The sequence below is a fragment of the Thermococcus henrietii genome (assembly GCF_900198835.1).
In the GTDB taxonomy this organism is placed as follows: Archaea; Methanobacteriota_B; Thermococci; order Thermococcales; family Thermococcaceae; genus Thermococcus; species Thermococcus henrietii.
Window position 1 is genome coordinate 1 of sequence record NZ_LT900021.1, and the last position, 109,426, is coordinate 109,426.

The following is a 109,426-nucleotide window of genomic DNA, read 5'->3' on the forward strand; positions in this document are numbered from 1 at the left end:
ACTGCTGGACTTCCTTGTTCTTCTCGTCCCTCTTCTGAATCCATGTCTGGAGCTCCTTCTCGAGCTCATCAAGTTTGGCCCTTATCTCGTTTCTCTCCTTTTCAAGGGCCTCCAATTCTCTCTTGATTCTCTTAATCTCCTCTGGGTCCACTTTAACCGTTGGCATCTCTCTTACCCCTCTCCCATTTTTAGAACAGCTCTGTTCACTCCAAACATCTGGACTGAAAAATGCAAGACCCAATAAAAACTTTTTGGCCGAAATCGAAAAGGAGTAAAAGGGAAGTAACTCACTTCGAGTTCTCGGCCTTCTGGGGATATGGCATGAACTCCACCGTTCCCCTCTGCCTCATCGGTTGCTTGTAGAGCTCCATGAGGGCGTAAACTTCCTCGGGAACGTCGGTGCTCACGTGGAGGCCGAGCTCCTTGGCGTGCTCGTAGGTAATCGGGTAGTCGTGCGTCCACCTGCCCTCCGTCAGAATCTGGGCAAGCTCCCTTGCCTTCTCCTCGCCGTACCTGTCCTTGAGGAGGTTGTAGACGAAGTCGCGAACCTGCTTTATGGCCTTCTCAGCCACGTCGGCAAGGATTAGCGTCTGGTCGTCCACCTTGTCAACGCCCTTCCTCTCGACGGCCCTGACTATGCTCGGTCCCGGGTACTGGCCGAGCTGTGGGTCAACAGGGCCGAGAACCGCGTGCGGGTCCATTATTATCTTGTCCGCCGCGAGGGCTATAAGCGTTCCACCACTCATGGCATAGTGCGGGACTATCACGCGAGTCTCGGCAGGGTGGTCCTTGAGGGCCTTGGCTATCTGGGTCGCCGCGAGGACGAGTCCCCCTGGAGTGTGGATTATCAGGTCAATGGGCTTGTCCTTGGGGGCCATTCTGATAGCCCTGAGGATTTCCTCACTGTCTTCCATGCTGATGAAGCGGTAGAAGGGTATGCCGAAGAGCCCTATGCTCTCCTGCCTGTGAATCATCGTTATTACCGTCGAACCCCTCTTCTTGGACAGCTGTTGAAGGAGCCGTGCCCTCGCCATCTGAAGGCTCCTGTACTGCATCTGAGGCCATAGGAGCAGGTACAGGAAGAAAAGCCACCATATAAGCGAGCCGAAGAACCCACTTGCCGCGTCGCTCATGTTATCACCTAATAGAAAAAGATGGAGGAGTATTTATAGGCTTTGGTTCAGCCCTTTACAACCTGGGTTCCGGTCTTCCCCTCAAGGGCCTCCACTGCTTTATCGAGCGAGGCTATGATTCCCCTCTCACCTCCCCACTCGACGAACCTTATCACAGCCAGAACCTTCGGCCCCATGCTTCCCTTTTTGAAGTGGCCTTCCTCGTAGTACTTTCTCAGCTCTCCAACGGTAACCCTCTCAAGCCACTTCTCGTCCGGCTTTCCGAAGTTTATTGCCGCGCCGTTGACGTCGGTGAGAATCATGAAGATATCGGCCTTGACCTCCTCCGCCAGCTTCTCGCCGGCCAAATCCTTGTCTATGACCGCCTCAACACCTCTAAGCTCTCCGCCCTCCTCAACAACGGGAACGCCACCGCCACCGCTCGCGATGACTATGAAGCCCTTCTCAACGAGCTCCTGGATTACGGGGGCCTCGACGTGCCCCTTGGGGTCAGGGCTCGGCACTACCCTTCTCCAGCCCCTTCCAGCATCCTCAACGACAACCCAGCCCTTCTCCTTCGCGAGTTTTTTGGCCGTCTCCTCGTCGTAGAAGGGCCCGACTGGCTTGCTCGGGTTCTGGAAGGCAGGGTCGTTTTTATCCACAAGCGTCTGGGTCACTATCGTCGCGACTGGCCTGTCTATACCGCGCGCGCGGAGCTCGTTGATTAGGGCCTGCTGTATCATGTAGCCAATCTGCCCCTGCGTCATCGCGCCCGCGACGTCCATTGGCTGTGCGGGAATGCCGTAAACCTGCTGGCCCGCGTCCATATGGAGGAGCAGTGCACCGACCTGCGGACCGTTTCCGTGTGTTATAACGACCTCGTAGCCCCTCTCGATTATATCCGCTATCTGTCTGGCGGTTTTTCTCACGTTCTCCATCTGCTCCTCGTAGGTTCCCTTCTGACCTCGCTGGAGGATTGCGTTACCGCCAAGGGCTATGACGACTCTCTTCATGAGCATCACCTCCTGGGATGAAGGATTCTGTGCCTGGGCATAAAAACGTTCGTTAGGCCCCAACGGTGTTCATTTGAAAAAGGTTCGGCGGGCGGGAAACTTACTTTGCAAACGTAAAGAAAAATCGCGAAAGGGCTTTCCTTCACAAATACCATTCCGAAAAGCTTCCGAGACCGAGCCTCTCAAGCGTCCTCATCACGCCCAGCGCTATCCCCTCGACCTCTATCCCGCCGGGGGGCTTGTAGGCGTCGCCGACGACGTAGACGTCATTTACAGGAAAGTCTTCCACAACCTGACCGCTGGCGACCCTGTTCACGGGGTTTCCGTCGAGGTAGGTCTGTATCAGAAGGATTTCGCCCTCGCTATCGAGGTTCGGGAAGATTCTGTAGATGTCCTCAATGCCCTTCCTCTGCTCGGCCTTGACGTTTTTACTTTGCAAAGCGTGGTGGAGCATTATCAGAGTGTAACCCTCTTTAGCCAGCTCCGGGCTGAGCGAGGAGGGCTCGTTGTAGCCGTTTATCCTCTCTGTGTCGAGGGTAAACACGACGGTGTTGCCTATCCTCGGCTTCCCCTTCAGGGCGACGTTATACTTTATCCCTTCGCTCGGCTTTAGAGAGTCAATGCGCTTAAGGTAATCGCTGTCGAAGTTGTCCCTCCCAATCAGCTCGACGGTCTCCTTTATCCCAATGTTAGAAACGAGAACGTCGTAGGGAAACTCCTCGCCTTCGGCGGTGATGGCCTTCTTTTCATCAACGTCGACTTCAACAACTCTCTTCCGCGTTAGAACCCTACCCCCGTTTCGCTCGACGATTCCCGCGAGTTCATCGGTTACTGCACTGCAACCGCCCCGGATAAGCCCCGGACCACCCCACTTAAGTGCCGCTTTAATTTCCCTCGCCAGCTCTCCCGCGGGAACGTCCAAGACGCTGTCGGCCCAGCCGAGGAAGCTCTTGATGAAGAGGTCAACGAACTCGTTGTCGCCTATTTTTTCCCGAATCCACTCGCGCCCGCTCATCTCGGCCTCTTCTCCCCCTGGGAGTTTGTTCCTCTTCACGTCGAGGAGCAACTTCGTCGCTTTGGCCTTCTCAGTGAAGCTTAAGTACTTCCAGCCCTCGCGGTAGTGGAAGGTCCTGCCCTCGTAGAAAATCATGCCCTTCGGGTTGGAGTTGACTATCTGGACTTTCGCGCCGAGCAGTTTTAGGAGATGAGCCAGAGGCCCGTCCTCGCCGTGCGGGAGCATGTGGAAGGCACCAGTGGAGAGGCCGAAGCCCCTGTACGGAAGGTTCGCGAACCTGCCACCGATTCTCGGGGACTTTTCGAGAACCGTAACATCATAGCCGTTTTTGGCGAGAAATGAAGCGGTTAAAAGTCCGCCGATGCCCGAGCCTATTACCACAGCCCTCATTCTACCACCTAAGAAGATGTCGAGATGGATATTATAAAGGGTTTGGCTGTTGCACAGCTATACAACTCTTTTACTCAGGCTTCTTTCGGGCAATTCTAATAGGAAAACATACGTTGGAATAAATTCATACTCGAAAAAAAAGAAGGAATGTTTACTTAAAATAAAGAGAAAGATTTATAAATAAACATTGGTCATAATATAATGCAAAAAATTTAAGGAGGTGATGATATGGAAGAGTTGATTGTACTGGAAAGGGGTTCAGCAAGTTTTGATGAACCCAACTTTTGTGGAGTTTTCTGCAATCCAGTGAAAGGAGGAGATAATCCTAATTAATGTGGAGGTTTAGACGTTGAGCTTTTTTATCTTTTTTTATTTAATCCCTTCTAATAAATAGGAGGTGATAAATAATGATAGATAGTAGTAAATTTAAGGCCTCGAAGTATATTTTAGACATTCCATGTGATATAGGGGACAATAGATATATAATATTATTTAATACCCTCACTCATTCTTTAGTTGCTGTATCAGAGAAAATTTGGAAGAAACTTAGAAACGATAATCTCAAAGAAATACCAACAGAGATTTTTGATGAATTAATAAACCTGGGATTTCTATTGCCGGAAGAATTAGATGAAAGGGAGATAGCAAGGACACGCATAAATTTATCAAAATATAACCCAACACATATGGGAATGTTTGTAAATATGACATCAAGATGCAATCTTGCATGTCCATACTGTTATCAAGACTTAAGAAAGAATTCAAACATTAATCTAGATTTAACAGTTGAAAATTGGAACAAAATCATGAAGTTGATTTCTAAAAAAGGAGATATTCTAAAGAAGATAAGTGTTGTATTCTTCGGAGGAGAGCCCATGTTGAATTATGATACCCTGAAAGTAGCAGTAAGAGATCTAGATTCTTTAAGGGAGATAGATATTGAAACTTCTATGTCCATAATAACTAATGGAACGTTATTCTCCAAGCAAACGGGTCAAGAGCTGGCACCTTTCATAAATTCAGTTCAGATCACTCTAGACGGAATGAGGGAGACTCATGATAAGATGAGACCATATCCCGATGGACGTGGAACATTTGATATTATCCTGAAGAATATCCTAGATAATATTGATCAATACAAAAAGAGAATCATATTGAGATCGAATATAAATGAAAGCAATATCGCTAGTGTTAAGTCCTTATTACATTATTTAAGAGAGGAATACGGGTTACATAAGTTGTTAGGAGGGGTTGGTTTTGAATACATATTTCCAACGCAAACGTCAATACATGCAGGTGAAAGCTATAAATTAAGCCAACACATCTCAAAACTACTAATTGAAATTTACTCCTACGCTGTGGATTTGGGATATCCAATAGGAAATCCCCTAGTACTCGGTCCATGTATGGCAAGCCATGCTTTTAGTTTTGCGGTGGATGAACAACTAAATGTATATAAATGTCCAGGCTTTTTATATTCAAACCCAGACGGATACATTGACGAAGATGGTAATCTTATCATCATGAATTCTAGATGGTATTCTTTAATAAACTTTGAGCCACCATGTGCTTTCAATTGTAAATTTGGCCCAATATGCTATGGAGGATGTAAATGGATGGCCAGTGCGTTAAAGTCTAAAATTTCTTGTAACATAGAGCACTTACAGAATTACAGCGAATTTTTGACACTTTATGTTAAGTCAAGATACAAAAAACTTCTGGAGGGTGAACAATGAACGTGATAGAAATCAACAACCTCACCAAAGTATATCCCGATGGTACAAAGGCTAACGACGGAATTTCGATAAACGTGGGAAAGAATGAAATCGTTGGTATTATCGGTCCCAACGGAGCGGGGAAGACTACCCTTATACGTCAGCTTTTGGGACTTCTAAGGCCTACTGAGGGCCATATTAGGGTTATGGGAAGGGACATACTGGCAAATCCGGGCATCATAAAGGAAACTCTAGCCTACGTGCCCCAATACCCTCTCAGCTTTCCATCGCTAAGGGTTGAGGAAGTTCTGGGATACGTGCTTAAAATGCGGAACGGAGACATTTCACCGGTGGAGATGAGAGAGAAGATATCTGAGGTTTTGAATCTCCTTGGACTCAATGGGGCGGCAAAGTTCTTTGGGTATCAGCTTTCCGGAGGCATGAAGAAATCACTATTGCTGGCAATGGCACTTGTTCAGGAGCTCCCGGTTCTCGTGCTCGACGAGCCCACGAGCATGGTGGACATCGTCACAAAACACCGCCTCTGGAGTGCAATAAGGAACTCAAACCGCGAGGGTATTCTACTCGCCAGCCACGACATGAACGAAGTCAAGGCCCTATGCGATAGGGTGTATCTCCTCGTCTACGGGAAGATAGTCGCCTCTGGCACGCCTGCGGACATCGTCTCAATGATTAAGATGCCTACTGAAGTTCGCCTGATACCTGAACGAGCGATATCCCCCAACCTTCTGCCTAAGGAACACAAAAGGCGCGGAGACCTCTACGAAATGGCCTTTGACACGCTTGGGGATGCGCTGAAGACGGTGGAGGCAATACTCGAGAGTTCCGGCATCGCATACCTTGAGATTGAATCCCCCTCCTTCGAGAACCTCGTGATAAGCCTCATCGGGAGGGATAGAGAATGATTCGGCCCCTAATCGGAATGGAGCTAAAGGGAATGAGGATTTACAAGACGTTCCTCCTAGTCAATCTCCTTATCATGCCGCTCGCCCTTTTGTTTATGATGATTATGAACTCCGGCTCAAGAACCCCCGAGGACATCTCATACCTCGTGAGCGGTTTCATCGTCGTTTCGCTGGTGAGCTCTTTCCTTGGAACACTGACGAACAGAGTCAGTAACATCTTTGAACCCAGCGTTCTTGAACTCTACTCGACGTTGCCACCAAAGATTTCCACAGTTATTCTTGCACAGTTCCTAACGTACTCTCTCATGGTCACTCCTCAAGTGCTAATAGGTCTCACCGTTATACTCTATTACCAAGGAGTGAGCAGGATAAACGTTCCGCTCTTAGTCCTGGCACTTTTGCTCACCTTCCTTGAACTAGGAGCATTGGCAGTCGCAATAGGAGCAAAAATAGGAAACCCCTACAAGGCAATGGCCGTTACGGGAATACTTCCCTGGCTCCTCGTGGTGTTCTCCCCTGCCTACTACCGCTCAAGCTTTCCGGCGCTCTACCTGAACCCCGTTACGCACCTTCTTTCCTGCATCCGCTCAGCGATTGGACTGCAGAGTATAAATCCCATTTCGTGGTTAGTATCGGGAGCCTTGACTGTTATTTTCGTAGTCTTGGCACTTAGAAATATCCGTTCCGGCTACATGCTTGAGAAGCCGTTTTAGCCATTTTTCATTATTCTTCTCATCAAAATTATCTTCAAAGAACGCCAAACGGAGAAAGAGAGGATAAAATCAGAGCCTCCACTCAACCCCAAGAATCTCGCTGTAGGCTTCCAGCACTTTGCTCAGGTACTCCTTCGCAGTGCCGACCTTGTCGGCCCTGAACTTCTCGGCCCACTTTTCGTTTCCGAACTCCTCACTGCCGGCCGAAACGAGGTCAATAACGCGCATGCTGTCCCAGAAGACCGGGGTGTAGCCGGCCTTCCTTGCGTACTCGATGAGCCTCCCGATTTGCTTTTTCGCGTGCTCCTCCATGTCGATGTTCTGGCCGTAGGCATCCATGAAGAGCGCCTTAAGCACGGGCTTCATCCAGCCCCTGTGGAAGCGACACCAGCCGACGTTGTCGTACCAGAACTCCCAGAGAGCGCTCGCTATTATCTTCTGCGCCAGCTCCTTCGGCTCAAGGAAGACGCCGAACTGGTAGAAGGTCCAGTAGCGACCCTGAATCGGGAGCGGTATGTAGTTGCCTATCGCCCAGTACATCGTTGGCGTCATCTCGCCGTCCTCGCCGAGTGGAGTGAAGACCGCGTAGTCCTTGAAGCTCTCGCCGTACTTGAGCCTGTCCTTGAAGCGCTCGTCAAGGATTACGCTCGCCTTCCTCTTGCCGAGGCCGATTATCCTGGCTATCTCGTTCTCGCCGAAGGCCACGCGGTGGGCCAGTTCAGCAACGAGCCTGGCGTTGATTTCGCTCGCCTCGACAGGACGCTCGATTAGGGCCTCCTTCGTGAACTCCGGCTTGCCACTAAGGCCAACCTCCTCCGGCTTGAGGAGCCCGCGGTAAACGAGCTCAAGAACCCACGCGGCGGTTCCTCCGAACTCTATCGCGTCGAAGCCCATAGCATCGACGGCGTGAACGCTTATGTCGCTCGCCCTCAGGACGATGCTTCCGCTGAGCGGACCGTTGGCCTCGTAGGGCTCGTACTCGACGTGGTGGCCGTTGCGGTACTTCTTGCAGACGACCGGACAGGGCTCGCCACAGGTTGTCCAGTTTTTGGGCTTTATTGCTTCCTCGTTGAAGGGCTCCCAGTAGTGCTTCATTATGTTCTCGTGAATTTTTATGCGCTCCTCCTTCGGAATGTAGGGCATCTGCCAGTTGAGTATTGGAACGAAGTCACCCTCAGCCGGATAGTTGCCTCCGAAGGTTCCACCGGTGTTGAGCTTGGGGTTGAAGCGGTACTTGGTGGTCTTCTCGCTTATGACCTCGTTGTAGGGCTTTTTGTGGACGCCCTCGACTATGCCCTTCGCCGTCCTGAAGTTCGAGATGTCCTCGCCTGGGAATTTCCTCTTCCTCGGCTTTCCACCGAAGATTATTCCTATGACGTTGTGTGCCCTGAGCAGAACGCTTCCGGAGCCACCCCTCGCGGCCCAGTCCTCGCTACCGACGAGGCGCTGGCCCTTCCTCAATGCCTGGGAGAATATAGCGCCGTAGTTGGTGTTGAGGGCAGAAGGACCGACGACAGCTATGCGGTACTCGAAGTCGAAGCGCCCTCCAAAGGTGTCTATGAGGTACTGGGTGAGGGCATAGACGCCTTCCTCGCCCTTGTAGCCCCTCCAGACCTCGATGACCTTTTCAAGCTCAATCTCGTGGAGCTCGACCCCAACGTTCTCGCCGTCGTTGTAGAGGAGAACAACGACGGGCTTCTCGGCCTTGCCCTCGAAGGTCACGAAGTCAACGCCGACGTTCTTGAAGGCGTAGGCGGCACCGCCCATCGCCGATGGAAAGAGAGTCCCGTAGAGCGGGGAGCGGAAGAAGAACATGAGCCTGTGTGCACCGGGAAGGGCCGAACCCGAGAACGGCCCCATTCCCATCACGACGACGTTTCTCGGGTCGTACGGGTCAATGCTATGGGTTTCAAGGGTCTCGTGGAGCTCAAGACCGTAATCTATGACGCCGTAAATGCCATCTTTCTCGATTTCCTCGCTTTCAACTTTGTTCTCGTTGAGCTTTATATGTATGACAGTGAACTTCACGGCCACCACCCCTTTGTATCACTCTAAGTGTTAGGTCTCGCCAAAAGTTAATAAGGTTTTCCAAAAACATAAGAACTAACCCAATCGAGAAAAGTTAAACGGAAATGTTAATAGAAAGGGAGGAATCACTCGATGTCCTCGAAGCGCTCCTCAAGCCTCTTCAGCACGCCCGGCAGGGTGGTGTACTCCATGTCCTCGAGCGGGAGCCTGTGGGGCTCGAACGGGCCGTGCCTGCGCATGTACTCGGTTATCTCAAGGGCCTTCTGCCTGGCGTAGTCGTAGGCCGGGTCGTCGAAGAGGTCAACCGGACCGACGAGCTTTCCTTCGGGGCTTATCTGCCAGCCGAGCGCGACAACCCTCGGTGGGCCGTCGAACCTGGTCGGGTTGGCGTAGTTCATCGGAACGGGCATTATCGGGCCGTTGTGAGAGCCTCTCATCCATCCGCTGACGAGGTGCGGGAAGGCGAAGGGCTCGAGGACCTCACCAAGGGCAGGAAGTCCGCTCTGGGCCCTGACTATAGCGACCGGGTCGTCCTTGCCAACGTACTCGCCGGCAATCTCATAGAGCTTCTCGGTGCTGACAACAGCTACCGGCTCGTCCTTCGGGAGCGGGTGGCCTTCCTTCGGGTAAACGCGCTTGATGACGTACCTGCTCTTGGCTCCAATGAGCGCGAGAAGGTCGTAGACCTCCTCCGGGGTGTTGAGGATGACGCGCTTGTGCTTGAGGATGTCCCAGACCTCGAAGCGGAAGCCGGCGTGCATCTTGGGGTCGATGACCAGACCAGCGGTGTTGAACGGGTCGGCGAACATCCTGAATATCGGCAGGTTAAAGGCTCCGGGCTCGGTCTTGTCCATGTGGAAGGTCACTATCGGCTCGCTCTTCCTGAGGGTAATCTCCATCTCGGCAACGCCCGGGCCCATTCCGCGGACGTTTCCGCTGAAGGCGTCCTTGAGAAGGTCCTGACCGGCGCCGTAGAGGCCGAGCTCCTTGGCGACCTTGGTTGCCTCCTCGAAGGCCTTCCAGGCGAGCCCGTGAACCTCTGGACTGTCAACGCCCTTCTTGTGGGTCATTATCAGCTGGAGGTCGTCGCCCGCGTAGGCCACGTAGAAGTCGATTATCGTCCCTTCCTCCTTGGCCTTGGCAAGGACTTCCTCCGCGGTTTCTATCAGCTGCGGGTGCACCCTGGAGTGCCCCGGCCAGCCACCTATGTCGGCCTTAATTACGCTAATCGTTATCTTTTCTCCAACGGCCATGGCAACCACCCGACGAGAATAGGGAGTTTTATGCTTATAAAACGTTAATATCACCGTAGATGATACGGGGAGCCTAAAAATTGAAAGGGTTCACTCACAGATATCGGTCCAACCGAACTGTTCCCTAACGACCTTGATGAGGTTCTTGAGCTCGTCCTTCTTGATGTTGACGCTCGAGCTTGCACCAACGAGGGCTATGATGCCGTGGACTTCCTCCTGGAGCTGTATAACGTCGTCGTGGACCTTGACAACCCTGAGTTCCCTCCTCGCGGTCTCGTCCTCCCCAATCTTGAACTTGTCTTTTCCAATGACGATTGGCTCCTCCATCTCCACCACCCCATAGTATTTTTGTGTGTCAAAGTTAATAAAACTTCCGGGAGCAAAGTTTATAAACCCGGGACGGTTAAGGTTGAGACGGACGGGGGCGTGGTGTAGCCTGGTCCATCATCGCGGGCTCCAGAGGTATGAGGACTTGCGGGTTTGCTGATTGGGGATGAGCCTTTGGAGCTCTGACCCGGAGAAACCCGCGGACCGGGGTTCAAATCCCCGCGCCCCCACCACAGAAACTTTGCGAAGGCAAAGTTTCTTTGGTGAAGCTTTTTCCAAAAGCTTCTTCGCCAGCCTTTCCCAAAGGCCGTGCAAAAGTTTTCTCCTCTGGCATCTTTAGTAGCTTGGAACAAAGCTTGCTCACCAGTTAGATGTTTTCCTAACCTAAAAACTTTTAACCTTCCATGCTCTGTTAAGCTTTGGTGTTTACAATGAAGAGCTTTTTGACTGAACAACAGATTAAGATTCTCCGTCTTCGCGCGAGAGGCCTTAAACAGAGCGAGATTGCCGAGCTCCTCGGCACGAGCAGGGCCAACGTTAGCATACTGGAGAGGCGGGCCCTTGAGAAGATTGAGAAGGCCCGAAACACCCTTTTAATCTGGGAGCAGATTAACTCCAAAGTGAGCGTTGATGTGAGGCGGGGAGAGGACATATTCAACGTTCCAGAGAGGCTTTTTGAAAAGGCCGATAAGCTGGGTATAAAAGTTCCCTACAGTACGGCCGAGATAATAGCGTTCCTAGTCGAGCACGCGCCAGTTGACGACAGGCTGGCGAAGAGGGACTTCACGCTCTTCCTCGACGCCAACGACAGGCTTCGCGTCAGCGAGTGTATCCTAGATGATTTTGATGAGATACGGAAGAAGGACCGCAGTAAAGACCCCGTTCAGGGCCATGGCTAACCCGCTCACGGCCCCGGCTAATCCGTCCTCGGTTATTATCCTCGCCGTCCCGAGGCCGTGGGAGGAAACCCCCGTTGCCAAACCCCGCGCTATTCTGTCCCTGACTCCAAAGACGTCCAGCAACTCCGGCGCGAAGGCGTTGCCGAGCAGTCCGGTCGTTATCACCAGAACCGCCGTCAGCGATGGGATTCCGCCTATCTTTGCGCTCACGCCTATGGCTATGGCAGTCGTCACGCTCTTCGGGGCTATGCTTCGAAGAACGGTTTCGCTCGCGCCGAGTAACTGGGCCGTCCAGTAGGCGCTCAGCACCGCGGTGGTTCCGCCGATTAAAATTCCCAGCGAGATTTCCTTTGCGTACCTGGCTATGAGTGCCCTGTTCTTGTAGACCGGGATTGCCAGGCTCACGACTGCCGGTCCGAGCAGGAACTTGAGGAAGACCGCGCTCTCCATGTACGAGTCGTAGGAAACGTTTCCGAGCTTGAGGATTACTGCAATTGTGATTATCGAGAGCAGAACCGGATTCGTGTAGAACGCCGTTCTCCTCGCGTGGAGCTCCGAGAAGACGTAGAACACCGCGAGCGTTAGGGCTATCCCGTAGGGGTTCATCTCCGAACGACCTCCACGGTTTTTGCGGTCACGAAGAGGGTAACGACGAAGCTGAGAACCAGCGCGACCGATATTGGAACGAGCTGGGCCTTTATCAGGCCGAGGTAAGTGACTATCCCGACTCCCGGCGGGATGAAGAGGACGCTCATGTTCTTCACGAAGAGCTCGGCCTCGTTTTCGACCCACTCAAGCTTCACGGCACCGCTCAGAAGCGCCGAGAGCAGGAACAGCATCCCGAGAACACTACCTGGAACCGGGAGGTGAAGGCCAGAACTGACCATCTCGCCGAGCGCGTAGAAACCGAATATTATCGCCAGTCCTCGATATGGCTTCATGGTTTGGAGTACGCGCTTCTCCAAAAAGACCTTTCGGAAGGGGTTTGGAGAAAGGGAAAATATGGAGAAGCCGTCAGAGTTTGAATTTGCTGATGATGTTTCTGAGCTGTTCAACGATGTTTTTAAGGTCGTTTGCGGCTCTTTCAAGCTCCTCAGTGGCGGCAGTCTGCTCTTCAACAGCAGAACTAACCTCCTCAGCACTCGCAGTGGTTTCCTCAGCACTCGCAGCCAAATTCTCCAAAGCACGCAACGCCTTATCAACCTCCTCCTGCGTCCTGAGGACCTGTTCTTTCACTTCGCCCATCCTGCCACTGGCCTCCTGGAGGAGGTCGGCGATGTTCGTGAGGTATGTAACGGTCTCCCTGAGGGTCTCGGCGCTCTCACCCACGACCCTGACACCTTTCTCGGTTCTCTCCGCGGCGTCCCGAATTTCACTCGTAATCTGGTCGATGATGTTCTTGATATTGTCAGCGGCCTGTTTGCTCTCCTCCGCAAGCTTTCTAATCTCCTGGGCAACGACTGCAAAGCCTCTACCCGCTTCCCCAGCCCTAGCCGCCTCAATAGCCGCGTTTAGAGCAAGCAGGTTCGTCTGCTCAGCAATATTCGTAATCACATCCGTAATCTCCTCAATACTCCTACTCATCTCCGCTATCTTGCTGACGGCGCCTTCAATGTCGTTCATCATCTCCTGGATGCTCTCTATCTGCTGGGCCGAGACCTCGCCCTTCTCCCTGCCTTCGGTGGCGATGTTAACGACTTCGTTAACGGCCCCTTCAAACTCTTCTATGGCCCTGACGCTTTCGGCGCTGGTTTCTGCTACAAAGCGCATTCCCTCGGTTATTTCGTTGATGTGCTCCTGCTGTCTCTGTGCTTCAATGCTAACCTGCTGAACCGCCTCATTAACCTGATTAATCGCCTCGGTAACGTCGCTCGATATCTGTGCCAGAACGTTTGCCTTCTTTTCGAGTTCGTCGGTGACCGCCACTATCTCCCCTATTAGACCCTTGAGCTTGTGGGTTGTGTCGCGGAGGTCCTCAAGGATTTCCCTGAGCTCACCCTTGGCTTCCATGCTGAGGCCGTTGCTTAAATCACCCTCGGCAAGGCGTTCGAGTTTTGTCGCTATCGTGTTTAAGGTTCCAACGAGGTCCTTCCCAACCGCCTCAAAAGCCTTAATCAACGCACCAATCTCATCGTTCTCGAGGTATCTAATCTGTTTGAGCTTTCTGTTCACTTCACTCAGCCGGCCCTCGGCAAGGGCTTGAGCAACCTCGCGGAGGTTCTCCAGGGGCCTTAGAGTGTCTTTGAGTATCCTGTACGCCAAGACTACCATAAGGGCCCCAATTAAGGCCGCCAGCACTGAGCCTATGAACACTTTTCTCACGTTGTCATCAACGACAGCCGATATCTGGGTGTTTATTTTTGTGCTGCTCTCCTTCAAAGCTGAGTTTATGGCCTTGTCCATGGGACCTGTGAGTTCGTTAAGGGGCACGATTGCCAGAACAATCCATCCCGTCGTTTTCATCCTTTTGTAACCGGCGATTTTTTTGATACCTTGGAACTCGTAAACAACCCAACCGGAGTTGTTTCCACTTTTAAGGGCCTCCGCTATTGGTTTGAGTGAAGGAACATCGTAGATGTTTAATTTCTGGACAAGGCTCTGGTTTGGATGGACTATTACGGTTCCCTTCTGGTCAATTATGGCTATATAACCGCTCTCACCGAGCTTTATTTGCTTCGCCTGTTCTATGAGCGTGGAAACAAAGACGTCTATTCCAATAACTCCAACGAACTTTCCATTGACGTAAACGGGCTGGGAGTACGTCACCATCCATTTTCCAGTTGAGGCATCTCTGTAAGGTTCAGTCCAGACCGGTCCGTTCTTCTGGACTGCCTCCTGGTACCACGGCCTCTTCCTCGGGTCGTAACCGGCCGGAAGCTTCTGCTCAGGATAAATGTACATGTTACCCGTAGAGCTACCAAAGTAAACGTTAGCTACGTTTGAGTCAAGGCTTTTGATGGCCTTAAACCTGTTGAGAAGAAACGTCTTGAACTCGGGGTTGTTGGTCCCGTAGTTTGTATACGCAACCTGGACCGCCTCCGTTGCAATCTCTCCCATCATCTTCATCTTATCAAAGTAGTCGTCAAAGAGCTTGGCGCCCAGCTCCGCCGACCCAACTGCTATAGTACCTGCCTCCTCAACTATAGGTTTTTCAATTTGCTTGGACATAACCTTGGGAAGTTCCTGGTTCAGTTGTTCATCAAGTGTTTTATGAATGGTGGAGCGCATGGTTATCGTGGAGTACCCGACTATCGCTGCCCCCAAAACAACCGTGACGAGAACCGCAACGATAAGAGTTGCGGTTATCTTTTTACGAAATTGCATCCCGCGCACCCCCACCACTTAAGTTACAGCTGGGAGAATTACGGCGTTGAAAGTTAAATCGCTTTTGTGTAGGGGGCTGTGTAGGTGATTACTCTTCAGAAAAGGGAGAAAAGGGCGAAATCAGGTTCTCTCAAGGATGTTGTTCCAGGAGTAACTGGACTCAAGGAGTTCATCCACGGTCAGCCTCTTCTCACTTACAACCCTGGCGTTGAGTTCCTTCAGGGTTTCGAGGATTTTCTCCCTGGACAGGGTCTCTTCGTCGAATATCACGAAGCCTCTCCCGGTGTAGCTGTTGAGGAAAGCCCTCCAGACCTCAGCCTTCGTCAGGAGCTCGTACTGCTTTGCCGTTGCAAGCTCCCAGTTCCCCTTATCGAACTGGAGCTCGAGCCGGGTGAGCTTCGCATTCGGGTTAACGGTCATTCAATCACCCCCTCACTCCTTCGCAAGCCCGAAGTAATCCTCAATGTCGATGTAGGTCTTTCTGTAAACTTCACTGTTCTTCATCTTCTCAACGAACTCCTTGGTTCTCCTGTACTTGTCGCTCCAGTAGTCCCAGTCGGGGTGGATGGCCTTCCACTCCTCCCAGGTGTAGCTGAACTGGGCCTGCACCTTGTCTCTGTAGAGCTCGGGAATCACGTTGAACGTACAGAACGGCACCACTCTTCCGTCGGGCATGGCGTAGTGGATAACGCAGCGCTCGACGCGCTCGACGTCGTAGTTGTACTCGTCCATAAAGTGCATCATCCCAATGAAGAGCGCGTTCTCGTGGAACTTGCCGAGGGCGTCGTAGTTGCCGTGCATGAAGGCGTTCTTTATCAGGTCGAGGACCTTGAGGCCCTTCGGAGCGTATTTGTCGTCGTAGAAGCTCTTGAACTTGAGGAATATCTCCGCCCCGAGCTTGAGCTTCTGGAGCTTGCCGAGCTTCTTCCACTTCTCTATCTCCTCGGCCTTCTCCTCGAGATACTCGACGAAGCCCTCAACGTCAAGGAACCTGCTTATTGGGATGACCCTCTTGTGTTCCCGGTCCAGGAAGATGTAGGTCGCGGCCCCACAGCAGTAGTGGCTCGTCATGTAGTAACGTGAACCAGTGAACGCCTCGAAGAACCTCGCTATGTGACCTGCTATCGGAATCGGGTACCAGTCGTTCATCTCGATTACGCCGTTGGTCTGCTCCTCTATGCGCCTTATCGCTCCCGGAATCGTTATTCTAAACCTCTGGCGCTCCTTCTTTGGAACCCTGCCAACGAGGGAAATCGGCTGGAAGTTCACTCCCCTGACGATGTCAAGGTGGTTGAGACCGAAGTTGATTATGGCCCCAAGCTCGTGGTCGTTGACGTTCCTAATCGTTGTCGGCACGAGGACTATTCCGGGTCCGCCGGCCTTTCTCACGTTCTCGAAGATGAGCGGAATCTCCCAGTGGTTCTTCCAGTTGGTCTGAGGCGTCATTCCGTCGTAGCTCAGGTAGAGGGTGTTGGTTCCGGCCTCGCGGATTTTCTTTACGAGTTCGGGCTCGAAGGCGAGCTTTATTCCGTCGGTGTTGAGCTGGACGTGGTCGTAACCTTCTTCCTTCGCAATCCGGATAATCTCAATCAGGTCGTCGCGGAGGGTCGGTTCTCCTCCGGTGAACTGGACTGCGTTCGCCCCAACCGGGTACTGCTTCTTGGCGTTGCGGAGCATCATTCTAATCTGCTCGAGCGTCGGCTCGTAAATCGGCTGACCTTCCTTGGCGTAGAAGAAGCAGTACCAGCACGACAGGTTGCAACGGTTGGTCAGAACGATGTTGAGCAGGTTCGTATGGGAGCGATGCCGAGCGCATAAACCACAGTCAAAGGGACAGTTGACGCCGGTGTTCTCCACGTTAACGCTCTTGAGCTTGAAATCGTACTTCCAGCGCTGGAAGCGGTAATACTGCTCGACACTCTCGTAGTAGAGATCGGTTATCATACCTTCGGGACAGCGCTTGGTTATCCACACTTTACCGTCCCGCTCCCAGACGAGGGCAGGAACCACGCGCCGGCTTTCCGGGCAGAGGGAGTAGGTCCTATGAGGCAACGGGCCACCGTAACCCCTGCTGGCGGTTTTAAGCATTCCCTCAAACTCCTCCTCGCTTATTTCAGGGAACTCGACTATATCCCTGACCCTTCTAGTTAGTTGCTCAAACTCTTTCTCACCACTCGGTACCTCACCGATGTTCTGGGCCATAGTTCATCACCGCTACACTAAATCCAACGGGGAGGTATAAAAGCTTTTGCGTGGATATGAAGATTTTTCTGCATAGGTATGCCCCAGATGTGGGAACTCGGGCTAAGGTTAAAAGTCCCTCCACGAAAGCCAGTCGGGTGGTTGAATGCCGGCTCGTGAGATGAGGATGGAGATGTTCGTAAGAGCCCTTTTGAGAAGGGACTTCAGCAGGGCAAAGGGACACATGGAGAAGCTGATGAAAATAGCGGGCAACGATGAATGGGGTAGGGGTTATTCACGGGCCGTCGAGGGCATAATGAACGCCCTCAAGGACAACGACGCCGACTCACTTGTCGTCCAGTTGATTTCCAGCAACGACAGGGAGAGGGCCGAGGAGTTGCTCAAGAACTACTCAAAACTAGCCGGGCAGGACTTTCGTGATAACTATGAGAGGGGTTATTACACCGCGTGGACCGAGTTCTTGAAGGCGTACCTCAGCCAGAAAACGCTGACGTGATGCCTATGGGAAAGGAAGAGCTCATGAAGAAGCTAGAGGAGAGAATCCGAAACTGCCAGAAGTGCCCCCTCGGGGGTCTCAGGACGAACGCCGTCCCCGGGGCGGGAAGCTACGACGCCAATGTGATGTTCGTCGGCGAAGCCCCCGGTTACTGGGAGGACCAGAAAGGGTTACCCTTCGTGGGCAGGGCCGGGAAGGTTCTTGATGAACTTTTAGCTGGGATAGGTCTGAGCAGGGACGAGGTTTACATAACCAACATCGTCAAATGTCGCCCACCGGAAAACCGCGACCCGACGGAGGAGGAAATCAAAGCTTGCTCCCCCTACCTCGACAGGCAGATTGACATAATAAGGCCGAGGGTCATAGTTCCACTCGGCAGGCACTCGATGCGCTACATCCTGGAAAAGTTCGGGTTCAAGCCTGAGCCCATAAGCAAAATCCACGGAGAGACCTTCGAGGCGAGGACTCTCTTTGGGAAGATAATCATAATGCCGATGTACCACCCTGCCGCGGCCCTGTATCGGCCCCAAATCAGGGGAGAGCTTGAGAAGGACTTCGTCAAACTGGCAAAAATCCTTGAGAAAATTAGCTGAGTTTTTCTTCACATTTCTGCAAATTTTGCGGTTGTCAGTGTTACGATTTTTCGTTTTATCCTTTTTGTACGAGCCACGCTGGAACGCTTTTGGGAAAGGTTTTTATTGGTTCAATGTTCTATAATATACTTAGTCGCAACTATATACACTATACAGTCAGTAACTGTCCATTAGTGTACGTGGATTTTTTAGGGCTGTTCGAGGGGGACGCGAATATTGCCAAAAATTTTCAAGAAAATCTTATATATTACGAAAATCTCCGGCAGATTTAAAAAGGAGGTGAAAATATGTTGGATTTTGGGGTGCTGTCCCTGCTTCCCCCACTGATTGCAATAGTTTTAGCGATATGGACGAAGAGGGTTATCCTTGCCTTGTTTGCCGGCGTCTGGGTTGGTGGAGTCATGGTTTCTGGTTGGAATCCAATAAGCGGAACCGCCCAGACCCTCGACTGGATTGTTAAGAACGCTACCGACGACTGGAACGTTAAGATTCTTCTCTTTGACTTCCTGATTGGTGCAGGTGTTGGATTGATATACAAATCGGGGGGTGCTTTTGCGATAGGACGAGCGCTGGCTGACAGGGTCAAAACGAGCAGGGGAGCAGCCGTGATGGGTTGGCTCCTTGGAGTGCTGATATTCTTCGACGACTACACCAACACCATCATCGTAGGAAACACGATGAGGCCCATAACGGACAGGACGAGGGTTTCCAGGGAGATGCTGGCGTACATAGACGACTCCACAGCGGCTCCGGTCGCGGGAATAGCCATAGTCTCGACTTGGATAGGCTACGAGGTTGGTTTAATCGGTGATGCATTCAGCAAGCTCAACGTGGACTTAACCTCTGTGGGTGGTGCCTACGGTGCCTGGATGCACAGCGTTCCCTACAGGTTCTACTCTATACTCGCCATCATCCTCGTGTTCCTCGTGGCTTTCTTCCACAGGCATTATGGTGCCATGCTCAAAGCGGAGATGCGCGCTAGGACGACAGGAAAGGTCCTCCGCGACGGGGCAAAACCCTTGATGACGACTGAAGTGGACCTCGGAATGCCCAAAGAGAACGGAAGCGTTCACGTCTTCATATGGCCAATACTCACCCTGATATTCGTCACGCTCTACGGTATGTGGTACACCGGCGGTGGAAGTGCCGCCTACGCCAAGGGAGGCCTGATGAACGTCCTTGGAAACGCCGACTCAGCAAAAGCCCTCCTCTGGGGAAGTTTTGCAATGGTGGTTGTGGCCTTCGCTCTCGTAATCGGAATGAGGCAGATGACGATTGAAGAGGCCGAGGATGCGATAATCCGCGGTATGAAGCAGATGATTATAGCAAACACCATTCTACTCCTCGCGTGGAGCATAAAGAGCGCCACTGACGCCGTCGGCACCGCCCCGTACATAGTGCACATAGCCAAGAGTGCGGGGGTTGGTGGAAGCTGGATTCCGCTCATAGTTTTCCTAATCTCAATGTTCATTTCATTCACAACGGGAACCAGCTGGGGAACCTTCAGCATAATGCTCCCGATAGCAATTCCGCTCTCCTACGGTGTCACTGGACACATAGGTCCCGACGTCTTCGCCAGCATCGGTGCGGTCTTTGCCGGCGGTATCTTCGGTGACCACTGTTCCCCGATAAGCGACACCACGATAATGAGTTCAATGTTCAGCGGCTCAGACCACATAGACCACGTTACCACACAGATACCCTACGCGGTGACGGCGTCGAGCGTTGGTCTAGTTCTCTACTTGCTCTTTGGAATTGGGCTGAAAGATTGGAAGATTCTCCTGCCGGTAGGCTTTGTGCTACTCATCGTGGCATGGTACGCCCTCAGCGAGTGGTACGGCAAAAAGTACGGCGTTCCGCATGGCAAGGTGCCGGTGTACGTGGTCGAGGAGTGAACTCTTCTTTTTTAATTCTTAATCAAATTGGCTTCTACCTGTAGTTTCTAAACCTTTGGTTAATAACATAGAGTTTCTTACTAATTGATAAAGAAAAATTTATGTATACTCTTGGATACAAGTTAATGACAACTCTTGAGGGGGTGGCGATATGGACCCTAAGTACGTTGTATCGGGTAAGGACTGCAACGTCTGTGCTCTCTGCGCCCTCTGTCTTTCTGACGGCCCGATTCCAGACTTCGAAGGATTCGGTGTTTACGGTCTCTTTGGCCTCTTCTGAGGCCATTACTTTTTTGAAGTTACCCACTAGGAGGTGAAGGGATGCAGAATGTCATCAAACCTGCCGTGACATTGGAAACCCTCGAGGATAAGTATGTCTTTCTTGCAAAAGAAACCGTGCTTAGGATTTATCCCCATCTCGCATCCATCCACAGAGGAAACATCAAACGAATCGTGAACCTTGATGCCGCCTATGTTCTCAGGATGTGTGATGGGAAAAGAAAAGCATCCGAAATCACAGACAGCCTTGCCCATTCTAAGGAAGAGCGTCATAAAATCCTTGAATTTCTCTTAACTGCCGTCAAAAATGGTGATGTGATTGTTTCAGATATCCCAATCAATGTCCCAGTTGAGGTGGCTGAGCACGATTACATCCTCCCGTCACATGTAGTCTTTGAACTTACCGAGAACTGCAACCTAAACTGTGCCCACTGCTATAGAATAAAAGAAAGGGTACCGCTCTACATGCCCTTTGAGGCATTCAAAAAGATAATCGATTTTCTCTCAGGACACCTCCTCGTTGGCACTGAGCTAACCGGTGGAGAACCGACGCTCCATCCGGACTTCGTGGAAATCGTTAGGTACGCCGCGGAGAGGCTCGAGCTCGTTGGCGTCCTCACGAACGGTCTCTACTTTCCTCAGGGGATGATTGAGAAACTCTCATCATACACAGACAAGCTCTTCTTCAGCGTCAGCCTCGATAGCCCAGACCCCACGTTTCACGACGGATTCAGAGGTTTGAGAGGTGCGTGGAAGAGAACTGTTGAAAACATAAAACGGCTCACCGACGCTGGATTTAATGTGAGGATTGCCATGACCGTAACGCCGGGGAACATAGAGCACATAGAAAAGGTCGCTGAACTGGCAGTTGAGTTGGGGGCCAAAATGTTCACCTACAGCCCGATGCTTCCCTTTGGCAGGGCCGATGGATTCACGTGGTCCAACGAAGACCTGTGGCGCCTCAGTAAAATCGACAGAAAAGTTCGCAAAAGATTTTCTAAGATAATACCCGTTGCCCAGTTTGAGGAATTCGGGAAGAACATTGAAAACTGCGGTGCAGGGTGGAGAAGTTTAACAATAGGCCCCGACCTCTCAGTCAGGATGTGTGTTGTGAGCGACTCGGCCAGAGATGTTATTGCCAAGATTGACATCAACGATTTGGAAGGCTCCTTTAGGAAGATAACCCCGCATCTTAAATTTCTCCATGGAATAAACGCCCCTGGTCCTGGAATCTGCGGAAACTGCAAGTTCATTAACTTTTGCACTCCCTGCATCCTGCGCGCACGCTACGTCCTTGAAAAGGGATTCATACCACTCAAAGGATGCCGATGGGCAAATACCATTGGAGTTAAAGCCCTGAAAAAGTATCTCCGGGTGAGAACCAATGGATGAGAAAACGGTCCTTCTTCTTCTCGGTCTCTACGGTTACGTTGCCTTCGCCCTCATCCTCCACACCGCAAAGAAAACCCTGCTGGGTGAGCCATCCCACTGGCCAAAGATAAGGAGGTATTTCGATGCAGTCGTCGGGTTAATCTCAGTCATTTACTCCCTTCAGATAACTCAGAAAGACCTCCGCCTTGTAACGACCCTCTACGGCCTCTCTCTCATGGCAAACTCCGTTAGGGGTCCCCTCGGGGTGGGCAGGTGGGGAACCGGCTCCAGAAAGGCCTTCAACTACGTGGCAAACTCCTACATAATCCTCTCCCTCTTCCTGATGGCGCCGGCGGTGAAGAAGCTCACGGGACTCGAGCCGGTTCTCGTCCTAATTCCCCTGTTCCTCGGGACGTACTATGCCATTTGGGGGTGGAGGAGGTGAAGGTCGTCGAGGTCAGGAACCTCAGGAAATCCCTTGGGGGCAGGGAAGTCCTCCGGGATGTGAACTTTGAAGTGGAGAGAGGCGAAATCCACGGCTTCCTTGGGCCGAACGGCGCTGGGAAGACAACGACAATCAGGACAATCCTCGGTCTCCTCCACCCGGATTCCGGTGAGGTCAGGGTCTTCGGCGAGAAACCGTCAAGGGGCATGTTCACCAAAGTTGGAGTCATGTTCGAGTATGAGGTTCTGAACCCCGACTGGACGGTCGAGGAAAACCTGCTCTTCTGTGCTTATTCAAAGGGATTCGACCGCGACGAAGTCACGAGGGTTCTGAGGGAGGTGCGGTTTGAAGAGGCCCACTGGGGGAAGAGGTTCAAAGAACTCTCCAAGGGCATGCGCAGGAAGGTTTCCCTCGCCGCTGCCTTGGTGGGCAACCCCGAGCTCCTAATTTTGGACGAGCCCATGAGCGGGCTTGACCCCACCGCGAGGATAGCGATGAGGGAACTCCTCACCAACCTGAGGAATACCGGGAAGACGATACTGTTCTCCTCCCACGAACTCGCGGAGGTTCAGAAGGTGGCGAATAGGGCCACCATAATCAAGGACGGAAGGACGGTGTCCACTTTTGGGGTGGACAACTCCGTTGACCTCGAAAAGATGTATATCAAACTCGTGGGGGTGGAATTATGAATATCAGAGGGCTCATAACCCTCCACTTCAAGACGACCCTCAGGGACTCACTGTTCGGGATAGTCCTGGTTGGACTCCTCGTGTGGGCGTTCTCCTCAAAGAGCGTTCCCAAAGAGTTCACAGGGCAGGAGAACTTCACGTTCTACACCCTCTTTACGATGATGCTGGTTGGCTACGCGGTCATGGTTGCAATATCGTTCACGAGCATGATAAAACGCAAGACCGCTAGGTTCTACCACCTCCTGCTCGTCATGCCTGGCAGACTTCCCAAGCACGTCTTTTTTGAGCTCCTGCCTTCGCTGTTGCTTGGAGAAATTGCATCAATAGCCGTAGGACTTGTGATGTACATGAACACAGAAAACGCGTCTCCCACATGGCTCTTCCTGCCCGTTATCGGCAGTTCGCTCTTCGTCTTTGGACTCTCAATGGTTTCAATGGTGGTGGTGCTCCAAGTTTCAAACGTGAGACTCATCAACATAATCATGTTCATCCTGCTCTTCGTCCTCGCGAGGGTTCCAAAATACCTTCTCGAACACGGCTACTCCATCTCGGTCGCGACCAACGTTATGATGCTGATAGCCCTGGGCGTTGCAGTACTCGGCCCGTTGGCCCTCTCCTCGATAAACACCGAGAGGGTCCTCCTCGCGTCGTGATGTTTTTAAGCATCTCACTTCTTTTGTTTTGGGTGTCATCATGCTCGTGAGGTCATTCGTTCCAGCCCATATAACGGCATTCTTCGTGCCCGTTCTCCACGAGGACCCGCTCAAAGCCGGCTCCCTCGGCGCTGGAATCAACCTCGACAAGGGAACAAACGTCTTCGTGAGCGTAGAGACCGGAACGCTGGAGAGGCACGTCCACATCGCCTTCAACGGCGAGCCCGTGAAGAGGGAAGAGGCTGTAATCAGCTACTCCGTCGCCGAGAGGCTCGTTCCTTCCGATTTTCTCGGCGAGGTCGAAATCTGGCAGTACTTCGACTTTCCCAACGGCCACGGCTTCGGCAACAGCGCGGGGGGCGCTCTCGGCACGGCTTTAGCGCTGAGCTACGCCTTCGGGGGGACGTGGCTTAGGGCGTCTCAGATAGCGCATGAAGCCGAGGTAATCCACAGAGGGGGCCTCGGCGATGTCGTAGCCCAGCTCGCCGGGGGAATTGAAGTCCGCGTTAGAGCCGGCGGGCCCGGAGTTGGCGTCGTTGACAACCTCTTCTTTGAGGACTACCGCGTTCTGGTCGTCCCCCTCGGAAAGCTCTCGACCAAAGAGGTTCTTGACGGCGACGTCGTGAGGGCGATAGAAGTCAAGGGGAAGGAAGCTCTGGAGGAACTCCTGAAGGGGCCAACGCCCGAGAGGCTAATGGTTCTGGCGAGGGCCTTCGCCGAGGGGACGGGCCTGCTCACAGGTGAGCTCCTTGAGCTGGCGGGGGAACTCGACGGGGTTCTGAAGAACCCGAGCTCGATGATAATGCTCGGGAAGGGCCTCTTCGCGCTCGTTCGGGAGAAGGAGCTTGAAAACGCGAAGGCACTCCTTGCCGACCTCGACGTCCCCTACGACGTTGCCGAAATCCACGAGGGGAAGCCGAAGGTCGGGAGGTGGGTGGGCTAACCTTTTATCCCCCTCGCCGTATTGGTTTCGGTGGTGAGAGTGGGTGACATGAAGTACTCCGAGCTGGCCGAACTCTACCGGAGGCTTGAGAAGACCACGCTCAAAACGCTCAAGACGAAGTTTGTGGCAGACTTCCTCAAGAAAACGCCCGACGATTTGCTCGAGATAGTCCCCTACCTGATTCTCGGCAAGGTCTTCCCCGATTGGGACGAGCGCGAGCTCGGCGTCGGCGAGAAGCTCCTCATAAGGGCCGTTTCGATGGCGACGGGCGTCCCCGAGAAGGAAATCGAAAACTCGATTAAGGACACCGGCGATTTGGGCGAGAGCGTGGCTTTAGCCCTTAAGAAGAGAAAACAGAAGAGCTTCTTCAGCCAGCCCCTCACGATAAAGCGCGTTTACAACACCTTCGTCAAGGTTGCTGAGGCGAGCGGAGAGGGAAGCCAGGACAGGAAGATGAAGTACCTGGCCAACCTTTTCATGGACGCCGGGCCAGAGGAGGGGAAGTACTTGGCAAGAACCGTCCTTGGGACGATGAGAACCGGCGTCGCCGAGGGAATCCTGCGCGATGCCATAGCAGAAGCTTTCAAGGTGAAGCCTGAGCTGGTAGAGAGGGCATACATGCTCACGAGCGACTTTGGCTATGTGACGAAGGTTGCCAAGCTTGAGGGGAACGAGGGGCTCTCGAAGGTGAGCATACAGATTGGGAAGCCGATAAGGCCGATGCTCGCCCAGAACGCCACCAGCGTCAAGGAAGCCCTGATAGAGATGGGCGGTGAAGCGGCCTTCGAGATTAAGTACGACGGGGCGAGAGTTCAGGTCCACCGCGACGGGGACAGGGTGATAATCTACTCGAGGAGGCTTGAGAACGTCACCCGCTCGATTCCCGAGATAGTTGAAGCTGTAAAAGCCTCCCTGAAGCCTTCTAAGGTCATAGTCGAGGGTGAGCTGGTTGCAGTCGGCGAGAACGGTCGTCCAAGACCCTTCCAGTACGTCCTCAGGAGGTTCAGGAGGAAGTACAACATCGAGGAGATGATTGAGAAGATTCCGCTCGAGCTCAACCTCTTCGACATCCTCTACGTTGATGGGGAAAGCCTCATCGACACGAAGTTCGCCAAGAGGAGGAAGAAGCTCGAGGAGAGCGTCGAGGAAAGCGATAAGATAAAGCTCGCCGAACAGCTCGTTACGAAGAAGGTTGAAGAGGCCGAGGAGTTCTACAAACGCGCTCTGGAGCTCGGCCACGAGGGGCTAATGGCGAAGAGGCTGGACTCCGTCTACGAGCCCGGAAACCGCGGTAAGAAGTGGCTGAAGATTAAGCCCACGATGGAGAACCTTGACCTCGTCATTATCGGGGCGGAGTGGGGCGAGGGAAGGCGCGCACACCTGCTCGGCTCGTTCCTCGTGGGAGCGTACGACCCTGAGAGCGGTGAGTTCGTCCCGGTGGGCAAGGTTGGAAGCGGTTTCACCGATGAAGATTTGGTCGAGTTCACCAAGATGCTCAAGCCCCTGATTGTCCGCGAAGAGGGCAAGTTTGTCGAGATTGAGCCCAAGGTCGTCATCGAGGTCACCTACCAGGAGATACAGAAGAGCCCCAAGTACAAGAGCGGTTTCGCGCTCCGCTTCCCGCGCTACGTTGCTTTGAGGGAAGATAAAAGCCCGGAGGAGGCCGACACCATAGAGAGGGTCGCCCAGCTCTACGAGCTCCAGGAGAGGTTCAAGGCGAAGAGGTGAGTTCCCAAGAGTTCTCCTCTTCGTTATTTTCCACTCTCTCACCGTTTTCCCAGGTTTCACCGTTCTCCATTGGCGTTTCTTCCCGATATTCCTCGGCGTCGCTTTCATTCCTCCGGGCAACGGCTTTCCTCGCGTAGCTCACCGCGAATTCGAAGGCACCGTCAACCGAGTTGTGGAGGTACACGAGAACAACAACGCTTACGAGGGAAACGACGCCTGCGAGGGCTCCGCTGGTGTACAACAGCAGGAGGGGTGCATCGTAGAGGCTGTGAATGATGGACGCCTTGAGGTAGCCCCTCGCGAGGGACCCTTTGAGGGCCTCTTCCAGTGCTATCGCTGTCCAGGCAACGTGGAACATGATGACTATCGTCCTGAAGAGGGCGCCAATTATGTTCCCCATGGAGACGAGGAGTATGAAGTACATGACCGCCTCTATGAAGCCGAAGGCCAGTGCCGTTTTTATGGTGAGGTGCCACCGGGTCAGTACGCTCTCGTCCTTTTTGGCGATGAAGGGGATTAGCTTAGCGCCTTCTTCGATGGGGCCCACCACAAGGGCGAGGATTAGGAGGGCCGTGGGAGTACCCCAAAACGGGTATAAGGCGAGCGCCTCGAGGGTCAGGGCAACCAGAAACGCCAAGATTCCCCAGCCCATAGCCGAGCGGAGTGGTAGGGGGAATATTACCCTGTCCGTCTCCGCGAGCCAGGACAGCGTTTTGAGAAACACGCTAACCCCAACCGCGAGCGCGATGAGTACGTAGCCCACGACGAGCAGTACCCCAAGCATTCAACCACCGACTAACTTTTGACAGTGGTAACTTAAAGTTTTCGGTTGATTAGTTTATGTCAACTTGACCCCTACTTCCATCACGTTTTTAAGAGACCCTGCCAAAACCCACCGGTGGTTTCAATGGGAAAGAAAGATGAGCTCATCGAGGCCTTCTTCAGGGAGGGGGCAATTCTCTTCGGTCACTTCGTCCTGACGTCCGGAAAGGAGAGCGACTACTACATCAACGTCAAGAAGCTCATCACAAACCCCAAAGTTTTGAAGCTCATCGCCGAGCTAATGAAGGAGAAGGCTGAGGAACTTGGGGTCGAGTTTGACCGCGTTGCCGGCCCGGAGCTCGGCGCGGTTCCCATAGCAACGGCCCTCTCGCTCGAAACCGGAAAGCCCCTTGTAATCGTCAGGAAGAAGCCGAAGGGACACGGCACGGGGAGCCAGATTGAGGGCGAAGTGAGGCCGGGGGATAAGGTTCTCCTTGTGGAAGATGTGACAACCACCGGGGGAAGCGTCCTCCGCTCGGCGAAGGTTCTTGAGAATCAGGGGGCAAAGGTATCCGCGATCCTCGTCGTAGTGGACCGGGAAGAAGGCGCCCGCGAGAACCTCGGAGACTACCTCTTTGCACCCCTCGTCACGGTCTCAGAGCTTTTCGCCAGAAGGGACTCCGTGAAGGACTGACAGAAAGGCCTCCTTTATCCTCTCCCAGAGGCTCTTCTTTTCCCTTCTCCCAAAGACCCACTCGCTCAGAACCCTTCCCGCGGTTGTTATATCCTTTGACGCCCTCGCGTGCGGGGAGAAGGCTATGACCGGAATCCCCTCGTTCTGGCTCGCCGGAACCGCGGGGTCATGGGCAACGATTCCAACGACGGGAATGTTGAAGCTCCCCTCAAGGAAGTTCACGATGCCATCTATTACCGGCTCGGCCTCGCGAACCTTGTTTATCAGCACACCGACCTTGAGGCCGTAGGCCTCACCGAGGGCCTTGAGCTTCTCGACCTCGTTCTCCACCATCCTGTGGAAGGAGTGAATCGGGCCCCGCTCCACCTCGATTATGATTAGCTGATACTCCGCCAGCCGAAACGTTGAGATTGTGTCGAAGGGAATCCCCACGGGCGAGTCAATCAGCGTAACGTTGTACCTGGTCTGGACGTCCATCACTATCTGCCTGAGCCGCCTCTGGTCTATATCTAGGATATCGTAGAGCTTTGAGCTCCCGGGGAGAACGTCCACGCCCGTCCTCACATCCCGGTATATGGACTCCTCGAGTCTTGAGTCCTCCTTCTTCAAGAGCGTGTGGAGGTTTGTTATCGGATTGTATATCCCGAAGTGAAAGGCGAGCTTCGGAAGGTAAAGGTCGCCGTCTATTGCAAGGGTTCTCAGACCTATGCCCGAGAAGTATGTCGAGAGGTTGGCCGTCATCGTCGTCTTCCCGGCCCCACCTCGCCCAGTAACCACTATCGCAACCATAAATCATTTCTCCCATTCCCGTTGATTCAAAGAAAATGATTGAAGGTCAAATGTAGTCCTCAAGCGTCTTGGCCTTCACCATGATGGCCGCCTTCTCGCGGCCGTAGAAGACCTCAACGAGGCCCTCGGACTCCAGCTCCCGAACGGTCTTGAGCAGGGCCGGAGCGGGCGTTTCAAGCTCCGCGCTGAGGTTCTGCAGGGCAACGGCCCTCTTCTTGGTTGCCAAAACCTTGTAGACTATATCCTTACGGCGCCCAAACATGAACCCGGCACCGATAGTAATACGCTCTCGAACTAAATAAACCTTCCGTGAACACTTTTGGCGAACGTTCAAAGGCCCATCAATGGGCAGGTTTATAAGCGGCGGCGAGCATCGCCGGCCATGAGGAGAGTTATAGAGAGGCTGAGCGACGATGGACTGGGCGTTCTTCGGGCAGGAAAGCGGGAAATCCTCGTTCCGCACACGGCACCAGGAGACCTCGTGGAAGTCAGGAAGTGGAGGAGAAAAAAGAGAAAGCTCATAGCGACTGAATTTGAGCTAATAGAGCCCTCTGAAATTAGAACCGAACCAAAATGTCCCTACTTCGGGAGGTGCGGCGGCTGTCTGCTCCAGCACCTGCCCTATGAGGAACAGCTCCGCTTCAAGGCATCAAAACTCTCAAAGTATCTCGGTCTTGACGTCGAGGTTATTCCCTCGCCAAAGATATACGGCCATAGAAACAGGATTGATGTTGTCATTTCGACAACTGGGATAGGGTTCAGGCGCTACGGGACGTGGTGGGAGGCCGTTGACATAGCCGAGTGCCCCGTCTTCGGCGATGCGAGCGGAAGGGTTCTGAAGGCCCTGCGAGAGTTCATCGAGGACGAGAAGCTTTCACTCTACGACATACGGAAAAACGAGGGCTTTCTGAGGTACATCGTCATCCGCGAGGGGAAATTCACCGGCGAGCTCATGGTGAACCTCGTGACGAAGGAGGGAACCCTTCCGGAGTCCTTCCCTGACTACTTCCCATTTGCCACATCTCTCTACTGGAGCGTCAACAGGAGCGAGAGCGACGTTTCCTACGGCGACGTCGAACGCTTCTGGGGCGAACCCTTCATAAGGGAGAAACTCGACGACGTGACTTACCTCATACACCCAAACAGCTTCTTCCAGACCAACAGCTATCAGGCGGTCAACCTCGTCAGGAAGGTGGCGGAGCTCGCCGACGGCGAAAGGGTTCTCGACCTCTACTCCGGCGTCGGCACTTTCGGCGTTTACCTCGCTAAGAGGGGCTTTGCCGTCGAGGGGGTCGAGATTAACCCCTTTGCAGTCGAGATGGCCAACAGAAACGCCGAAATAAACGGGGTAAACGCCCAGTTCAGGGTGGGGAGCGATAGGGACGTGGAGGACCTTTCAAACTACGACACGGTAATAGTTGACCCGCCGAGGGCGGGCCTCCACCCGAAGCTAATCCGGAAAATCTTAAAAGACGAACCGGAGAGGCTAATCTACGTATCGTGCAATCCCAAAACGCTCGCCGAGAACCTCTCGGCTTTGAGGGAGAAATACAGGATTGAGAGCGCCGTCGGTCTCGATATGTTCCCGCACACACCCCACGTTGAGGCCGTGATTGAATTGAAGAAGTTCGATACATAAACCAAAAAGACCGATACCTTAATAAGGAATGGGTGCGTAATTAGAACTTAGGTGGTGGATTATGCTGGACGAGAGGGATAAGATTATACTCGACATGCTCACCAAGGACGCGAGGACACCTTTCACGGAGATAGCGAAGGTCCTCGGCATAAGCGAGACGGCAGTTAGGAAGCGGGTCAAGGCGCTTGAGGAGGCAGGAGTGATAAAGCAGTACACCATAGTTGTGGACCCATCGAAGCTCGGCTACAACCTCGTGAGCATCACCGGGATAGACACCAAGCCAGAAAAAATTTTTGAAGTCGCAAGCAAGCTCAAGGAGTTCGACTTCGTGAGGCACGTCTACCTGACGAGCGGCGACCACATGATAATGGCCGAGATTTGGGCCAGGGACGGAGAGGACCTATCGGACATAATCTCGAACAAAATCGGCAGGATTGAGGGCGTCACCAAAGTCTGCCCGGCGATAATCCTCGAGAGGATGAAGTGAACCGAAGGGATTTTTCTTTTCACTTTTGGACCGTTAGACGGTTTTAAACGCTCTTTTTACATGTTTCTTTCGAGAACAACAGATGAAAACGCTACCAGCAGTTTTTGTTTAAGACCTCAAGAAGTGCTTAGAATTCTGGTGGTCCCGCGGCCCGGATTTGAACCGGGGACCTGCGGATCTACAGTCCGCCGCCACTCCCAGGCTAGGCTACCGCGGGACCCTACTGCTTGGCCCGAACCATTATCCCCGGGGCAGGTTTATAAATTTTTCCCTCCGAATATCGGCGGTGAGAGAAATGGAAGAGCCGATAACCGTAGCGGTCCCGCTCGCGAAGAGAATGATGAACGTCATGGTCACAGAAAAGCGTCTCCCGAGCGGAGACGAGGTCAGGAGATTCCTGAAGGAGCTCAGCCTTGAAGAGCTCTATATGGGCAAGGGCCTCGCACTGCTCAGGAGCAGGGACGTCGTAGTGCTACTCTTTCCGAGAGAGAGCCTGGTCGTTGACGTAATCCCCGCGAGCGGAGAGGTGAGCGACGCGCTCGAGGTAATAGCGTACCACGACAGAAAGCTCAACTCTCTTATCCTTGAGATACTCCCGGCGAACGATTTGGAGTACGAGGGCAACATAGGCCTTGAGCCGGTGATAGTTAACCTCGAAACCGGCGAACTCGAAAGCACCCCCGTTCTGGGCGACTTCGAGGAGGAAAAGGACGGTGTCTACCTCGTCATAGACAGCGAAACCTTCGAGCGCTGGAAAGATGCCGGAAACCTCGACACGTGTCCCCTCTGCGGTGGTGAGCTCGCGTGGCGCGGTAAGCGGGCCCTCTGTCTGGACTGCGGCTACGGGGTTAAAGTCAAAGATTAAGTACCCTTGCCAACAAAGAACAAACGGTGGGAGCATGATAGTCAAGTTCGAGGTATATTTCGATGGTGAGTACTGGTGCGCCAAGGGCATAGACGATGATATCTTCACACAAGGAAAGACCCTCGACGAGCTCATGGAGAACATTAGGGAGGCCGTTGAGGTACACTTTTCTTGAGAGGTGATTCTCATGACCCGAATAGCAAAACGCCAGCTCGTTCTCTACTCAAGAAAGGCCCACGAGCGCGGTTTAACTGCAGCATTCGGCGGGAACCTGAGCGTCCGCGTCGGGAATTTGGTGTTCATCAAGGCAACCGGAGCGGTGATGGACGAGATGACCGAGGAGCAGGTGGCGGTGATAGACCTCGGCGGAAACCAGCTCTCTAGCGTTAGGCCCTCCTCCGAGTACAGGCTCCACTTAGCCGTTTACAGGGCGAGACCGGACGTTAGGGCAATAGCCCACCTTCACCCGCCGTACTCGATAGTTGCCTCGACCCTCCTCGAAGGCGAACTGCCGATAATAACGCCCGAGGCGGAAATCTACCTCGGGAGAATTCCAATAGCGCCGTTCAGACCGGCGGGAACCGAGGAGCTCGCGGAAGTCACGGCTGAGGCGTTGAGGAAAGCGGACGCGGTTCTTATGGCGAAGCACGGAATCGTGACCGTTGGAAAAAGCCTGAGGGAGGCTTTTTACAAGGCGGAGCTGGTCGAAGAAAGCGCCAAGCTCTGGTACCTGAGCAGGAAATGAGCGGAAAAATCAAAGGCTCACTTAACCTGCTCGAGGGCACCGAGAACCTCCCAGATTATGGTCCTCGTGTGCATGGGCATGTTCGGGTCCTCGCTTATCTCCTCAAGAATGGCTATGGCATCGGCCGCCCTGACGGCCGGCTCCTTGCTCTCGTCGAGGAGAACCTCTATGGCCTGCTCGGCGGCGCGCCTTATGTTCCTGGGAACGACGGTGTCCTGAACGACCTGCTCCTTGAGAACCTGAACAATCTGCTGAATCAACTCGCTCATTCTATCACCCCCTTTCGATTATCCTAAAAAATTGTTACTAAAATCTCCCCGGCTTATCTTAAGCTTTCCTAACTAAAAAGCTTTTCGGTTCTTGAAGTGGACTTCAGTATTCAACGCCCCTCCTCGCGACGATTCCCTTCTGATACGGGTGCTTTACCTCCCTCATCTCCGTGACGTAGTCGGCCAGCTCGAAGAGTTCCTCCGGACAGTAGCGACCAGTTAAAACGAGCTCGGTTTTCAGGGCCTTGCTCTTTATAAGCTCCTTAACCTCCTCGATGTCCAGCATGTTGAAGCCGAGGGCAACGCAGATTTCGTCGAGTATCACCAAATCCCACTCCCCGCTTGAAACGAGTTCCTTTGCCCTCGCGAGGGCCCTCTTCACTGCCTCTATGTCCTCTGGCTCCGGCTTCCCGTGAACGAACTTTGGCAGGCCGAAGGACTCTATCAGTGCACCGCACTCCTCAATCTTTTTCTGCTCGCCGTAAACCTTCGGGGCCTTCATGAACTGGACTATCGCGACCTTTCCGCCGGAGCCGAGCATTCTAACGGCCAGACCGAACGCGGCCGTCGTCTTGCCCTTTCCATTTCCGGTGTAGATGTGAACCAAACCGAGCTTCTCCTTCCATGACATTGGAACCACCGTGGATAAATCCTCCAATCCTTTAAAAACCCCGCGAAACCGTTAAAAACCTGGGCATCAATGTACACACATGCCTCACGTGCTCTCGCTGGGTTACTTCCTCAGGGACCTCACGGTCTTACTGCTCTCCCTTGCAATAGTCATAATGTTGCTCACCGTCGAGAAGAGCGTCAAACAAAACCTTCGGGTTAGGTACTTCACCCGGGTCTTTAACCTTCTCATTGGTGCCTTCGTTCTCGTCGTCGTTGCGGAGTTTATAGGGGTGCTCCTTCGGACTTCGGTTCTCTACGGTAACGAGACATACGTAATCGTTAGGTCTGTCCTCCTGACCATCGGGGCCCTCCTGCTGTTTCTCTCCTCAGTGATGCTGTACCTGCCATTTGCAAGGGGTCAGTACATCATCGTGCCAATAGCAACGGAGCCAAGCCAGGAGATAACGTACGGGGCCTACTGGGGGAGTAGTGAACAAACCGAAAAACTTTTCGTCGAGCTGACAAAGCATAGGCACCTTCCAGGAATAGCCGTTACCCGTGACCCTCCAGAGGTGTTTCGCTCAAGACTCGGCCTGAAAATAGTCCCAGTTCTGTGGGTCTCAAAGGTTAAGCACGATGAGGCCGTTGAACCCACGAGACTCCCATACCTCCTTGAAAACCTCAGGACGTTTCTCGAGTCCACGAACCTGGATAAAGTCATCCTTATTGACTGCGTCGAGTACCTGCTCCTTGAGAACAAACCAGAGAGTGTTCTGCGCTTTATAGCTAGTCTGCGCGATTTGGCGAGTCTCAACAGAGGAATTCTTCTGGTGTCAATTGAAAAGGAAGCCCTTGATGAGAGAATTTTTAACATGCTGATTTCCGAGCTCAAACCTGTTAAGGAACTTGAGCGAGCGATTAATACATGACCCCTCGCTTTTTTTACTTGGGTTGCTTTTTCTCGCGCTCTAAAGGAGCACAAAAACGCTTGAACCTCTCTAAAAGGCGCTCTAAAAGGAATTCACCCCAAAAGAGCAACTCAAAAAGAAATCCCCACAAGAACAGCATTTCAAAAGGAATCACGAACTTTGATGAAACTTTTGCTTGGCAAAAGTTTCTATGGCGGGCCGGGCGGGATTCGAACCCGCGACCTTCGGCTCGTCGAGAAGTCTCAACGAAATGTGGGACCTCTACAAAGACCAGTTTAGAGAATGGCTCTCAGGCAAAGTAACGGGTCTACGCACAGTGAAGGACTACATGAACTCGCTCAACCGGTTTTTGGAGCGCTACAAAATCAGCACAATCGGCGAGTTGGTCTCAGCCCTACAAAACATCAACTACAAACATCATACCGTCTCGGCCCTTAGGAACTTTATCACTTTTCTCGAACTCAACGGAATCATAGACGAGGACGACGCCAATAGGATTAGAAGGTACGCGAAAATCAAGAAGACAAGCGCGGACAGGACATTTATCACAAATGAGGAACTAAGAGAAGCTTGGAGACAAGTCAAAGCATACAACGAAAAGCGTCGCGAGCTGACGTTTAAACTGCTCGTCTTCTCCGGGCTTCGCTTATCCCATATTCACTACCTACTCACTACATTCGACCCGGAAAAGCTGATTTTTCTCGACAATATAGCAAAGTATCCCCTGCAAGAAGCCGGCAAAGGCACCAAGAGAGTGTTCTATGCTTATATGCCTGTAGAACTCGCAAAGGAGCTTGAAAGAATTTCCGCCAGCTACGACGCCATGAGAGAGTGGGTAAAAAACTTTAAACCGCCGGCGCATCGCGTCAAGGCGAGAACGATTAGAAAATGGCACTACAATTTTCTCATCAGGCACGACGTCTCTTTTGAGGTTGCGGACTTCATTCAGGGCCGTTCTGCAAAGAGCGTGGGAGAAAGACATTACGCCAACCTCGAACTCCTCGCCGACGAGGCGTATTCTCGCGTGGTTGATGAGTTGAAAGCCGTGTTGGGGGGGGATGAAACTGAACAGAAGAAAGTTCGGGATTCCTGGAGTGATTGAGTACATAATTTACACCGAGTTTCCGGGATTTGTCATAGTCCGCCGTCACAAGATTAAAACAAAAAACTATCAGCCACAGTGGGAGCGCTCTAAAAAGCAGTTTAGGGCCGTTGACCCGCTTGGAAAGCCTCTCCCCCGCCAGGCTGTTCATGTGAAGAAGTTTGCACCCTTATGGCGGACGGGATACCCATTCCATAAGGAGGGATGAAGCATGACCGAAGGCTTTAGTGTTCTTTTATACGATGAAACTCATAAGCGTCCTTCACGACCAGAGAGTCCAAATTCCAGCGAACGTTCTGTTGGTGTTGCTCGTAATGACCATTGGAGCCGTGGTTTTTGGCCGTCGCGCAAATTATGTCATTTTGGAGCACAAGAAAGAGGGTGAGAATGATGAACATTGAAAAGCCTGTGGCGACAGCATTCCTCGCCGTTGGAGTTCTGTTCATGAGTATGGTATTGGTTGTCTCTAACCGTCCGTTTGCACTTCGAGTTGCGCTCTGGATTTACGGATCAATGATGACGGGTGTGGGTATCGTCCTCTGGAAAATGGAGGGGTGAAGTATTATGGAAGATGTCGTTGCGATTGTCCCTGCTGTGGAAGTCAAGCCTGCAATGTCGAAAAAGAAAACACGACAGATTTCAGTAATGGTACCTGTCGAGCAAGAGGCATTCATCTCACAGATGTCATTGCTACTTGGTGTCAGGAAAGGCGCTGTTGTCATGCTCGCAATTGCGCTTTTGCAGAAGTTCGAAGAGAAGAACAGAACACAGCTCATTGAGATTTCTCGCTCGTACAAACGCAGGGCAGAGGTCAGGAAGCTTTTCGCCCGCTTTGGCATCGAGTTGAAAGACAAAGATTTTCTCGTGTGAGATGCTTTGTTTTTTATATAACTCACTCTCTATTCTTTGTTCAGGAGTTCCTGAACGCAGGAATTGACAATCCCTCTTTTTATCCTCCTCAACCGTAGCTTTCAGTGAATACTGTCTGACGAGGTGTTGCCTGGTGCTGGACGAACTTCGTCTCGTTGCGCGGGTCTCGTTTGAGCAGGGCGTGGAGATGGCCAGGAGCTGGAAGAAGTCAAAGAGAAAGGGTCAGATCAGCATGGCGGCAATCGGAGGCATTATCGGTGTGATATTGCTTCTCTACGTGGCTCTGCTCGTCATCGGAAAGTTCCACCCTGTTATTGAGCAGAACATTCAGCAGACAAACGACACCATCGCAAAGAACATGCTCACCGATGTGGACAGCAACACGCAGAGCTCGCTGAGCATGACGAGCATGGTGCCGTTCATTGGCGCGATAGCGCTCGTGTTGGGCCTGCTCTTCGGCATCTTCCGCTGAGCCAGATTTTCCCTTTCCTATTTACCTGTCCCACTCAGGAGGTGGTACTTTGCTCGTGTGGTTTGTCCTGCTCTTAATGGGAACAGCACTCGTATACAACATACTCGGAATAGTGTATAGAAGTCCTGTTCTGCTCGTGTTCTCGCTTCTCGTCAGCGTGTTTCTCGTATATGCTGGTTTCTACTACGTTGATGTCCCATCTGCAGGTTCTGTGCTTCAGTTTCATGAGCGCGAGCTGATGTGGTTCTTCGGCTCTGCGATGACAGTCCTGAACGGCGCTTTCGCGTTCATCTATGCAACGATGGGCATGGCTGAGGAGGTGAGAAGATGAGTGAGGAAGGCCAGCAGGCAGATGTTTTCGAAAACGTTATGCTTGCGAGAGATGCAACGCTCCTCGAGCAGGGTGAGTTTGCGGTAGATGTGAAAAGCGAAGTACTCAAGCTCATCAAGGAGCAGGAGAAGAGCTTTCCCTCGCGCTTCTGGCACCTGACAACGTTTCGAGACCCTGCTTTCGGCCTTGCAAACCTTGACAGAGACACTGCAAACGAAATAAAAGCCCGCGTATACACTATCATCTTGAAGTATTACCGCAGGCCTTACTTCGCGATGGCCCGCGACGATGTTCTCTTTGCGCAGAAAGAAGAGCTGAAGACGTATGTTGACATTCAGCTTTCGAGGGCGAAGAATGGAGCCTTTCTTGGCTTCTTAGAGAGGAGCACGAAGGAGTTCAACATAGTGTCAAACGCTCCCGTCCAGCCGACGAGGCGTGGCCTCGCACGCTTCTTTGGAGGTGCTGGAAGATGAACGTGCAGGAGCTTTGGTACTTTTTCCAGGCTAGCGTTTTCGTGAACATTATCCTCATTGCAATACTTGCATGGGCACGAGTTCGCGGGAAGGACCTCTTCAAAGGCATACTCTCTCCGTCCGGAATTTGGGCCTTCATCCAGCAAGGGTTCCCGCTTGACGTGAAACATCTCTCAAACAAGAACCTGAAAGGAGACGTGCTCGAAGTCAAGCTCACAAAACACACGAAGGCAATGTTCCCAATAATGCCTTCTGACTGGAAACGCTTCCTCCACAAACCTGCGGTCCTCCTGAACCTTCAGACTATGAGCCCGCTTGACCCGAAAATTGCCACCGATTTAGCGCTGATAAAGAAGGCCGGCTATGAGGAAAAGCTGAAACAGTACATTCTGAAGAAGAACTATCTCGAACAGCTTGATGCTCTGAAAGCAGAGACTCTCGCTGACCCCAAGATGTACCAGGAGGTCATGAACGAATGGTTACGCGTGAAGCAGGAAGTTGACCAGCTCGAAAGCGAGTTAAGGTACATTCTCGTCGAGCTTGACAACAAAGAACTCGTTGAGGTTCCTGAGAAGGACGAGAGAGGTAATGTCGTCAGGAAGTGGCTTTGGGCTAAGATTGACCTTGACAAGGTATTGAGATTCGCCCTCGGAATTCCTGCCCCCACACTTGACATCGTCACTGAGATGATTGTCCAGGAGAAGGAGAAGGGCAAACACGACTACAAGTTCTACATGACAATGGGAATCATAGCCCTGATGATTCTCGTCGGCTTCGCAATAGTCTGGCAAGTCATCTCAAATAACCACTCCGGAGCTGTTCAGACAGCGCAGACAGCTAAGCAGGTGGTGATGCCGTGACCGACTACGTGAGCCGGCAGGTTTTCGGAAAACTGATTAAGCGCGAGGAGGGCCTCGCGGCCCCCGTTGACCTTTATCGCTTAGCTGTCACTGACGACCTTTACGAGCTTAACACACTGAAAAGCGAGCTAAGGCTTCAGCTGTCGAAAGGAAAAATATCACCTGAGGTCTATACAAAGACCCTCCAGCTCGCGATGACCCTCTTTGACTTCTTCGAGCCATTCCTGAGCGAGGATTATGCCGTAACTGAAGAAGAGAAGGAAGCTTATCGTCGCTTTAAGGACTACCTCATGCTCCGCAAAGCAGAGTTTGGAAAGACTGCACCTGAAAAGGCCGTTGTTGTGTATCACATCTCCCGCATTCTGCTCAGGTTCGCCGCGAAGAGGAGGCTTATTGATATCTTCCAGCTGAGCGACGAGAAGGTGGGTGGTTGAGGTGGAGTGGCCCACTATCGTTGAGGAGGAGTTTAGACAAGTTCTGAGGGATCTAAGGGGGAACGCCTTAGCCCATGATGATGACTTCCACATCATCATTGATGGTGATGAGGGTACTGGAAAGTCTACCCTCTCACTCGCTGTCGCCAGAGAACTTGACCCCAAGTTTGATTTAGAGGAGAGAATGTATTGGGATGAGAGACAGCTACCACAGGCTCTTTTTAATATGGCAGTAATGCCTGAAGGTTCAGCCCACATCTTTGACGAGGCTCAAAACTTCTTCCACAGAAGGATGCATCAATCATGGAGAAATATTACACTCGATTCTGCAGTGAAGACAGGAAGAGCCAGGAAACAGTTTATAATTTATAACACACCGACCTTTTGGGACTTAGATGCTGTTCTAAGGCGCGCTGGTCTGATAATACATGTTGTGAGTAGGGGCACGGCGATGGCATTCTTCGATGTGTTCAAAACCAGGCTCGTGAGGGCAACAGAAGAGGCGAGAAAGCGAATGAAGGTTCAAACTTTTGAGGACATACTGAGCTATTGGAAAGGAAATCAAAGCAAAATTGGCAAGCTCGATTATTATGTGTTCCACTGGAAAGGCGAGATTCCTGAGAAGTATCGGAGACACAAAGATTCCAATACAATTAAATTTCTCATCTGGAAAGCGCTCGAAGCGGCGGAGAGGTACAACGCGCCGTTCAAAGTGCCAAAGTGGATTCTCAACAATCCTGAGAAAATGCGGGTTCTCGAAGAGACGGTGAGGGAGTACAACGAGTGGAGAGAGATGCGTGGACTGAAGCCCCTCCAGATATCGCTCCCAACATCCAACACGTCCATTTCTACACCAGCTGAGCAGGAGGAGTTCATCGCGGATAAAATCACCCTTGAGGGGGTGATTTGATGCCAGTGCTGCCTCGCGGGAAACTGTATGTTGATGGGCAGGACATCGCTACAATTCAAAACACGAATACACAACCGCAATCCGCACCCACCACTACTGCCTCCCAAGCTTCCCAATCTAGCCAAACAACCTCCTCAGGGGAAAATGAAACGAGAGCCCCTCCTCGCGGAGTGATATATGTTGATGGTGAGTGGGATGCAGCTGCAGGTCCACCTCCAACTTCACCACCTAATACCAACCAAGGGAGGCAAACTGCACTTTCATTACTAGTAAAGGAGGGAGATGCAAAGGAAATCAACACTCCATCCAACTGGCTACATGTTCAGGAGTCCAACCAAAGAAACCCTAACTCTCATCCCAAAGTAACTGTTGACCCCAATACAGTGACAGAGGGGACATTTGACGCATATCATCCAAGTACCGGAGAAAAGGTCCGGCGGTGGTTCGACCAGAACGTTGACAAGATTCCAGTTGTGAACTTCTTCCATCTCATCCATGAGCAGGCGCAAACTGCAAAGAAAGAGACAATGATTGAGCTTGCAGAAAAAGGAGAAACAGGTTGGAAAGCAAGACTCATTGGTGTTGAATACGGCATTCTTGTCGACTCGCTTGTGGATGCTCCAGGCACAATCTACGACGCGTTAAAGTCTGCGTGGGATTCAATTCCTGCAAACACACAAGGCCCAACTGGACTGACCCACAAGCAGCAAAAAGTGAAAATTATCACGGGGGATCCTGATAAAGAAATAACAAACAACCTTATCATGGCAGGGGCCGCACCGAAGACGTACCGCGCGGAGCAAAAGCTAAAGCAAGCTCAGAAGCTTCAACCAGAAATAATAAAGCTGAACGAGCAGGCAGAACAGCTCAAAGAACAGGCAAAATGGTTCGAAGAAAACAGACAGAGAGCTGAGAATGACCCGTTCTTTGCAAGGATATACAATGCGGAAGCTCAGGAGTTCAACCAACAGGTGATAGAATATAACCAGAAGGTTCTTTCTGTTGAAATGCAACTCAAGGCACTCGGTGTTGATGAAGCAAATGAGCAGGTTGAGAAGTTCAACAAGAATCTAGAAAATGTAAACAAGAACTTTGCAATCGGAGAAATTGCGGGAGGTTTAGTTGCAAGCGCAGTGCTTGCTGAGGCCATAGCCCCCACGGTTAGAGCAGTTGCTCCAGAGAAAGTCGTTAGGACTGAGACGAGCTTTCCAGATATCTTTGGGAACACAGCAGGAACAAGAAGCACGGTAAAAGAGACTGTCTACAAAGGATGGCTCAGGAAGAAACCAGTGGAGACAAGATATAGCACAACACTCGAAGTAGAGGGCGATATGAGGTACATGAAGTCATTTATCAATGGGCCCGAAGGCGTAGCACTAAGGATTGGTGGAAAGGATACGAGGCAGTTCGTGCTGAACAAGTTCCTAAGCATGGAACCACTGAAGGCTGAACCTGCTCCAACACCGAGCGCACAGATAGGACCTGAAGAATTCGAGAAGATAACCGGCAAGCCCTGGCCCGCAGGAGTGGCAAAGAAAGAACTCGAGACACAGATGATACTCCGCACAACCGATGGCCGAGAAATAACTCTCATAGAGCTTGAGAATAAAAACCTTGTAATTGGGAAGACGACATTTCGTAAAGGACAGCTCCGGCCCGAGTTTTCTCTGAGCGCGAAAGAAAAGGTTCTTACTCCTGAAGACATTTCCCTAATGCAGAAGATTACAAACGCAAAGGCAGTGCGCGTTGGGGATAAGTACCTGAAGGCCGCACGTTCTGGAAATGTCTTTTCTACCTTCTACGACCCCCCAACAAGCCCTGAACTCATCGAACAGAGTCGACTAAGGATTGTTCCGGATACTGGAACATTCAGAGTCCATCCAATGGACGTGCAGATGGAAGAAGGAGTGCTCCTCGCTGTGCCGGGAGCTCCGACGTGGGTTGGAGAGGTTGAGAAAGAAAGAGGGCTAAGTGTAAAAGGCCAACTCCAGCTCATCAAAAAACTAGATGTGAAAGTGCTCGAGGAGAAGAAGCTACGTTTCACTGAGAAGCCCGACGAAACGCATGTTAGATATCAATCGGAATATGATATCATCAAGATAAAGCAGGACCTAATGAGAAGATTCCTCACCAAAACAGGGGAAGGTACCAGAAGGACCACAAAGTTTTATCCTGACGATATTCCTACCCCCCACCCACAAGAAGCAGTGAGAGTCGAGATAACCGCCCCCCAAATCCAAACACAACCACCTCTAGAACTTCAGACACAAAAGCCAAAGCCATACAACATTCCCCTAACAACAACCCTTGACTTTCCAAAACCGGACAAACCAAGAGTATTCGTACCCGGCTACATTAGACTGCCGACAGGGGGCTCTTTATTCAGTATGGGAAAAGCATTTGGACGAGACTCATGGATGAGAAAGCTCGCCTTCTTCAAAAACCCGTTTGGAGGCACCTCCAAATCTAATCCATTCTCATTTAGCCTGAGAAAGAAGAGGGGGAAGAAGCACAAAGGCCGTCGCAAGGCCCGAAAGGGCCGAGGGGGTGGTAAACGTGCGAAGAAGAGGTAGGGGCTTTTTTGCGGATGCACTCGCATTCATGCTCTTCGTTGCAGGCGTCATACTGGTGTGGGGCATTGCGAGCTACGGGTTAGCCTTCATCAGACCCAAGACGATTGACCTGGCGGTCTCTGCGTGGCCAGACCTTGGGCCATTATTCCAGCGACTCGACTGGCAGTGGGTATGGATTCCTATCATACTAATCGTTGGAGGCATCATCTACATCATCGTCAGGGCGCAGGATGCGGAGGGCAATATTTACAGGATTTAAGGGGTGGTGGGAGTGAAAAAGAGTTATGTTTTTGCATTTCTTTTCGTTACTTTGATACTATTATCTGGAAATGTATCTGCGACTGTCATCAATTTCGACACGCTACAGACATCAATTGTACACTCAACAGGAAGCGCACTCTTTTCATTTCCAACACCTGTTTGTGTGATCGGAGTTAGTGTGGACAATATCAGTGCAGACACAGTGAACATAGTCCTCAACGGAAAGTTGATCTATTCAACTGGAATATTTACTTCAAGTGAGGTAGGCATCCCTGTGCATGAATGCAATAACACGTTCAGAATATCCGTATCACAAGCTAACTACATAAACGGGCAATTAACAGACGTTGGGTGGAGCGGACACATACAGATTTTCTATGTGCCGGCGTCTGATACAATTTATTACTCTCTCAAGGCTCCAGTCCAGTCATACATTCCCCCCGGCGCAGCAGATACGGCAAGGGGGTTCAGCTTGAATGCATCTCAGTTAAAGTTGAATCAAACATTCAGCATGTCAGAAGGGACAATCTCATTCTATCTAAAATGGGGTGGGGATAATGCAGTTATCCTGTACAACTCAAAACTGAAAAAGCCAGTCGTATACATAAAAAATTCATCGCTAATTGTTTCATCAACTGACGCAAACTACTCATTCCCCGGTCCAATCCCTCAATACGAATACGTTCCAGTTTACATTTCATTTAAACAGGGAACAGGGTATATTATGGTAAATAACACCCGCATCTCAATCGTGTGGGCAGGAAACATCTCATTTGATGAAATTGGCGATGGAAGCAAAACGTCAACAATAATCGATGAAGTACATGTGATAAACACATATCTCTCTCCAGAACAAGCAGTCATCGCATCGTCAGAATCAGTATATACTATATTATGGAGAGGCAAAAAGCTAACGATAACCGCAGAAGGCGGGACAACGCTTGGCACATTAGATATCTCGTTTCTATCAGATAACTTAACTGTATTGAACTCGACAAAACTAACAGCAGATTCAACTGTCGCCGTCGCACCAAATTCAACGACACTTATCGTGATCTCACGTTCAGGCATCTCACGCAGGTACTGGCTCGGAAACTACACGGAGATAGCGTTTCCCGCAGAGAACGTGCAACTCGTGAGTTCTACTATTACGATAAGACCAACTACATGGCAGTATCTCACATTGAAGACGCCAGATGGTAGAGTCGCGACGCGCGTGAAACTCGACAGCACGCAAACAGCGAGCGTGATGGCAGTCCTCGGAAGCGACTACATCATCTCGCTCGAAAACGGGAACACGACGAAATCAATGCTCTACACAATCACAGGGGACATTTCGCTGTGGGTAGAAAACGACACAGCAAAATATCAGGGGAAATACATCACGGCTCAGCTCGACGATGATAATAAATTACTCATTGTATCTTACTATGACCAAAGCGCCGAGACGAAAGAACTTCACATCAGCATCAGAGCCTACGATGCAAACAACAACCTGAAATACGAGATAAACGACATCGCGGTCGAAGGACCGGTCGCTTACTACCGGCTGGCACTTCCTGTAGCAAATGACAGCGACGTGATGCTCTACAAGATAATTCTCAACGCAGACGGGCATGTCTATGAGAGAACTGTATTTGGAGATGCAGGAGGAGGGTCTGTTCTCCCATCAAACATAGTGCCGTCGGGACTCGTCCTCTTTGGGGCTGGTGTAGTTGGGGCACTGATGTTCGTTGCCATAAATGCGTATCTGATGCCATTCGGAGCGCTGATGGCTCTCAGCGCCGTGAAATTCCTTGGTTGGGCAAACGTCTCACCTTACGTGCTTGGAATGCTCGGCGTGTTTTCGGCCTTGGCAATGCTAATGTATAGGCGCGACCAGGGGGTGGGATGATGGGATACTCACAGATAGCCGTGTCTGTTGCGTTTTTCGTTCTAATTGCGAACCTCGCGGCGGCATTACTCGGGACATTCTTCCCTGACTTGGCAATGCCTGGCGGGCAAATAGATGTTGAACAGATGACGGCTCAAGCAGAACAGCTCCAGCCGACAGCTGGAGACCAGAGTGACTTCATCACTGCGCTCACGATGATAAAGACATTCATAGGGAATCTCGTGAAGGGAAATTATGACGTATGGGTCGCGATGGGGCTGGACTACCCTCCTGGTGCGGCATTCACGTTTGCAAGGGCTTTGCAGGCAATAACTTATCTCAGCTACATTCTCCTGCTCGGCTACATCATAGGAGGGAGGGGCCTATGAGGCGCGCTTCCTTCCTGCTCCTCTTCCTTGTGCTCGGCTCTCTGCTCCTCGTGACGGCCCCGGTGCGGGCGGCGGGAGAAAGCTATTATGGCGTCTATGTTGAGCCAGGAGGATACATCAAGTTCCCGATTTCGCTTTCGTCTGATAGTTATACTTTTGTCATCATTGCGAGAGACACGAATGTCCAGCCATACACGACGTGGGGAGAGATTTACATTTATCCGCGCTTTAGCTATGGCTATGGCGATTTGACGGCAAGAGACAGAATTTTCTGGCATGTTAAGGATACTCAGAGCGTCACTGAGGCTTATGTGACTGATACGTCACGTGAGCACATTGGTAGGACAAACTTGTACGTTGCCATGGTCCATCAGGACGAGACGACTAAAACTGTTGATACAATGTTTTACATTAACACAAGGCTTGTTGGAAGCGGTACTTTCAGTGGTTATCTCGGAAATCTCACATTCTTCAGCATTGGAGATGGCTATCACAAGACGAGCGTTGAGGTGTTCTTTGTCTATGTTTACAGCAAGTTGTTGTCAGAACAAGAGATTCAGCAGATTTATGATAACCCTTGGAATCCCCCGACTGACGGTTTAGCCGCTTGGTATGCTCCCGACTCGGTAGATACCGCGAATAATGTCTGGAAAGATAAGCTTGGTAATTTTGATGCTACTATTGCAGTTGCATATGACTACATCAGGCTGTCCACAATTTCGAAGTTCACTGAGAGTCATGTTGCCAGTTTCAATGGTACTGGCTACTTTAGTGTCGTAAATGTTTCTCAGAGTTTGAACATTACGAATCAGATTACTGTCGAGGCTCTTGTGAGGCTTAAGGAGAAAGTGTATAATTTTGAGTGGATTGCTGAAGGGCCGGGTTGGCAGTTTAGGTCGGTGACGGATGGGAATTATGCAATTGGGTTCTGGATTTACAATGGGACGAGTTGGGAGCCTCGTGTGCAATGGGCTTATGATGATGGCCTCCTTGGGAGCTGGTTAGACCTTATAGTCACGTACGATGGTAGTTATCTGAAGTTGTATGTGAATGGGAAGTTGGTAGCGAGTACGGTGAGAACGGGGGATATAGATGTTCCGGCATTGTATTTTAAGATTGGAAGGGCGTTTACGGGGGACATAGCGTACGTTCGGGTGTGGTCGAGGAGCCTAAATTCTACCGAAATCCGCGAGATTTACGAGCACCCGCTCGACCCGCCTAAGGACGGCCTCGTCTTGTTCTACAGCCCGTACAGTTACGACCCCACGAGCGGGAAGTGGCTCAATATTGCGCCCATCTTTCCCACCGTGCCCTTGGCGGAGGAGCTGGACGCTCAGAATTACGGCGCCGAGGCCGTGCGGGTTTCAATCCCTCAGCTGGCCGTTTACGACATCGAGAACAACTCCGAAATCCCGATTAGCAACGTCAGCGTCTCAATGCTCGCCAACAACACGACGATAAGCCTCGTGCCGAGCCTGCTCACGTTGCCCTGGAACAGCACAGTAACGCTAAACGTGAGCGCGAGCGGGTACCTGCCGAGACTCTTGCAAACTCCCACCAGCATCACCAGCCTCGCCGTGTATCTGTATCCCGCCCCGTCCGAGAACAGCACGACGACACCGCCGAACTGGACAAACAACTTCACAATGCCAGACATCAACGGCACCGGCTGGAGCGGGTGGCAGATTGGAAAAGAGGCTCTCTCCTTGAACTTTGACAAAGCAATCCAGCTGTTCTTCACGCAGAACCCGAACAGCAAAGCACAGGCCTTCCTGCCCTTTGCCATCTGGCTTGGCATGACAGTCCTTGGCCTCGTCTTCAGTCAGAGCCCACTCGTAGCACTCACCCTCGGCGTCATCACGCAGGCAAGCCTCGCCGGCCTCGGCGCGAAACTCGACATGCGCCTCCTGCCTGGAGTTGTCACGCTCTACCTCTTCCTCTTCATATGGATTCTGAAAGACTTCATCGAAAGCCGGAAAGCTGATTGAGGTGGTGGGGATGGCGAAAATGAGGAGATATGTTTCCAAGCCGGGCCATGCCAAGGCCCGGCGGAGAAAAAGGAACTGGATTCAAAAGGCCGTGAAACGGCCCGGCGAGCTGACGAGAAAACTTCACGGAAGCCTCGGAAAGAGAATAGTCGCCGCGACAAAAAGGCCTATCTGGACGAAGACAGGAGAAATCAACACCAACACACTGCGAGCCTTCACCAAGACCAAAGCCTACCAGCGCCTCGACACGCGGACAAAACAGCAGATACAGTTCGCGATAAGGGCCGAAGGATTTAGGAAGGACCGCAAAAGATAACTTCCCACACTCTCCATTGTTTTTAGGAGTTGAGACAAAATGGGACGCAGGCGGGGAAAGAAACACAGGAAAAATAACCCAAAGAAAACAAAATCCCCTACCTCTAACTTGATAATAGCAATAGATAGGAGTCAAAAGAGACTACAGAAAACCCGCGTGACAATATACTCATGGGTCGAGATAGAGGCAGGACCGCGTCATCAGGAACTGAAACAAAAAGGAGGATGGCTTAAGCACGTTGCCGAACTGCGAAAAGAACAGAGGGCCGGGTATAGAAAAAGATTCCATGAGAAATTTCCAACCCAACTCAGACCACTATTCAATAGAGTGGACATCTCACCAAATCCCCGTGTGTTCAGGAGGAGGTTAGAAACACAGAACTACAAGATACTGCTCCTTGAAGACAAGCTTTATGAAAAGCAAAAATTCCCACGAAACCGGGCAATACCTGAGAACCAGGCGAAAAAAGACCCCAATTACCGGCCAGTGATGCTCGTTGCTGACAACGTTGCATACTTTGGCAGGGAAACCTATGAGAAGAAATATGACAACAAGCCATTGTCCAAAGCAGAGATAAAAACCCGCCTTAGAAAACTTGGAATCAATCTCATAGAAGATTAACGGGGGAACGGCGTTCGCCAAGCCCACCTCACGAGGTCAGAGACCTCACTCGGCGGGCAGCCCCCGTCTATTTTTAGATTGGAGACAAGAATATATAAAGCTTACCTCAACGAATAACAATCCTGCGGGCACCCTGCTTGATGATAATCTCCTGCGAACGACCCCTTCTTTTAACATTACCCTCCAACACAACAACCTTAGCCCCAAGCTGATGAAGCTTTCTGATATAATTATCAATGTCCACGTTGGCCCCGACATCCAGAATCACAGCAATAACCTCATCGAAGTACTCAACGTAGTCCAAGACCTGGCCTACCAACCGCTGAAGCTTGCTCCTGCTCTCTGCAATCTTAAGTTCAATGCCCACCTCAGAGCCAATAGCTATATCAATCTTTTGATTGCCTACTGATACCTGTCTCCTGACCCTACTACCCAAACGTGCCCTCAGAAACTGATACAACTGCTTTTCAAAATCCTCCTCATCCCTCACCGCCTCAGGCTGGAAGTCTTGGAGCAAATCCAACACGTCAAGTTCCCGTTCCACTTCTTTGAAATTTTCCGCTTCAAATACATCCTCAAGAATAGCCTCCTCGCTCCTCTCACCCGGAGCCTCCTCAAACAGCTCCCGCCGGAACTCCTCCAGCTCCTGAACGACATCAGAATACTTAATTTTATACCTCTTAGCTAGATTGACAACATCCTCAAAGCTCAAATTCCTCGCCAGCTTGTCCACAATCTCAACCTTAGTCCTCAACGCTCGCCTCTCGCCAGTAAACGGGTCTGACTCATAAAGCGGAATCCTCTTCGCGCTGGCAATTCTGCGCAACTGCTCAACCTTAAACCTCGAAAGAATCTCACGCTTAGCCTCCCCAATTTTCTTACGCCACTTAACCTCCTTCGCGGCCCTATCCGCAACCTTTTTAGTCGCGCCCCCAACCTTCTTAAGAAGGTCCGTGAACCCCACTCGCCCCCACCCCTCACTTCTTCTTAGACCTCCTCTTAGAACCAGAAGACTTCTTGCCAGACTTCTTCCGCGAGGAAGACTTCTTAGACCCCGACTGACCAAAAAGCCCCGACAAATCCAACCCAAAGCCCGAGCCCGACTTCTTCTGCCGCCTCTTCGCCCGCTCCTCCTCCCTCTTCAGCTTACCCATGAAATCAAACGTCGAATAATCCAAAGCCTTCCCAAAAGGAGTATCCACCTTGTGAACCTTTGTGATATGCTGCTGGAGACCCTTCTTCGTCTTAAACCACTTCCCACAATAAGGGCACTCGGGCATAATACCACCCTAAAAAGAAACGATGTTAATAGTTATAAATTTTTTCGCTAAAATGTGAAATTGTTTAAATCAAGAGGGAGCATAAGAGAACTCCAAGAGGTCGACCTCGACAATATCGCCCTCTCTGAGACCAAGAGCCTGCATTATATGCTTAGGAATCGTGATTTGTCCACGTGATGCGACTTTTCCATAAACCACTGCCTCTGAAATCCGTCTTATTGTCAACTTCGATTCGTCAAATTTGACTTTTTTGACTCGAATTTTAACAAAATCTCCATTTTTAAGCTTGAGATACTTCCTCGAGGTCTCTGGTAGAGTTATCCTGCCTCCACTGGAAATCTTTGCATGAAACCTCAGCAAAACCTCTTCTGCCATATTGCTCTCCTCCATCGAGTTTATGTGGGAGATTCCTTATTGTGTGAATGTCCAGCATCATATATATCTTTTCCCACGACTGCTAAAAGCTCCCAATCTTTTTTGTTATTTTATCACATTTTCAAGAGAAAACCTTAAATATGTTGAGTATTCTAATTAATGTGAAAATATCGCATTAAGGTGATGAACATGCGAAACAAAGAACCAATCGCAATATATTATGCCCGCCTCATGAAAAACGGGAGGATAATTATCCCCGAGGGGACCAGAAGCTTTCTCAAACTCAAGGAGGGGGATCAAGTTGAACTGAAAGTTAAGCCAGCTGAAGACGACGTATCTGCTCTTTTCATAAGCAACGTTGGAAAAAGAGGTCTTGTAGTAATCCCTAAGCACATCAGAGAGAGGCTTTCTCTCAAACCCGGCTCCTGGTTGGAGGTTACCCTTCTCGCGATATACAGACCAATAATACGCGCCGAGGGAAGCGTATGAGTGAGGAAATCAACTTCCAGTTTGCCCTTGGCTTCCTTCAGATGCTGAAAGAGAAGGGCAAGACAGAAGTTCCCGTTTCTGAACTGCCAAACTCACTCAAGGAGGTTGCTAAAGTTTTAGGTTATAGTGAGACTACCACTGTCCCACTCACAGAGCTGGAGGAGTATATACACAAGGTTGGCGGGACAAATGTCCCAAATGTCCCGGCGTCCCAAACTGTCCCAAAAGCAATGGGACAAATTTCAGACCTTGTCCCATCTGTCCCAAGTGTCCCAACAACCACCAACATTGATTTGGGACAAATTGAACTTTATCTTAAAGCCATAGGCAAAGTAGTTCCCAAATTAGATAGACCCTACAAAAGGCTGGCTGGTTATGTCATAATAATGAATTCTCGTATTTCTGATGAAGAACTGAGGACAGAGCTATATGAGCTTGGCAAACTGGTATTCAATCAGGAGTATAATGACGAGACTATTAGGAAGGCCCTCAGTGCAGTTAAGAATTCTGGCCTTGGTTTCCCAACCAAGGACCGAAAGACAGGCATCATCTATTGGCGTCCTGACTCCGACGTAAAGGCCGAGATTATCGGGACTTATGAGATCCTGAAGAAGGAGCATGAGGTTCTTCAAAAGCAGGAAGAGCTCAAGCAGGCTGAGAGGGAGAAAGTCATAGAGGCGGCCATTGACTTCTACGCGAATGTTTACAAGCAGAAAATCATTGACTTGACTACTTTCACTCACAAGGATTACCTCTTGGTTGACTGGCAGGAGCTTCGCTCTTACAATCCTGAGCTGGCAGATTATGTCGTCGAGAACCCTGAAGATGCCATCGACGTCTTTGAAACGGCCCTTAAGATTTTCCGCAGAGACCGCCTGTTCCTTGAGCCGGGTGATTATGCTGTCCACTTCACGAACGTGGGCGAGCCGGTTCGCGTGAAGAACCTCAAGGACAGACAGCTCGGCAAGATGGTTACTGTCAGGGCCATGGTTTCTGGTGTTACGTCGAAGAAGAAGCTATTCTACAGGAAGATGGTCTTTGTCTGCCAGGATTGTGGATGGGAGACTGCAAGGATTCAGGACCCGATTGCTAAGGTTGAATGGCCCGCTAAGTGTGAGGCATGTGGTTCAAGGAACATTAAGGTTGACCCGAAGAAGAGCGAGGTTAGGGATATCGTCTTCTTTGCCCTTCAGGACATGGTTGAGGACCTCGGCAACAAGGAACAGCCCTCGAAGGTTTCTGCTTATATGCTCAGGCCTCACGCTTCGCTTGCCCCTGGCGACCGCGTTCTTGTTACTGGCATCCTCCGGGACACCATCCACAGGGACAGGAGGCAGAACAATGACATGGTTCTAGAGGTCCTTCATGTGGAGTTTCTTGACGACATTGGCGTCGGGGAGCTTTCCGAGGAGGACATTGCTGAAATTAAAAAGCTGAAGGAGAAGTACGGCGATGAGCTTCCAGATGCTGTGGCCCGCTCTCTTGCTCCGGGCATCTTCGCGGACCCCAAGCTCCTCCCTGAGCTTTGGTTCTTTAAGAAGGCGATTGTCTACGCGATTGCCAGCCCGAAGGAGCTTGGACCTGGCGACGAGAGGCTGTGGATTCACGTCTTAGCGGTCGGAGACAAGGGAACTGGAAAGAGCCGCATCATTAGGGACATTAAGAACGTTACCGTGGCGGTTTATGGTGAAGGTGGCAATGTCAGCGGTGCGGGCCTCATTGGAATGCCAGAGCGTGAGGAGTTGACTGGCGAGTGGGTTTTCCGCGGTGGCTTGATGGTTAGGGCCAACGGTTTTGTCTTGGCTCTGGACGAGTTTGAGAAGGCAAAGGCAGATGATTATGCTAGAATGCACGGTGGAATGAGCTATGGAACTGTGGACTTCTCGAAGGCTTCAATTTCCACGACACTTAAAACCATGGAGAGTGTTATTGCCGCCGCGAATCCAGTCGGAGGATACTTCAATGACTACAAAGGAGTTTTTGAGCAGATTACTCTTCCATCTTCACTCCTCGACAGGTTTGATGTGATTTTTATCCTCCGTCAGCCGAAGGACTCAAAGGTCATTGAGGCCATATACGACCATCAGGAGAAGTTTGAGAAAGGGTTGATAACGCGCGAGATTCCTGAGGACCTTCTAAGGAAGTTTTTCCTCTACGTGCGCGAGCTCCGGCCAGAGTTTACCGATGAGGCGTACAGAGAGATTAAGCGCTTTGGTCTGATGGTGAATAAAGCGCTGGTTAACGCGGGTTTCAAGTATAGCATGAGGTTGAGGGGAATTTTGAAGCGCCTTTCTCTTGCAAATGCTTTACTCAGGCTTTCAGAGAGAGTTGAGCTTAAGGACGTTCTGGCAGCGGAGGAGGTATTTACTGCAGCCATAAGGTCATGGGGCGATAAAGACGTTGATTGGTCTATTCTCGGCCAGATTGAGGCTCAGGCGAGCAAAGAAGAGCTTGAGCTTTTGGAGAAAGTTGAAGCGGTCTTCAAGAAACTCCATGAGTACTACACGATTATTCCAGAATCAGAGATTATTGAGGCCCTGGAAGACTTAGGCCTCGATTCTGAGAAGGCTCGCTATGCTCTGGAGCTTGCTCATGAGCGTGGACTGGTTGTTGAGAGGGAGAAAGGGTGGATTTTAGCTTCACGCGCATGAGGTGGTAGCCATGGTTAGGACGTTGGTGTATGCTGGCGATACCCTGGCGGCCCTTGTGGCCGAGGCCAGGTGGAAGGAGCAGTCCAGGACCGAGGAAGTGCCCGACATCGTAACCTGGCTCGAGCAGGAAATCGCGGAGGCTCGCGAAACGGCGTTCTCTCTGAGCGTCAGGCAGGAGAACGGCGCGGAGTACTGGACGGGTTGGGCTGACTCGCTTGAGACGCTACTCAAGAAGATTCAGAGGGGGGAGGTGAGGGCATGAGGGCGGAGCTTTTCAGGTTGGAGCGGGTGCGAGTGAGAATTCATTACAGGGCGCTCGTTGGGGGAACGGGCTATCTTGGAGAGTTCATTCACGAGGCGAGAAATACAACTGAGCAGGAAGCCATCAAGCGCGCTCTCAAGGAGTTTGCGGAGGAACGCGCTGAGCAACTCTGTGATGGAGCAACACTAGAGATAAAGGTCGAGGAGGGTCGCTCATGACGTGGCTCGAGGCTCAGGCTCCTAACTTCTCGAAATGGAAACGCTTGGTCGACCTCAGCAGGGTCGCGGCGCTCGATGTCATTGAGAATGAGAAGAATGCTGTCATCGGCTTGAGGAGCGCGAATGATACTGAACTGGCGAAGCTTATCGTCGAGAAGGAGAAGTTGCAGGAAACAATCGACGCGCTAACGCTTCTCATCGAGCAGTCAAAGCAGTTCTCAGACGCGAAGGTCCTCACGCTTGAAGAGGTCCTCCAGACCAGCACCCGCCAGGGGGTGTGGGCATGACCCGCTTCATCACTCTTTCCGAGGAGCTGGCAGTCAAGCTCGAGCATGCTCGGGCCGAGTGGGAGGCTCAGAAGATTCAGGTACTCGTTGAGGATGATGAAGTTCCGGAAGGATATGAAGTCGCCCTCGAGCTGGAGGACCTCGTGAACTACCTTGAGGGCTTGGAAGTTCCGACCAAGGTCATCATCGACCAGGACGTTTACCGCGTGAAGCTCAGGAAGAAGGTGCCTTACGACCGCTACAAGGAGATTCTCTCAGGATTGAATGCTCTCTCGCACGCGCGGTGGGACAAGAAGGCGAGGGCGATTCTCGTTGACAGGACGAGGCCACTTCCACCGGAAGAAGAGGTCATTGAGGTCGAGGAGATTATTATCACACCCAAGGAGGTGCGGGCCTGATGGCCTCCCGCACGGCTTTTGTTTATGATTCTTCCTTCCCGCTCAGGCAGCTGGAGCAGTTCTTCATCAGGCACTCTAAAGACGTGTTTAACCGTCTCGAGTTCAGCAGGGCCTTGGAGGAGGCCAGGCATCTGGCCGAGGGCAAACACTTTCTCAAGGTCATGGACATTGACGCTCTCGTTGTCGTGGACAATGACATTAGAGTCGGCTTTGAGATTAAGACGCTCAGGGACGATGTAGTGAACTACTACGGTAGGGACGGGCGGAAGTACGTGAAGGTGAACGGCAATCAGTACAGGAGTTACATGGAGTTCGTGAAGAGGACGGGCATTGACGTGCATTATCTTATCCGCGTTCAGGCGCGTGGCGGGGATTACTTCTACGCTTGGGGCGTTCTTGGAACTCCGGTTCGCTTTGAATGGCTTGGGAGCGAGGAGTTCGGGACGAGGGACTACTATGCTCTGGTCAAAAGGTCCTCCGTGACCAAGCTTGAGGATAGGGTCGAGCTGGCGAAGTACCTCAGAGACTTGATATTCAGGAGGTGAGTTCATGCCGCTTTGGAGGGTGTCCATGGACGCGTGGAGGAGTGGGAATGGAGTTCAGGTGCATTTGATTGCTACTGTTGAGGTTGAGGCTAGGGATGAGCGGGAGGCGCAGGAGAAGGCTCGGGAGATTGTGATGGAGAGAGTCAGGGACCTCGCTTCGGGGGGTTTAGTCACTAGAGTCAAGAACAGAATCGACGCATGGGTAAGGTGATGGCCGTGGAGATTGATGGAAGCGAGTTCGTTAGGCCGATATTCATTCCGGAGGCCCTAAAAGAGGCTCATGCTGACGGGAATGAGTGGTTCATTCACGCAGAGCTTTACGCAATATTAACCCTCGGCGTCCTGGACAGGTGGGTTTCGAGGAGGAAGCTGGCAAAGCTGATATGTGAACTCGCAAGGAGGGACTTGGTGGTCAGGCGCTCAATCGAGCTTCCAGAAAGCATTTGCTACGAGAACGTTCTCGACATAATCACTAATCCGTTTTACCTTGACGAGGCCTTTGAGTATGACAGGGGACGTGTCAGGCTCTCCGACTTTGGTGAGATAGTTTTCAACGAGTACATGAACATGCTTCCTCCTGAGCGCTTCTTCGAGCTGAAGAGAGAGATACTCGAGATGTGGAAGGGGGGTGGTGTAGAATGACTGTTAACTTTCGTATGGATGTTAACTTTCGCGATACTAACAGGCCATGTATATTATCCATCTTTCCAAAAACTTTCCCGCGAACAACCAACCTCAATCCCCACCAAACCCCGAATAATAACAAAAACTGTTACTATACCTCGCCAATTCGCGAACGGACTTCAGAAAATAATATTTTGGAGGAGTTAGCAAACTAAAAGGTGGTGTTAGTATGCCGAGGCGAAGAAAACTTCCCGACTATGTCACCCTCAAAATCCCGACCTACGAACCAGCCGACAACCCATTAGAGTTGATATTCGATGGTCGGAGTCTTGAGATAGCGTACAAGGTCCTCGAACGCATCAAAAAGCAAGGCCGTCTCTACCCTGACGACTATAAGGAAATGTTCAAGGACAAGAGCGACCAAGTGCTGTACTTCCGCGTCATCAAGAAAATGTTGGCCCTGAAAATGCTGAGAGTGAGTTCTGACAAGTCCTACATCCTTAGCGACGGCTTTTCTAACCGCATGGAGACCCTAGCCAAACTCTGGAAATTCCAGATTGGCGATTTAAAGGACCTCTGGTGAGGACAAATGACCACAGTCCTAATAACCCGCGAAGTTGCACTCCGTAGCGGTGGGACAATATGCCCAAAAAGGCCCACAAAAATAGCGGCTCTCACACAGCCCAAAAAGCCCGAAAGAGCGAGAAGGTGCGTGTTCATCTGTACCTTGATAGGGAGGTTGTCGGAGGTTTACGGGAAGAAGGGTTCAACCTCTCCCGATTGTTTAACAAGCTTGGGAGGGAGCGCCTCATGATGATTCGCTCTCAGAATGGTCTCTTTTTCACTTCAGAAAAGCTGGCGGGCCGGGCGGGATTTGAACCCGCGACCTTCGGCTCCGGAGGCCGACGCTCTGTCCAGGCTAAGCCACCGGCCCACCCCGGAGTAAATACAGGGAGGGGCTTAAAAATCTTAACCCGGGATAAAGCTTTTAGGCTTCAGGACCCAAGTTAGTTAGGGTGGAGAAAGTGGAACCACACGAGTTTAAGCTCACCGAAGAGGGCATCAAGGCCGTCCTCCCACCACTCGAGGCAGAGATAATGGAGCATATGTGGAAGGTAAAGGTGGCAACGGCCGGGCAAGTTTACGAGCATATGAAGGAGAAACACCCCGAGATAAGACGTTCCACGATAAGCATTCTCATGAACCGTCTCTGCGAGAAGGGACTACTCAAGAGAAGCGTCGAGAAGGGTAGAGGTGGAATGCGGTACGTCTATTCAATAACGACGACGAGGGAAGAGTTCGAGCAGAAGGTCGTCCAGAGCATCCTCGATGCCCTCATGACAAACTTCAGAGAAGCAACGTACGCCTACCTTTCAAAGATTAAGAAGTGATGCACCATGCTCTACTTCATCCTCGCCCTTGAGGTCATCTTAGTCCTCAAGGCGCTTGGTGACATCGGACTCATCATGGCACTCAGCGCAATGAGTACTTTAGCCCTTCTGTACGTGTGGGCAACCAGACACAAGTTTGGGGAGAACCTGATTCCCTTAGAAAGGGAGGAAATACCTTGGCTCTACGACGGCATAGCAGAACTGGCCAAGAAAGCAAGGGTTCAAATGCCGAGGGTCTACCTGTGCGATGACTACATACCAAACGCGTACTCCTTCGGCAACACGATAGTCCTCTCTCTGGGCCTCTTTGAAGTGCTCGATGAGGATGAGATAATAGCCGTTGCCGCCCACGAACTCGGCCACATAAAGAACCGTGACACCAAGTGGTTCCCGTTGGTGACCTACGGCAGATTCTTAATGCTCATAACAACGCTAATACTGTTAATAGCGGGCAATGCCGCGGTAAAGGTAGCAGCTCTAACGCTCTACATAGCATACGAGCTCGCGAGGAGCGACTTCATGAAGAAGAGGGAATTCCTAGCGGATGAAACGGCCCTAAGATTGCTTACGATACCTATGAGCCTCAAAAGGGCTCTCGAGGAGCTCAAGTACTACGAGGACCTGAGGATGAACGTCAGGGTTAACGCTGTCCCAAGCATAGAGCCTGGCATAGAGAGGGAAAAGCGCTTTGCCTTCTTCACCGAAACCCATCCAAGTTACGAGGAAAGAATCCTTAGGATAACGTTTGAGATGAACAACCTGATGAGGATAAAGCAGGTGCAGTGACATGGCCGTTGAGATTTTCCTCGACAGGGAAAAGGCCGAGCGAATAAGAAGGATACGACCAACAAAGGACGAGTACTTCATGCTGATAGCGAAGCTCGTCTCGCTCAGGGCCACCTGCCCAAGGCTCAGGGTTGGAGCCGTCGCGGTAAAGGACGGCTACATCCTGGCGACGGGCTACAACGGCGCGCCGAGGGGAATGAACCACTGCATTGACGTGGGCTGTCTCATAGTTGACGGCCACTGCCACAGGGCAGTTCACGCGGAGCAGAACGTCATAGCGATGGCGGCAAGAAAGGGGATAAGCCTCGAAGGGGCAACGCTTTACGTCACGCACTTCCCCTGCGACACCTGCTTCAAGCTCGTCATCAACGCGGGAATCAAGGAGATAGTCTACGAGGAGATGTACCCCAACGAAGCCACAGAGATACTTCTGAAAGAAGCCCAAGAGAAGGGGATAGTGAAGATAAGGCAGTTTAAACTGCCGAAGGAACGCGTTAGAGCGTTCCTTGAAGAGCTCTTTGGGGAGTTCATTTGAGCTTTTTCTCAATCTCCTCCAGCCTTCTGTTCATTTCCTCGAGTTCTATGGCAACTTTCCTCGTAAGCTCGGTTATCTCGCGCTCGGTCTTGTCCACCGCGAGATAGACCTTGAAGATTATCAGGTACGCGACCCCAATGGCCACGACGAAGAGTGCATCGAGTCCCCTGCCAAGGCCGAGCAGGTTTTTGACCTCGTTCGCGACCTTAATCGGGAATACCGCAACGAGGAGCAGGCCGATGAGAATAACCTCCCAGAACAGGAAGTCCCCCCACTCCAAATCCCCACGCCTGTACTTGCCAATGACGTAGAGCACGAGGGCAAGCACGATTGCGAGTGTAATCATCTGAACGACGTACATTCCCATCACCTCAGCTTGTCGAAGAGAAGGTTGAGCGCTATCTTAACGCCCTCCAAAACGTTGGTTCCTTTCCTCATCGAGTACTCGGTGTAGACGGCCTTAATCGGAACCTCTACGATTCTACATCCGTTCTTGGAGGCCTCAATTATAATCTCGCTCGACACGGCGTAGCGGTCGCAGGTTATCCTTATCTTCCTCACGCAGTCTCCGCTGAGGCACCTCAGCCCGCTCTGGCTGTCACTAACGTACTTCCGGGCGAAGACAGCAGTCACAGCATCGAGGATGAAGTTGCCGAACTTCTTCACGAAGGGCATCTCGCTCGTGTCTCCCTTAAGCCTCGAACCGACGGCGAAGTCCGCCCTACCCTCTGCAACCGGCTTCATGACGCGGAGCGCATCACTCAGCAAGTGCTGGCCGTCGGCGTCGAAGGTCAGGACGAGCTTCGCGTTCCTCCTGACGGCGTAGGCGAAACCAGTTCCGAGGGCACCGCCGAGTCCCCTGTTAACGAGGTGCGTCAGGACGTGAACGCCGTAGGAACGTGCTATCTCCTCCGTCCTGTCGCGGGAGCCATCGTTCACGACGATTATCTCGTCCCTCCTGAAGTAACGAAGGAGGTCCTCAATGACCGCGCCGATGGTCTTCTCCTCGTTGTAGGCCGGCACCACGACGTAGCTCGAGAACAGCCTTTCAAAGAGCTCCTTAAGGTGAAGGAGGTTCTCAACCTCGAAGTTGGGCTCGGCCTCCACCTGAAAGCTCATCCTGCCAGCGTCGTGGCCGGTGACGAGAACGCTGAGCGCGCCGAGCTCCCTGGCGGGTATAATGTCGTAGCCGTGGTCTCCAACGACAACCGCTTTCTCAGGCGGGACGTTGAGTTCGTCGAGGATTCTCCCAAGCTGGCCGGGGTTGGGCTTCAGCTCCTCCGGAGGAACGTCGTCCCGCGTCGAGATTATGTCGAAGTAGTTTTTGAGGCCGTGAAGCTCAAGGGCCTTCATCGTGGCCTTCCTGGAACTCCTCGTCATCAAGGCGAGCTTTATCCCCCTGTCCCCGAGGAAGTCAAGGAGTTCCCTCGCACCCTCAAAGACGAAGCTCTCGTTCATTCTCTCGGCTTCAAGCTCGATGAGAATCGAGTAGAGCTCCTCGAAGGCCCCCCCCGTCTTTTTGGACAGCTCTATAAGGCCCTCGTACATCGGCGTTAGGTCGCCTATGAGCTCCCCCGGGATTCCGAGGGAGATTAGCCTCTCCCTGAGCTCTGACTTTATCTCGCTGAAGGGTTTTTCCGCACCAACGAGGGTTCCATCGAGGTCGAAAAGGACTGCCCTGATGTCCATGCTACCACCGAAGGGTTTATTTTCGCTCCCGCGTAGGGAAGCCGGTGTCAGAGATGATAACGTTCCTAGCGCTTATAGCTTTAATCCTTTCGCTCGTCCTCACTGGATACGTCAGGGAGCTCATGAGGAAAGCGGGAATCGTTGGCAGGGACATCCACAAGCCGGAAAGGCCGGAAGTTCCCGAGATGGGGGGAATTGCTATAGTCCTGACCGTTGGAGTCCTCGGAGCGCTGGTGAAGCCCGATGTCCTTCCGGTTTTCCTGCTCTTTGGCCTCGTCGGCGTCATAGACGACCTAACTGCCCTCAGGCAGTCCCACAAGGTAGTCCTCTCACTCTTTGTCTCGATTCCGGTGGCGTTCCTGGACGTGGGCAGGAGCGTTGACATCTTCGGCTACAACCTCCACCTCGGAATCCTCTATCCAGTTTTCGCGGTTCTGTTCGTTACCGGCTCGGCGAACCTCGTGAACATGCTGGCCGGGTTCAACGGACTTGAGGTGGGCACGAGCGCCATCGCGCTCGGCTTTCTCGCGCTGATGACGGACGGGACGGCGAGGGAGCTCGCGTTGATAGGGCTTGGAGCTTCCCTTGGCTTCCTCTGGTGGAACAGATACCCGGCCAGGGTCTTCCCCGGCGACACCGGAACGCTCAGCCTCGGAGCTTTGATAGGCCTCGTCGGAATCCTCGGCAAGGTTGAGGTCTATGCCGCTATCCTGCTGATTCCGCACTTCCTCGACTTTACGATAAAGGCCCTGAGCGTCCGCTTTGGTGTAAGAAGGCATGGAAGAACCCAGGTTATGCCAGACGGAACGCTGAAGGCTCCACCCTATCCAAGCTTCCTGGGAACAATAATGAGAAGGGTCAGGGTAACGGAGCCGAAGCTCGTGGCAATCGTGTGGGGAATAGAGTTCACACTCGGTCTTCTCGCCTGGGCTCTGAGTCAATTACTTTGACCATTCCAAAGCCATACCTCGTTTTTTCTCCGAACCCCGTCTCGTAGCCGAACTTCGCGAGCTCCCGCGAGCCGGTGTAGCGGAACACCATAAGGGAACTCCTGAAGTAGGTGTCCCTCACAAGAATCCTAACGGGCTTGAACTTGAGAACCTCAAGCTTGAACTCCTTGTCCTCAGGCATGTGGCCGTAGATGGCCGAGTAGCGCATCAGCATTACCTTGCGGAGCTTGTCAAAGAACATCTCGTCACCTGGATAAAGGTCCCAAATCTTCATCCTGCCGTTGACGAACTTGACAGTCCTGACCATTATCGGGCTGAGCGTCGAGAACAGGACCTCGTCCTTGAGCTCGGGCTCTTTGAGAACCTTAACGTTGTCCGCTATGAACGTCGCGTCCCCAATCTTAAGGAGAGGGTCGTCGAGGAAGCCCTCAGCGATGGCCTTGATGAGCTCCCCGGAGTGGGACGAGACGTAGAGAGAAACATCGTCCGAGAGAACCTTAATGCCCGCCTCCGGGAGAAGCTCCCTCTTGCGGACCATTATGCGGGAGAACGTGAAGTAGTCAGCGTGACTTGTTTCCACCTCGTGGGCCAACTCCGGAGAAACAAGGTATATTTTTTCAAGAATCTGGGTGTAGACCTCGTAGTTGTAGTTGAAGGGCAGTATGGTTCCTTCCTCCGCGGGTCTCAGTTTGATTTCGATTCTCATTTCACCCCACCCCGGTTTCAACCGGGAATAATTGGAATTTAGGGTTAATAAGAATTTCGTATGCTAAACGTCGATTTAATTACAACGTTAAAGAGTCAGCAATGGACATTGGATATAGGATAGACTACGAAATGAAAAACGCCAAAAACGAGGCGGGTTTTAAAAACCACCCAACAAGGTTAAAAAGGGCCCGGATGATAATCAAACATTGGAGAGAGGTGAGAGAGCATGAGCATTGAGGATGCAAACATCCATGAAGGTTACGATGATTACATCACCTTCCTGAAGAGGCGCATAAGGCAACTCGAGCTCCAGGTGAGGACGCTCGAGGCCGATAAGGAGAGGCTTGAGAGGGAACTCTCGAGGCTAAGGATGGAGATGTCGAGGCTTCGCCAGCCCCCGGCCTTCGCGGGCAACGTCATCGAGGTTCTCGACGACGAGAGGGCCATAGTTCAGAACTACAACGGACCGCGCTTCGTCGTCAGAATCGCCCCGTGGATAGAGAGGGACAAGCTGAAGCCCGGCTCAAGGGTCGCCCTGGACCAGAGGACGATGGCGATAGTCGAGCTCCTTCCAACGGAGAAGGACCCGAGCGTCCTCGGCTTCGAGGTCATAGAGAGGCCCAGAGTCACCTACAAGGACATCGGCGGTCTCGACAAACAGTTGCAGGAGCTCCGCGAGGCCATAGAGCTCCCCCTCAAGCACCCGGAGCTCTTCGAGAAGGTTGGAATCGAGCCCCCGAAGGGAGTCCTCCTCTACGGGCCACCTGGCTGTGGAAAGACCCTCATGGCGAAGGCCCTCGCGAGAGAGGTCAACGCAACCTTCATTCGCGTCGTCGGAAGCGAACTGGTCAGGAAGTTCATCGGAGAGGGTGCTCGCCTGGTCCACGAGCTCTTCGAGCTCGCCAAGGAGAAGGCCCCAACGATAATCTTTATCGACGAGATTGACGCGATTGGAGCCAAGAGAATGGATGAGACGACCGGTGGCGAGAGGGAAGTCAACAGGACCCTGATGCAACTCCTCGCTGAGATGGACGGCTTCGACCCGCGCGGGAACGTCAAGGTCATAGCGGCAACCAACAGGCCCGACATACTCGACCCAGCCCTGCTGAGGCCGGGAAGATTCGACAGGCTGATTGAAGTCCCGCTCCCGGACTTCCGCGGAAGGCTCGAGATACTCAAGGTCCACACGAGGAAGATGAACCTGAGGGACGTTGACCTGCGCATCATAGCGGAACTCACCGAGGGCGCAAGTGGAGCGGACTTGAAGGCCATAGCAACCGAGGCTGGAATGTTCGCCATCAGGGACAGGCGCGAGTACGTCACACAGGACGACTTCCTTAAAGCCATAGAAAAGGTCCTCGGCGCTGAGAAGAGGCTCGCCCAGGCAATAGCGATGCACGAGGTCATGTACGGCTGACCTTTTCTGCCCTCTTCGTTCCCTTTATTACACTCCACGCCAGGGCGTAGAGAACCGCTATGGCGAAGAAGGCTTCCCTGTAGCCAAGCCTGTCTATAAGCCAGCCCGTGAAGTACGGCCCGACAGTTGCCCCGAAGAAGCCCACCATGTTAACGAAGCCCATAACCGGTCCAAGGTTGTCCTTTCTTGCAGTTTCGGCGGTGAAAGCCGTAACCATCGGGCCAACCGAGTAGAAGGTCAGACCGAGGGCGAGGGCAGAAAGGAAGCCGGGTTTCAAAACGAGGAGAACTATTAGGAGTGCATTGGATAGGAAGGCGAGTTCAAGAGCCTTTCTTCCGAGCCGGTCGTAGAGAACTCCACCGGTGAGGGAGCCCGCTATGCCGACCAGCGAGAGGAGGGAGAAGAGGTAAGAAGCCTTTTCAACGCCCATTCCCGTCGAGGTTAGGAAAGCGACGAGGAAGGTTAGAACGCCGAAGAAGGCCATCAGGGCGAGGAAGTTCGCAATCGCTAAGTTCACCGAGCCGACCTCGATTGAGAGCCTCGCCTTACCCCTTCTTTCCTCAAGAGTTCTGAGGGAGATAACGAGCAGGACTCCAACGACCGAGCTCATAACGGCCAGAATCGGGAAGGCATAGCGCCAGCCGAGGTTCAAAGCAACAGGCACGACGAGGAGGGGAACTATCCCGGAACCGACGGGCGGGCCGAGCATGAAGACGCCGAGGGCGGAGCCCTTCCTCGCCCCGTAGGTTTCGGCTATCAAAGCCGTTGCGGGGGCGTAGTAGAGGCCGGAGAAGAAGCCGTAGAGCGCTCTGAAGGCCAGGACTTCCCAGTACTGGGAAGCGAAGAAGAGCATCGCGGAGGAGATTGAGTAGCCGAATATGCTCAGAGCGAGGAGTCTCTTCCTCCCGAAGCGGTCGCCGAGGTAGCCTGCTGGAACCTGAATGAGAGCGTAGGGGAGGAGCAGGGCAGTCATGAGAAGTCCCGCCTGAGCGTTGCTCAGATGGAACTCTGCCTTTATCATCGGAAGGAGCGGGGAAACGGCCATCCTGTGGGCGTAGTTGAATATCCAGCCGAGGGTTATCAGGATAAGCGAAACGAACATGGATTCGATGAGGAATTGAGCGCTTAAAAGATTGTTGGACAAAGGTGGCCGACGAAAGTTTATAAGAATCCGAGCGGTAGTAACGGGGGAGGAGAGAGCGAATGGTCAGCAAGCTGTTGGCGCTCGAGGCTTATCCGAGCCTCCGCGACCTGGACTTCAGAATCCTTAGGGGAGTAGAGCTCAACATGAGGCACCACAAGTGGGTGCCGTTAGAGGACATAGCGCGCTTCGCCAGGGTGGACGTTGAAACAGCCTCGTTCAGGCTCGGCAAGCTCGACGACATGTCCCTCGTCAGGCGGAGAAGCGACATAGGCTACATCGGCTACCAGCTCACGATACACGGCTACGACGTTTTAGCCATAAGGGCCCTCGCAAGGAAAGGGGTTGTAGAGGCGATAAGCACGACACAGATTGGCGTTGGGAAGGACGCGGACGTTTACGTCGGAATAACGCCAGCCGGCGAGAGAGTTGCCGTTAAGTTCAACAGAATAGGGGGCAGAACGGCTTCGCGGAGGGCTACCTACCACTCCCACGTCTTCGCCGATAAACACCACACGAGCTGGCTCTACGTTTCGAGGCTCATCGCGAAGAAGGAATACGACGCGCTGGTTCTGCTCAGCCCGATTGCGAGGGTTCCGAAGCCAATAGCCTGGAACAGGCACGTCCTCGTTATGGAGTTCGTCGAGGGGACCGAGCTGGCGGAGCTGAGGGACGACGAGCTGACGAGGGAGGAGGCAGAGAACGTCCTTGACAGAATCCTCGAGGAGTACCTCAAGATAGTGCGCTTTGGTATAGTCCACTCGGATTTAAGCGAGTTCAACGTCGTTCTAACGGGCGACGACATCTTGATAATAGACTGGGCCCAGCACCTGACCACCGCCCATCCGAAGAGCTACGAACTGTTGAAGAGGGATTTAACGGTCATAATCAACGCCTTCAGGCGGAGGTGGCGGGTTGAGAGGAGCTTTGATGAAATCTGGCCGGCCTTCGAGAGGGCCTGGCACGAGAGCAGGGGGGAGGGGTATGACGATTAAGTACGAGCCCCTTAACAGGCGCGAGAGGATTGTTAAGCTCTTCCGCGAGGCAATCGAGGCCGAGAACAGGAAGGACCTCGAAACCGCGAAGAAAAAGCTCGACGAGATACTCCACGAGAGCCTCGACGTTGAGCCGGAGTTCTACTTCGAGGCCTGCTTCCGCCTGGCAGACATCTTCCTCCAGGAAGACAACTACCGGGGAGCCGTCAAGTGCGCCCTGAGGGCCATTCTAAGGGCACCGAGCGAGGACCACTACAGGCTCGGCGTGAGGAGGTTAGGAGACATACTCGCGATAATCAAGAAGGAGAACCGCCTGGAGGAGCTGGCCGAGAACATGGACGCGACGCTTAGGCTCATCGAGGAGGACGAGGAGCTACACCGCTTTACGCTCGCCCTCATGAGGCTCGCGAGTGGGGAGAGGGTCGAGGAGAGGTTCTCCCTTAGGGAGTTCAGCGAGGTGCTCGAGAACCTAACCGGGTGATCACCTCCTCCAGGTATCTTTTTTCGGGAGGAAACGGGAAGTTGTAGGGCTCTTTCTTTGGCCTCTCGTTGTAGTAAGGCCTGTTGCAAGCTGGACAGCCGTGCGTTGCGAAAACCGCCGGCGGAACCTCGATGTCAGCTAAATCAAAGCCCTCTATCGATTCCCCGTCGAAGATTATCCTGTTGCCCAAGCCCTTTTCAACGAGCCACCTCGCCAGCTGGACCTTCCGGTAGCGCTCGATGCTCGGCGGTTCGAGGTTCTCAAGCCCCGTTCCCTTGAGGGGGGTGAAGGCGAAGAGTGAAACATCAGCCCCAATCGCGTAAGCCCTCTTGAAGACCTCTACCAGCTCCCTGTCGGTTTCGCCGAGGCCGACTATGACGTGGATTAAAGCTTTCCCCGGACCGAGGACGTCAACTACCCTCTCCGCAAAGTCCCACATCTCGTCCCACTCAAAGTCGGGCTTTATCTCGCTAAAGAGCCTCTCGCTCGCGACGTCGAGGCCAACCCCGATGTAGTCAACACCCAGTTCCTTAAACTCCTCAAGCGTTTCCCTCGAAACGGGCGTTATCGAGACCGAGACCGGTAAGCGGAGGGGCTTGAACGCCCCCAGAAGTGCCAGAACGTCGTCGAGCATTCCGGGATAGTCTATCGTCTGGAGGCATATCCTCCCGAAACGGCCGTTGGGAAGAGCTTGAACGACTTTTTCGAGCTCGAAGGCCGGCCAGGTGACGCGGGAGAGCCTGTCGAGGTTTGCCCTGCTGGAGCGCGCCTGGGCGCAGAAGGCGCAGTCGTTGGCGCACTTGCCGGGCCAGTGGGTCATCAGATACGCGGTCGTCGGCCTGGCCAGGAGCTTCGCCCGGATTAAGCCCATCGCTATCGCCGTTCCGTAGGAGACCCTAACGAGCATTGACCTTCCCCCAGATGACGGGCGCGTAGAGGGTTATAAACCCGACCCCCAGGATGAGCGGGAGGAGCGGGAAGACGCCGGCGTAACCGTAGAGCTGGGCGGCGTAGCCGAGGCTGACCTGGCCGGCGAGCGTTCCGAGGTCAAAGAACATCGTGTAGATTCCCGAACCCATCGTCCTGATTCTCCTCGGAAGGTTGCCGAGGGCCATCAGCTGCATCGCCGGAACCGCCAAGCCAAAGCCGGCCCCGATTAGGGCGGCGCTGACGTAGGAACGGGGCGGGAGGGTGTAGACGTTCAGCAGGACGTAGCCGAGGAGGAGCAGGGTGAGGCCGAGGGTTATCGCCGGCAGGGGCCCGCGTCTGTCGGCGCTCTTACCGCCGATAACGCGCGTCATGAAGGAGAAGAGGCCGATGACCATCATGTAGTAGCCGAAGAGGCTCTGGGGGAGGGAGAGGGACTTGTAGAGGGCTGGGAGGTATGTGGTAACTCCCGCGTAGCTCATGGAGAAGAGGAAGAGCGTCAGGGAAGCGGAAACGAAGGTTACCCTCAACAGCTCGCGGTAGCTGGCCCTCTCGTGCTCCCTCGGCTTGACGACTTCACCTGCCTCGCGCCAAGCTGTGAGCGCGAAGAACGCCCCAACTCCGGAGAAGAGAGCGGTGAGGGCGAACGCTCCGGCGAAGCCTATTACGTCGGAGGCGTAGCCGCCTATGGCCGGCCCGATTATGTTGCCGAGGGAGAACATCATGCCACGCCAGCCAAGGGTCTCACCAACCCTACCTGCTGGGGCCAAATCAACGGCCGTTGAGAGGCTTGAGGGGAAGAAGAGGCCCATTGAGAAGCCGTGAATGGCCCTTGCGAAGGCGAAGAGGTAGACGCTGGTGCTTATTGCCGAGACCACGTAGAGGATTCCGGCGAGGAGGCCGAGTAAATTTCCGCCGACGAGGGCGTGGAAGCGATAACCTCTGTCGCCGACTGCACCGCCTATCGGCTTGGAGACGAGGGAGAGGAAAGAGGTAACGCCGGCGACGAGGCCTACGAGAAAGGGCTCGGCGTGGAGGCTGACGAGGAACGGGGAAACGACAGGGGTAACGACGCTTATCCCGAGGAAGAAAAAGAAGGTCGAGACGTTGAGGAGCCAGACGTTCCTCATCGAGGCCACTAAACACCAGCCTCCGGTTCGTCCATGCCGTCCTTCATGAAGGCGTAGCTCATGTGCTTGGTGTTCTTGGCGAAGCCCACGTTGCCCCTCGCATCAACCATGATGATGCCCATTGTATCTTTTCCGAAGTACTTCGTGGCGAGGCTTATCGCGGCGTCGCTCGCCGACTGGGCGTCCATGCCGAGCCTGACGAAGTCGGTGGCGCTCTTCGCTAGTGCGAGCTTTATGGCAACCTCTCCAAGGCCGGTGCAGGAAGCTCCAGCCACTTCGTTGGCGTATGTTCCGCCACCGATTATAGGCGTGTCGCCAACGCGACCGAACATCTTGAGGAAGACCCCGCCGGTTGACGTTCCGGCAACGACCTCCTCACCGTCGAAGGCAACCGCCCCGACGGTGCTCCTTAGAACCTCGGGGTACTCCTTGATGAGCTCGTTGAGCTTCTTCCAGTGCCTCGTCTCGCCCTTTTCAATGAGCTTCTTCCTCAGCTCTTCCCACTGCTTGAGCCTCTCCTCGGTTACCGGGTCGTACTCCTCGAAGCCGAGAAGGCGAGCGAACTTCACGGCGCCTTCACCGATTAAAAGAACGTGGTCGGTCTTCTCCATGACCTTCCTCGCGACGCTTATCGGGTTCTTTACCCCCCAGATTCCGGCAACGGCTCCTGCCTCAAGGGTCTTCCCGCGCATTATGGCGGCATCCATCTCGACCCTGCCGTCGAGAGTTAAAACGCTCCCGGTTCCGGCGTTGAAAATCGGGTTGTCCTCAAGGGCTTTAACGGCCTCTTCAACTGCATCAAGAGCGGAACCCCTCTTCAGCTCGCGCCAGCCCGCTAAAACAGCCTCTCTAACGCCCTCGATGACCTTTGGAATCCTCTCCTCCTTCCGTATCGTGCCCGCTCCCCCGTGAACTATTATCGCCACCATGAAAACCACCGAAAAAAGTTCCCTCGAAGGGTTAAAAGGGTTGTGGAAACGAAGAGAAATCAGCTGAGGGCCATGTTGATTATCGTCTCGCCGATGTTCTCGATGTACTCGAGGATTCTCCGGAAGCTCTCCTTGGCTATGGACTGCCTGTAGTCGATTGCCTTAATCGTGGCGCGGAGTTCGAGCATGAGCTTGTCTATCGCCTTGAGGTCGCGCTTCTCTATCTGGGCAACCATCGCTTCGAACTTCTCCCTCAGGTAGGGCACGTCAACCTCGCCGGGGTTCTCGGCTATCCTGATGATGTGGTCGCCTATCCTCTCGATTTCCCTCGCTATGAAGAGGATTCCCATGAGGTCAAAGGTCCTCTTGACGATTCCGCTCTCCTCTGTAACCGTGTGCTTGCTGAGAAGCCTGTTAACGGTTCTGACGATGAGGAAGTAAAAGCGGTCAAGCTCGTTTTCAAGGTCGTTTATGTCGCGCCTTATCTCGCCGTCCTCGCCCTGAATGAGCAGTTCGAGGTCGCCAAGCATCGAGACCACGAGGGAGCGAATCCGCCTGAGGAGCTCAACAAGGTTCACTTCATCCTCGTCGAGGAGGCTCTTCGCCACTATCCTGCTGGGCTCGTCGAGGATTATCTCAACGCCAGGGAGGCTCTGGAGGACCTTCCTTATCTTGACCTTGTAAATGGGCATCTCCTCAGTGAAGTGAATCTCAAGGACGTCGTAGCCCTGAATGTAGGCGGAAATCACGAGCCTTATGGCCATGTCCGGCGAGAACTCCTTAGAAAGGCGCAGTATCTTCTTCTCGCTCACATCTCTGGGCTCGCTGGGGAAGATGATTATACTGCCGTCGGGGTTTATAGTCAGCGGTATTGTGTCGCCCTGCTTGAGGTTGTGCTCCTTGACCCATTTCTTTGGGAGGGAGATTATGTATGAGCTCCGCCCTGTAAACTGTATCTTCCTGAACTCCATAGCCAGCACCGAACGCTATATAGTGGTAGGCGTTAAAGGCTTCACTTCGATAGACTTATAAACGCTATGAGGGACGTTTCATCATGCTCTCCGAGTACGGCAGGGACGCGAAGATACTCATAGGCGCCAATGCCTTAGGCCAGACGTTCCTCTGGTTCTCGTTCTTCATTATGCCCTTCTACCTCAAGGCCCTCGGCTACGACATGAAGGCTATGGGAGCATTTTTCTCGGCCCAGACGATAGTCGGTGGCCTCTTCTTTCTTCTGGCGGGCCACATCTCACTCCGCCTCGGCTATCGAAAGACCCTGCTCCTGAGCGCGCTCATCGGACTCATCGGAAGGCTCCTCCAGGTGCTCGCGTTGAACACAACGGTCCTCTTCCTCGGTTTCGTCCTGGTGGGAATCAACATGGGGCTGAGGCAGCCGAACTACAACGCCTACCTGAGCGAGCTGGTGCCCGATGAAAGGAGGCACGAGGCGTTTTCCAAGAGCTTTGGGCTGGGAACGCTCTTCAACTCCCTCGGCGTTCTCTTGGCTGGCTTTCTGCCGGGCTACCTCATGGGGCTATCCCTCGCTGAGGAGACCGCCTACAGGATAACCTTCTCACTCTCGATACTCCAGTTCGTCTTCGTCGTTCCAGCCTTGCTCCTCGTGAGGGACGTTGAGGTCAGGGAGAAGAGGATAAAGTGGGAGAGAAGCCTGGTCCTCAAAATCCTCAAGTTCTCGCTCCCGAGCGCGCTCATAGGCCTCGGCGCGGGGATAACGATACCCTTCATGAGCCTCTACTTCAAACTCAAGTTTGGGGAAACGCTCCAGGCGATAAGCTGGATTTTCTTCTTCCAGCAGCTGGCGATGGGGCTCGGCTCCTTTGGATTACCGGAACTCGTGAGGAGATGGGGTCCCGTGAAGGTCATAACGTCCTTCCAGGGGACGGCGACGTTCCTTTTCGCGATATTCCCCTCGATAGAGACGTTTGCACTCGCGGGGGCGGTCTACGTCCTCAGGGCGATACTCATGAACATCATCTGGCCCATAAACAGCTCCTTCATGATGGGCTTCTTCAAAACCGAGGAAAAGGCCACCGCCAACGGGATACAGCAGGCCTTCTCGACCTTCATGCGCGGGGTGGGCAACTCCATCGGTGGAACACTCTTCGCGGTTTCATTGGCCTATCCTTTCTACGCCACCGCGCTCCTCTACGCCCTCGCGACCGGACTGTTCTACGCCTTCTTCATAAAGCACAACGAAGAATGAGAAAACCGGGTGGAAAACCAGAAATCAAGCTTTGGCCAGCTCCTCACCGCGCTCGAAGGCCCTGAAGTTCATCTCCCAGAGCTTCTCGCGGAGGGTCAGCCTTATTCCCTCAAGAAGGCTCTCGCGCTTGAGCGGTATCAGGCCCTTCCCGTAGGCGTAGCCGAGCATCAGGACGCCCAAAGTTCTGGGGTTTATCTTATCGGCTTCGCGCTGGAAGTTCATCATGTGGACGGGGCAGATTCTTCCTATCGCCTTTTCGATTTCATTGAGCTCCGGGTAGCGCTCCTTCCCGACGAGGGTCGTCGCCGTGTGAATGGGGTAGGCGTTCACTATGGCAACGCTGTCCTTTCCGAGAAAGCGCGCGTTCCTTAACGCCTCGGCCGGCTCAAGGGCGAGCATGAGGTTGGCTTTGCCCTCCTCGATGAGGGGGGAATAGACCTCCTCTCCAAAGCGGAGGTAGCTGAGCACACTTCCGTAGCGCTGGCTCATTCCGAGGGTCTCGCCGATGCGAACGTTGTAGCCCTCGACCATGGCCGCGTTTCCAACGATTCTCGAGAGGGTAAGACCGCCCTGACCGCCGACTCCGGTAATGATGAGGTTGAACTCCATGAGCACCACCTTGGGGAGTTGGAGGGGGAGAATAAAAAGCTAAGCTCAAAAAAATTCGCTCAGAGGATCAGCTCCTCGAAAATTCTGAGCTTTTCACGGTCCTTCAGGTTTACCCAGTCAAAGATTGAGCCACCGCTCTCCCTCAGCCTGAGGCTCTCAACGAGTTCTTTGTAGATTCCACCGGCTATACCGTTGGCTATTACCGCGCTTCCCTCGGCCGCTTCCTTGGCCTTCGCCCTGCTCTCGAGTTTGAGAACCTCGACCGAGAAGCCGTAGCGCCCGAAGGCATCCTCAAGGGCTTCCTTGACGTCTCTGAAGAACTCCGGAATCCGCGAGAAGCGACCGCTGATGTAGATGCTCTCGGGCCTGACGGAGGGAAGCAGTGAGAAGACGTCCTTGACGATGGCCTCTATCATGGCACTGTAGCCCTTCGCGACCCTCTCGTCCTCCTTTGCGAGCTTTACGAAGTCCTCGGGCGAAACCGAGAACGGGTCTATACCGGCAACGTAGGACGCGCCACCCTGGAAGAGGACGAGCTTTCCGAAGTCATCGAGGGCGTTGGCTAGCGCATAGGCCAATTCACCGTCCATGAAGCCCATTCCGAGGTAGCCGGGGAAGCCGGCCGTTCCGGCCATGGCGTCAACGATTTGGCCGTTTTTGACGGCCATCGCGGAGGTGTAGGCAAAGCCAACCTCAACCGCTATGAGGTTCGTCTCGGAGTAGGGGATTCCCTTCCTCTCGGCTTCCCTCACCATCGCGAGGGCAACGGTGAAGACCTTGTCGGCCGTTCCGAGGTCTATCCTGTTGGCCTTCCTCCACTCGGGAACCGTCGGGAGGTGTATGACGCCGGGGGTGAAGTAGACGTTCAAATCCCTGGCTTCCCTGAGGAGGAGCATGAGCTCCCTCAAACCGACTATCTTGAGCCTCCGCTTAACGTCGGCCTCGGTTATGAAGGTCGCCAGTGCTATCTCTGCATCGGTGGCTTGCCTCGCGGGTTTGAGCGGTATCCCGTAGCCGCAGGGACCGACGATGGCGTCAATCTTCCCGTGCTCCTCCTGAACCTCGCGAAGAATCTCGACAATTACGGCCGGATTCTCGGTTACCCTGTTCCTGTCCACGGATACGTCGACTATTACCTCCCCAGTCTCGTCGTCGAAGCCGAACAAATCCATGCTCTTCGTTCCGGAGTCTATACCAACTGCCTTAACCACGCTCCACCACCATCCCCCTGTTGTCAACGCCCGTAACGAAAACCTCTCCGCCGTCGCCGTTCTCGCGGAGGAAATTCTCCACGAGGGATTTTAGTCTTTCCGCTTGAGCCTGGCCTTTGACGAGGCCGTAGAAGGTCGGCCCCCAACTCGTCTGGCAGGCGCAGTAGGCTTCGTTCAGCATTAGCTTGATGCCCTCGTTCACAAGGTCACAACAGTAGACGTTCTCCTGGTAGTCGCTCCAGAACTCCCCGAGAAGGTGGTTGAACTGGTAGAGGCCCTCCCCAAAGGTTTTGATGTCCCGCTCGACGAACGCGGGCAGGATTTTCATGAGCACTATCCTCGACAGCCTGTCCGCTAATTCCGGTGGCATCTTCTTGAGGTTTCCGAGTATCTCGTCCTCGCGCTTCCTGATTTCGGCGAGGGCCTTTCTTGGAGTCTCGGGAATTGCCACGACGAAGAGCCAGTCGCCCGGAAAGTCGCCCCTGAAAATCAGCGGGGGAACGACCTTCTCGCGTTTGTCCACAGGGAAGCCGCCCTCGTAGATGAAACCGCCGACCTTGAGGGCGTAGAAGCCGAGGGCCGTTATGAGACCCCGCCTTACAGCCAACGCCACCTCCTCAAGCGAGAGGTTCAGGTTGTAGAGTTCGCTCACGGCCATTCCTATGCTCAGGGCGAGGGTAGTGTGGAAGCCGATTCCAACCCACTTCGGGATGTAGCTCCTCACCGTAACCTCAACGGGCGGGAAGTCGTAGCGCTCGCGGAGCCTCGAAAGGAACTTCAACGCGTCTTCGTCGTTGGAGCGGTCCTTTTCAGCTTCTCTGACTTCTATTTCGAGGCGTGGCTTTTCTATGGCGAAGCCAACCGTTCCGTAGAGCCGTCCCATGTCCCCGCTCAGGTCGGGGTTTCCAGTATGCAGATGAGCCGGCGCGCTAATCCTCACCACCATGTCCATCACCGGAAACTTCGGATACCTATTTAAGGACTCGTGAGGACTCAAAAACATGACGTTCGAGGAGTACTATTCGGCCTTCAAAGCCTACAGCGACATCTATTCCGACGAGTACAGGAAGAGGATTGAGAACCTTGAACCGCTCCTGATGAAGTTCATGAAGGAAAAGGGGAAAGTCCTCGACCTCGGCTGTGGGGCGGGGGGCTTCTCGTTCCTGCTTGAGGATTTGGGCTTCACCGTCGTTGGCGTTGACAACAGCGACTACATGCTCTCCCTCGCAAGGGGTTTTGCCAAAGAGAAGGGCTCGAAGGTGGAGTTTGTAAAGGCAGATGCGAGGGAGTTGCCATTCGAAGATAACACCTTTGACTACGTCCTCTTCATCGACAACCTCGTCCACTTCGAACCCCTCGACCTCGGAAAGGCGTTCCGCGAGATGGCGAGGGTTCTGAAGCCCGGCGGAAAGCTAATCCTCCAGTTCACCGACCTGAGGACGCTCCTTCCGGTTCTCATGAACGGACAGGTAATCGGCGCTGAATACTGGATTAGCAAAGTTTTGCCAGACAAGGACGAGAAAACCGTCCTGATAGAGTTCCAGAGCGAGGAGAAGTCCTTCAGAGTTCGCTTCAACGTCTGGGGAAAGACAGCGGTGGAACTCTTAGCGAAGCTCTACTTCAGGAAGGTCGGGGAAGAAAAGATAAACGAGCACACCTACCTCCAGGTATACCTGCCGAAAAAATGAATTAAGCCTCGAAGCGAAGCCTTTTGACCACGAACTCCTTGTCGAGCGAGGCCAAGAATGGGGCCAGCCTCGGCCCGCGGTCCTTTCCTATGAAGAGGTTGTAGAGTGCTTTGAACCACTCCTTGCTCGGGATTCCACGCTTCTTGGCAACATCGAAGATTGCGTTGTTGAGCTCATCAACGGTGAAGGTATTGGCCTCAATCCAGTCCGCTAATTCTCTCATCGCCTCCCTGATTTCGGGCTTGAGTTCGAGCTGGGGAAGTTCTTCGAGAAGGCTGAACTTGACGTTCTCAGGGGCGTACTTCTCGACCCAGTTCTTGGCGAGCCTGATGCGGAGCCTTATTCTCTCGAGGTCCTCTTTGCTCAGGTTCTCGGGAACGTGGCCCTGCTCCTGGAGAACCCTGATTATTCCATCCTCGTCGAGGTGGGGCATCTGGACGAGAGTGACGAGGAAGCGGAAGGGCGCCTGAGCGATAAGCCTCTCCGGAACCTTCGGCATCGAGAGCTCGTAGGTTCTCTTGAGTTCCTCTTCCTCCTCCGGGTTCTTTGCGTGCTCAAGGCCGAAGTAAATCCTCTCGACCTTGTCGAACTCGTCGTAGAGGTTGAGCAGGCCGAGACCGAGGTCTATCTTGAGTTCCTTGTTGGGCCTCGCCTTGGCGTAGATGAAGCGGATTATTCCCGGCTCGAGCACCTCGTAGAGGTCGCTGAGGAGGATAACGTTGCCCTTGCTTCCACTCATCTTGCCCTTCTGCCCCTTGATTCCAACGAACTCGTACATGAGCGTCATCGGGGCCTTCCAGCCGAAGACCTTCTCGGAAATCTCCCTTCCTGTGTCGTAGGAGCTTCCGGCGGCGAGGTGGTCTTTTCCAGCGGGCTCGAAGTCCACCCTGAAGTGGGCCCAGCGCATCGGCCAGTCAACGCGCCAGCGGAGCTTAACGTTGCCCTCCCTTATGTCGGTCTCGCCTTCATCGCCACAGTGCTCACAGCGGTATTTAACCTTCCACCCGCCGTCCCACGAGACGAACTTCGCTTCTCTTCTGCACTTCGGGCAGTAGACCATAACAGGTTGCCAGTCGTCCTCGAGGGGCGGTTGCTTGGCCCTCTCACGGTACTTGTCGAGAACGGCCTTAATCTCGTCGCGCTTTTCGAGGGCGAGCCTTATCTCGTCGGCGTACTCGCCGGACTTGTACAGCTCGCTCGCGTAGAGGAAATCAACCTCAATGCCAAGCTTTCTCACTTCCTCCTCGAACTTCTCCATGAAGTGCTCCGCGTAGCTGTCGTGACAGCCCCAGGGGTCGGGGACCTCGCGAACCGGTTTCGTGAGGTGCTCCTTCCACTCCTGCGGGACGTTCTTGGGGACTTTTCTAAATCTGTCGTAGTCGTCCCACATGTGGATGTGCCTGACCTTTTTGCCTCTGTCCCTCAGGGCGTGGCCCACTATGTAGGCCGTGAAGAACTCTCTAAAATTGCCTATGTGAACGTAACCGCTCGGCGTGATTCCGCTCTCGACCACGTACTCTTCCTTGTCGCCCCTTTCGCGGATTATCTTTTCGGCCATGTAGTCAGCCCAGTGAACCATTCTCACCACCGCGCTAAGCTCCTCGAAAGGGCTTTTAAGGTTAGCCACCAATTGGACAACTCTCCAAAAGAAAAGTTTATAAACTTTGAGAGTAAGAACTACTGAACAATGTAACAGGTGGACGCCATGGAGTTCGAACTGAAGGGGATGAACGTATTCTTCCCGGCGTCGCTGGAGATTCAGGAGGAGCTACTCAAGGCCGGCTTTAAGGTACCGTACGACAAGGAAACCGGAAGGAGAACCCCCATCCCTGTGGTTTCGAGCTCGATGGACGGGCGAAAGCTGAGACGCGGGAGACTGCTGAAGGCGGGGGATTTTGAAACGAAAAGTAAATTCGCGGTGATTCCCGAGGAGAGGGCTTTCATCGAGCTCGAGGTTACAGAGAAGGACTTTCTCTTGATAAGGCCGAAGCCCCTGGAGTACCACCTCGAGGAGCTCGGCTTTCTCTCGGTTCCGCCGAGGCTCTGGGGAACGTGGGCGAGCTTCTCACTGCCCTTCTCAGCTTACGATGCGCTCCTTTCAGGGCTGGAAGAGTTTAAGGAGGATAGAAAGGGTTTTTACACAGCTTCAAAAGGCTCAAGGGGCAGGATTGAGGTCTACGCATACAAGGGGAGGACGAGGAAGGACCTTGGGATTCCTGTTTTCGGCTACTCCCTCGGACTCCACGGCCTAACCCTTGCGGAGGAGTACCTGAGGGAAAAAGCCGAAGAAAACGGCGTCCCCGAGGAGAGGCTTCGCTACCTCAAGCTCGGCCTGAGGAAGAGGAAGGAAACCAAGGCCGGCCTCAGGGTCGGAATCGTCTGGGAGAACGGAACGCCCGTTGAGGTTACCCTCAAGCTCTCGACGACGGAGCCGAGGGTCAGAATTCAGGGCCTCTACGGCGAGCTGGTTGGGAAGTCGAGGGGAGAGCTGACGAGAACGGACGACTGGTACATCGTGGTTCACGCTTCCGACTTCATCACCGCCCTTGAAACCGTTGGAGGGACGTTCGGATAAAGTTATTAGGTTCGGCCCATTTCATTTTTTGGTGGAATCAATGTTCGAGTGGTTGCCCTACGCGGGTTTAGCGGCCCTGCTCATACTGCTTGCAATCGGTTTCACGAGGAAGCTGGGCGAGGAATGGGCGTGGATAAACAGAAAGATAATTCACTTCAGCATCGTTCCGGCGGTTCTAATGTTCTACCGCGGAAAAATTCCCGCGGAGGTTTTCAGCGCTTCTGCTTTCGCCTTTGCCCTGTTCCAGCTGTGGCCCCACATCAAAAGGCGGGAGTTCTCGTGGTACCAGATAGAGCACAACTACGGGGAGGTCTTCTTCGCGTTTTCGGCATCGATAATACCCCTTGTTTTGCCGAGGGAGTACGCGACTGCCCTTTTGCTCGCGATGGCAATCAGCGATGGGGTAACCGGAGTGGTAAGGCACTACTACTTTAGAAGGCACGGCTTCAACGTGAAGCTCAAGAAACACTGGACTGGAAGCCTAGCGTATCTAATAACCGCCCTTGCGATAGCGCTCGCTTTCCTCGACGGTGGTGCAATAAGAAAGATGGCGTGGGCCGTGTTGCTGACCCTCGCGGAGTATCAGCCGTGGCTCGACGACAACTTGGCCGTTCCGCTGGTGGGAAGCCTGCTGTTCCTTCTCTACTGAGCCCACCTGACCTTCAGGCTGTCCTTCTTCACCTTTTTGAACTCCTCAACGAGTGCCCTTCCAGTCCTCTCCATGAACTCCTCAACGTCGGTGATGCCAACTTCCTTGAGGCCTATTGCCTCCACTCCCTCAGGAATGCCCCTAGCCTCGACGTTTATCCCGATGTGGATTTTGACGCTTACCGGGGAAACCGTTGCTATCGAGATGCTGAGCTTTCTCCCGTTCACGTAGATGTCGTCGCCCTTTCTCTCAGTCTTCACGCCGTATTCAGCCAGAACCTCACAGAGCTTGGCTATGAAGAGCTTCTGGAGCGTTGAGGCGAAGAGCGTGTTCACCAAGTCGAAAACCTCGATGATGTAGTGCACCATGTCGTCGCTCCTGATTTCCTTGCTCGCGCGGAGGTCCTCTATGTCAATCATCTCCTCGACCTTGACGTCGCACTTTCCGCGGAAGACGACGAGCGAGTTTCCGAGGATTCCAAAGTTCCTGTAGGCCCAGTGGCTTCCTATCGCGGAGCCGTCGTAGTCTATGCGTTTGTCTTTAACGACTAACAACTCCATGATATCACCCCAGCTTTTGGAGTAGTTGTTTAAGCTCCTCAAAACTCTTTACATCCACCCACATGTGGATGAAATCCACACCGGGAACGGCCATTTTGACGCCGTCGATGTGAATCACCCGGTCGTCAATGTAAATGACGTCGTCGATATCATAGCCGATGGAGCGAAGCTCCTCGATGGTTCTTCGAATCATATCGCCCTTGTCAGGATGGCCTTCGATTTTTGGAAACATGAAGTAGTCCCATAGACCAAAGCCCTCGAGAATCGGCCTTACCCTCTCCTCGATGTTCCAGCTCGCAATGCTTAGAATGAACCTATCGCTCGCCCATTCAATGAACTCGCGGACGCCGGGAAAGAGACAGAGTTTTTGGCCGAGGGAATCTGTTAAACAATCACCGCCAAACTCGTAAGGCGGAACCAAAGCAGAAGCGTCCTCGTGGCCCCAGAGGGTGCCGTCTAAATCAAGAACGAGCAGTCTCATGGAAATCACCGGGAGAGGGTATCACAGAGAATTTTAATTTTTGCGGATGGATTCTTGCAGAAGAGTCGAGTTAAGTTAAGTCATGATGAGGGCCGTGCATAGGCGAGCTGGTCTCTCAGACGCCCCGCCCGGGGCACTCGGGCTGTTGGGAGCGGCAGACTGAACGGGTCGGTTTCCCTTCCCGCTTACATCCCCGCCCCATCAAACGGGTCTTCTTCCCGAGCCCTCGTCCTGGGCAACGGACCGGTCGCCCAGGCCCAAACGCCCAGGAATGGCCGCCTATTTTCGGGGACCGCTTCGGCCTTAGATGCTTTCAGGCCTTATCGGACGCGGCGTAGCTGCCCGGCTATGCCCTGTAGGACAACCGGTAGACCAGAGGCCGCGGCTCCCTGTTCCTCTCGTACTGGGGGAGCCTTCCCCTCAGGCGGCCAGCACCCCCGGTAGATAGCATCCGACCTGTCTCACGACGGTCTAAACCCAGCTCACGTTCCCCTTTAATGGGTGAACACCCCCACCCTTGGCCCCTGCTGCAGGGCCAGGATGGGAAGAGCCGACAGCGAGGTAGCAAGCCTCGGGGTCGATATGGGCTCTCGCCCGAGACGACTCTGTTATCCCCAGGGTAGCTTTTCTGTCATCCCTGGCCCCCACCGGGGAGGCACAGGGGTTCGCTAGGCCACGCTTTCGCGGCTGGACCCGCCTCTGTTACGGGTCCAGTCAGGCCGGCTTTTGCCCTTGCACTCTACGGCGGATTCCTGACCCGCCTGAGCCGACCTTAGGGCACCCTCGATACCTTTTCGAGGGTGTGCCGCCCCAGCCAAACTGCCCACCTACCGCTGTCCCCCCTTCCGGGGGTTAGCCGTACGGCAGAGGGTGGGCGGTGTCTCATGGACGGCTCCACCCGCCCCGGAGGGCGGGCTTCGACGCCTCCCGCCTACGCTGCGCACCCCCCGCCGTACGGCAACGGCAGGCTGCAGTAAAGCTCCATGGGGTCTTCGCTTCCCACCGGGGGTCCCAGGCATATGCGCCTGGCAGAGGTTTCGCCGGGCCCCAGCCGGGGACAGTGGGGACCTCGTTACGCCATTCATGCAGGTCGGCATTTAACCGACAAGGAATTTCGCTACCTTAAGAGGGTTATAGTTACCCCCGCCGTTTACCGGTGCTTCACCCGGTTGTACCCGGGCTTCACATACCGGCACTGGGCAGGCGTCGGCCCCAGTACAAACCCTTTCGGGCTAGCTGGGACCTGTGTTTTTACTAAACAGTCGGGCCCCCCTAGTCACTGCGACCTGCGGGTTACGCACCCGCAGGCACCCCTTCTCCCGAAGTTACGGGGCCAATTTGCCGAGTTCCCTCGGCTGGGTTTCCCCCGACACGCCTTAGGCTTCTCACCCAGGGGCACCAGTGTCGGTTCTCGGTACGGTCGCGGTGGATCGTTCCCGAGGGGCTTTTCACGGGCCCCAGGGATCGGCGGAACCCCCCTTACGGGGGGCCATTCGCGCTTTCATCCGGTTCTCGCCATTACGGCACTCCCCGGACTTATACGCTTAGCCGGCCTTGTGGGCCGGTCCGCCTACCCCGAGGCGTCACCCCTCGGGCTTGCGTTGCCGCGCCTACCACCGCGGTACGGGAATATAAACCCGTTTCCCTTTCCCCGACGCCGAGTTACGGGTCGGGTTAGGACCGACTAACCCACGGCTGACGAACATTGCCGTGGAACCCTGGCCCCTACGGCGGCCGGGATTCTCACCCGGCTATGCTGCTACTCCCGGCAGGATCCGCAATACCGACGGGTCCACCGGACCTTACGGCCCGGCTTCCACCCCATCGGCACGCCCGCCTACCCGATCACGGACCAATCGGTCCGTGCGCCGGGGTCTCGGCGGCCGGCTTAAGCCCCGTCCATTTTCGGGGCCCCTGACCTCGACGGGTGAGCTGTTACGCACTCTTTAAAGGATGGCTGCTTCTAAGCCTACCTCCCCGCTGTCTAAGGCCAGGGACACCCTTTGGAGTAACACTTAGCCGGCACTTTGGGGCCTTAACCCCGGTCTGGGTTGTTCCCCTCTCGGGTGACGGCTTACACCGCCCCCCTACTCCGGCCATCTACGGCGGCGGTGGGTTCGGAGTTTGACAGGGGGCCGGGGGATTTCTCCCCCTAAACCCCCAATCAGTGCTCTACCCCACCGCCTACCTCCGGCCGGGCTATCCTGGGGGATAATTCGGCGGGAACCAGCTATCGCCGGCCTCGATTGGCCTTTCACCCCTAGCCCGGGGTCACGGGAGCGAATTGCACGTCAGCACCCCTATCGGGCCTCCATCCCTCTGTTGAGGGACTTCACCCTGCCCCGGGCTAGATCGACCGGCTTCGGGTCTCACCCGAGCGACTCCGGGCGCTTTCACACCCCGTCCCTCGCCCTTACGGGCTGCGGACCTGTCGGTTTCCCTGCGGCTTCGGGGCTGACCCCCTTAACCTCGCCGCTCGGGTGAACTCCCTGCCCCGTGATCCAAGACGGACGGTGCAACCCCGGTCACCTCCCCTCGTACTCCACGGTCGCCCGTGTTTCCTTCGGGGAGGGTCAACCCTTTCGGGCCGCACCCTCCTATCGCCGCCTGGTTTCAGGCTCTTTTCACCCCCCGCCAGGGGTGCTTTTCAGCTTTCCCTCACGGTACTAGTTCGCTATCGGTCTCGGGACGTATTTAGGGTTGGGAGCCGATGCCTCCCAGCTTCCCGCCGGATATCCGACCGACGGTACTCAGGGACACCCCAGGAGCTCGGGGGCTTACGCCTACGGGGCTTTCACCCTCTACGGCGCCGCGTTCCAGCGGACTTCGGCTTCGCCCCCAGGGCTCCTTCGGGGGCCCTACAACACCACATCCCCCGAACCTTTCGGCCCGGGGTTCAGTTTGCCCTGTGCCGCTTTCGGTCGCCCCTACTCACGGCATCGCTTTTGCTTTCTTTTCCTGCGGGTACTAAGATGTTTCAATTCCCCGCGTTCCCCCTCCCGACTGGGAGTGCGGCAAAGCCGCGGGAGGTCCCATTCGGGCATCCCCGGTTCGACGGCTGCCTGCGCCTCGCCGGGGCTTATCGCAGCTTGCCACGCCCTTCGTCGGCGCCCCGAGCCGAGCCATCCACCAGGCGGCTTAGTTGCCACCGGGCGGGGCGTTTTCTGGACCAGCTCGCCTATGCACGGCCCTCATCGTGACCCCTGTTCGGGGTCTCAGGCCCTTCCACCCCGAGCCGAGCTCGGGATGTGCACCTCTTCGTGGTGGACCGGCCGGGATTCGAACCCGGGGCCTCCGGCTTGCAAAGCCGGCGCTCTCCCAGGCTGAGCTACCGGCCCACGTTGGCAGGCCCGGCACCCCTTAAACCCCCCCGGACGGGTTTCCGGCGATAGGAGGTGATCGAGCCGTAGGTTCCCCTACGGCTACCTTGTTACGACTTCTCCCCCCTCACGGAGCCCAGGCTCGACCCGGCCTCCCCGAAGGGAGACCAGGCCTCACCCGGACCCCGCTCGGGTGGAGTGACGGGCGGTGTGTGCAAGGAGCAGGGACGTATTCGCCGCGCGATGATGACACGCGGGTACTAGGGATTCCAGCTTCACGCGGGCGAGTTGCAGCCCGCGATCCGAACTGAGGGCGGGTTTAGGGGATTCCCTTCCCCTTTCGGGGTCGGTTCCCATTGTCCCGCCCATTGTAGCGCGCGTGTAGCCCGGGGGTTTCGGGGCATACTGACCTACCGTCGCCCGCTCCTTCCTCCGGCTTATCGCCGGCGGTCCCCCCAGAGTGCCTCCTCCCCAGCGGGGAGGACTGGCAACTGGGGGCGCGGGTCTCGCTCGTTACCACACTTAAGTGGACGCCTCACGGTACGAGCTGACGGCGGCCATGCACCTCCTCTCGGCGCGTCCGGCAAGACCTTCAGCCTGGCCTTCATCCTGCCGTCGCCCCCGGTGAGGTTCCCGGCGTTGAATCCAATTAAACCGCACGCTCCACCCCTTGTAGTGCTCCCCCGCCAATTCCTTTAAGTTTCAGCCTTGCGGCCGTACTCCCCAGGCGGCGGGCTTAACGGCTTCCCTCCGGCACCGGGCGAGCTCGAAGCTCGCCCGACACCTAGCCCGCATCCTTTACAGCCAGGACTACCCGGGTATCTAATCCGGTTCGCTCCCCTGGCCTTCGTCCCTCACCGTCGGACCCGTTCCAGCCGGGCGCCTTCGCCACTGGCGGTCCCCCTGGGATTATAGGATTTCACCCCTACCCCAGGGGTACCCCCGGCCTCTCCCGGTCCCAAGGCCCGCAGTATCCCCAGCAAGCCCCACGGTTGAGCCGTGGGATTTCGCCAGGGACTTACGGGCCCGGCTACGGACGCTTTAGGCCCAATAATAGCGGCCACCACTTGGGCCGCCGGTATTACCGCGGCGGCTGCCACCGGCCTTGCCCAGCCCTTATTCCCGGAGCTTTTTACACTCCGGAAAAGCCGTGGCTGTGCCACGGCACTGGGGGTCCCCCCGTCGCGGTTGCCCGCATTGCGGAGGTTTCGCGCCTGCTGCGCCCCGTAGGGCCTGGACCCGTGTCTCAGTGTCCATCTCCGGGCTCCCACTCTCATGGCCCGTACCGATCTTCGGCTTGGTGGGCCGTTACCCCACCAACTACCTAATCGGCCGCCGGCCCATCCTCGGGCGGGCAGAGCCCCTTTCGGCCTGGGGACCTTCCAGTACCCCAGGCCTATGGGGGATTAGCCCCAGTTTCCCGGGGTTATCCCCCTCCCGAGGGTAGGTTACCGACGTGTTACTGAGCCGTCCGCCGGTGCGCGCAGAGCGCGCCCCATGACTCGCATGGCTTAGTCGGACCCCCATAGCAGTGGCCTCCGGCAGGATCAACCGGAATTGAGCAAGGAGTACGGCCGGTGGAACTCCCCTCAAATGGGGGAGTACCGATTCCCGTCCGGGGGTTTGGTCGGGGTGCCGGGCCTGCCTTACCCCCGAGGGGTCCGCCTTTCGGCGTTTCCTCGGGAGCGCACCTGGTGTGACCCGGACTGGAGGGCGGGGTTCATCTTTGGGTGCTTTGCACCCGTTCCCCCCGACGCCGCCGTCTTGGCGTCCGGGTCTTCGTCGCCCCCTGTTCGGGGGCTCCACCCAATAGGGGCGAACCCCCGCAGTGAAAAATTTTTGCAAAACCCCTTACGGGGGAGATTTTTGAAAAAGAACCTGCTAAAATTGAGAACAGGAATGCACAAAAATAGACATAAAAATGTTAAAAATTTTTGCAATCAGAGGCGGAGTATTTCCGGCACAATGCTTATCTTCGAGACGGGAGTGGGTATCGTGTTCGTGACTGCGAGCTCATCAACAGCCCTACTAACCCTCTCAATGGCACCCTCGGCAAAGACTCCATGAGTGACCCCAACGAATATTTTTCCCGCACCCAATTTCCTCAAAATCTCGGACGCCTTAACCATGGTCCCTCCGGTGCTTATGATGTCATCAACTATCAGAACGTTCTTGCCCTTAACGTCTATATCAACCGGTCTCATCTCAACCTCAGTTGGGGATATGCGCCTCTTCTCGAAGTGGCTGTACTCAAGACCAAGCTCCTCCGCAACCGCCCTAGCCCTCTCACGGGCGCCTTTGTCGGGGGCGAGGACTATGCCGTCGCCAAGCTTCTCGCGGAAGTAGTCCGCTATGACCCTCGCCGGAGAAACGTTGACCCCCCTACCCGGGAAGTACTTCAGCGTCTCGGGGTTGTGGAGGTCAAAGATGTAGAGTTCATCGTAGTAGATGCCGAGCGCCTTCATTACCGCCCTCACGCTTACCGGTTCACCCTCCTTCGTGACCCTGTCCTGCCTGCTGTAGGCGAAGTAGGGAACGACGGCACGGAGTTTCTTGAAGCCCTTCTCCCTGAGCGCGTCCCCGATGAGAAGCAACTCAACGATTTTCTCATCCTGAGGTGCGAAGGTAGAGCTGACGGCCGTTGCCTCATCGCCGGAACCAAGAACCCGAACGTACTTCTCCCCGTCTGGGAACTTCCTCAGCTCGACCTCGATGATTTCTCCACCGAGTTCCCTGAGCTCCCCCTCAAGGTGCTTCCCACCGCTCCCGATAACGAACATAAGCGCCACCTCCTTTGACGGCTTCCTGTTGAATTACCGCCTTATAAACCCACCGTCATACCAAGAGAACGGCAATAACCCCCGCGAGGAAGATTCCATCGAAGGTTCCGGCGCCACCTATGCTGACCATCGGCGCTCCGAGGCGCTTGATTTTCTCCCAGTTCATCAGGTCGGCCCCGATGAGAACCCCAAGCGTCCCGCTGACGTAGGCAACCAGCGTCGGGTTCCCGTCCCCGAGGAGCCAGCCAAGGAGAACGGCTATGAGCGGGGGAAAGAGCGTCGGCATTGCGATTCCAAGGCCACGAATCGGTCTCGCGACGGCGTTGCTGAGGAGCGAGGCAATGAAAACCGCGAGAAGGGTGTTCAGGAGGAGGCCGTACTCCCCGAGGTGGACGAGGCGAAAGAGCTCGTAGAGAACTATGCTCAGCGGGACCAGAGCACCACCGACGTTGACGGCTATGACCGTCTTCCGCTCCTCCCAGTCGAAGTAGGGCATCGGGTAGAGAATCCCGAAGAAGCCGACTTCTCTAACCCGTATCACGGGCTCATAAGTTACCTCCTCCGCTATGGGTATGTTTATGAAGCTCCCGACGAGCGCAAAGACGAAGAGGGTGACCGCCACACCGGGCGGAAGGCCGAGCCTGTCGAAGGCCATGAGAACCGCACCGGAGAAGAAAACGAAGACGAGGACGAAGGCAACCGCTATGAGAATCAGAAACGGCCAGTTAAGGGGCGGGAACAGGAAGCGCCGGACCTTATTCATCCTTAACCACCACGTTGGCCCATATCTGGACTCCCTTGGCCATCTCCACCTCCTTGGGGCGGTCGAACTTCTCGGCGTTCCTGAGCACCCACGCGTAGAGTGGCTTCCCGTTGGAGTACTCGCGGAGGAAAGAAACGCTCGCGCGGTGCTTGTCCTCGTGTTCAGCTAACTCCTCCGGCGTGAACGGCCCGAGAACGTCAACGAGCTCCGCCTTCCCGATGGCCTTTCCGTTGCTGATTATCAGAATCTCCCCTCTGATTTTCGTTCTCGTCTTCCTAATCTCCCACACCTTCTTGCCCTCGACGATTAGGCTCGCGTAGGGTTCCCTCACGATGAGGCCCTTTTTCCTCTCCATCGCCATCGCCCTTAGTAGGTTTCGAGCTTAATAAAACCAACGCTGGGAAAACTTTAAGTCCGCTTTATCAAAGGCACTTGAGGAGGTCGAACCGATGAAGGTCATCTGGTACGGTCACGCATGCTTCTGGATTGAGACGAACGGGGTGAAGATACTGATAGACCCCTACCCAGAGGTTGACGACGACCGAATTGGCGAGGTTAACTACATCCTGATAACCCACGAGCACACGGACCACTACGGAAAGGTCGAGCTCCTCTCAAGGCTCCGCGACGCCACGGTAATAGGCCCCAAGCAGGTCTACCTGATGGCGGTGGCAGATGGCGTTACGAAGGTCAGGGAAATTGAGGCGGGACAGACGATAGAGCTCGAAAACGGCGTAAAGGTTACGGCCATCTACGTCGAGCACCCGTCGAGCCAGTACCCGCTCGGCTACCTGATAGAGGGCGACAAGAGGCTCCTCCATCCCGGCGACACCTACGCCGGCCCCGTGTTCCAGAGGCTTCGCGGTAAGGTGGACATCCTGCTCGTCCCGATAAGCGGTCGCTCAACTGCGAACGCGAGGGAAGCAACTCAGATAGTTGAAGACGTGAGACCGAGGGTGGTAATCCCGATGCACTACGGCGTTTACAACGACGCCGACCCGTCAAAGCTGGCCGAGGAGCTCAGGAAGAGACGCATCTGGACGCTCGTCAGAGAGCCCCAGCTCTACGAGGAGATGTCCTTCTGAGGGAAAGGCATGCTCTCCACAGGCTCGCGGAAGCTCGACGAACTGCTCGGGGGAGGCTTCGCCCCCGGCGTGCTCACCCAGATTTATGGCCCCTACGCCACAGGAAAGACGACCTTAGCGGTCCAGACGGGAATTCTGAGCGGTAAGAAGGTCGCCTACGTGGACACGGAGGGAGGCTTTTCTCCCGAACGGCTGAAGCAGATGGCGGAGGCGAGGAACCTCGACCCCGAGGAAGCTTTGTCGCGCTTCATCCTCTTCACTCCCGCCGATTTCAAGGAGCAGAGGAGGATTATAGGCTCGCTCAAGAAGGTCGTTGACGACTCGTTCTCGCTCGTAGTGGTGGATTCCATAACCGCCCACTACAGGGCCGAGGAGAACAGAATGGGCCTCCTAACTGACCTTAGCAGACAGCTCCAAGTTCTCCTCTGGATTGCAAGGAAGCAGAATATTCCGGTTCTCATAATCAACCAGGTGCATTACGACAGCCGGTTAGAGAGAACGAGGCCAGTGGCGGAACAAACCCTCGGCTATCGCTGTAAGGACATTTTGAGGCTCGACAAGCTTCCGAAGCCGGGCTTAAGGCTGGCCATTCTCGAAAGGCACCGCTTCCGTCCAGAGGGGACGATGGTCTACTTCAGGATTACGGAGAAGGGGATAGAGGACGTGGGCGAATGACGTCGTTAAGGTCAAAGGCTAGGAAGCCCTCTTCCCTTAGTTCCTCCTTGCCCTCAAGCTCCCTCGCTATGACCCCGAACTGGTAATCCCCTTTGAGCGGGAGAAGTTTCGCCTTCCTCTCAAGGGACTTCAAAACCTTCCTCGCGTCCCTCAGGCTCAGGTCCTTCCACTTAACCTCGAAGAGTAGGATGTTTTTCCGGTCGTAGGCGACCACGTCTATCTCTTCTCCCTTGTGCCACCACCTGCCAACGCGCTCCGGTTCAAAGCCTAAGTCGAGCCCTCTCACGAAGTCCACTGCTATTCTCTCGTAGGTTTTGCCAACGAAGGCGGGAAACTCAGTTTTAAAGCGCTCAAAGACCTTCTCAGGATTCTCCTCAAGGGAGGTGTAGTTGTGGTAAACGAAGCGGAACCAGAAGTTGAAGAATTCGTCAATTATGCGATAGATTACTTTCCTCGTCTTCAGCGGGTTCTCGGTGACGGGAACTTCCCTCGTCAGGTACTCGAAGTGGTTGGTCAGCTCGCTGAGGTACTTGCCGACGGTGAGGAGCTTTATACCCGTTTTGTCGCTTATCTCCTTGGGCGTAACGTAGCCGAGGCTGACCGCTTCGAGGATTGAGAAGTGAGCGCGGTAGAACCTGCCGAACTCCAGTTTGAGAACGTTCAGGCCCTCCTCCCTCAGCGGGGCGAACTCATCGAAGAACAGCGCCTTCAGAGCCTCAAGAGAGTCTCCTCGATAGTAGCGCGGGACGTAGAGGAGGTACCGGGGCATTCCGCCCAAAGCCGAATAAAGCTCAACGAAATCCCTCGGCGGAACGCTAACTTGCGAGCGCACGAAGTCGAAGGAGGTCCAGAAGTCAAAGGGCCTGAGCTTAACCCACTCGTCCACCCTGCCGAAGAGTGGCTCCTTTCTATCCATGAAGATGCGCTTAATCATGCCAACGTACGAGCCAACTGCGATGAGCATTAAGTTCGAGGTTTCCTTTTTCTCGTCCCAGAGCCTCTGGAGGGAGGAGAAGAAGGAAGGCTTAACCGTCCTGAAGTTCTGGAACTCGTCAAAGACCACAAGGAGCTTCCTCTCCCGCGAGAAGTCGAGCAGGAACCCAACCAGCTCCTCCAGGGAGCCGAACTTTGGCTTCAAATATGAAGGAAGGTAAGCAGAAAGCTTTTCCTCAATCTCGCGCGAGTACTCTTCGAGGAGCAAAGCCTCGTCCTTCTCGCCCACGAAGAAGTAGAGGCCGAGCTTATCACTCAGAAACTCCTTGACCAAGGCGGTCTTCCCAACCCTCCTCCTGCCGTAAATAACGAGAAAGCTTGAGCCCGGAAAGGAGTAAACCTCGTTGAGCTTCTCAAGCTCGTGCCCCCTGTCGTAGAACATATTACTCACCGAGTATATTACTGAGCGAGTAATATTTAAGGGTTACGGGAAAGAGAAAAATCAAAACTTTGGCTCTATCTTTTCAAGCTCCTTCACGAGCTCTATCGTCCGCTTTAGTATTTCCACGACCTTGTAAATGTGCTCAAGCTCTTCTAAGCTGAGCTTTCTCCCCTTCCTGCCCTTGAGGTACTTCTCTATCACGCGGTAGCCGCCGATAGTGTAGTTCCAGACCTCCGGCGGAATGCCACAGAGCTTCGTTGTCCTGTTTATCGCCACGCAGTCCTTTCCATCGTACTTGACTCTCTCGATAGTCAAGTCGTCGCCGACGAGTTTCGGCTCTATTGGGAAGTCAACCTTCATCAGGTGAAGCCTTACCAGCTCCTCGCCGATTTTCCGATACTTCTCGAAGGTCTCTTTGTCGTATAGCGGAATCCTCGGAAAGTCGAACTTGAGGAACTCCGCGTAGCGCTTCCTGTACTTGGGGTCGTGGAGAACTGCGTAGGCGTAGTAGAGAAAGTCCTCTGGAGTTATGTCGCCGTACCGTTTCCTGAGCTCTTCGAGAAACTCTGGCTTGATGTTGGGTCTTCTGGTTTTTCTGTCGTCGGAGTAGAGGTAGAGGGGGAAGACAACAGCCGCACTCCTGTTACTGAGGAAAATTCGCCTATCCGGGATACTATTCACAGCTAGGAAGTGAGTGTACTCATCATCTTTTAAGTAAACTTGTCTCATTGTGAGGAGACCTAAGTTATCTCCAAGAACGAAATGTTTCATAACATCATACCGAGCTCTCCCAATGAATTTTCTTGGCAGATACAACACCCATCTATAATCAAACGGCCGATAGAGATACAATTTTGCCCTCTCACCAAACCATTTCTCAAAGTCTTTATACTTCAAAAAATCTGAGTTAAGAGCCTTCATAGCATCATTCAAAGTCCAGACGCTCTTGTCCTTAACACCGTACTTACGACGTATTTCTTCAGTACTAAGTTCTAAAAAGTCCTTAATGCGTTGTTTTAGTTCTTCTCTTGTGAATGCTATCGTAGCCGCATCGTTCTGCGTCTCAACCCCCGAACTGTAAACTTCAAAAATCTCGTCCAGCTTTGGGAACTTGGAGTATTCCTCCTCAAGGCTCAAGTCTTTTGGCACGAAAAAGTAGTATGGCTCTTTGGGCTTAATCTCCTCCCACTCAACGGTCTTCCAAGTATTGTTTCTCAAAAACTCGTACTTTTCCTCTCTCGTCGTTTTGCCTTCATCGTTCACTATCGAGCGGTAATAGACTTTGCACTCCTCGGCCCTGTGCTTTCCTTCCCTGAGCTTAACGAAGAGAGCTATCGCAACGCCCTGCTGAATGTCGAAGACGTTCTCATCATCTTCACCTCTTCTCGCGTTTCCGTGCAGGTTGAGGATGTAAATTTCGTCGAAGCTCTCCATCAGGCTCTGCCTCATTCTCCTGTGGACAAGACCGTCAAGGTAAGAGTTGTTCGTGATGAAACCGACTATTCCTTTGCCGTTCTGGTCTATCTTCCACTGGGCGAAGCGTATGAACTTGACGTAGTCGTCCTGCAAAGCACCTTTCTTCTTCTCCTTCTCAACGCCAAGGCCGTGAAGGTAATCCTCCATGAGCTCAGCAATCCAGCCCTCGCTCGGCTTGACATCATACGGCGGGTTTCCAATGACGACGAAAATCTTTGCATCTCTCTTGACCTTATCTGCCTCCTCGCTCTCCCTGTCCAGAGCCATCTCAAAGAGTCCGGCCTGCCCGCGCTCGCGCATTATGTCAAGGGCGTTGGTGAGGTAAATCTTAAACCGCTCATTATCCTTCAGCTTTATACCCCACTGGTTAAGTACCATGGAGAGCTTGAGGTGTGCCACGAGGTAGGGGGAGATGAGTATCTCAAAGCCGTAAATGTTGTTCAAAAGCCTCTCTTTGAGGTAGAGCTGGAAGAGTTCTCCCCTGACGTTCTTGTGTATCCTGTTGAGGACTCCAGCGAGGAAAGTTCCCGTTCCGGTAGCGGGGTCGAGAATTGTAACGCCCTCCTGGTGAAGCCTCTTTCCAAACTTCTCCGTGAGTATCTCGTCCACTGAGTTAACTATGAACTCAACTACCGGAATGGGAGTGTAATAAACGCCCTTTGATTTCCTCAGATGGGGATTGTACTCCGCCAGAAAAGTCTCGTAGAAGTGCAGAAACGGGTCAAACTCGCCGTTTCCGAAGTGGAAGCGCCTCTTGAGCTCCTCAACGTCAACGTTGTTGAGTATGGCTATGAGCTCATCGAGAATCCACTCAAGGTAATCGGGAAGTTCCGAGGCGACGTACTTGAATATCTCGTGGACGACACGAAGGGACTTCGGAACACCTCTAAATGCAACGTTTTCCCTCGTGAGCTCCCCATCTATTGTAAACCTCGCCATGAAGAGGCCATAAACAACAGTTTGAGCATAGGCATCAGCGAACTCACTCTTCGTCATCCCACTCATGAGGTGCTCTCTAAATGCCTTGTAGAGGTGCTGAAGCCCTTCGTCGTTTCCAAGGTTCTCAAGAACAATGTCTTTGAGAATCCTCGCCCTCTTTGCGAGTATTCTGGCAAGATTCTCGGGGTCTTTAATCTTTGGAACGGTGAAGCTCAAAAACCTCTCAATCAGCCTCTGAAACCGCTCAACGTTCGATTCAATCAAATTAAAGTTCTCATCAAGCAGAGAAACCTCATCAACTTTTTCTCCCCTCTGGTACAGGATGAAATCCAGATAGTTCGTCAAGATGAAATTATCAAGTCTCTCAACGTAGCGCTTGATTTGACCTTTGTCTCTCTTGGGCAGATTGTGGAGGTTCACATCGGGGGCCTTCGTTTCAATGTAGCCCAGTATTCCCCCATCTGTGGATATCTTGAAATCGGGGGCCCCAAAGGTTTCCCTTCCCGGTTCGTGTATTATCCTGACATCATATTCCTTCGGAAAAAGACCGCGCAGAAACTCGTGGAAGGCTGGTCTGTACGAGTACTCAGTCGTTTTCCCGGACTCATGAACTCGTTTAAGAGCCCGTGAATAGCCCTTTAAAACACCGGGCTTCATTCTATCACCCTTTACCCAAACGGTGGGACCATATAAAACGCTTTCCAAAAGGTTTTTAGCTATGAAAACCTACTAAGTTTGGTGAGACTATGAGCCTGACAAAGGTAACTAGGAACTACCAAATTACTATACCAAGCGAGATTAGGAAAAAGCTTGGGATTAAAGTGGGGGACATACTGCTCGTTGAGGTTGAGGACGGGAAGGTTGTTCTCAAAAAGAGCGAGCTTGAGCTTCCACTGCTTCCGGGTGGAAAGAAGCTGACTGTTGAGGAAATCGAAGAAACAATCATCGAGGGCATCGGTGACGAAGAATGACGGTCATAGACACCAACGTTTTTCTTTATGCGGTTCTGAAGGACTCTGAACTTAACGAGGAGGCGAGGAACCTGCTGGCGTCACTGGAGCGATGGGTCGTTCCGAGCATGGTTCTCTACGAGCTCTACTGGTTTTTAAAGAAGAGGGAGTACTCGGTGGAAGACATCAACGGGGTAATCTCCGCGGTTCTCTCAAGTCCCAGAACGAAGGTCGTCGGCGACAACGGGAAATACACGAAGGAAGCCCTGAAGCTGACCAAGAACCCCAAGCGGTTCAACGACATGGTAATCCTCGCAACCGCGAAGGACTTTGGAAGGCTCGCAACCTACGATAAAAAGCTGAGAAAAGAGGCGGAAAAACTCGGAATCAAAGTGCTACCCTAAATCCTCTCGTAGACCTCCTGCGTAATCCTCAGCACGGCCTTGTAGAGCTTCTCGCTTATTACCCCCTCTTCGTAGTGCTCTGCCAGCTTCTCCTTGTCGATTATCTCCTTCGTTCCGTCCGGCCATTTAACGATGTCAACCTCAAGGTCAACGTAGCGCGCTCCATCGGGGTAAATCTCGACCGGCGTGTTGATGTTGTAGTACTCGCCCTTCAGGTTGCCGTTCTTGTCGTAATACCTGTGCACGAACCACCACTTGCCGGCCTCGATTTCAGTTATGGCGTAGTCGCCGAACTCTATCGGGAGGTCGAGGCCGTCGTAGAACTTGCCGGGCTTGAGGTGCCTCTTTATCGTGACCTTGAGCGGGTTGTGGCTGACCTCCAGAACTTCACCCGGCCCAATCCTTATCCTCTGGCCGTCGGGCTTGACGTGGTCGAGGCTGAAGAGCCAGCCCCTCCTCGGCCCCTTGTTTTCTATTAAAGCCTCCCAGAAGCCCTGGTTCACCTTCATTCTCTGGCCGGGAACCTTGGCGAGGATTCCCTCCGCTATCTCAACCGCGAAGCCGAGCTCGGGGTCTTTAGCCTTGAGCTGGTGGTGGCCCTCAACGGTCGGGACGACCTTGTTCCTTATCTCGTCGAGCTTCTTCTTGGCACCACCACCGAACTCGACCTCGTAGATGTTCCTGCCCTCGATGATGAGCGACGGGGCGAAGTAGGTGTCGGCCTTGGCCAGTCTGTCGGCGAGCTTTGACAAGCGAACTATCTCGTCCCTCAGGGTGTTCCAGTCCTTGTAGGCCGCGGCGGTTCTCCAGAGGATTCCCCACTCGCCGAGGTCTATGCTCAGGCCGAGGATTCTGAGCCTCTCGCGCTCCTGGTTGTCCCTTATCTTCCTCGAAATCTTCACGTGCCTCTGCGCGCCTATCGGCTTGGGAATCAAAACCGCGTAGTCGCCGGGAATCGTGAGGGTAGTGCTGAGGTGTGGCAGGAGGTTGTGCTTCTTCACCTGAACGAGAACCTCGTCCCCTTCGTTCGCCCTCGGGAGCTCGTTCTTGGGGAGGGTTCCTATCGCGCTCCCGAGGTCAACATAAACGTACCTATCATCAACCTTAACAACGAGACCCTTGTAGATGCCGTAAAGCTGGTAGGAGAGCCTCCTGAAGAAGACGTCGATGAGCTCGTCTTCGAGAACGGCTTTGGCCTCTTCAACTGCGTTTCCAACGAGAACGACGCCGTGCCTGTCCTTCTTGTCGTAGATGTCAACGTCGAACTCGTCGTAGGTCTTCTCAAGGCCGAAGCGCTCGACTATCTTGTTGCTCGGCTGGCTTATGCCGAAGCCCCTGTCGAGGAAGAGCTTCGTTAGGGCCGTTGAGTAGATGCCCCGAATCCTAACCGTAAGCCCTGTGTCTGTAGACACCTTCACCACCCCTCATCTTCTTCTCCACCACTCCAATGAGCGCCAGTCCTTCAAGGATTTCCTCAGCGTCTCTCACTCCGCTGAGCTTCTCCACGTTTCTCGCCTCAACCCAGAGCAGGCCCTTGGAGTGCCATTCGAGCAGGGCCCTCTCGACGCGGTGAACATCGGAAGGATGAGCGTAGAGCCTGTAAACGAAGCGAACGAGTGAGTCGAGCCTCTCCTCAAGATACCTCGTTCTGTGGATTTCCTCCAGTATGCCAACGGGAACCTTTTTGTGGTTTTCGCCCAGGAAGGCCAACCCCTCAACTTCGGCCGAGAGCTCGCCTATCGCCTTCCTCACCGCGTAGTCGTAGAGCCTGTGAAACTGGACCAGTCTGTCGAAGGAAGCTTTCAGTCTCGCCCGCGAGTTAAAGTCGTCACCGCGGAGGAGCGAGAGGACCTCCTCAATGCGGAACTTCATCTGGTGCTCGTTCTTGTAAAGCTCCTTCGAGAGCTCCTCAAGCCTTCCGCCGAACTTCGCCAGCTCGCGGTAGAGCGACGAGGCCTTCTCAAGCTTCTCGGCCGAGAGCTCGTGCAGTGACCTGAGAACCGCCTCAAGCTCCTCAACGCTCTTCTCACCGTAGAGCTCGGAGAACTTTGATTCAAAACGGGAGTGAAGCTTCTCAAGCTCCCCGAGAAGTGACCTGAGCTCGTCAACGTCCATACCCGAAACCCCCTAAGGTAGGACTTGACCGTAGGCCTACTTTTACTTTTCGATTGGCGGAGTTAAACGAAACCGCTTACCCGAAAGCCTTTTTTAAAAGCTCGTGTATCGGGTTAAGGTGTTGCCATGACCCTCTACGACCGCTTCGGAAGACCAGTGACGAACCTCAGGATTTCGCTCACGCAGGAGTGCAACTTCCGCTGTTTCTTCTGCCACCGCGAGGGCCAGAGGTTTTTAGCCAAAAACGAGATGACGCCCGAGGAAATAGAAAGGCTCGTCAGAATAGCCTCGCGTCTCGGAATAAGGAAGGTCAAGCTCACCGGTGGCGAGCCGACCGTTCGGGAGGACATAATTGAAATAGTTCGGAGGATAAAGCCCTACGTTAAAGACCTGAGCATGACGACCAACGGGAGCAGGCTTAAGGAGCTCGCCGAACCGCTCGCGAGGGCCGGTCTGGACAGGGTGAACGTCTCGCTCCACAGCCTAAAACCGGAAGTCTACAAAAAAATCACGGGCGTTGATATGCTCGAAACCGTTCTTGAAGGCATCGAGGAGGCGGTGAAGTATCTCTCTCCGGTCAAGCTCAACATGACGGTAATGAAGGGCCTCAACGATGGTGAAATCTGGGACATGATAGACTTCTCGGCGAAGACAGGCGCGATACTCCAGCTCATAGAGCTCGAAGCGCCGAGGGAGATGACGGAGACGGCGTTCTTTCGGAAGTACTTCTACCCGCTCAGGCCGGTGGAGAGGGAGCTCGAAAAGAGGGCAGTAGAAATCCGCGAGAGGAGGATGCACCGGAGGAGGAAGTACTTCATTCCGACCGACTACGGAATAGCCGAGGTTGAGGTCGTTAGGGCGATGCACAACACGGTCTTCTGCGCCAACTGCACAAGGCTGAGGGTCACCTCCAACGGGAAGTTCAAGACCTGCCTGCTGAGGAACGACGATTTGATAGACTTCCTGAGCGTGATGAGGAACGGCGCGAGCGACGCGGAACTCGTCGATATTTTCAGGAAGGCCGTGTTAAAACGCGAGCCCTACTGGCGGTAGAAAGGTTTTTGTGGAGTAGCGCGCAGTTTTGAACGGTGGGACCGTGGGATTAGGTAACCTCGCACCGTACTTCTCGGGGATAGCGCTAATTATTATAGGTCTCTACGGGATAACCAAATCGTACTGGGAGTGGAAGGACCACGATGAACCCGTGAAGAGGCTCGCCTTCACCCTTATGGTGTCCTTTGCCCTGTTCGGAATCATAGGGGGCATAGCGGTATTCTTAACTATACTGGTTACCCCTCAATTCTGGGCCCTTCAAGCCATAGTTGTCACGACTGGATACTTAATACTCGCCCACGAGTCCCTGAGCATGCTTGAAAAGCTGAGAAAACCGGAGAAGAAACACGAGAGAAAAAAGGTCAAATGCGCACTTCCCGTCGCCGGAATCGTTAAATCACGGGAGGAAGCGGTAATCCTACTGAAAGCGGTGAGCAACTACGCGGACCTTCCCCTGCTCGTAATAGGACGAGAACACCCAGAAGAGTGGACTAACAAAACTGGCATAGAACCCGACGATTACATCTGGCTCACGAGGGTTGAGCACAAAAAGGCGGTAAGCCCGAGCAGCCTGCACGTTCTCAGCGGAAAGGTAATAGGATTCATAAGGGACAACCCCGGCGGAGTAATTTACATCGAGGGAATCGAGTACATGTTATTCTACTCTGACTTCAAGGCCGTTGCGAAGTTTCTGTTCTCAATCAGAGACGCGGCGATGATAGAGAGCGCCCACGTACTCATACTAGCCAACGAAGACACCCTCAGCCCAGAGCAGATGGCAATACTGAAAAAGGAGTTCGAGGAGATAGACGTCGAGAAAATCCTTGAAAAGCTCATGGGACCCGCGTTGTTCGGGGCTATTCCGAGCAGGAAGCGGAGGGATTTCAATGCCAGCGCTGAGGGTTCCGAAGAGGGAAGCGGAGCCGGTGAAGAGAAGGCTGAAGAAGCTCGGCCTCTACGACGGGAAGAGACGGCCGAAGAGGGAAGATGACTTCGTTCTCTTACCCGTCATCGAGGACGGGAGAATTTACACCCTCGGCTACGAGGTTCTGCCCGCTGAGCTTCCGTTCCGGCCCGAGAGGCAGATATATAAAAACCTTGAGAGCGTTTTAGCGGAGAGGCTGAGCGAGGAGGAGCTGAAGTACCTCAGGCGCTACGACGTTATAGGCGACATAGCCGTTATTCAGATTCCACCCGAGCTGGAGCACCGCGTTGAGGACATCGTTTGGGGACTGCGGAAGGTCCACCCGTTCCTCAGGGTGGTGGCGAGGAAGGGCTTCCACGAGGGGACATTCAGGATCAGGGACTACTCGATAATCTGGGGCGAGAAGAGGCTCGAAACCGTTCACAGGGAGAACGGCGTCGAGATTAAGGTTGATTTAAGCAGGGTCTTCTTCAACCCGAGGATGAAGGGCGAGCGCTACCGTTTGGCCCAGCTGGTAAAAGACGGCGAGAAGATTTTGATTCCCTTCGCCGGCGTTCTGCCGTATGCTCTCGTGATAGCGAGGTACAGAAAGGTTAAGATAACGGCCGTCGAGCTGAACAGAGAAGCCTACGAACTCGGGCTGGAGAACGTAAAGCGCAACAGGAAGAGGCTGAAGGGCGAGATAGAGTTCATTCACGGCGATGCCTTCAAGGTTCTGCCCGAGCTTCCGAGCTACGACCGAGTTATAAGCCCGACGCCGAGGGGCGTTGACGCGTTGGCTTTAACGCTCTCGAAGGCCGAGCGCTGGCTTCACTACTACGACTTCGTTCACGAAAACGAGATTGAAGCCTTCAGGCGGAGAATACTTGAGGAATGCCAAAAACTCGGAAGGGAGTGCTCCGTGAGGGTGAAGAAGGTGAGCGACTTCAAGCCCCACGTGTTTAAGGTGTGTGCAGATATCAAAGTGGAAGAAAAGAGGGTTTAGCACCTTCACTTCTTCAGGAAATCAAACAGCGTCGCCTGCTTGCCCTTCTTCTTTTCGGGCTTCTTCTCCTTCTTCCCCACGGGCTCTATCTCCCTCTCGGCCTCCTCAAGCTCCTCCTCTGTGAGCTCCTCTTCCTCCTCGGGCTTTTCTTCAGGCTCTTCAGTTTCTTCAAATTCTTCGGTTTCCTCAGCCTCTTCCTTCTCCTTCGCCTTCCTGAGGCCCTCGCGGACGCTCGTCTCCAGCCTGCCCCGCTCCTTGAGCTTCTTCTCGATGTTCATAGCCTTGCCCCATATCGTCTTGGCCTTCTCCGAATCCCCGGCGAGGAATTCAACCTCCTTCTCGCTCAGGTCGAGGAAGACCGTGAAGTGTGCCGCTAAATCGGGATTGTTCTCGAAGATGACGCGGAGGTAGTGGAGGGTCTCCAGGGCCTCGACCTTGGCCATGTGCATCTCCTTCATGACCTTCTTGACTATCGAGTCCCTTAGCGTTCTCTCGGTCTTGCTCTCGGTGAGGAGCTTGATGGTCTTCGGCGGGTAAATCCTCACGAAGCCCTTCTTCTTGACACCCGCAACCGCCACTCCCGCGGTCATCATGTCGGTGGCGTACTTCCAGAGCGAGTAGTTGCCGGTTCTCTGGGCCCTGGCGAGGTATATGTCGGCCCTGCTGAGGGCCTCGTACGCCCGCGCTATGTCCTCGGGCTTGTAATAGACGTAGGGTACGTTCTCGTCAATCCAGAGGAGGAGTTCGTTCGGGAACATGTCCACGCCGAGAGTCGCCAGCTTGGCCTTCTTGGCGTTGTCGGTCGCGAAGACCTGAGCTAAAGCCTGAAAGACGCTCTTCTCAACGTCGCGGTAAGCGAGAACCTCCTTCGCGTCCTCGACGCCACCCGTAACCACCGTCTGGAGGTCGTTTATCGCCGCGCGGAGGTCGCCGTTCGCGCGCTTGGCTATCTCGTAGAGTATCTCCTTCGGAACGGTCTTTCCTTCACGCTTGAGAATCCTCACGAGGGCCTTTATGATGTCCCTCTGCGTTAACCGCTTGTACTGAACGATTAAAGCCCTGTTGCGGATCTCCCTGGGAACCTCCCAGTAGTGGTTGGCGCTCATGATTATCGGGTTCCTGGCCCTATCGATGAGCTTCGCTATCTCGCGGGCACCGCTCGGCTCTATGTTGTCCGCCTCGTCGAGGAAGATTAGCTTCCGCCTCTTTCCCAAAATGTCCATCGTATAAGCGGCCTGAACGTAGCGCTCTATCTTCTCGTAGGTTCTCTCGTCGCTCGCGTTAAGCTCGATGACCTCGAAGCCGTACTCGTTCGCCAAAGCGTAGACGGTCGTCGTCTTGCCGACGCCCGGAGGCCCGGCGAGGATTAATGCCTTCTTCTTCGGAGGGTTGCCGTGGAGCCAGGCCTCTATCCAGGCCCTAACCTGCTCTATGGCCTTCTCTTGGTTCACTATCTCACTCAGCTTCCTCGGCCGGTATTTCTCAACCCATGGCTTCATGGCCATCACTTGCCCATAATCGTGAACTGGGCGAGCAACGCCTCGAGCTGTATCATCTCGTTGGCCCCTTCAACGAGGCGGAAGTTGTACTCGCCTATCTTGTCCGCCAGAGCGACCTTCTTGTCTTCGGGAATCGGCAGGTTAAACACTTCTTTGTGCATCTGAATCAGCACGTCCTCACCGCTGAGGCCCTGCTTGAGGAGGACCTCCCGAAGCTTCTCCCTCGCCTTCAGGAAGTTGCCCTCCAGAGCCAGAGTCATCATCTCGCGAACGTCCTCGGGACGGGCCCTGCTGGCAACGAGGAAGACGTTCTCGTCGGTTATCTTCTTGTCGAGAGCCGCTGCCGCCTGAAGGACGTTGATTGCCCTCCTCAAATCGCCTTCCGCAACGTAAAGAATCGCCTGTAAGCCTTCTTCGGTGAGCTCAAGCCTCTCCTGCTCGGCGATGTATTTTATGCGCTTCGCTATGTCCTCGTCGTTGAGGGGCCTGAAGCGGAAGATTGCACACCTCGACTGTATCGGCTCGATTATCTTTGAGGAGTAGTTACAGCTGAGGATAAAGCGAACGTTGTTGGAGAACATCTCCATCGTTCTCCTCAATGCCTGCTGGGCGTCCTGCGTTAGAGCGTCTGCCTCGTCGAGGAAGATTATCTTGAAGCTCGCCCCGCCTATCGGCTTCGTCCTCGCGAACTCCTTGACCTTCTCCCTAATCACGTTTATGCCCCTCTCATCGCTCGCGTTCAGTTCTAAGAAGTTGTGACGCCAGTTTTCGCCGAATAACTCCCTCGCAAGGGCCAGTGCGGCCGTTGTGTTGTGGAGAACCGTCGGAAGGTTGCCGCCTATGAAGTTGTGGTAATCGGGCACATGGAGGTCATAGATTACGAAGTCGCCCTTAAGCTTCTCGACCTGAACTATCTCATCCCAGAGGAGCTCGTTCTGGGCGAGGAATATCAGGTAAGCGACACCTCTCTTGAGCTTTTCGTCGTTGAGTATCTCCCTTAAAAGCTTCAGCTCGGCCTTTCTAATCTCCTCAAGGGCCTCTATCTTCTCGGTGTTGCTCTCAAGGACAATCCTCACACTTGAGTTCCAGGTTCCGACGAGCCTTCCAATCTCGGCATAGCTTGAGTACTTCCTCGCAAAGGTGCGCATGGCTTCTATCGTTTCTTCCAGCTGAATTCCAAGGGCACCAGCAATCTTAAGGTAGTTCCTCAGGCTCGGCTTCCGCTTGCCCTTAATGTATTCAAGAAGTCTGTCAGGCCTTATACCTGTCTTCTCAGCTATCTCCTTTCTTCTCCTCGCGACCTCGTTCCAGTCTACGAGGATGCTCCTCGACAGGGCCTTCTCAAGCTTTTCGAGCTCGTCAAGGCGATAGTAGATTTCCTTCATCAGCTCCCAGGCTATCCTCTTGGCCTTCTCCGGACTCCACCGGGCCTTGTCATCGTAGAAGTTCAGCTTGAGCCTGTTCCTGACGTAGGAAATCAGCTCCCTGTCAGCGTAGAGCGAGCCGATGTTGGGATTCGGCTTCTTCACCAACGCCTCAGCCTTCCTCCTCTTCTCCTCGACCGAGAAGCCGACCTCCCCGAGGAAGCGCGATATGTTCTCGGAGCCCGAGATGACGACGTAGTAGTAGGTGCGTCCTTTGACGGCCTTGCTCCTCACTTTGGCGACCACTCCAAGCCCCGCCAACGCGTAAGAGACCTGCTCTGCCATCTCTCTGCTCGCGGTTGAGAGAACTATCCCGTTCTTCTCAACGCCCGCGTCGCAGTCGAAGTAGGCCCTGAGGAAGGAGCGCAGGCCCTTCCAGCCCTGCCCGGGTATGTAAACCCTATCCGCCTTCCTGCCGGCGAGGCCGAGGCTCTCAACGAGCTCCTTTGCCATCTTTGAGTTCACGTAAACGTCAGGGGCACGGTCCTTGTGGATTCTCTCCTTAATTCTCGCGTCCGGGAAGAGCCTTTCGGTGAGCTCCATGAAACGTTTCCTGAGCTTCTCGTCCGTGTTAGTGAAGGTTATGGCGTTTGTTTGGGCGTCAGCATGGCCATCACCGATGAAGTAGCCGAGCCACTCGGCCAGGGGGTCCTCATCAAGAATCGCCGGGAGGAAGCGCGGAACTGCCAACCTGTCCCCGGGCCTGAGCTCCTCGGCCTTGACCCACTCTATTCTCCCGTCCTTCCTGTTCACGAGGAGCGGGTGGTACGGGGTTACCTTGAGCTCCCTGCCGAGTCTTGTTTTTATCCTGACAAGCTCATCGGTTCTGTCCTTGTAAACGTACTCGACTGGCAACTCCCTGAGTTTTCCGTCCTCGTCAACGCCGAGAACCGTTAGGCCCTTGACGGGGGTTGGACCAAATCTACCGTTGCTCAGCTTCTCGACGAGTTCACCTATAGTGGTCAGCTCACCGTTGATTACGACCTTGGCGTCTCCCGTAAGGCACTTTCCAACACCTGGAGGCCCGGCAAAGAGCAGGTGGGGCATCGAACCGGTTTTAGCATAGTGTTTGAGCCTCTTGACTATGTGCTCCTGACCAACGATGTCATCGAGCCTCTGAGGGCGGTACTTTTCAACCCAGGGCTTCTCGAGAACCTTAACCTCTCTAATCTCCTCGGTCATGTATTCCACCTAAACCTTTATGAGAGCCAAGAGTTTAAGGGCTTTGCCATGGACCCGCTTGAGCACGCCTCGATTCCGAGCCTCGTCTACCTCGCACTCTCCGGCGAGCCGACGCTAGCGGGACTCACCGCCCTCGCCCTCGGGGCTGTCTTTCCGGACCTCGATGCTTTGGCTGAGGAGCATCGCTCGTACCTTCACTCCCTCCTGCCCTTTCTCCCTGTCCTTCTCCTCGGTCTGCACCTCGGCAGTCCCTTCCTGCTCTTTGCCCTCGGCTGGGGAAGCCATCTGTTCCTCGACTTCTTCACAGGCGTCGTGCCCCCCGCTTACCCGCTGTCGAGAAGGGGCTGGGGGTTGTCAATCACCGTCACCGGGCCGGGAAATTTTAGAATCAGAGCCGAGATAATCGAAAGGTATCCGGACGAGAGGCACGATTACAGGCTTGAAATCGGCGGGAGCTTCGCGCTCGCCCTTTTGGCGATCCTCACGGCAATAATTAGACTGCACTAACCGGTTCAGTGCAAAACTTTTATACCGCGGTGCCCATATGTAAACGGTGGTTCTCATGGGGAAGCTTGACTGGATTAGGGAGGAACTTCAGGAGCTCAAGGATAAGGGCCTCTACGTGACCATAAGGAAGCTCGAGAGCGCCCAGGGCCCGTGGGTCGTCGTTGACGGCAAGAGGGTTCTCAACATGTGCTCCAACAACTACCTCGGCCTCGCCGCGCACCCGGAGATCAGGTACGCGGCCATAAGGGCCATCCTTGACTACGGCGTTGGTGCCGGCGCCGTGAGGACGATAGCGGGAACGATGGAGCTCCACGTAGAGCTCGAGGAGAAGCTGGCGAAGTTCAAGAAGCGTGAAGCGGCCATACTCTTCCAGAGCGGCTACAACGCGAACCTGGGAGCCCTAAGCGCCCTCCTTACCAAGAAGGACAACGGGGTTTTCATCAGTGAGGAGCTCAACCACGCGAGCATCATAGACGGAATGCGCCTCAGCGGTGCGCCGAAGGTAATCTACAAGCACCTCGACATGGAGGACCTCGAGAGGAAGCTCAAGGAGAACAAGGACAAGAAGAAGAAAATCATCGTCAGCGACGGTGTCTTCTCGATGGACGGTGACCTCGCCCCGCTCCCGGAGATGGCCGAGCTGGCGGAGCAGTACGACGCGATACTCTACATAGACGACGCCCACGGTGAGGGTGTTCTCGGAGACAGCGGAAGGGGTATCGTCGACCACTTCAAGCTCCACGACAAGGTTGACTTCGAGATGGGAACGCTCAGCAAGGCCTTCGGAGTAATCGGCGGCTACGTCGCCGGTCCAGAGGAGGCCATCGAGTACCTCCGCCAGCGCGGAAGGCCGTTCCTCTTCTCGAGCGCGCCGAACCCACCTGACGTCGCCGCTGCCATAGCAGCCGTTGAGATTCTCCAGAGGAGCGACGAGCTCGTCAGGAAGCTCTGGGACAACACCCACTTCCTCCAGAACGGGTTGAGAGACCTTGGCTACGACCTCGGAAACACCAAGCACCCGATTACGCCGGTCATGCTCTACGACGAGAAGCTCGCCCAGGAGTTCAGCAGGAGGCTCTACGACGAGTACAACATCTTCGCTCAGGCCATCGTCTATCCAACCGTCCCGCTCGGAACTGCCAGGATAAGGCTCGAACCCTCAGCGGCCCACAGCAAGGAGGACCTCCAGTACGTTCTGGACGCCTTCGAGGACCTCGGAAAGAAGACCGGGTTCTTGAAGTGAGGTTTCTCCTTTTCTTTCATTATGCCCTGTGGACAGTTGTTGTCAAGAAATCCCTCTGCATTCCCCAGGAATCCACAAAATCCATTTTTTGGCAAATCAGAAGGACGTTATTTGATGGCCTTTAGTGGTAAAACTTATAATTGACCTCGTTAAGAAAAACGTGGTGGTGATGGTGAGGGCAAAATGGGTGTTTTTTGTGGAGGGGTTTTTGTCTGTGCTTCACCCCTGGTTGGCGGTTGTCGTTTTGGTGCTCAACTGGATAATCAAGCCCCAAATGAAGTACTACTCGGAGAAACCGGCGAGCGTTCAGTTCCTGGCGGGAATGCCGGTTGGATTCGTACTCGGTTATGGAGCGTTCAGAGGGGAATACCTCCAGTGGTGGCTGGATTACAGGGGAGACTTACTCAGAATAGTGGCCGGGAGCAAACCCGCATGGGTTCTCGCAGTACTGGCAGGACTCGCACTATGGGGAATCATTAGAAGGCCTAAAGAGAAGAACGAGAAAAGTGGTTAAATAAACGTGCCACACCACGCAAATCGCGGGCTTCAGCAGCATCTTCCCGACATCTCAGCCCATTTGCATGACCATGCAACTCCTTTACTCAGGCTTCTTTTGAACTGTTCTAAGAAGAAAACCCATGTTGGAATAAATTTATACTTTGAAAAGAAAGAAAGAAACTTTATGAACAGTAAAAGGAAAAGCTTATAAGGATAAGTTGTATAGTTGACATTGCAGACAACTCTATGGGAGTGACCTTATGCGGTGGAAGTCCGTGTTCGCAGTCCTGTTGGGACTGCTGATGATTGGAGTGACGGCCGGAAGCGCGGCGGCAATGCCCATCCACAACCAGCCAAGACCAAAACATCATATAGGTCTGGGGAGCGTGGTGATGTCTTGGTTAGGAAGTTATGATAATGCAATAATTTCCAAAAACAGAGAATACGACGGTGGACTAGGCTATGTGTGGCACTACAAAGTAAGGCACAACGGCAGAGGATGGTTGCATATCTCAGTATTTAAGTATGTACCTCTTTTCGGATACACAACCTATACAATACTACCTGACATGACCCTGTACAAGAACACGTTCTACGGAAATCACTTTAAACTGAAATCCATCGAAACTCACAGGATACCCGGCACTAGTATAAGGTTCAAAACAATAGAGACCAGCTACTCAGCATGGTTCAGCTTTGGAGGATGGTGGGGAATAGACTTAAAGTTTGACGCAGGATACGGAAGACATGGTATAGTAACCTTCGGAATGAGCAACTTGGATAACTTCATTGCAACCTTCCTCGGCAAACTTGGGGCTGGAAAGTGGGCCGACAAACTCATCAACTTTGTTTCTAAAGGAAGTCTGTCATCACTGGCGGACGCATTGTCTGTGATTACGGTCTTTGCTTCGGGGATAAACGTGGATGCAGTATACTTTACGGAGGTGTGATGGTTGTACTTCCTTCTTTATTTTCTCTTTGGTTTTCTGCTGTCGTTTAGTCCTTATACGGGTATCCTCATGATATTGGTCGGCCTTCTTTTTGTCAGTATTAAAACAAAGAAGGAACTTGGAGGATTCGTGATAGGGTTTGTGGCGGGAACAGGAGCAGGAATAACTATATGGGGGAATTCCTGGATTCTTGAACAGTTAAAATGGGGCTACAAAGAGAAGGGTATCTTAGGCATCATAGGAGGCAACGCGGTTATCATATTATTAGCTCTACTACTGTGGTTCGTTCTTTTAGCGAGAGGACATAAAAAACGCAAGGAGGAGCCTGAAAATGAACATTAGTATTAGCAGGAGATTTTTAAATTTATTTTTCATTTTTCATTGTTTGTTATGGCGCGGTATTATACTCTCCGCAAATCCTTGGTTTTTATATGGTGCTACAAATTATGGATGCTCCTATGTGGAAAATATGGGTAGCCGTGATAGGAACAGGATTGAGGTTTCTCCTGCAGGTTTCAATATTAGGGTTGTTTATCTGGGTAGTACTCAAATATAAAATCAAATTTGAGGAAGTAAAATTAGCGTTTGTTCCATTATTAATAGGGGGTATCTCAAGTGCTCTTCTCAGAGGGATAAACTATTTCTTATGGAACAGTCCCTATTTTACCTCGTTACGGCTCAATTTAGAGTTCGTTATCATGACGGTGGGATGGTTCTTTTCTATTTATCTTCTGGGAAGGGGCATAAACCCAAATGCCTCCAAGGTAACAAAGTACTTAGTAGTATTTGGAGGAGGAACCATTGCATACCTCATTTTTCCACCAATATGAAACCCAAAGGAAGGGTGAACATCAGAAAGGAGTTGAGTCCCATCATAGAACTGTACTAAATAGATTGACAAGAATGAGGAGGACTAACACCTTAATTCTCTCCCTTTTTATTCTCTTCATCCTCTGCACAGGCCTCTACGTCCACTGGACACGCCAGAACTCCGAATTTGAATCCCTAATCGGCCAGTACCCCCACACCCTTGGTGGGATTTTCACTGGAACCGGGACGTACTACGAGTACTACCAAGTAAACGCCAGCGGGGAAGAGCGCTACTACCGCGTTGCCAGAGAAGCTGAGAGCGGCAAGGTCTTGGAAATTCAGGAAATATCGTACAGCGACTACCTCACCTACACCGGCAGGGCGCTGGAAATGGCGCGCTCCTACGTTGAAGGCACCGGAAAACTTCCTCAAGATGCCGCCCTTATCACTTACAACGTGACCAACCTCACGGTCAGGCTCTACTACTCAATTGGAAGCGGAGAAAGGGCCTCAAATTCGTCCACCCTCACCTCAACGCTCGCCTCCCCGGGGAGGGAGTTCATTATCGCCACTGTTAATCTTGCCTCCGGAAACGTCACCCTCAGGGGGGTTTCGTTCGACGAACTCCCCAAGTGGGTTCGGGAGGTCGTGAAAGTGCTGAGCAGAAAATAAGGTCCTCAAAACTTCGTCCACTCAACCCTGTAGTAGGTAACGTCGGCGTCCTCGTCAACTATCGCCATCACCATGTTCTTCCTGACGCCGTGGGCCACTCTAACGCGCGCTGTTATGTCGTTCGGGCTCAGGCGGGAGTTCTCCGGCAGGACCCACACGAGCCACTGGGAGTGCTCGTCCATGCCCCTGCGGTAAACCCGGAAGTGCGAGCCGAACTTGAGGCCGGACTTGACGGTGTAGCCCCTGTCGCGCAGGTCCTTGTAGACGAGGTACTTGGCGTCGAACAGCTCGTCCCTCTTCCTCCCGAGGTTCATAAGCTCCTCGACAGTGAGCTTTCTCTTCCCGTCCCTGACCTCTATCTTGCCCCTCTCGACGAGGTAGGTGGCTTCGAGCAACGAGAGGAAGAGCTTGCCCTCCACCAGCTTTCCGAAGTGGCGCTTGTTGTAAAGGCCGTTTATCGCGTTCTGGTCTGTCGAGAATACCCTGTCCCCGCTCAGGTAAAAGACTATCATCAGCTTCCCCTCCATTCCTCTGCAGGCAGGAGCATGTAGTATGCATCTTCACCGTCCGAGTAATAGCCGATAATCCGCTTCACCTTCCGGAAGCCAAAGCGCTCGTAGAGCTTTATGGCCTTTTCGTTGCTCACGCGAACTTCGAGGCCGATGTAGCGAGCCCCCCGCGCGATGAGCCTGTCTATCGCCTCGGTGAGTAGGGCCGAGCCTATGCCGTTCCCGCGGTAGCGCTTGTCAACGGCTATGCTCATTATGTGTCCCTCAAGGTCCGGGCGGAGGTAGGCCATGACGTAGCCGATTACCCTGCCGTTGTACTCGGCGACGAGAAAAGTGTCCGGGTTGTTCTCGAGGAAGACGAGGAAGATTCCCCTTGGGTAGGCCTCGCGGAAGGACTCCCTCTCGATTCTCATCACGTCGCTTATGTCGAAGAGCTTCGCCGGCCGTATCGTGACGAGTGCCAGCGGTATTCTGGCCTTCACTTCCCTCGCTGAGACGCTCATGTTAGTAACTCTCCCCCAAGGCTTTTAAGGCTTGAGGGGACTCCCTATGATGAACACCCCAACGTGATGAGCACTCTCGAACCTGACCCCGGGATGATGACCGGATTCCTGGCTGATACATCAACTTTAAAAGGCTGGACAAAAACTCCAGCACATGCGGAAGTGGCTCCCCGCCCTGCTCCTCCTTTCAGCCCTCTCGATTTTCCTCGGCGTCTACTTCGGCCCGGTTAGCTTGAGTTTTCACGACGTCGCCGAAAGCGTGGATTACGGGGTAAAAACGACCATCACGAGCTGGCTCTCATGGGTTCTCGACAAACTCGCCCTGGCTATCCACTCGAACGTCCTCGCGGAGGAGGCCAAGTACGTAGCGGAGATTGTTTCAGGCCAACCCCCGCGGTACTTCACAATAGTGTGGCAGATTCGCATGCCCGAGGTCCTCTTAGCTTACCTCGTCGGCCTCGCGCTGGCGAGTGCGGGAGTCGCGAGCCAGGCGCTCTTTCGGAATCCCCTCGCGGACCCCTACATAATCGGAATAAGCTCCGGTGCCGCGCTCGGGGCGGCGATAGCGACGCTGATTAACCCCCTCTACATGGCTCCGTTCGCGCTCGTCTTTTCATTCCTCTCGGTCTTCATCGTATACGCGATAGCGAGGACCAACGGCGCGGTTCCCGTGGACACGCTCCTCCTGGCGGGAATAGCCTACGGCTTCCTTGCAAACGCAATAACGTGGTACATCTACGTCACCCACCCGCAGGAAAGCCATCTCGGCTGGATGTGGCTCCTCGGGAGCTTCAACGGGAGCACCTGGCGGAACGTCGCGGTAATGCTCGTCGTCTCGGTTCTCGGTGTCCTGTTCCTCAGCTGGCGCTGGCGCGAGCTCAACCTCATTCTGCTCGGCGAGGAGAGCATAGCCCTCGGCCTCGACCTCCACCTGTATAGAAAAATCTTCCTCGGCGTCATAGCGACGCTTACTGCTTTCGCCGTTTACACGGCGGGAATAATCGGCTTCATCGGACTGGTAAGCCCCCACATAATGCGCCTTCTCCTCGGGCCGAACCACAGGGAGTTAACGCCAGCAACTGCCCTCTTCGGCGGTGTTCTGCTCGTCGTTGCGGATTTGCTCGCGAGAACCGTGGCGAAGCCGACAGTAATCCCCGTCGGCATAGTGACGGCCCTCATGGGCGCGCCCTTCTTCCTCTACCTCCTGATGAGGCACAAGAGGGGTGAGCTCGTTGCTTGAAGCGAGAATCTCTTTCGCATACGGCGAGAGGGAGGTTTTGAAAAACGTAGAGCTCAAAGCCGAGAGAGGCGAACTTCTCGCGGTAATCGGGCCCAACGGAGCCGGGAAGAGCACGCTCCTCAAGTGCCTCGTCGGGATTTTAAGGCCGAGGGGAACGGCAAGGCTCGACGGCGTTGAGCTGACATCGCTCAGGCCCGCTGAAAGGGCGAGGCTGATAACCTACGTCCCCCAGAGCTCCCTCCCCCAGTTCGCCTTCACCGTCGAGGAGTTCGTCGAGATGGGTGCCTACATGACGCGGGGGAGCGTCAGGAAAGCGCTCGAGAGGGTCGGCCTCTGGGAGAGGAGAAGAGACAAAATAACGAGCCTGAGCGGTGGGGAATTCCAGCTCGTCCTTATAGCGAGGGCTTTGGCACAGGGGAGCAGGGCAATCCTCCTCGACGAGCCCACGAGCCACCTCGACGTAAACCACGCGCTCATGGTGATGGAGTTGCTCAACGAGCTCAAAGGGGAGAAGATTATCGTTGCGGTCCTCCACGACCTCAACCTCGCGTTAAGCTACGCAGACAGGGTTCTCGTCCTGAAGGACGGCGAAAAGGTCTGGGAGGGGTCGTCGAAGAAGCTGGAGCCAGCGGTGATAGAGACCACCTACGGGATAAGGGCGAGGATAATCGAGGTTGAGGGGAAGCGCCTCCTCGTGCCGGGACTGAAGGGCTAAGGTTTAAAACTTCGGCGCGTTTCTTACTTCAGGTGAGAGAAGGTGGAGAAGAAGACCGGAACAACAACGGTGGGAATAAAGGCCAAGGACGGAGTGGTTCTCGCGGCTGACACTCAGGCCTCGCTTGACCACATGGTTGAAACCCTGAACATCAAGAAGATAATCCCGATAACCGAGGGGATAGCGATAACCACCGCGGGAAGCGTCGGCGACGTCCAAGCTTTAGCGAGAACCCTCGAAGCTGAGGCGCGCTACTACCAGTTCACGTGGGGAAGGCCGATGACGGCAAAGGCGATGGCACACCTACTCAGCAACATCCTCAACGAGAACAAGTGGTTCCCCTACATGGTGCAGATTATCATAGGTGGCTACGTCGAGGAGCCAACCCTAGCCAACCTCGACCCGCTCGGAGGTCTCATCTTCGACGACTACACGGCCACTGGCTCCGGCAGTCCCTTCGCGATAGCAGTGCTCGAAGAGGGCTTCCGGAAGGACATGAGCGTCGAAGAAGCCAAGGAGCTCGCCGTTAGGGCCGTCAGAACCGCCGGAAAGCGCGACGTTTACACCGGGGACAGGAAGGTCCAGGTCGTCGTCATCACGAAGGACGGCATGAAGGAGGAGTTCGTCGAGTTTTAGACTTGCACCAAATCCCTTTTTAACTCCCCACCCAATTTTCTCCGAGGGGGATGAAGGAGAAAGCGCTTGCGGTTCTTCTCGTGGCGACGGTCGTTCTGTCTCTCTACTCAGCGGTTGACCTAGCTTACTCCACCAACGCGATTCTCGACCAGATTAACGACATCATAAAACAGGTCCAGGAAATCAGAGGGCTACACTTCAAGGAGAAGCCGAAGGTAATCGTCATCAGCAGGGCGGAGGCCATAAAGCTCTTCGGGCCAGGTAGCCAAAACGAGGAGGAGCTGAAGGTTCAGGAGCTCACCTACAAGATGACCCTCCTGTTACCGGGGAACTACTCGTTCAAACGGGAGGAGAGCCAGCAGGTGGCGGGGTGGATAGCGGCGACGGTTGGGGACACCATCTACGTCATCGAAGAAAACTTCGAGGGGAACCCCGCGGTTGCAAGGAGAACCCTCGCCCACGAGCTCACCCACGTTCTCCAGAAGCAGTGGTTCGATGCAAAGTACGGGGCCAGCACGTTCGACGGAACCCTCGCGGTGAGGGCGCTGGTTGAGGGAGATGCAGACCTCGTGGCCGACCTCTACTGCGAGCGGAACGGGATTCCTATATACAAGATACGCTCCCTCAGCGGGAACCCTCTAACGGACATCGGTATCTTCCCCTACGTCTTCGGCGACCCCTTCGTCCGTTACCTCTACGAGAAAGGTGGCTGGAA

The 109,426-nt window shown here is 53.7% G+C and carries 122 protein-coding genes, 4 tRNA genes, 2 rRNA genes and 1 pseudogene (1 of these 129 cut by a window edge); 79 read left to right on the top strand and 50 right to left on the bottom strand.

From position 1 onward, the window contains the following. The 4 genes and pseudogenes from CS910_RS12025 to CS910_RS00020 all read right to left on the bottom strand — a co-directional run. A pseudogene (locus tag CS910_RS12025) lies at positions 1–166 on the bottom strand (coiled-coil protein); the annotation flags it as partial. Between the two features lie 121 nt (positions 167–287). Further along, entirely contained in the window at positions 288–1,133 is an 846-nt protein-coding gene (locus CS910_RS00010; RefSeq protein ID WP_099209140.1) for an SDH family Clp fold serine proteinase, read from the bottom strand. 47 nt (positions 1,134–1,180) lie between these two features. Then, positions 1,181–2,125 (bottom strand): carbamate kinase, encoded by a 945-nt coding sequence (gene arcC, locus CS910_RS00015; protein ID WP_099209141.1) that lies wholly within the window; start codon positions 2,123–2,125, stop codon positions 1,181–1,183. 142 nt (positions 2,126–2,267) lie between these two features. Continuing rightward, positions 2,268–3,530 (bottom strand): phytoene desaturase family protein, encoded by a 1,263-nt coding sequence (locus tag CS910_RS00020; protein ID WP_099209142.1) that lies wholly within the window; start codon positions 3,528–3,530, stop codon positions 2,268–2,270. Between the two features lie 407 nt (positions 3,531–3,937). Between CS910_RS00020 and CS910_RS00025 the strand changes: the two genes are divergently transcribed. From CS910_RS00025 to CS910_RS00035, 3 genes are read left to right on the top strand one after another with little or no spacing between them, the layout of a single operon-like run. Beyond that, complete coding sequence (locus CS910_RS00025) at positions 3,938–5,266, top strand: radical SAM protein (protein ID WP_099209143.1); 1,329 nt, start codon at positions 3,938–3,940, stop codon at positions 5,264–5,266. After that, a complete protein-coding gene (locus CS910_RS00030; protein WP_099209144.1) occupies positions 5,263–6,171 on the top strand; it encodes an ABC transporter ATP-binding protein in 909 nt (302 codons plus the stop codon). The genes CS910_RS00025 and CS910_RS00030 overlap by 4 nt, the downstream gene beginning before the upstream one ends. After that, entirely contained in the window at positions 6,168–6,884 is a 717-nt protein-coding gene (locus tag CS910_RS00035; RefSeq protein WP_099209145.1) for a hypothetical protein, read from the top strand. The genes CS910_RS00030 and CS910_RS00035 overlap by 4 nt, the downstream gene beginning before the upstream one ends. A gap of 69 nt (positions 6,885–6,953) precedes the next feature. Here the strand turns inward: CS910_RS00035 and gor are convergent, their stop codons facing one another. The 3 genes from gor to CS910_RS00050 all read right to left on the bottom strand — a co-directional run bounded on the left by gor (position 6,954) and on the right by CS910_RS00050 (position 10,492). Next, on the bottom strand, positions 6,954–8,912 hold the full coding sequence (gene gor / locus CS910_RS00040; RefSeq protein WP_099209146.1) for a glyceraldehyde-3-phosphate:ferredoxin oxidoreductase: 1,959 nt from the start codon (positions 8,910–8,912) through the stop codon (positions 6,954–6,956). A gap of 125 nt (positions 8,913–9,037) precedes the next feature. Further along, the gene (gene fbp / locus CS910_RS00045) at positions 9,038–10,165 is read right to left on the bottom strand and encodes a fructose-1,6-bisphosphate aldolase/phosphatase (RefSeq protein WP_099209147.1); all 1,128 of its coding nucleotides are present in this window, start codon (positions 10,163–10,165) and stop codon (positions 9,038–9,040) included. Between the two features lie 90 nt (positions 10,166–10,255). After that, positions 10,256–10,492 (bottom strand): hypothetical protein, encoded by a 237-nt coding sequence (locus tag CS910_RS00050; protein ID WP_099209148.1) that lies wholly within the window; start codon positions 10,490–10,492, stop codon positions 10,256–10,258. 93 nt (positions 10,493–10,585) lie between these two features. Here CS910_RS00050 and CS910_RS11850 point away from each other — a divergent pair. Together CS910_RS11850 and CS910_RS00055 are read left to right on the top strand one after the other, a co-directional pair. Continuing rightward, a tRNA-Trp gene (locus tag CS910_RS11850) sits at positions 10,586–10,725 on the top strand. Positions 10,726–10,923: 198 nt separating this feature from the next. Beyond that, on the top strand, positions 10,924–11,391 hold the full coding sequence (locus CS910_RS00055; protein ID WP_099209149.1) for a Tfx family DNA-binding protein: 468 nt from the start codon (positions 10,924–10,926) through the stop codon (positions 11,389–11,391). On the opposite strand, the gene CS910_RS00060 is transcribed toward CS910_RS00055, so the two are convergent. The 5 genes from CS910_RS00060 to tes form a co-directional block, all read right to left on the bottom strand. Then, on the bottom strand, positions 11,326–11,997 hold the full coding sequence (locus tag CS910_RS00060; RefSeq protein WP_099209150.1) for a CidB/LrgB family autolysis modulator: 672 nt from the start codon (positions 11,995–11,997) through the stop codon (positions 11,326–11,328). The genes CS910_RS00055 and CS910_RS00060 overlap by 66 nt on opposite strands. Beyond that, the gene (locus CS910_RS00065) at positions 11,994–12,332 is read right to left on the bottom strand and encodes a CidA/LrgA family protein (protein WP_099209151.1); all 339 of its coding nucleotides are present in this window, start codon (positions 12,330–12,332) and stop codon (positions 11,994–11,996) included. The genes CS910_RS00060 and CS910_RS00065 overlap by 4 nt, the downstream gene beginning before the upstream one ends. A 73-nt stretch (positions 12,333–12,405) precedes the next feature. Next, on the bottom strand, positions 12,406–14,715 hold the full coding sequence (locus CS910_RS00070; RefSeq protein ID WP_099209152.1) for a methyl-accepting chemotaxis protein: 2,310 nt from the start codon (positions 14,713–14,715) through the stop codon (positions 12,406–12,408). Between the two features lie 120 nt (positions 14,716–14,835). After that, positions 14,836–15,135: a DUF3213 domain-containing protein gene (locus CS910_RS00075; protein WP_099209153.1), complete on the bottom strand. Its 300-nt coding sequence runs from the start codon at positions 15,133–15,135 to the stop codon at positions 14,836–14,838. A gap of 12 nt (positions 15,136–15,147) precedes the next feature. After that, positions 15,148–16,917 carry a tetraether lipid synthase Tes gene (tes, locus tag CS910_RS00080; protein ID WP_099209154.1) on the bottom strand — a complete coding sequence of 590 codons (1,770 nt, stop codon included), beginning with the start codon at positions 16,915–16,917 and terminating at the stop codon, positions 15,148–15,150. 145 nt (positions 16,918–17,062) lie between these two features. Here tes and CS910_RS00085 point away from each other — a divergent pair, with 145 nt between their 5' ends. The 10 genes from CS910_RS00085 to CS910_RS00125 all read left to right on the top strand — a co-directional run bounded on the left by CS910_RS00085 (position 17,063) and on the right by CS910_RS00125 (position 26,009). Next, complete coding sequence (locus CS910_RS00085) at positions 17,063–17,413, top strand: hypothetical protein (protein ID WP_099209155.1); 351 nt, start codon at positions 17,063–17,065, stop codon at positions 17,411–17,413. 5 nt (positions 17,414–17,418) lie between these two features. Further along, positions 17,419–18,006 (top strand): type-4 uracil-DNA glycosylase, encoded by a 588-nt coding sequence (gene udg, locus CS910_RS00090; RefSeq protein ID WP_099209156.1) that lies wholly within the window; start codon positions 17,419–17,421, stop codon positions 18,004–18,006. A 287-nt stretch (positions 18,007–18,293) separates the two neighbouring features. Continuing rightward, positions 18,294–19,901, top strand: a complete 1,608-nt coding sequence (locus CS910_RS00095; RefSeq protein ID WP_099209157.1) for a Na+/H+ antiporter NhaC family protein — start codon at positions 18,294–18,296, stop codon at positions 19,899–19,901. 151 nt (positions 19,902–20,052) lie between these two features. Next, on the top strand, positions 20,053–20,181 hold the full coding sequence (locus CS910_RS00100) for a subtilosin A family bacteriocin (RefSeq protein WP_099209158.1): 129 nt from the start codon (positions 20,053–20,055) through the stop codon (positions 20,179–20,181). A gap of 41 nt (positions 20,182–20,222) precedes the next feature. Then, positions 20,223–21,572 carry a radical SAM protein gene (locus CS910_RS00105; protein ID WP_099209159.1) on the top strand — a complete coding sequence of 450 codons (1,350 nt, stop codon included), beginning with the start codon at positions 20,223–20,225 and terminating at the stop codon, positions 21,570–21,572. Further along, positions 21,565–21,996, top strand: coding sequence for a hypothetical protein (locus CS910_RS11855; RefSeq protein ID WP_158523785.1), 432 nt, complete (start codon positions 21,565–21,567; stop codon positions 21,994–21,996). Before CS910_RS00105 ends, CS910_RS11855 begins: the two co-directional genes overlap by 8 nt. Further along, the gene (locus CS910_RS00110; protein ID WP_158523786.1) at positions 21,993–22,685 is read left to right on the top strand and encodes an ABC transporter ATP-binding protein; all 693 of its coding nucleotides are present in this window, start codon (positions 21,993–21,995) and stop codon (positions 22,683–22,685) included. Before CS910_RS11855 ends, CS910_RS00110 begins: the two co-directional genes overlap by 4 nt. Further along, positions 22,682–23,338, top strand: coding sequence for a hypothetical protein (locus CS910_RS00115; RefSeq protein WP_099209161.1), 657 nt, complete (start codon positions 22,682–22,684; stop codon positions 23,336–23,338). The genes CS910_RS00110 and CS910_RS00115 overlap by 4 nt, the downstream gene beginning before the upstream one ends. A 40-nt stretch (positions 23,339–23,378) precedes the next feature. Beyond that, a complete protein-coding gene (locus CS910_RS00120) occupies positions 23,379–24,281 on the top strand; it encodes a pantoate kinase (RefSeq protein WP_099209162.1) in 903 nt (300 codons plus the stop codon). Between the two features lie 48 nt (positions 24,282–24,329). After that, positions 24,330–26,009: an ATP-dependent DNA ligase gene (locus CS910_RS00125; protein WP_099212325.1), complete on the top strand. Its 1,680-nt coding sequence runs from the start codon at positions 24,330–24,332 to the stop codon at positions 26,007–26,009. Here CS910_RS00125 and CS910_RS00130 read toward each other — a convergent pair. Further along, entirely contained in the window at positions 25,993–26,793 is an 801-nt protein-coding gene (locus CS910_RS00130; RefSeq protein ID WP_099209163.1) for a PrsW family glutamic-type intramembrane protease, read from the bottom strand. The genes CS910_RS00125 and CS910_RS00130 overlap by 17 nt on opposite strands. A 123-nt stretch (positions 26,794–26,916) precedes the next feature. Here CS910_RS00130 and pyrE point away from each other — a divergent pair, with 123 nt between their 5' ends. Then, positions 26,917–27,465 carry an orotate phosphoribosyltransferase gene (gene pyrE / locus CS910_RS00135; RefSeq protein ID WP_099209164.1) on the top strand — a complete coding sequence of 183 codons (549 nt, stop codon included), beginning with the start codon at positions 26,917–26,919 and terminating at the stop codon, positions 27,463–27,465. On the opposite strand, the gene CS910_RS00140 is transcribed toward pyrE, so the two are convergent. Together CS910_RS00140 and CS910_RS00145 are read right to left on the bottom strand one after the other, a co-directional pair. Continuing rightward, on the bottom strand, positions 27,427–28,254 hold the full coding sequence (locus tag CS910_RS00140; protein ID WP_099209165.1) for a MinD/ParA family ATP-binding protein: 828 nt from the start codon (positions 28,252–28,254) through the stop codon (positions 27,427–27,429). The genes pyrE and CS910_RS00140 overlap by 39 nt on opposite strands. A gap of 46 nt (positions 28,255–28,300) precedes the next feature. Beyond that, positions 28,301–28,516, bottom strand: coding sequence for a hypothetical protein (locus CS910_RS00145; protein WP_042691567.1), 216 nt, complete (start codon positions 28,514–28,516; stop codon positions 28,301–28,303). Positions 28,517–28,636: 120 nt separating this feature from the next. On the opposite strand from CS910_RS00145, the gene rlmD reads away from it, so the two are divergent. Both rlmD and lrpA read left to right on the top strand, forming a co-directional pair. Next, the gene (gene rlmD / locus CS910_RS00150) at positions 28,637–29,893 is read left to right on the top strand and encodes a 23S rRNA (uracil(1939)-C(5))-methyltransferase RlmD (protein ID WP_099209166.1); all 1,257 of its coding nucleotides are present in this window, start codon (positions 28,637–28,639) and stop codon (positions 29,891–29,893) included. A gap of 61 nt (positions 29,894–29,954) precedes the next feature. Next, a complete protein-coding gene (gene lrpA / locus CS910_RS00155; RefSeq protein WP_042691562.1) occupies positions 29,955–30,380 on the top strand; it encodes an HTH-type transcriptional regulator LrpA in 426 nt (141 codons plus the stop codon). A gap of 139 nt (positions 30,381–30,519) precedes the next feature. On the opposite strand, the gene CS910_RS00160 is transcribed toward lrpA, so the two are convergent. Continuing rightward, a tRNA-Tyr gene (locus CS910_RS00160) sits at positions 30,520–30,597 on the bottom strand. 78 nt (positions 30,598–30,675) lie between these two features. On the opposite strand from CS910_RS00160, the gene CS910_RS00165 reads away from it, so the two are divergent. The 3 genes from CS910_RS00165 to CS910_RS00170 are packed head-to-tail and all read left to right on the top strand — an operon-like array spanning position 30,676 to position 31,990. Continuing rightward, positions 30,676–31,245, top strand: coding sequence for a hypothetical protein (locus CS910_RS00165; RefSeq protein ID WP_099209167.1), 570 nt, complete (start codon positions 30,676–30,678; stop codon positions 31,243–31,245). Between the two features lie 34 nt (positions 31,246–31,279). Beyond that, positions 31,280–31,420 carry a type II toxin-antitoxin system HicB family antitoxin gene (locus tag CS910_RS11965; protein ID WP_014122775.1) on the top strand — a complete coding sequence of 47 codons (141 nt, stop codon included), beginning with the start codon at positions 31,280–31,282 and terminating at the stop codon, positions 31,418–31,420. 12 nt (positions 31,421–31,432) lie between these two features. Next, a complete protein-coding gene (locus CS910_RS00170; RefSeq protein ID WP_099209168.1) occupies positions 31,433–31,990 on the top strand; it encodes an aldolase in 558 nt (185 codons plus the stop codon). Between the two features lie 17 nt (positions 31,991–32,007). On the opposite strand, the gene CS910_RS00175 is transcribed toward CS910_RS00170, so the two are convergent. Both CS910_RS00175 and cobO read right to left on the bottom strand, forming a co-directional pair. After that, complete coding sequence (locus tag CS910_RS00175; protein ID WP_014122777.1) at positions 32,008–32,259, bottom strand: UPF0147 family protein; 252 nt, start codon at positions 32,257–32,259, stop codon at positions 32,008–32,010. Between the two features lie 103 nt (positions 32,260–32,362). Then, positions 32,363–32,890 carry a cob(I)yrinic acid a,c-diamide adenosyltransferase gene (gene cobO / locus CS910_RS00180; protein WP_099209169.1) on the bottom strand — a complete coding sequence of 176 codons (528 nt, stop codon included), beginning with the start codon at positions 32,888–32,890 and terminating at the stop codon, positions 32,363–32,365. Between the two features lie 79 nt (positions 32,891–32,969). Between cobO and CS910_RS00185 the strand changes: the two genes are divergently transcribed. From CS910_RS00185 to CS910_RS00260, 18 genes are all read left to right on the top strand, one after another. After that, on the top strand, positions 32,970–33,800 hold the full coding sequence (locus CS910_RS00185) for a DUF835 domain-containing protein (RefSeq protein WP_099209170.1): 831 nt from the start codon (positions 32,970–32,972) through the stop codon (positions 33,798–33,800). Between the two features lie 190 nt (positions 33,801–33,990). Continuing rightward, positions 33,991–34,902 carry an integrase gene (locus tag CS910_RS00190; RefSeq protein ID WP_099209171.1) on the top strand — a complete coding sequence of 304 codons (912 nt, stop codon included), beginning with the start codon at positions 33,991–33,993 and terminating at the stop codon, positions 34,900–34,902. Next, entirely contained in the window at positions 34,895–35,110 is a 216-nt protein-coding gene (locus CS910_RS00195; protein WP_099209172.1) for a hypothetical protein, read from the top strand. Before CS910_RS00190 ends, CS910_RS00195 begins: the two co-directional genes overlap by 8 nt. Positions 35,111–35,292: 182 nt before the next feature. Then, complete coding sequence (locus tag CS910_RS11860; protein WP_158523787.1) at positions 35,293–35,460, top strand: hypothetical protein; 168 nt, start codon at positions 35,293–35,295, stop codon at positions 35,458–35,460. Positions 35,461–35,466: 6 nt separating this feature from the next. Next, positions 35,467–35,772, top strand: coding sequence for a hypothetical protein (locus CS910_RS00200; RefSeq protein WP_099209173.1), 306 nt, complete (start codon positions 35,467–35,469; stop codon positions 35,770–35,772). Between the two features lie 232 nt (positions 35,773–36,004). Next, positions 36,005–36,244: a hypothetical protein gene (locus tag CS910_RS00205; RefSeq protein WP_145955306.1), complete on the top strand. Its 240-nt coding sequence runs from the start codon at positions 36,005–36,007 to the stop codon at positions 36,242–36,244. A gap of 49 nt (positions 36,245–36,293) precedes the next feature. After that, entirely contained in the window at positions 36,294–36,575 is a 282-nt protein-coding gene (locus CS910_RS00210; RefSeq protein ID WP_099209175.1) for a hypothetical protein, read from the top strand. Beyond that, the gene (locus tag CS910_RS00215) at positions 36,572–37,048 is read left to right on the top strand and encodes a hypothetical protein (RefSeq protein ID WP_099209176.1); all 477 of its coding nucleotides are present in this window, start codon (positions 36,572–36,574) and stop codon (positions 37,046–37,048) included. Before CS910_RS00210 ends, CS910_RS00215 begins: the two co-directional genes overlap by 4 nt. Next, the gene (locus CS910_RS00220) at positions 37,045–37,908 is read left to right on the top strand and encodes a hypothetical protein (protein WP_099209177.1); all 864 of its coding nucleotides are present in this window, start codon (positions 37,045–37,047) and stop codon (positions 37,906–37,908) included. The genes CS910_RS00215 and CS910_RS00220 overlap by 4 nt, the downstream gene beginning before the upstream one ends. Continuing rightward, positions 37,905–38,342 (top strand): hypothetical protein, encoded by a 438-nt coding sequence (locus CS910_RS00225; protein ID WP_099209178.1) that lies wholly within the window; start codon positions 37,905–37,907, stop codon positions 38,340–38,342. Before CS910_RS00220 ends, CS910_RS00225 begins: the two co-directional genes overlap by 4 nt. Continuing rightward, on the top strand, positions 38,335–39,252 hold the full coding sequence (locus CS910_RS00230; protein WP_145955307.1) for a P-loop NTPase family protein: 918 nt from the start codon (positions 38,335–38,337) through the stop codon (positions 39,250–39,252). Before CS910_RS00225 ends, CS910_RS00230 begins: the two co-directional genes overlap by 8 nt. Further along, complete coding sequence (locus tag CS910_RS00235) at positions 39,252–41,825, top strand: hypothetical protein (protein WP_099209180.1); 2,574 nt, start codon at positions 39,252–39,254, stop codon at positions 41,823–41,825. Before CS910_RS00230 ends, CS910_RS00235 begins: the two co-directional genes overlap by 1 nt. Then, positions 41,809–42,084, top strand: a complete 276-nt coding sequence (locus CS910_RS00240; RefSeq protein WP_099209181.1) for a hypothetical protein — start codon at positions 41,809–41,811, stop codon at positions 42,082–42,084. Before CS910_RS00235 ends, CS910_RS00240 begins: the two co-directional genes overlap by 17 nt. 6 nt (positions 42,085–42,090) lie before the next feature. Beyond that, positions 42,091–43,980 (top strand): hypothetical protein, encoded by a 1,890-nt coding sequence (locus CS910_RS00245; RefSeq protein WP_145955308.1) that lies wholly within the window; start codon positions 42,091–42,093, stop codon positions 43,978–43,980. Beyond that, on the top strand, positions 43,980–44,348 hold the full coding sequence (locus tag CS910_RS11865; protein ID WP_158523788.1) for a hypothetical protein: 369 nt from the start codon (positions 43,980–43,982) through the stop codon (positions 44,346–44,348). Before CS910_RS00245 ends, CS910_RS11865 begins: the two co-directional genes overlap by 1 nt. Before the next feature lie 401 nt (positions 44,349–44,749). After that, positions 44,750–46,336 (top strand): LamG domain-containing protein, encoded by a 1,587-nt coding sequence (locus CS910_RS00250; protein ID WP_223211967.1) that lies wholly within the window; start codon positions 44,750–44,752, stop codon positions 46,334–46,336. Positions 46,337–46,346: 10 nt separating this feature from the next. After that, a complete protein-coding gene (locus tag CS910_RS00255; RefSeq protein ID WP_099209184.1) occupies positions 46,347–46,652 on the top strand; it encodes a hypothetical protein in 306 nt (101 codons plus the stop codon). A gap of 39 nt (positions 46,653–46,691) precedes the next feature. Beyond that, complete coding sequence (locus tag CS910_RS00260; protein ID WP_099209185.1) at positions 46,692–47,273, top strand: hypothetical protein; 582 nt, start codon at positions 46,692–46,694, stop codon at positions 47,271–47,273. A gap of 106 nt (positions 47,274–47,379) precedes the next feature. On the opposite strand, the gene CS910_RS00265 is transcribed toward CS910_RS00260, so the two are convergent. The 3 genes from CS910_RS00265 to CS910_RS00275 all read right to left on the bottom strand — a co-directional run bounded on the left by CS910_RS00265 (position 47,380) and on the right by CS910_RS00275 (position 48,928). Beyond that, positions 47,380–48,237 (bottom strand): hypothetical protein, encoded by an 858-nt coding sequence (locus CS910_RS00265; RefSeq protein WP_197704275.1) that lies wholly within the window; start codon positions 48,235–48,237, stop codon positions 47,380–47,382. Positions 48,238–48,250: 13 nt separating this feature from the next. After that, positions 48,251–48,553 carry a hypothetical protein gene (locus CS910_RS00270; protein WP_099209186.1) on the bottom strand — a complete coding sequence of 101 codons (303 nt, stop codon included), beginning with the start codon at positions 48,551–48,553 and terminating at the stop codon, positions 48,251–48,253. Positions 48,554–48,622: 69 nt separating this feature from the next. Then, on the bottom strand, positions 48,623–48,928 hold the full coding sequence (locus CS910_RS00275; protein WP_158523790.1) for an AbrB/MazE/SpoVT family DNA-binding domain-containing protein: 306 nt from the start codon (positions 48,926–48,928) through the stop codon (positions 48,623–48,625). A gap of 183 nt (positions 48,929–49,111) precedes the next feature. Here CS910_RS00275 and CS910_RS00280 point away from each other — a divergent pair, with 183 nt between their 5' ends. From CS910_RS00280 to CS910_RS00325, 10 genes are all read left to right on the top strand, one after another. Continuing rightward, entirely contained in the window at positions 49,112–49,417 is a 306-nt protein-coding gene (locus tag CS910_RS00280) for an AbrB/MazE/SpoVT family DNA-binding domain-containing protein (RefSeq protein WP_099209187.1), read from the top strand. Further along, the gene (locus CS910_RS00285; protein WP_099209188.1) at positions 49,414–52,068 is read left to right on the top strand and encodes a minichromosome maintenance protein MCM; all 2,655 of its coding nucleotides are present in this window, start codon (positions 49,414–49,416) and stop codon (positions 52,066–52,068) included. The genes CS910_RS00280 and CS910_RS00285 overlap by 4 nt, the downstream gene beginning before the upstream one ends. Before the next feature lie 10 nt (positions 52,069–52,078). Further along, positions 52,079–52,330: a hypothetical protein gene (locus CS910_RS00290; RefSeq protein WP_099209189.1), complete on the top strand. Its 252-nt coding sequence runs from the start codon at positions 52,079–52,081 to the stop codon at positions 52,328–52,330. Then, complete coding sequence (locus tag CS910_RS00295; RefSeq protein WP_099209190.1) at positions 52,327–52,548, top strand: hypothetical protein; 222 nt, start codon at positions 52,327–52,329, stop codon at positions 52,546–52,548. Before CS910_RS00290 ends, CS910_RS00295 begins: the two co-directional genes overlap by 4 nt. After that, entirely contained in the window at positions 52,545–52,835 is a 291-nt protein-coding gene (locus CS910_RS00300) for a hypothetical protein (RefSeq protein ID WP_099209191.1), read from the top strand. The genes CS910_RS00295 and CS910_RS00300 overlap by 4 nt, the downstream gene beginning before the upstream one ends. After that, a complete protein-coding gene (locus CS910_RS00305; RefSeq protein WP_223211901.1) occupies positions 52,832–53,233 on the top strand; it encodes a hypothetical protein in 402 nt (133 codons plus the stop codon). Before CS910_RS00300 ends, CS910_RS00305 begins: the two co-directional genes overlap by 4 nt. Beyond that, complete coding sequence (locus CS910_RS00310) at positions 53,233–53,778, top strand: hypothetical protein (RefSeq protein ID WP_099209193.1); 546 nt, start codon at positions 53,233–53,235, stop codon at positions 53,776–53,778. Before CS910_RS00305 ends, CS910_RS00310 begins: the two co-directional genes overlap by 1 nt. A gap of 25 nt (positions 53,779–53,803) precedes the next feature. Further along, positions 53,804–53,989, top strand: a complete 186-nt coding sequence (locus tag CS910_RS00315; RefSeq protein WP_145955309.1) for a hypothetical protein — start codon at positions 53,804–53,806, stop codon at positions 53,987–53,989. Further along, the gene (locus CS910_RS00320; protein WP_145955310.1) at positions 53,989–54,420 is read left to right on the top strand and encodes a hypothetical protein; all 432 of its coding nucleotides are present in this window, start codon (positions 53,989–53,991) and stop codon (positions 54,418–54,420) included. The genes CS910_RS00315 and CS910_RS00320 overlap by 1 nt, the downstream gene beginning before the upstream one ends. A 211-nt stretch (positions 54,421–54,631) precedes the next feature. Next, positions 54,632–54,985 (top strand): hypothetical protein, encoded by a 354-nt coding sequence (locus CS910_RS00325; RefSeq protein WP_099209196.1) that lies wholly within the window; start codon positions 54,632–54,634, stop codon positions 54,983–54,985. A 273-nt stretch (positions 54,986–55,258) separates the two neighbouring features. On the opposite strand, the gene CS910_RS00330 is transcribed toward CS910_RS00325, so the two are convergent. Next, positions 55,259–55,336, bottom strand: a tRNA-Arg gene (locus CS910_RS00330). A 91-nt stretch (positions 55,337–55,427) separates the two neighbouring features. On the opposite strand from CS910_RS00330, the gene CS910_RS00335 reads away from it, so the two are divergent. Genes CS910_RS00335 through CS910_RS00345 form a run of 3 tightly spaced genes read left to right on the top strand, consistent with a single transcriptional unit; the run spans position 55,428 to position 57,114 of the window. Further along, a complete protein-coding gene (locus tag CS910_RS00335) occupies positions 55,428–55,793 on the top strand; it encodes a BlaI/MecI/CopY family transcriptional regulator (protein ID WP_099209197.1) in 366 nt (121 codons plus the stop codon). Positions 55,794–55,799: 6 nt separating this feature from the next. Continuing rightward, positions 55,800–56,579, top strand: a complete 780-nt coding sequence (locus tag CS910_RS00340; protein ID WP_099209198.1) for a M48 family metallopeptidase — start codon at positions 55,800–55,802, stop codon at positions 56,577–56,579. Between the two features lies 1 nt (position 56,580). Beyond that, on the top strand, positions 56,581–57,114 hold the full coding sequence (locus CS910_RS00345; RefSeq protein ID WP_099209199.1) for a deoxycytidylate deaminase: 534 nt from the start codon (positions 56,581–56,583) through the stop codon (positions 57,112–57,114). On the opposite strand, the gene CS910_RS00350 is transcribed toward CS910_RS00345, so the two are convergent. Both CS910_RS00350 and CS910_RS00355 read right to left on the bottom strand, forming a co-directional pair. Beyond that, on the bottom strand, positions 57,107–57,475 hold the full coding sequence (locus tag CS910_RS00350) for a DUF2304 domain-containing protein (protein ID WP_099209200.1): 369 nt from the start codon (positions 57,473–57,475) through the stop codon (positions 57,107–57,109). The two genes, CS910_RS00345 and CS910_RS00350, sit on opposite strands and share 8 nt — an antisense overlap. Before the next feature lie 5 nt (positions 57,476–57,480). Then, on the bottom strand, positions 57,481–58,803 hold the full coding sequence (locus CS910_RS00355; protein ID WP_099209201.1) for an HAD-IA family hydrolase: 1,323 nt from the start codon (positions 58,801–58,803) through the stop codon (positions 57,481–57,483). A gap of 53 nt (positions 58,804–58,856) precedes the next feature. Between CS910_RS00355 and CS910_RS00360 the strand changes: the two genes are divergently transcribed. Beyond that, positions 58,857–59,753, top strand: a complete 897-nt coding sequence (locus CS910_RS00360) for an MraY family glycosyltransferase (protein ID WP_099209202.1) — start codon at positions 58,857–58,859, stop codon at positions 59,751–59,753. Here CS910_RS00360 and cas6 read toward each other — a convergent pair. Then, positions 59,710–60,459, bottom strand: a complete 750-nt coding sequence (cas6, locus tag CS910_RS00365; protein WP_099209203.1) for a CRISPR-associated endoribonuclease Cas6 — start codon at positions 60,457–60,459, stop codon at positions 59,710–59,712. The genes CS910_RS00360 and cas6 overlap by 44 nt on opposite strands. Before the next feature lie 101 nt (positions 60,460–60,560). Between cas6 and CS910_RS11870 the strand changes: the two genes are divergently transcribed. Both CS910_RS11870 and CS910_RS00370 read left to right on the top strand, forming a co-directional pair. Next, the gene (locus CS910_RS11870) at positions 60,561–60,698 is read left to right on the top strand and encodes a hypothetical protein (protein ID WP_158523791.1); all 138 of its coding nucleotides are present in this window, start codon (positions 60,561–60,563) and stop codon (positions 60,696–60,698) included. Beyond that, complete coding sequence (locus tag CS910_RS00370) at positions 60,688–61,878, top strand: proteasome-activating nucleotidase (protein WP_099209204.1); 1,191 nt, start codon at positions 60,688–60,690, stop codon at positions 61,876–61,878. Before CS910_RS11870 ends, CS910_RS00370 begins: the two co-directional genes overlap by 11 nt. Here CS910_RS00370 and CS910_RS00375 read toward each other — a convergent pair. Continuing rightward, complete coding sequence (locus CS910_RS00375) at positions 61,865–62,980, bottom strand: MFS transporter (RefSeq protein WP_099209205.1); 1,116 nt, start codon at positions 62,978–62,980, stop codon at positions 61,865–61,867. The genes CS910_RS00370 and CS910_RS00375 overlap by 14 nt on opposite strands. 101 nt (positions 62,981–63,081) lie before the next feature. Between CS910_RS00375 and CS910_RS00380 the strand changes: the two genes are divergently transcribed. Further along, a complete protein-coding gene (locus tag CS910_RS00380) occupies positions 63,082–64,014 on the top strand; it encodes a serine/threonine-protein kinase RIO2 (protein ID WP_099209206.1) in 933 nt (310 codons plus the stop codon). Further along, positions 64,004–64,495 (top strand): tetratricopeptide repeat protein, encoded by a 492-nt coding sequence (locus CS910_RS00385; protein WP_099209207.1) that lies wholly within the window; start codon positions 64,004–64,006, stop codon positions 64,493–64,495. The genes CS910_RS00380 and CS910_RS00385 overlap by 11 nt, the downstream gene beginning before the upstream one ends. Here the strand turns inward: CS910_RS00385 and CS910_RS00390 are convergent. From CS910_RS00390 to CS910_RS00405, 4 genes are read right to left on the bottom strand one after another with little or no spacing between them, the layout of a single operon-like run. Beyond that, positions 64,464–65,402, bottom strand: a complete 939-nt coding sequence (locus CS910_RS00390; protein WP_099209208.1) for a radical SAM protein — start codon at positions 65,400–65,402, stop codon at positions 64,464–64,466. The genes CS910_RS00385 and CS910_RS00390 overlap by 32 nt on opposite strands. After that, complete coding sequence (locus tag CS910_RS00395) at positions 65,392–66,552, bottom strand: MFS transporter (RefSeq protein WP_099212329.1); 1,161 nt, start codon at positions 66,550–66,552, stop codon at positions 65,392–65,394. The genes CS910_RS00390 and CS910_RS00395 overlap by 11 nt, the downstream gene beginning before the upstream one ends. 8 nt (positions 66,553–66,560) lie before the next feature. Further along, a complete protein-coding gene (locus CS910_RS00400) occupies positions 66,561–67,481 on the bottom strand; it encodes an isoaspartyl peptidase/L-asparaginase family protein (protein WP_099209209.1) in 921 nt (306 codons plus the stop codon). A 59-nt stretch (positions 67,482–67,540) separates the two neighbouring features. Then, on the bottom strand, positions 67,541–68,452 hold the full coding sequence (locus CS910_RS00405) for a phosphate signaling complex PhoU family protein (RefSeq protein ID WP_099209210.1): 912 nt from the start codon (positions 68,450–68,452) through the stop codon (positions 67,541–67,543). Positions 68,453–68,535: 83 nt separating this feature from the next. On the opposite strand from CS910_RS00405, the gene CS910_RS00410 reads away from it, so the two are divergent. Then, complete coding sequence (locus CS910_RS00410) at positions 68,536–69,705, top strand: MFS transporter (protein WP_099209211.1); 1,170 nt, start codon at positions 68,536–68,538, stop codon at positions 69,703–69,705. A 24-nt stretch (positions 69,706–69,729) separates the two neighbouring features. On the opposite strand, the gene CS910_RS00415 is transcribed toward CS910_RS00410, so the two are convergent. The 3 genes from CS910_RS00415 to CS910_RS00425 are packed head-to-tail and all read right to left on the bottom strand — an operon-like array spanning position 69,730 to position 72,477. Then, positions 69,730–70,314, bottom strand: a complete 585-nt coding sequence (locus CS910_RS00415; protein WP_099209212.1) for an indolepyruvate oxidoreductase subunit beta — start codon at positions 70,312–70,314, stop codon at positions 69,730–69,732. Positions 70,315–70,373: 59 nt separating this feature from the next. Further along, positions 70,374–71,525, bottom strand: coding sequence for a DUF1464 family protein (locus tag CS910_RS00420; RefSeq protein ID WP_099209213.1), 1,152 nt, complete (start codon positions 71,523–71,525; stop codon positions 70,374–70,376). Continuing rightward, positions 71,518–72,477: a beta-ribofuranosylaminobenzene 5'-phosphate synthase family protein gene (locus CS910_RS00425; protein WP_099209214.1), complete on the bottom strand. Its 960-nt coding sequence runs from the start codon at positions 72,475–72,477 to the stop codon at positions 71,518–71,520. The genes CS910_RS00420 and CS910_RS00425 overlap by 8 nt, the downstream gene beginning before the upstream one ends. Positions 72,478–72,526: 49 nt before the next feature. On the opposite strand from CS910_RS00425, the gene CS910_RS00430 reads away from it, so the two are divergent. Beyond that, positions 72,527–73,213: a class I SAM-dependent methyltransferase gene (locus tag CS910_RS00430; protein WP_099209215.1), complete on the top strand. Its 687-nt coding sequence runs from the start codon at positions 72,527–72,529 to the stop codon at positions 73,211–73,213. Position 73,214: 1 nt separating this feature from the next. Here the strand turns inward: CS910_RS00430 and lysS are convergent, their stop codons facing one another. Further along, positions 73,215–74,792: a lysine--tRNA ligase gene (gene lysS, locus CS910_RS00435; protein ID WP_099209216.1), complete on the bottom strand. Its 1,578-nt coding sequence runs from the start codon at positions 74,790–74,792 to the stop codon at positions 73,215–73,217. Positions 74,793–74,918: 126 nt separating this feature from the next. On the opposite strand from lysS, the gene CS910_RS00440 reads away from it, so the two are divergent. Then, on the top strand, positions 74,919–75,788 hold the full coding sequence (locus CS910_RS00440) for a PhoI (protein ID WP_099209217.1): 870 nt from the start codon (positions 74,919–74,921) through the stop codon (positions 75,786–75,788). Positions 75,789–75,828: 40 nt separating this feature from the next. Further along, on the top strand, positions 75,829–76,437 hold the full coding sequence (locus CS910_RS00445; RefSeq protein ID WP_099209218.1) for a diacylglycerol/polyprenol kinase family protein: 609 nt from the start codon (positions 75,829–75,831) through the stop codon (positions 76,435–76,437). Here the strand turns inward: CS910_RS00445 and CS910_RS00450 are convergent. From CS910_RS00450 to CS910_RS00485, 8 genes are all read right to left on the bottom strand, one after another. After that, on the bottom strand, positions 76,431–76,997 hold the full coding sequence (locus tag CS910_RS00450) for a DUF366 family protein (protein ID WP_099209219.1): 567 nt from the start codon (positions 76,995–76,997) through the stop codon (positions 76,431–76,433). The two genes, CS910_RS00445 and CS910_RS00450, sit on opposite strands and share 7 nt — an antisense overlap. Positions 76,998–77,001: 4 nt before the next feature. After that, positions 77,002–77,478, bottom strand: a complete 477-nt coding sequence (locus tag CS910_RS00455) for a magnesium-dependent phosphatase-1 (RefSeq protein ID WP_099209220.1) — start codon at positions 77,476–77,478, stop codon at positions 77,002–77,004. A gap of 125 nt (positions 77,479–77,603) precedes the next feature. After that, positions 77,604–80,632, bottom strand: a 23S ribosomal RNA gene (locus tag CS910_RS00460). Positions 80,633–80,739: 107 nt separating this feature from the next. After that, positions 80,740–80,816, bottom strand: a tRNA-Ala gene (locus tag CS910_RS00465). Positions 80,817–80,868: 52 nt separating this feature from the next. Continuing rightward, positions 80,869–82,356: ribosomal RNA gene (locus CS910_RS00470) — 16S ribosomal RNA — on the bottom strand. The 16S and 23S rRNA genes sit together here with 1 tRNA gene alongside, the layout of an rRNA operon. Before the next feature lie 382 nt (positions 82,357–82,738). Next, a complete protein-coding gene (locus tag CS910_RS00475; RefSeq protein ID WP_099209221.1) occupies positions 82,739–83,578 on the bottom strand; it encodes a ribose-phosphate diphosphokinase in 840 nt (279 codons plus the stop codon). A 55-nt stretch (positions 83,579–83,633) separates the two neighbouring features. Continuing rightward, a complete protein-coding gene (locus tag CS910_RS00480) occupies positions 83,634–84,341 on the bottom strand; it encodes a DUF1614 domain-containing protein (RefSeq protein WP_099209222.1) in 708 nt (235 codons plus the stop codon). Continuing rightward, positions 84,334–84,702 carry an ASCH domain-containing protein gene (locus CS910_RS00485; protein WP_042690985.1) on the bottom strand — a complete coding sequence of 123 codons (369 nt, stop codon included), beginning with the start codon at positions 84,700–84,702 and terminating at the stop codon, positions 84,334–84,336. The genes CS910_RS00480 and CS910_RS00485 overlap by 8 nt, the downstream gene beginning before the upstream one ends. A gap of 88 nt (positions 84,703–84,790) precedes the next feature. Between CS910_RS00485 and CS910_RS00490 the strand changes: the two genes are divergently transcribed. Further along, a complete protein-coding gene (locus tag CS910_RS00490; RefSeq protein WP_099209223.1) occupies positions 84,791–85,426 on the top strand; it encodes an MBL fold metallo-hydrolase in 636 nt (211 codons plus the stop codon). Positions 85,427–85,435: 9 nt separating this feature from the next. Further along, positions 85,436–86,101: a DNA repair and recombination protein RadB gene (gene radB, locus CS910_RS00495; RefSeq protein WP_099209224.1), complete on the top strand. Its 666-nt coding sequence runs from the start codon at positions 85,436–85,438 to the stop codon at positions 86,099–86,101. Here the strand turns inward: radB and CS910_RS00500 are convergent. Both CS910_RS00500 and CS910_RS00505 read right to left on the bottom strand, forming a co-directional pair. Further along, a complete protein-coding gene (locus CS910_RS00500) occupies positions 86,067–87,476 on the bottom strand; it encodes an ATP-binding protein (RefSeq protein ID WP_099209225.1) in 1,410 nt (469 codons plus the stop codon). The two genes, radB and CS910_RS00500, sit on opposite strands and share 35 nt — an antisense overlap. A 60-nt stretch (positions 87,477–87,536) precedes the next feature. Beyond that, positions 87,537–90,548 (bottom strand): type ISP restriction/modification enzyme, encoded by a 3,012-nt coding sequence (locus tag CS910_RS00505; protein WP_099209226.1) that lies wholly within the window; start codon positions 90,546–90,548, stop codon positions 87,537–87,539. An 89-nt stretch (positions 90,549–90,637) separates the two neighbouring features. Between CS910_RS00505 and CS910_RS00510 the strand changes: the two genes are divergently transcribed. Together CS910_RS00510 and CS910_RS00515 are read left to right on the top strand one after the other, a co-directional pair. After that, positions 90,638–90,862, top strand: a complete 225-nt coding sequence (locus CS910_RS00510) for an AbrB/MazE/SpoVT family DNA-binding domain-containing protein (RefSeq protein ID WP_099209227.1) — start codon at positions 90,638–90,640, stop codon at positions 90,860–90,862. After that, positions 90,859–91,245, top strand: coding sequence for a PIN domain-containing protein (locus CS910_RS00515; protein ID WP_042690980.1), 387 nt, complete (start codon positions 90,859–90,861; stop codon positions 91,243–91,245). Before CS910_RS00510 ends, CS910_RS00515 begins: the two co-directional genes overlap by 4 nt. On the opposite strand, the gene CS910_RS00520 is transcribed toward CS910_RS00515, so the two are convergent. Beyond that, a complete protein-coding gene (locus tag CS910_RS00520) occupies positions 91,242–92,657 on the bottom strand; it encodes a DUF402 domain-containing protein (protein ID WP_099209228.1) in 1,416 nt (471 codons plus the stop codon). The genes CS910_RS00515 and CS910_RS00520 overlap by 4 nt on opposite strands. Further along, complete coding sequence (locus CS910_RS00525; RefSeq protein ID WP_099209229.1) at positions 92,629–93,360, bottom strand: hypothetical protein; 732 nt, start codon at positions 93,358–93,360, stop codon at positions 92,629–92,631. Before CS910_RS00525 ends, CS910_RS00520 begins: the two co-directional genes overlap by 29 nt. 126 nt (positions 93,361–93,486) lie before the next feature. Here CS910_RS00525 and moaA point away from each other — a divergent pair, with 126 nt between their 5' ends. The 3 genes from moaA to taw22 are packed head-to-tail and all read left to right on the top strand — an operon-like array spanning position 93,487 to position 96,323. Continuing rightward, complete coding sequence (gene moaA / locus CS910_RS00530) at positions 93,487–94,413, top strand: GTP 3',8-cyclase MoaA (protein WP_099209230.1); 927 nt, start codon at positions 93,487–93,489, stop codon at positions 94,411–94,413. Between the two features lie 43 nt (positions 94,414–94,456). Next, positions 94,457–95,404 (top strand): DUF835 domain-containing protein, encoded by a 948-nt coding sequence (locus CS910_RS00535; protein WP_099209231.1) that lies wholly within the window; start codon positions 94,457–94,459, stop codon positions 95,402–95,404. Continuing rightward, complete coding sequence (gene taw22 / locus CS910_RS00540; RefSeq protein WP_099209232.1) at positions 95,301–96,323, top strand: tRNA (guanine(37)-N1)/4-demethylwyosine(37)-methyltransferase Taw22; 1,023 nt, start codon at positions 95,301–95,303, stop codon at positions 96,321–96,323. The genes CS910_RS00535 and taw22 overlap by 104 nt, the downstream gene beginning before the upstream one ends. 5 nt (positions 96,324–96,328) lie before the next feature. Here taw22 and CS910_RS00545 read toward each other — a convergent pair whose 3' ends face one another. Together CS910_RS00545 and CS910_RS00550 are read right to left on the bottom strand one after the other, a co-directional pair. Then, on the bottom strand, positions 96,329–97,828 hold the full coding sequence (locus CS910_RS00545; protein WP_099209233.1) for a replication factor C large subunit: 1,500 nt from the start codon (positions 97,826–97,828) through the stop codon (positions 96,329–96,331). After that, positions 97,828–100,428: a replication factor C small subunit gene (locus CS910_RS00550; RefSeq protein WP_099209234.1), complete on the bottom strand. Its 2,601-nt coding sequence runs from the start codon at positions 100,426–100,428 to the stop codon at positions 97,828–97,830. The genes CS910_RS00545 and CS910_RS00550 overlap by 1 nt, the downstream gene beginning before the upstream one ends. A 48-nt stretch (positions 100,429–100,476) precedes the next feature. On the opposite strand from CS910_RS00550, the gene CS910_RS00555 reads away from it, so the two are divergent. The 7 genes from CS910_RS00555 (at position 100,477) to CS910_RS00585 (ending at position 105,108) form a co-directional block, all read left to right on the top strand. After that, positions 100,477–100,935, top strand: coding sequence for a metal-dependent hydrolase (locus CS910_RS00555; protein WP_099209235.1), 459 nt, complete (start codon positions 100,477–100,479; stop codon positions 100,933–100,935). Positions 100,936–100,990: 55 nt separating this feature from the next. Continuing rightward, positions 100,991–102,178 (top strand): glycine C-acetyltransferase, encoded by a 1,188-nt coding sequence (locus CS910_RS00560; protein ID WP_099209236.1) that lies wholly within the window; start codon positions 100,991–100,993, stop codon positions 102,176–102,178. 163 nt (positions 102,179–102,341) lie between these two features. After that, positions 102,342–102,692 (top strand): hypothetical protein, encoded by a 351-nt coding sequence (locus tag CS910_RS00565; protein WP_145955311.1) that lies wholly within the window; start codon positions 102,342–102,344, stop codon positions 102,690–102,692. A gap of 259 nt (positions 102,693–102,951) precedes the next feature. Continuing rightward, the gene (locus tag CS910_RS00570) at positions 102,952–103,626 is read left to right on the top strand and encodes a hypothetical protein (protein ID WP_145955312.1); all 675 of its coding nucleotides are present in this window, start codon (positions 102,952–102,954) and stop codon (positions 103,624–103,626) included. 69 nt (positions 103,627–103,695) lie between these two features. Continuing rightward, entirely contained in the window at positions 103,696–103,968 is a 273-nt protein-coding gene (locus CS910_RS00575; protein WP_145955313.1) for a hypothetical protein, read from the top strand. Positions 103,969–104,057: 89 nt separating this feature from the next. Further along, on the top strand, positions 104,058–104,456 hold the full coding sequence (locus CS910_RS00580; RefSeq protein WP_099209240.1) for a hypothetical protein: 399 nt from the start codon (positions 104,058–104,060) through the stop codon (positions 104,454–104,456). Positions 104,457–104,529: 73 nt separating this feature from the next. Then, positions 104,530–105,108: a hypothetical protein gene (locus CS910_RS00585; protein ID WP_099209241.1), complete on the top strand. Its 579-nt coding sequence runs from the start codon at positions 104,530–104,532 to the stop codon at positions 105,106–105,108. Between the two features lie 5 nt (positions 105,109–105,113). Here the strand turns inward: CS910_RS00585 and endA are convergent, their stop codons facing one another. Beyond that, positions 105,114–105,620 carry a tRNA-intron lyase gene (gene endA / locus CS910_RS00590; RefSeq protein WP_099212332.1) on the bottom strand — a complete coding sequence of 169 codons (507 nt, stop codon included), beginning with the start codon at positions 105,618–105,620 and terminating at the stop codon, positions 105,114–105,116. Beyond that, a complete protein-coding gene (gene rimI / locus CS910_RS00595; RefSeq protein WP_099209242.1) occupies positions 105,620–106,120 on the bottom strand; it encodes a ribosomal protein S18-alanine N-acetyltransferase in 501 nt (166 codons plus the stop codon). Before rimI ends, endA begins: the two co-directional genes overlap by 1 nt. A gap of 154 nt (positions 106,121–106,274) precedes the next feature. On the opposite strand from rimI, the gene CS910_RS00600 reads away from it, so the two are divergent. The 4 genes in view from CS910_RS00600 to CS910_RS00615 are tightly spaced (at most 50 nt apart) and all read left to right on the top strand, a layout consistent with a single transcriptional unit that may run on beyond the window. Continuing rightward, on the top strand, positions 106,275–107,360 hold the full coding sequence (locus CS910_RS00600) for a FecCD family ABC transporter permease (RefSeq protein ID WP_099209243.1): 1,086 nt from the start codon (positions 106,275–106,277) through the stop codon (positions 107,358–107,360). Then, positions 107,344–108,075, top strand: a complete 732-nt coding sequence (locus CS910_RS00605) for an ABC transporter ATP-binding protein (RefSeq protein WP_099209244.1) — start codon at positions 107,344–107,346, stop codon at positions 108,073–108,075. Before CS910_RS00600 ends, CS910_RS00605 begins: the two co-directional genes overlap by 17 nt. 42 nt (positions 108,076–108,117) lie before the next feature. Further along, entirely contained in the window at positions 108,118–108,711 is a 594-nt protein-coding gene (gene psmB / locus CS910_RS00610; RefSeq protein ID WP_099209245.1) for an archaeal proteasome endopeptidase complex subunit beta, read from the top strand. 50 nt (positions 108,712–108,761) lie between these two features. After that, positions 108,762–109,426, top strand: the 5' portion of a protein-coding gene (locus CS910_RS00615) for an eCIS core domain-containing protein (protein WP_099209246.1). 430 nt of this gene lie beyond the right edge of the window; the window shows 665 of its 1,095 coding nt (coding positions 1–665); the start codon lies at positions 108,762–108,764; the stop codon falls past the right edge of the window.

Coding starts and splice junctions, on each gene's coding strand:
- CS910_RS00010 (WP_099209140.1), bottom strand. CDS start 1,133: ATGAGCGACGCGGCAAGTGGGTTCTTCGGCTCGCTTATATGGTGGCTT.
- arcC (WP_099209141.1), bottom strand. CDS start 2,125: ATGAAGAGAGTCGTCATAGCCCTTGGCGGTAACGCAATCCTCCAGCGA.
- CS910_RS00020 (WP_099209142.1), bottom strand. CDS start 3,530: ATGAGGGCTGTGGTAATAGGCTCGGGCATCGGCGGACTTTTAACCGCT.
- CS910_RS00025 (WP_099209143.1), top strand. CDS start 3,938: ATGATAGATAGTAGTAAATTTAAGGCCTCGAAGTATATTTTAGACATT.
- CS910_RS00030 (WP_099209144.1), top strand. CDS start 5,263: ATGAACGTGATAGAAATCAACAACCTCACCAAAGTATATCCCGATGGT.
- CS910_RS00035 (WP_099209145.1), top strand. CDS start 6,168: ATGATTCGGCCCCTAATCGGAATGGAGCTAAAGGGAATGAGGATTTAC.
- fbp (WP_099209147.1), bottom strand. CDS start 10,165: ATGGCCGTTGGAGAAAAGATAACGATTAGCGTAATTAAGGCCGACATA.
- CS910_RS00050 (WP_099209148.1), bottom strand. CDS start 10,492: ATGGAGGAGCCAATCGTCATTGGAAAAGACAAGTTCAAGATTGGGGAG.
- CS910_RS00055 (WP_099209149.1), top strand. CDS start 10,924: ATGAAGAGCTTTTTGACTGAACAACAGATTAAGATTCTCCGTCTTCGC.
- CS910_RS00060 (WP_099209150.1), bottom strand. CDS start 11,997: ATGAACCCCTACGGGATAGCCCTAACGCTCGCGGTGTTCTACGTCTTC.
- CS910_RS00065 (WP_099209151.1), bottom strand. CDS start 12,332: ATGAAGCCATATCGAGGACTGGCGATAATATTCGGTTTCTACGCGCTC.
- CS910_RS00070 (WP_099209152.1), bottom strand. CDS start 14,715: ATGCAATTTCGTAAAAAGATAACCGCAACTCTTATCGTTGCGGTTCTC.
- CS910_RS00075 (WP_099209153.1), bottom strand. CDS start 15,135: ATGACCGTTAACCCGAATGCGAAGCTCACCCGGCTCGAGCTCCAGTTC.
- tes (WP_099209154.1), bottom strand. CDS start 16,917: ATGGCCCAGAACATCGGTGAGGTACCGAGTGGTGAGAAAGAGTTTGAG.
- CS910_RS00085 (WP_099209155.1), top strand. CDS start 17,063: ATGCCGGCTCGTGAGATGAGGATGGAGATGTTCGTAAGAGCCCTTTTG.
- udg (WP_099209156.1), top strand. CDS start 17,419: ATGGGAAAGGAAGAGCTCATGAAGAAGCTAGAGGAGAGAATCCGAAAC.
- CS910_RS00095 (WP_099209157.1), top strand. CDS start 18,294: ATGTTGGATTTTGGGGTGCTGTCCCTGCTTCCCCCACTGATTGCAATA.
- CS910_RS00100 (WP_099209158.1), top strand. CDS start 20,053: ATGGACCCTAAGTACGTTGTATCGGGTAAGGACTGCAACGTCTGTGCT.
- CS910_RS00105 (WP_099209159.1), top strand. CDS start 20,223: ATGCAGAATGTCATCAAACCTGCCGTGACATTGGAAACCCTCGAGGAT.
- CS910_RS11855 (WP_158523785.1), top strand. CDS start 21,565: ATGGATGAGAAAACGGTCCTTCTTCTTCTCGGTCTCTACGGTTACGTT.
- CS910_RS00115 (WP_099209161.1), top strand. CDS start 22,682: ATGAATATCAGAGGGCTCATAACCCTCCACTTCAAGACGACCCTCAGG.
- CS910_RS00120 (WP_099209162.1), top strand. CDS start 23,379: ATGCTCGTGAGGTCATTCGTTCCAGCCCATATAACGGCATTCTTCGTG.
- CS910_RS00125 (WP_099212325.1), top strand. CDS start 24,330: ATGAAGTACTCCGAGCTGGCCGAACTCTACCGGAGGCTTGAGAAGACC.
- CS910_RS00130 (WP_099209163.1), bottom strand. CDS start 26,793: ATGCTTGGGGTACTGCTCGTCGTGGGCTACGTACTCATCGCGCTCGCG.
- pyrE (WP_099209164.1), top strand. CDS start 26,917: ATGGGAAAGAAAGATGAGCTCATCGAGGCCTTCTTCAGGGAGGGGGCA.
- CS910_RS00140 (WP_099209165.1), bottom strand. CDS start 28,254: ATGGTTGCGATAGTGGTTACTGGGCGAGGTGGGGCCGGGAAGACGACG.
- CS910_RS00145 (WP_042691567.1), bottom strand. CDS start 28,516: ATGTTTGGGCGCCGTAAGGATATAGTCTACAAGGTTTTGGCAACCAAG.
- rlmD (WP_099209166.1), top strand. CDS start 28,637: ATGAGGAGAGTTATAGAGAGGCTGAGCGACGATGGACTGGGCGTTCTT.
- lrpA (WP_042691562.1), top strand. CDS start 29,955: ATGCTGGACGAGAGGGATAAGATTATACTCGACATGCTCACCAAGGAC.
- CS910_RS00165 (WP_099209167.1), top strand. CDS start 30,676: ATGGAAGAGCCGATAACCGTAGCGGTCCCGCTCGCGAAGAGAATGATG.
- CS910_RS11965 (WP_014122775.1), top strand. CDS start 31,280: ATGATAGTCAAGTTCGAGGTATATTTCGATGGTGAGTACTGGTGCGCC.
- CS910_RS00170 (WP_099209168.1), top strand. CDS start 31,433: ATGACCCGAATAGCAAAACGCCAGCTCGTTCTCTACTCAAGAAAGGCC.
- CS910_RS00175 (WP_014122777.1), bottom strand. CDS start 32,259: ATGAGCGAGTTGATTCAGCAGATTGTTCAGGTTCTCAAGGAGCAGGTC.
- cobO (WP_099209169.1), bottom strand. CDS start 32,890: ATGTCATGGAAGGAGAAGCTCGGTTTGGTTCACATCTACACCGGAAAT.
- CS910_RS00185 (WP_099209170.1), top strand. CDS start 32,970: ATGCCTCACGTGCTCTCGCTGGGTTACTTCCTCAGGGACCTCACGGTC.
- CS910_RS00190 (WP_099209171.1), top strand. CDS start 33,991: ATGGCGGGCCGGGCGGGATTCGAACCCGCGACCTTCGGCTCGTCGAGA.
- CS910_RS11860 (WP_158523787.1), top strand. CDS start 35,293: ATGAACATTGAAAAGCCTGTGGCGACAGCATTCCTCGCCGTTGGAGTT.
- CS910_RS00200 (WP_099209173.1), top strand. CDS start 35,467: ATGGAAGATGTCGTTGCGATTGTCCCTGCTGTGGAAGTCAAGCCTGCA.
- CS910_RS00205 (WP_145955306.1), top strand. CDS start 36,005: ATGGCGGCAATCGGAGGCATTATCGGTGTGATATTGCTTCTCTACGTG.
- CS910_RS00215 (WP_099209176.1), top strand. CDS start 36,572: ATGAGTGAGGAAGGCCAGCAGGCAGATGTTTTCGAAAACGTTATGCTT.
- CS910_RS00220 (WP_099209177.1), top strand. CDS start 37,045: ATGAACGTGCAGGAGCTTTGGTACTTTTTCCAGGCTAGCGTTTTCGTG.
- CS910_RS00235 (WP_099209180.1), top strand. CDS start 39,252: ATGCCAGTGCTGCCTCGCGGGAAACTGTATGTTGATGGGCAGGACATC.
- CS910_RS11865 (WP_158523788.1), top strand. CDS start 43,980: ATGGGATACTCACAGATAGCCGTGTCTGTTGCGTTTTTCGTTCTAATT.
- CS910_RS00250 (WP_223211967.1), top strand. CDS start 44,750: ATGTTTTACATTAACACAAGGCTTGTTGGAAGCGGTACTTTCAGTGGT.
- CS910_RS00255 (WP_099209184.1), top strand. CDS start 46,347: ATGGCGAAAATGAGGAGATATGTTTCCAAGCCGGGCCATGCCAAGGCC.
- CS910_RS00260 (WP_099209185.1), top strand. CDS start 46,692: ATGGGACGCAGGCGGGGAAAGAAACACAGGAAAAATAACCCAAAGAAA.
- CS910_RS00270 (WP_099209186.1), bottom strand. CDS start 48,553: ATGCCCGAGTGCCCTTATTGTGGGAAGTGGTTTAAGACGAAGAAGGGT.
- CS910_RS00275 (WP_158523790.1), bottom strand. CDS start 48,928: ATGGCAGAAGAGGTTTTGCTGAGGTTTCATGCAAAGATTTCCAGTGGA.
- CS910_RS00280 (WP_099209187.1), top strand. CDS start 49,112: ATGAACATGCGAAACAAAGAACCAATCGCAATATATTATGCCCGCCTC.
- CS910_RS00285 (WP_099209188.1), top strand. CDS start 49,414: ATGAGTGAGGAAATCAACTTCCAGTTTGCCCTTGGCTTCCTTCAGATG.
- CS910_RS00290 (WP_099209189.1), top strand. CDS start 52,079: ATGGTTAGGACGTTGGTGTATGCTGGCGATACCCTGGCGGCCCTTGTG.
- CS910_RS00295 (WP_099209190.1), top strand. CDS start 52,327: ATGAGGGCGGAGCTTTTCAGGTTGGAGCGGGTGCGAGTGAGAATTCAT.
- CS910_RS00300 (WP_099209191.1), top strand. CDS start 52,545: ATGACGTGGCTCGAGGCTCAGGCTCCTAACTTCTCGAAATGGAAACGC.
- CS910_RS00305 (WP_223211901.1), top strand. CDS start 52,832: ATGACCCGCTTCATCACTCTTTCCGAGGAGCTGGCAGTCAAGCTCGAG.
- CS910_RS00310 (WP_099209193.1), top strand. CDS start 53,233: ATGGCCTCCCGCACGGCTTTTGTTTATGATTCTTCCTTCCCGCTCAGG.
- CS910_RS00315 (WP_145955309.1), top strand. CDS start 53,804: ATGGACGCGTGGAGGAGTGGGAATGGAGTTCAGGTGCATTTGATTGCT.
- CS910_RS00320 (WP_145955310.1), top strand. CDS start 53,989: ATGGCCGTGGAGATTGATGGAAGCGAGTTCGTTAGGCCGATATTCATT.
- CS910_RS00325 (WP_099209196.1), top strand. CDS start 54,632: ATGCCGAGGCGAAGAAAACTTCCCGACTATGTCACCCTCAAAATCCCG.
- CS910_RS00340 (WP_099209198.1), top strand. CDS start 55,800: ATGCTCTACTTCATCCTCGCCCTTGAGGTCATCTTAGTCCTCAAGGCG.
- CS910_RS00345 (WP_099209199.1), top strand. CDS start 56,581: ATGGCCGTTGAGATTTTCCTCGACAGGGAAAAGGCCGAGCGAATAAGA.
- CS910_RS00350 (WP_099209200.1), bottom strand. CDS start 57,475: ATGTACGTCGTTCAGATGATTACACTCGCAATCGTGCTTGCCCTCGTG.
- CS910_RS00355 (WP_099209201.1), bottom strand. CDS start 58,803: ATGGACATCAGGGCAGTCCTTTTCGACCTCGATGGAACCCTCGTTGGT.
- CS910_RS00360 (WP_099209202.1), top strand. CDS start 58,857: ATGATAACGTTCCTAGCGCTTATAGCTTTAATCCTTTCGCTCGTCCTC.
- cas6 (WP_099209203.1), bottom strand. CDS start 60,459: ATGAGAATCGAAATCAAACTGAGACCCGCGGAGGAAGGAACCATACTG.
- CS910_RS11870 (WP_158523791.1), top strand. CDS start 60,561: ATGGACATTGGATATAGGATAGACTACGAAATGAAAAACGCCAAAAAC.
- CS910_RS00370 (WP_099209204.1), top strand. CDS start 60,688: ATGAGCATTGAGGATGCAAACATCCATGAAGGTTACGATGATTACATC.
- CS910_RS00375 (WP_099209205.1), bottom strand. CDS start 62,980: ATGTTCGTTTCGCTTATCCTGATAACCCTCGGCTGGATATTCAACTAC.
- CS910_RS00380 (WP_099209206.1), top strand. CDS start 63,082: ATGGTCAGCAAGCTGTTGGCGCTCGAGGCTTATCCGAGCCTCCGCGAC.
- CS910_RS00385 (WP_099209207.1), top strand. CDS start 64,004: ATGACGATTAAGTACGAGCCCCTTAACAGGCGCGAGAGGATTGTTAAG.
- CS910_RS00390 (WP_099209208.1), bottom strand. CDS start 65,402: ATGCTCGTTAGGGTCTCCTACGGAACGGCGATAGCGATGGGCTTAATC.
- CS910_RS00395 (WP_099212329.1), bottom strand. CDS start 66,552: ATGAGGAACGTCTGGCTCCTCAACGTCTCGACCTTCTTTTTCTTCCTC.
- CS910_RS00400 (WP_099209209.1), bottom strand. CDS start 67,481: ATGGTGGCGATAATAGTTCACGGGGGAGCGGGCACGATACGGAAGGAG.
- CS910_RS00405 (WP_099209210.1), bottom strand. CDS start 68,452: ATGGAGTTCAGGAAGATACAGTTTACAGGGCGGAGCTCATACATAATC.
- CS910_RS00410 (WP_099209211.1), top strand. CDS start 68,536: ATGCTCTCCGAGTACGGCAGGGACGCGAAGATACTCATAGGCGCCAAT.
- CS910_RS00415 (WP_099209212.1), bottom strand. CDS start 70,314: ATGGAGTTCAACCTCATCATTACCGGAGTCGGCGGTCAGGGCGGTCTT.
- CS910_RS00425 (WP_099209214.1), bottom strand. CDS start 72,477: ATGGACATGGTGGTGAGGATTAGCGCGCCGGCTCATCTGCATACTGGA.
- CS910_RS00430 (WP_099209215.1), top strand. CDS start 72,527: ATGACGTTCGAGGAGTACTATTCGGCCTTCAAAGCCTACAGCGACATC.
- lysS (WP_099209216.1), bottom strand. CDS start 74,792: ATGGTTCACTGGGCTGACTACATGGCCGAAAAGATAATCCGCGAAAGG.
- CS910_RS00440 (WP_099209217.1), top strand. CDS start 74,919: ATGGAGTTCGAACTGAAGGGGATGAACGTATTCTTCCCGGCGTCGCTG.
- CS910_RS00445 (WP_099209218.1), top strand. CDS start 75,829: ATGTTCGAGTGGTTGCCCTACGCGGGTTTAGCGGCCCTGCTCATACTG.
- CS910_RS00450 (WP_099209219.1), bottom strand. CDS start 76,997: ATGGAGTTGTTAGTCGTTAAAGACAAACGCATAGACTACGACGGCTCC.
- CS910_RS00455 (WP_099209220.1), bottom strand. CDS start 77,478: ATGAGACTGCTCGTTCTTGATTTAGACGGCACCCTCTGGGGCCACGAG.
- CS910_RS00475 (WP_099209221.1), bottom strand. CDS start 83,578: ATGTTCGTTATCGGGAGCGGTGGGAAGCACCTTGAGGGGGAGCTCAGG.
- CS910_RS00480 (WP_099209222.1), bottom strand. CDS start 84,341: ATGAATAAGGTCCGGCGCTTCCTGTTCCCGCCCCTTAACTGGCCGTTT.
- CS910_RS00485 (WP_042690985.1), bottom strand. CDS start 84,702: ATGGCGATGGAGAGGAAAAAGGGCCTCATCGTGAGGGAACCCTACGCG.
- CS910_RS00490 (WP_099209223.1), top strand. CDS start 84,791: ATGAAGGTCATCTGGTACGGTCACGCATGCTTCTGGATTGAGACGAAC.
- radB (WP_099209224.1), top strand. CDS start 85,436: ATGCTCTCCACAGGCTCGCGGAAGCTCGACGAACTGCTCGGGGGAGGC.
- CS910_RS00500 (WP_099209225.1), bottom strand. CDS start 87,476: ATGTTCTACGACAGGGGGCACGAGCTTGAGAAGCTCAACGAGGTTTAC.
- CS910_RS00505 (WP_099209226.1), bottom strand. CDS start 90,548: ATGAAGCCCGGTGTTTTAAAGGGCTATTCACGGGCTCTTAAACGAGTT.
- CS910_RS00510 (WP_099209227.1), top strand. CDS start 90,638: ATGAGCCTGACAAAGGTAACTAGGAACTACCAAATTACTATACCAAGC.
- CS910_RS00515 (WP_042690980.1), top strand. CDS start 90,859: ATGACGGTCATAGACACCAACGTTTTTCTTTATGCGGTTCTGAAGGAC.
- CS910_RS00525 (WP_099209229.1), bottom strand. CDS start 93,360: ATGGACGTTGACGAGCTCAGGTCACTTCTCGGGGAGCTTGAGAAGCTT.
- moaA (WP_099209230.1), top strand. CDS start 93,487: ATGACCCTCTACGACCGCTTCGGAAGACCAGTGACGAACCTCAGGATT.
- taw22 (WP_099209232.1), top strand. CDS start 95,301: ATGCCAGCGCTGAGGGTTCCGAAGAGGGAAGCGGAGCCGGTGAAGAGA.
- CS910_RS00545 (WP_099209233.1), bottom strand. CDS start 97,828: ATGGCCATGAAGCCATGGGTTGAGAAATACCGGCCGAGGAAGCTGAGT.
- CS910_RS00550 (WP_099209234.1), bottom strand. CDS start 100,428: ATGACCGAGGAGATTAGAGAGGTTAAGGTTCTCGAGAAGCCCTGGGTT.
- CS910_RS00555 (WP_099209235.1), top strand. CDS start 100,477: ATGGACCCGCTTGAGCACGCCTCGATTCCGAGCCTCGTCTACCTCGCA.
- CS910_RS00560 (WP_099209236.1), top strand. CDS start 100,991: ATGGGGAAGCTTGACTGGATTAGGGAGGAACTTCAGGAGCTCAAGGAT.
- CS910_RS00575 (WP_145955313.1), top strand. CDS start 103,696: ATGATATTGGTCGGCCTTCTTTTTGTCAGTATTAAAACAAAGAAGGAA.
- CS910_RS00580 (WP_099209240.1), top strand. CDS start 104,058: ATGGTGCTACAAATTATGGATGCTCCTATGTGGAAAATATGGGTAGCC.
- CS910_RS00585 (WP_099209241.1), top strand. CDS start 104,530: ATGAGGAGGACTAACACCTTAATTCTCTCCCTTTTTATTCTCTTCATC.
- endA (WP_099212332.1), bottom strand. CDS start 105,620: ATGATAGTCTTTTACCTGAGCGGGGACAGGGTATTCTCGACAGACCAG.
- rimI (WP_099209242.1), bottom strand. CDS start 106,120: ATGAGCGTCTCAGCGAGGGAAGTGAAGGCCAGAATACCGCTGGCACTC.
- CS910_RS00600 (WP_099209243.1), top strand. CDS start 106,275: ATGCGGAAGTGGCTCCCCGCCCTGCTCCTCCTTTCAGCCCTCTCGATT.